At 64.5% G+C, this 83,839-nt stretch carries 75 protein-coding genes, 2 tRNA genes and 1 riboswitch; of the genes, 9 read left to right on the top strand and 68 right to left on the bottom strand.

Annotated features, from left to right (window positions below; all coding sequences use genetic code 11):
- Nucleotides 1-230: 230 nt before the first annotated feature.
- Nucleotides 231-1,406 (top strand): DUF3810 domain-containing protein, encoded by a 1,176-nt coding sequence (locus tag ACW4LP_RS07285; RefSeq protein WP_455803667.1) that lies wholly within the window; start codon nt 231-233, stop codon nt 1,404-1,406.
- A 42-nt stretch (nt 1,407-1,448) separates the two neighbouring features.
- Here ACW4LP_RS07285 and cimA read toward each other — a convergent pair whose 3' ends face one another.
- Nucleotides 1,449-3,050 carry a citramalate synthase gene (gene cimA / locus ACW4LP_RS07290; protein WP_279054826.1) on the bottom strand — a complete coding sequence of 534 codons (1,602 nt, stop codon included), beginning with the start codon at nt 3,048-3,050 and terminating at the stop codon, nt 1,449-1,451.
- A gap of 103 nt (nt 3,051-3,153) precedes the next feature.
- Complete coding sequence (locus tag ACW4LP_RS07295; protein ID WP_302223062.1) at nt 3,154-3,669, bottom strand: GNAT family N-acetyltransferase; 516 nt, start codon at nt 3,667-3,669, stop codon at nt 3,154-3,156.
- A 251-nt stretch (nt 3,670-3,920) separates the two neighbouring features.
- Here ACW4LP_RS07295 and ACW4LP_RS07300 point away from each other — a divergent pair, with 251 nt between their 5' ends.
- Complete coding sequence (locus ACW4LP_RS07300; RefSeq protein WP_022739635.1) at nt 3,921-4,190, top strand: hypothetical protein; 270 nt, start codon at nt 3,921-3,923, stop codon at nt 4,188-4,190.
- Nucleotides 4,191-4,589: 399 nt separating this feature from the next.
- Nucleotides 4,590-4,799 carry a hypothetical protein gene (locus tag ACW4LP_RS07305; protein WP_022739634.1) on the top strand — a complete coding sequence of 70 codons (210 nt, stop codon included), beginning with the start codon at nt 4,590-4,592 and terminating at the stop codon, nt 4,797-4,799.
- A gap of 73 nt (nt 4,800-4,872) precedes the next feature.
- Here ACW4LP_RS07305 and ACW4LP_RS07310 read toward each other — a convergent pair whose 3' ends face one another.
- Nucleotides 4,873-5,886, bottom strand: a complete 1,014-nt coding sequence (locus ACW4LP_RS07310) for an Abi family protein (RefSeq protein WP_302223063.1) — start codon at nt 5,884-5,886, stop codon at nt 4,873-4,875.
- A 461-nt stretch (nt 5,887-6,347) separates the two neighbouring features.
- On the opposite strand from ACW4LP_RS07310, the gene ACW4LP_RS07315 reads away from it, so the two are divergent.
- Nucleotides 6,348-6,421, top strand: a tRNA-Gly gene (locus ACW4LP_RS07315).
- A gap of 44 nt (nt 6,422-6,465) precedes the next feature.
- On the opposite strand, the gene ACW4LP_RS07320 is transcribed toward ACW4LP_RS07315, so the two are convergent.
- The 38 genes from ACW4LP_RS07320 to glpK form a co-directional block, all read right to left on the bottom strand.
- A tRNA-Arg gene (locus ACW4LP_RS07320) sits at nt 6,466-6,541 on the bottom strand.
- 124 nt (nt 6,542-6,665) lie between these two features.
- Nucleotides 6,666-7,583, bottom strand: a complete 918-nt coding sequence (locus ACW4LP_RS07325; RefSeq protein ID WP_455803668.1) for a thiamine pyrophosphate-dependent enzyme — start codon at nt 7,581-7,583, stop codon at nt 6,666-6,668.
- Nucleotides 7,580-8,770, bottom strand: coding sequence for a transketolase C-terminal domain-containing protein (locus tag ACW4LP_RS07330; RefSeq protein ID WP_302223066.1), 1,191 nt, complete (start codon nt 8,768-8,770; stop codon nt 7,580-7,582). The genes ACW4LP_RS07325 and ACW4LP_RS07330 overlap by 4 nt, the downstream gene beginning before the upstream one ends.
- The gene (locus tag ACW4LP_RS07335; RefSeq protein WP_161127432.1) at nt 8,767-9,204 is read right to left on the bottom strand and encodes a 4Fe-4S binding protein; all 438 of its coding nucleotides are present in this window, start codon (nt 9,202-9,204) and stop codon (nt 8,767-8,769) included. Before ACW4LP_RS07335 ends, ACW4LP_RS07330 begins: the two co-directional genes overlap by 4 nt.
- Nucleotides 9,188-9,859, bottom strand: a complete 672-nt coding sequence (locus ACW4LP_RS07340) for a 2-oxoacid:acceptor oxidoreductase family protein (protein ID WP_161127431.1) — start codon at nt 9,857-9,859, stop codon at nt 9,188-9,190. The genes ACW4LP_RS07335 and ACW4LP_RS07340 overlap by 17 nt, the downstream gene beginning before the upstream one ends.
- 90 nt (nt 9,860-9,949) lie before the next feature.
- Entirely contained in the window at nt 9,950-10,606 is a 657-nt protein-coding gene (locus tag ACW4LP_RS07345; protein ID WP_455803669.1) for a LysR substrate-binding domain-containing protein, read from the bottom strand.
- A gap of 98 nt (nt 10,607-10,704) precedes the next feature.
- On the bottom strand, nt 10,705-12,048 hold the full coding sequence (locus tag ACW4LP_RS07350) for a phenylacetate--CoA ligase family protein (RefSeq protein ID WP_455803670.1): 1,344 nt from the start codon (nt 12,046-12,048) through the stop codon (nt 10,705-10,707).
- Between the two features lie 341 nt (nt 12,049-12,389).
- Nucleotides 12,390-12,701, bottom strand: a complete 312-nt coding sequence (locus ACW4LP_RS07355) for a holotricin-3 (RefSeq protein WP_302223070.1) — start codon at nt 12,699-12,701, stop codon at nt 12,390-12,392.
- Between the two features lie 8 nt (nt 12,702-12,709).
- A complete protein-coding gene (gene gatB, locus ACW4LP_RS07360) occupies nt 12,710-14,293 on the bottom strand; it encodes an Asp-tRNA(Asn)/Glu-tRNA(Gln) amidotransferase subunit GatB (RefSeq protein ID WP_173113471.1) in 1,584 nt (527 codons plus the stop codon).
- The gene (gene gatA, locus ACW4LP_RS07365; protein WP_173113473.1) at nt 14,294-15,787 is read right to left on the bottom strand and encodes an Asp-tRNA(Asn)/Glu-tRNA(Gln) amidotransferase subunit GatA; all 1,494 of its coding nucleotides are present in this window, start codon (nt 15,785-15,787) and stop codon (nt 14,294-14,296) included.
- On the bottom strand, nt 15,787-16,098 hold the full coding sequence (gene gatC / locus ACW4LP_RS07370) for an Asp-tRNA(Asn)/Glu-tRNA(Gln) amidotransferase subunit GatC (RefSeq protein ID WP_173113476.1): 312 nt from the start codon (nt 16,096-16,098) through the stop codon (nt 15,787-15,789). Before gatC ends, gatA begins: the two co-directional genes overlap by 1 nt.
- A 144-nt stretch (nt 16,099-16,242) precedes the next feature.
- Nucleotides 16,243-16,962 carry a 7-cyano-7-deazaguanine synthase gene (locus ACW4LP_RS07375; RefSeq protein ID WP_455803671.1) on the bottom strand — a complete coding sequence of 240 codons (720 nt, stop codon included), beginning with the start codon at nt 16,960-16,962 and terminating at the stop codon, nt 16,243-16,245.
- A 94-nt stretch (nt 16,963-17,056) separates the two neighbouring features.
- On the bottom strand, nt 17,057-18,184 hold the full coding sequence (locus tag ACW4LP_RS07380) for a TIGR02452 family protein (protein WP_227070599.1): 1,128 nt from the start codon (nt 18,182-18,184) through the stop codon (nt 17,057-17,059).
- A 66-nt stretch (nt 18,185-18,250) separates the two neighbouring features.
- Nucleotides 18,251-19,444, bottom strand: coding sequence for an MFS transporter (locus tag ACW4LP_RS07385; protein ID WP_455803672.1), 1,194 nt, complete (start codon nt 19,442-19,444; stop codon nt 18,251-18,253).
- A 40-nt stretch (nt 19,445-19,484) separates the two neighbouring features.
- Entirely contained in the window at nt 19,485-20,204 is a 720-nt protein-coding gene (locus ACW4LP_RS07390) for a Fic family protein (protein WP_161127425.1), read from the bottom strand.
- Nucleotides 20,205-20,221: 17 nt separating this feature from the next.
- The gene (gene ychF / locus ACW4LP_RS07395) at nt 20,222-21,295 is read right to left on the bottom strand and encodes a redox-regulated ATPase YchF (protein ID WP_161127424.1); all 1,074 of its coding nucleotides are present in this window, start codon (nt 21,293-21,295) and stop codon (nt 20,222-20,224) included.
- A 230-nt stretch (nt 21,296-21,525) separates the two neighbouring features.
- Nucleotides 21,526-22,908: a sodium-dependent transporter gene (locus ACW4LP_RS07400; RefSeq protein ID WP_041714440.1), complete on the bottom strand. Its 1,383-nt coding sequence runs from the start codon at nt 22,906-22,908 to the stop codon at nt 21,526-21,528.
- 166 nt (nt 22,909-23,074) lie between these two features.
- Nucleotides 23,075-24,196 carry an aldo/keto reductase gene (locus ACW4LP_RS07405; RefSeq protein WP_161127423.1) on the bottom strand — a complete coding sequence of 374 codons (1,122 nt, stop codon included), beginning with the start codon at nt 24,194-24,196 and terminating at the stop codon, nt 23,075-23,077.
- Between the two features lie 439 nt (nt 24,197-24,635).
- On the bottom strand, nt 24,636-25,562 hold the full coding sequence (locus ACW4LP_RS07410) for a hypothetical protein (protein WP_161127422.1): 927 nt from the start codon (nt 25,560-25,562) through the stop codon (nt 24,636-24,638).
- 854 nt (nt 25,563-26,416) lie between these two features.
- The gene (truA, locus tag ACW4LP_RS07415; protein ID WP_455803673.1) at nt 26,417-27,229 is read right to left on the bottom strand and encodes a tRNA pseudouridine(38-40) synthase TruA; all 813 of its coding nucleotides are present in this window, start codon (nt 27,227-27,229) and stop codon (nt 26,417-26,419) included.
- Nucleotides 27,229-30,687 carry a DNA polymerase III subunit alpha gene (gene dnaE / locus ACW4LP_RS07420; RefSeq protein WP_173113496.1) on the bottom strand — a complete coding sequence of 1,153 codons (3,459 nt, stop codon included), beginning with the start codon at nt 30,685-30,687 and terminating at the stop codon, nt 27,229-27,231. Before dnaE ends, truA begins: the two co-directional genes overlap by 1 nt.
- Nucleotides 30,688-31,250: 563 nt before the next feature.
- Complete coding sequence (locus tag ACW4LP_RS07425; protein ID WP_173113498.1) at nt 31,251-31,484, bottom strand: hypothetical protein; 234 nt, start codon at nt 31,482-31,484, stop codon at nt 31,251-31,253.
- Between the two features lie 80 nt (nt 31,485-31,564).
- Nucleotides 31,565-32,029, bottom strand: a complete 465-nt coding sequence (locus ACW4LP_RS07430) for a type II toxin-antitoxin system VapC family toxin (protein WP_173113500.1) — start codon at nt 32,027-32,029, stop codon at nt 31,565-31,567.
- A gap of 1 nt (nt 32,030) precedes the next feature.
- A complete protein-coding gene (locus ACW4LP_RS07435) occupies nt 32,031-32,327 on the bottom strand; it encodes a RelB/DinJ family addiction module antitoxin (RefSeq protein ID WP_173113502.1) in 297 nt (98 codons plus the stop codon).
- Nucleotides 32,328-32,812: 485 nt separating this feature from the next.
- On the bottom strand, nt 32,813-33,241 hold the full coding sequence (atpC, locus tag ACW4LP_RS07440) for an ATP synthase F1 subunit epsilon (RefSeq protein ID WP_455803674.1): 429 nt from the start codon (nt 33,239-33,241) through the stop codon (nt 32,813-32,815).
- Nucleotides 33,241-34,686, bottom strand: coding sequence for a F0F1 ATP synthase subunit beta (gene atpD, locus ACW4LP_RS07445; protein ID WP_114540216.1), 1,446 nt, complete (start codon nt 34,684-34,686; stop codon nt 33,241-33,243). Before atpD ends, atpC begins: the two co-directional genes overlap by 1 nt.
- Entirely contained in the window at nt 34,687-35,616 is a 930-nt protein-coding gene (gene atpG, locus ACW4LP_RS07450; RefSeq protein ID WP_455803675.1) for an ATP synthase F1 subunit gamma, read from the bottom strand.
- 12 nt (nt 35,617-35,628) lie between these two features.
- Nucleotides 35,629-37,200 (bottom strand): F0F1 ATP synthase subunit alpha, encoded by a 1,572-nt coding sequence (atpA, locus tag ACW4LP_RS07455; RefSeq protein WP_455803676.1) that lies wholly within the window; start codon nt 37,198-37,200, stop codon nt 35,629-35,631.
- A complete protein-coding gene (atpH, locus tag ACW4LP_RS07460) occupies nt 37,194-37,772 on the bottom strand; it encodes an ATP synthase F1 subunit delta (protein ID WP_173113506.1) in 579 nt (192 codons plus the stop codon). Before atpH ends, atpA begins: the two co-directional genes overlap by 7 nt.
- The gene (atpF, locus tag ACW4LP_RS07465; protein ID WP_022739599.1) at nt 37,762-38,373 is read right to left on the bottom strand and encodes a F0F1 ATP synthase subunit B; all 612 of its coding nucleotides are present in this window, start codon (nt 38,371-38,373) and stop codon (nt 37,762-37,764) included. The genes atpH and atpF overlap by 11 nt, the downstream gene beginning before the upstream one ends.
- A gap of 55 nt (nt 38,374-38,428) precedes the next feature.
- Nucleotides 38,429-38,647 carry an ATP synthase F0 subunit C gene (gene atpE / locus ACW4LP_RS07470; protein ID WP_022739598.1) on the bottom strand — a complete coding sequence of 73 codons (219 nt, stop codon included), beginning with the start codon at nt 38,645-38,647 and terminating at the stop codon, nt 38,429-38,431.
- Between the two features lie 155 nt (nt 38,648-38,802).
- The gene (atpB, locus tag ACW4LP_RS07475) at nt 38,803-39,576 is read right to left on the bottom strand and encodes a F0F1 ATP synthase subunit A (RefSeq protein WP_455803677.1); all 774 of its coding nucleotides are present in this window, start codon (nt 39,574-39,576) and stop codon (nt 38,803-38,805) included.
- 13 nt (nt 39,577-39,589) lie between these two features.
- Nucleotides 39,590-39,874, bottom strand: a complete 285-nt coding sequence (locus ACW4LP_RS07480; protein ID WP_173113510.1) for a hypothetical protein — start codon at nt 39,872-39,874, stop codon at nt 39,590-39,592.
- Nucleotides 39,875-40,100: 226 nt separating this feature from the next.
- The gene (locus tag ACW4LP_RS07485) at nt 40,101-40,559 is read right to left on the bottom strand and encodes a deoxycytidylate deaminase (protein ID WP_022739595.1); all 459 of its coding nucleotides are present in this window, start codon (nt 40,557-40,559) and stop codon (nt 40,101-40,103) included.
- A 170-nt stretch (nt 40,560-40,729) separates the two neighbouring features.
- Nucleotides 40,730-41,371, bottom strand: coding sequence for a uracil phosphoribosyltransferase (upp, locus tag ACW4LP_RS07490; RefSeq protein WP_114540222.1), 642 nt, complete (start codon nt 41,369-41,371; stop codon nt 40,730-40,732).
- 156 nt (nt 41,372-41,527) lie between these two features.
- Nucleotides 41,528-42,784, bottom strand: coding sequence for a serine hydroxymethyltransferase (glyA, locus tag ACW4LP_RS07495; RefSeq protein WP_455803678.1), 1,257 nt, complete (start codon nt 42,782-42,784; stop codon nt 41,528-41,530).
- Nucleotides 42,785-42,799: 15 nt separating this feature from the next.
- Nucleotides 42,800-43,234 carry a ribose 5-phosphate isomerase B gene (gene rpiB, locus ACW4LP_RS07500; RefSeq protein ID WP_173113513.1) on the bottom strand — a complete coding sequence of 145 codons (435 nt, stop codon included), beginning with the start codon at nt 43,232-43,234 and terminating at the stop codon, nt 42,800-42,802.
- Nucleotides 43,235-43,347: 113 nt separating this feature from the next.
- Nucleotides 43,348-44,838, bottom strand: a complete 1,491-nt coding sequence (gene glpK, locus ACW4LP_RS07505; protein WP_455803698.1) for a glycerol kinase GlpK — start codon at nt 44,836-44,838, stop codon at nt 43,348-43,350.
- A gap of 320 nt (nt 44,839-45,158) precedes the next feature.
- On the opposite strand from glpK, the gene ACW4LP_RS07510 reads away from it, so the two are divergent.
- Both ACW4LP_RS07510 and mcrC read left to right on the top strand, forming a co-directional pair.
- The gene (locus ACW4LP_RS07510; protein ID WP_022739589.1) at nt 45,159-47,339 is read left to right on the top strand and encodes an AAA family ATPase; all 2,181 of its coding nucleotides are present in this window, start codon (nt 45,159-45,161) and stop codon (nt 47,337-47,339) included.
- Nucleotides 47,306-48,382: a 5-methylcytosine-specific restriction endonuclease system specificity protein McrC gene (gene mcrC, locus ACW4LP_RS07515; protein WP_455803679.1), complete on the top strand. Its 1,077-nt coding sequence runs from the start codon at nt 47,306-47,308 to the stop codon at nt 48,380-48,382. The genes ACW4LP_RS07510 and mcrC overlap by 34 nt, the downstream gene beginning before the upstream one ends.
- On the opposite strand, the gene ACW4LP_RS07520 is transcribed toward mcrC, so the two are convergent.
- The 24 genes from ACW4LP_RS07520 to queA form a co-directional block, all read right to left on the bottom strand.
- Nucleotides 48,371-49,378 (bottom strand): alpha/beta fold hydrolase, encoded by a 1,008-nt coding sequence (locus ACW4LP_RS07520; RefSeq protein ID WP_455803680.1) that lies wholly within the window; start codon nt 49,376-49,378, stop codon nt 48,371-48,373. The two genes, mcrC and ACW4LP_RS07520, sit on opposite strands and share 12 nt — an antisense overlap.
- The gene (locus tag ACW4LP_RS07525; RefSeq protein WP_455803681.1) at nt 49,375-50,151 is read right to left on the bottom strand and encodes an L-threonylcarbamoyladenylate synthase; all 777 of its coding nucleotides are present in this window, start codon (nt 50,149-50,151) and stop codon (nt 49,375-49,377) included. The genes ACW4LP_RS07520 and ACW4LP_RS07525 overlap by 4 nt, the downstream gene beginning before the upstream one ends.
- Nucleotides 50,148-51,854 carry an FAD-dependent protein gene (locus ACW4LP_RS07530; protein WP_455803682.1) on the bottom strand — a complete coding sequence of 569 codons (1,707 nt, stop codon included), beginning with the start codon at nt 51,852-51,854 and terminating at the stop codon, nt 50,148-50,150. Before ACW4LP_RS07530 ends, ACW4LP_RS07525 begins: the two co-directional genes overlap by 4 nt.
- A gap of 113 nt (nt 51,855-51,967) precedes the next feature.
- Nucleotides 51,968-53,347: an NAD(P)/FAD-dependent oxidoreductase gene (locus ACW4LP_RS07535; protein WP_455803683.1), complete on the bottom strand. Its 1,380-nt coding sequence runs from the start codon at nt 53,345-53,347 to the stop codon at nt 51,968-51,970.
- 360 nt (nt 53,348-53,707) lie between these two features.
- Nucleotides 53,708-55,138, bottom strand: coding sequence for an alanine/glycine:cation symporter family protein (locus ACW4LP_RS07540; RefSeq protein WP_022739583.1), 1,431 nt, complete (start codon nt 55,136-55,138; stop codon nt 53,708-53,710).
- 255 nt (nt 55,139-55,393) lie between these two features.
- Complete coding sequence (locus ACW4LP_RS07545) at nt 55,394-56,824, bottom strand: alanine/glycine:cation symporter family protein (protein ID WP_117283479.1); 1,431 nt, start codon at nt 56,822-56,824, stop codon at nt 55,394-55,396.
- A gap of 75 nt (nt 56,825-56,899) precedes the next feature.
- Complete coding sequence (locus ACW4LP_RS07550; RefSeq protein WP_455803684.1) at nt 56,900-57,325, bottom strand: pyridoxamine 5'-phosphate oxidase family protein; 426 nt, start codon at nt 57,323-57,325, stop codon at nt 56,900-56,902.
- A 168-nt stretch (nt 57,326-57,493) separates the two neighbouring features.
- Nucleotides 57,494-58,306: an energy-coupling factor transporter transmembrane component T family protein gene (locus tag ACW4LP_RS07555; RefSeq protein WP_455803685.1), complete on the bottom strand. Its 813-nt coding sequence runs from the start codon at nt 58,304-58,306 to the stop codon at nt 57,494-57,496.
- Complete coding sequence (locus ACW4LP_RS07560) at nt 58,299-59,297, bottom strand: energy-coupling factor transporter ATPase (protein ID WP_455803686.1); 999 nt, start codon at nt 59,295-59,297, stop codon at nt 58,299-58,301. Before ACW4LP_RS07560 ends, ACW4LP_RS07555 begins: the two co-directional genes overlap by 8 nt.
- A complete protein-coding gene (locus ACW4LP_RS07565; protein WP_173113560.1) occupies nt 59,273-60,109 on the bottom strand; it encodes an energy-coupling factor transporter ATPase in 837 nt (278 codons plus the stop codon). Before ACW4LP_RS07565 ends, ACW4LP_RS07560 begins: the two co-directional genes overlap by 25 nt.
- On the bottom strand, nt 60,109-60,750 hold the full coding sequence (locus ACW4LP_RS07570; protein WP_455803687.1) for an ECF transporter S component: 642 nt from the start codon (nt 60,748-60,750) through the stop codon (nt 60,109-60,111). The genes ACW4LP_RS07565 and ACW4LP_RS07570 overlap by 1 nt, the downstream gene beginning before the upstream one ends.
- A 156-nt stretch (nt 60,751-60,906) precedes the next feature.
- Nucleotides 60,907-61,058, bottom strand: a riboswitch (FMN riboswitch).
- A gap of 173 nt (nt 61,059-61,231) precedes the next feature.
- Complete coding sequence (locus tag ACW4LP_RS07575; RefSeq protein ID WP_231699487.1) at nt 61,232-62,128, bottom strand: ABC transporter ATP-binding protein; 897 nt, start codon at nt 62,126-62,128, stop codon at nt 61,232-61,234.
- Nucleotides 62,121-63,119, bottom strand: a complete 999-nt coding sequence (locus ACW4LP_RS07580; protein WP_114539795.1) for a FecCD family ABC transporter permease — start codon at nt 63,117-63,119, stop codon at nt 62,121-62,123. The genes ACW4LP_RS07575 and ACW4LP_RS07580 overlap by 8 nt, the downstream gene beginning before the upstream one ends.
- A 21-nt stretch (nt 63,120-63,140) precedes the next feature.
- On the bottom strand, nt 63,141-64,157 hold the full coding sequence (locus ACW4LP_RS07585) for an ABC transporter substrate-binding protein (protein WP_231699488.1): 1,017 nt from the start codon (nt 64,155-64,157) through the stop codon (nt 63,141-63,143).
- A 169-nt stretch (nt 64,158-64,326) separates the two neighbouring features.
- Entirely contained in the window at nt 64,327-65,340 is a 1,014-nt protein-coding gene (gene nirJ2 / locus ACW4LP_RS07590; RefSeq protein ID WP_302683355.1) for a putative heme d1 biosynthesis radical SAM protein NirJ2, read from the bottom strand.
- Between the two features lie 186 nt (nt 65,341-65,526).
- Complete coding sequence (locus ACW4LP_RS07595; RefSeq protein ID WP_302683356.1) at nt 65,527-66,627, bottom strand: hypothetical protein; 1,101 nt, start codon at nt 66,625-66,627, stop codon at nt 65,527-65,529.
- Between the two features lie 4 nt (nt 66,628-66,631).
- Nucleotides 66,632-67,465 (bottom strand): hypothetical protein, encoded by an 834-nt coding sequence (locus tag ACW4LP_RS07600; RefSeq protein ID WP_302683357.1) that lies wholly within the window; start codon nt 67,463-67,465, stop codon nt 66,632-66,634.
- A 76-nt stretch (nt 67,466-67,541) separates the two neighbouring features.
- Entirely contained in the window at nt 67,542-67,766 is a 225-nt protein-coding gene (locus tag ACW4LP_RS07605; protein ID WP_455803688.1) for a response regulator transcription factor, read from the bottom strand.
- Between the two features lie 22 nt (nt 67,767-67,788).
- Nucleotides 67,789-68,112 (bottom strand): DUF1292 domain-containing protein, encoded by a 324-nt coding sequence (locus ACW4LP_RS07610; protein WP_114539800.1) that lies wholly within the window; start codon nt 68,110-68,112, stop codon nt 67,789-67,791.
- Between the two features lie 162 nt (nt 68,113-68,274).
- The gene (gene secD / locus ACW4LP_RS07615) at nt 68,275-70,971 is read right to left on the bottom strand and encodes a protein translocase subunit SecD (RefSeq protein WP_455803689.1); all 2,697 of its coding nucleotides are present in this window, start codon (nt 70,969-70,971) and stop codon (nt 68,275-68,277) included.
- Between the two features lie 305 nt (nt 70,972-71,276).
- Nucleotides 71,277-72,692, bottom strand: coding sequence for a helix-turn-helix domain-containing protein (locus ACW4LP_RS07620; protein WP_114548986.1), 1,416 nt, complete (start codon nt 72,690-72,692; stop codon nt 71,277-71,279).
- Between the two features lie 197 nt (nt 72,693-72,889).
- Nucleotides 72,890-74,530 carry an FAD-binding protein gene (locus ACW4LP_RS07625; RefSeq protein ID WP_114539803.1) on the bottom strand — a complete coding sequence of 547 codons (1,641 nt, stop codon included), beginning with the start codon at nt 74,528-74,530 and terminating at the stop codon, nt 72,890-72,892.
- A gap of 373 nt (nt 74,531-74,903) precedes the next feature.
- Nucleotides 74,904-75,878, bottom strand: coding sequence for a hypothetical protein (locus tag ACW4LP_RS07630; protein ID WP_455803690.1), 975 nt, complete (start codon nt 75,876-75,878; stop codon nt 74,904-74,906).
- Between the two features lie 595 nt (nt 75,879-76,473).
- A complete protein-coding gene (queA, locus tag ACW4LP_RS07635; protein WP_302223113.1) occupies nt 76,474-77,571 on the bottom strand; it encodes a tRNA preQ1(34) S-adenosylmethionine ribosyltransferase-isomerase QueA in 1,098 nt (365 codons plus the stop codon).
- Between the two features lie 292 nt (nt 77,572-77,863).
- Between queA and tgt the strand changes: the two genes are divergently transcribed.
- Together tgt and ACW4LP_RS07645 are read left to right on the top strand one after the other, a co-directional pair.
- Nucleotides 77,864-79,009 carry a tRNA guanosine(34) transglycosylase Tgt gene (tgt, locus tag ACW4LP_RS07640; protein ID WP_455803691.1) on the top strand — a complete coding sequence of 382 codons (1,146 nt, stop codon included), beginning with the start codon at nt 77,864-77,866 and terminating at the stop codon, nt 79,007-79,009.
- 269 nt (nt 79,010-79,278) lie between these two features.
- The gene (locus ACW4LP_RS07645; protein WP_114539807.1) at nt 79,279-79,647 is read left to right on the top strand and encodes an Hpt domain-containing protein; all 369 of its coding nucleotides are present in this window, start codon (nt 79,279-79,281) and stop codon (nt 79,645-79,647) included.
- Between the two features lie 197 nt (nt 79,648-79,844).
- Here ACW4LP_RS07645 and ACW4LP_RS07650 read toward each other — a convergent pair whose 3' ends face one another.
- Complete coding sequence (locus ACW4LP_RS07650) at nt 79,845-81,011, bottom strand: LCP family protein (protein ID WP_114539808.1); 1,167 nt, start codon at nt 81,009-81,011, stop codon at nt 79,845-79,847.
- 249 nt (nt 81,012-81,260) lie between these two features.
- Nucleotides 81,261-81,953, bottom strand: a complete 693-nt coding sequence (locus ACW4LP_RS07655) for a flavin reductase (protein ID WP_114539809.1) — start codon at nt 81,951-81,953, stop codon at nt 81,261-81,263.
- A 106-nt stretch (nt 81,954-82,059) separates the two neighbouring features.
- On the opposite strand from ACW4LP_RS07655, the gene ACW4LP_RS07660 reads away from it, so the two are divergent.
- Nucleotides 82,060-83,136: an acyltransferase gene (locus ACW4LP_RS07660; RefSeq protein WP_181869698.1), complete on the top strand. Its 1,077-nt coding sequence runs from the start codon at nt 82,060-82,062 to the stop codon at nt 83,134-83,136.
- Nucleotides 83,137-83,162: 26 nt separating this feature from the next.
- Here ACW4LP_RS07660 and ACW4LP_RS07665 read toward each other — a convergent pair.
- The coding region (locus tag ACW4LP_RS07665; protein WP_455803692.1) for an N-acetylmuramoyl-L-alanine amidase family protein at nt 83,163-83,839 on the bottom strand (677 nt) is incomplete at its 5' end.

An 83,839-nucleotide genomic window follows, 5' to 3' on the forward strand; every position in this document is an offset into this window, starting at 1 on the left:
GCTGACGCACCTGGAGTCGCATCCCTTCCTGAGCCTGGCCAACCGCGTCAGCATCGGGGAGAGGTACGGCTATATGTCAATGGTGGTTTAACAGCGGGTCTTTGGGTTCTCAAACACGGAAACAAAACCATTACCATGTAAGTCTTCTTTTGCTTGCGCCCCCGCACACCTGCATAATAGCGTCTATGGAAAAATCCGAGACATACCGGTTAAAGCGGCTCTGGCTTTTGATGCCGGGCGTGGCGGCGCTTGTGCTGACCTGGGTGGCGAGCGCGAACTCGCCGCTGACCGAGGCGTGGTTCTCGCGGGGCGTCTACCCGTGGCTGTCGTCGGCGTGGGGGTTTCTGCCGTCGCTGGCGCCGTTCTCGGTGGCGCAGTGGGTCGTGGTGGCGACACTCGCGTTCTGCATTGGGTGGCTCGGCTTCTACCTCGTCGCCTTCGTACGTGGGCGCGGTCGGCGGCGGTTCGTGCTGTGGCGCGCGCTGACCACAATGCTCGCCGTGCTATCGGTGGCCTATTGCATCTTCGCCCTCATGTGCGGGCTGAACTACTACCGCCACACCTTCGCCGAGGACGCCGGATTCGAGCTGAGGGAATCTTCCACCGCAGAGCTGACAGCGCTCTGCGAGAACCTGGCCGCTAACATGAACGAGACGCGCGCCGAGGTAACTGCGGCAGCCGGCGCAACCAAGGAATCGGGGGCGAATGGCGGCGACGCGACGACGGGCGCCGAAGGCACCGCCCGAACCGATACCGAGATGGCCGCGATTCCCGACGAGTACGCCGAATCCCGCGGCGGCTTCTGGACCTACTCCCACGAGACCGTCGCGAACATGGAGGCCCTGGCCGAGCGCTATCCGGCGCTCGCCCGTCCGTTGTACTCCCCTCCCAAGCCCGTGCTCTTCTCGGAGCTGATGAGCTACGCCGACATCGCCGGCATGTACTTCCCCTTCACCGTGGAGTCGAACATCAACACCGACGGGCCGTTCTTCACCATCCCCGCCACCATGGGGCACGAGATGGCCCACCAGTGCGGATTCATGCGCGAGGACGAGGCGAACTTCATCGGATACCTCGCCTGCAAGGACGCAACCGACCCGCTCACGCGCTACAGCGGCTACTCGCTGGCCTACGACTACGCCCTCTCGGCGCTCGTCAAGGCGGATCGCGATACGGCCGTTGCCGTGAACGACGGGCTGTCGGAAGAGGTGAAGGCCGACCGCCGTGCGCGCGCTGAGTACCTGAAACAGTTCGAAGGCCCCGTAGCCGAGGCATCAAACGCCGCCAACAACGCCTATCTGAAGGCCAACCAGCAGCAAGACGGCACCCGCAGCTACGGCCGCATGGTAGACCTCCTCCTCGCCGAGGCCCGAGAAGAGAAGCCCGAGGAAACGCCAACCGACTAATATCCAAGGCAACCGAGCATCTTCGCCGAGGGATACGAAAACCTACTTCCCCGCCCGTACACGGGCGCGGAAAAGGCCGTATTCCAGGGAATCGACGAGCGCGTTCCAGGAGGCCTCGATGACGTTTTCCGAGACGCCCACGGTGCCCCAGGTGTCTACGCCGTCGGTGGCGGTGATGGTCACGCGGGTGATGGCGTCGGTGCCCTGGGACTCGTCGAGCAGACGCACCTTGTAGTCGATGAGCTCCATGGCCTCCACCTGCGGATACGACGCCACGATGGCCATGCGCAGGGCAGCGTCCAGGGCGCCCACGGGGCCCGCGCTCTCGCCCGTGGCGACAAAACGCCCCTCCCCCACGTGGATCTTCACCGTGGCCTCGGACAGGGCGTCTTTGGCCAGCGCGCCCGTGTCCTCGCGATCGTCCACGATGACGCGGAAGCTCTCCAACGTGAACGCCGGCGCGTACAGCCTCAGGTGGCGCATGAGCAGAAGGCCCAGCGAGCCGTCGGCCACCTCGTAGGTGAAGCCGGCCGCCTCGCGCGCCTTGATGTCGTCGAGCACCGCCTGCACGTCCACGCCGGCCGCTTCCAGATCGAAGCCGAGGCTTCTCGCCTTCGCCAGAAGCGATGCCTTGCCGGCCAGCTCACTCACCACTGTGCGGCTCGTGTTGCCCACGGCGGCGGGGCTCACGTGCTCGTAGGCGGCGGGGAACCGCGCGATGGCGCTGGCGTGCAAGCCGCCCTTGTGGGCGAAGGCCGAAGAGCCCGTGTAGGGATGATGCGCGGGCATGGACACGTTGCAGAGCTCGGCCACGTACTGGGCCACGCCTGTAAGCTGGACGAGGCTGCGGTGCCCCACGCATTCCGCACCCATCTTCAGCTCCAAGTCGGCGATGACCGTGAGCAGGTCGGTGTTGCCCACGCGCTCGCCGATGCCGTTCACGGTACCCTGCACCTGCGTGGCGCCGGCGCGCACGGCCGCGAGCGTGTTGGCCACCGCGCAACCGGAGTCGTTGTGGCAGTGGATGCCGAAAGCCTGGCTCGGGAAGGCAGCGACTGTGGCTGCGACGATCTGCTCCACTTCGAAGGGCAGCGCGCCTCCGTTGGTCTCGCAAAGATCCACCGAATCGGCACCCGCCTCCACGGCCGCCCCCACGCAGGCCAGGGCATAGTCGCGGTTCGCTTTGAAGCCGTCGAAGTAGTGCTCGGCATCGAACACCACATGCCGGCCAGCCGCCTTCAAGTGGGCCACCGACTCGCCGATCATGCGCAGGTTCTCTTCGAGCGTCGTTTGCAGCGCGCGCTCCACCTGGGCGTCCCACGTCTTCCCGACGATAGTGACCACCGGCGCCCCGCACGCGATGAGGTCGGCCAACCCGGGATCCTCGGCAGCGGCGACGCCCTTCTTGCAGGTGGAACCGAAGGCCGCGATTTGGGCGTGCTTCAAATCCATAGCCGCCACTTCGCGGAAGAAGGCCACGTCCTTGGGGTTCGACGCAGGGAAGCCGCCCTCGATGTAGTCGATGCCGAACTCGTCGAGACGCCGCACGATGGCGAGCTTGTCGGCCAGCGAGAGCGTGATGCCCTCGCATTGCTCCCCATCGCGCAAGGTGGAGTCGTAGGTGTAGATGCGCGTCGCGGTCATAGATGCCTCCCCGAATCTCTGGTCGGGTGCCATTATAGCGCCCGCAAAGTCATCCGCACGCTTTCGCCTTCCCGATGCAGCTGAAGCCCCCGTTTTCGACCGCCTAACCTAGAACCTTCTCGAAGGCGATGCGCGGGGCGCCGGCCTCGGGGCCTTCCGTCAGCGTGATGTCGCCGCAGGGGACGAAGCCGAACTTCTCCACCGCCCGGCGCATAGGGGCGTTGTCGGCATGGGTGTCGATGCGCACGGAAACCATGCCGTCGACAGCCGCCTTTTCGCAGGCGAAGGCGAAGAGCTTTCCAATGATGCCGCGCCCCCGACAGGCCGGATCCACGGCGCAGCGGTGCACCGTGGCGTAGGGACCGTCGGTCAGCCACTCCCCTTCCAGAGTCTCATAAGCGGCCTCGGGCTCATCGGCGTAGCGGAACACAGCCACCACGCGTCCCTCGTCCAGGGCAACATAGGCGGCACCTGCCGCCACGTCAGCCTCCCAGGTACCCCGGTCGGGATAACCGCACTGCCACTGATCGATGCCCATAGCGGCCATGTTGGCCCGGGCCTGCTCGGTGATAGCGACCATGGCATCCACCTGCTCCGGTTTCGCGACGACGATTTCCATGAAAACCTCCTATCAACTGCGCCGACATGCCCGGCGCCCATTTCCCGACGCCACTATAGCAGACCGATGCCGGCCGTGCCCGATCGGCGGAACAGGCCGTCCTTTCTTCGGCGCGCGTTACAGTTCGGGGAAGGAAAAAAACGGGCCGTTCGAAGGAGCATTGGCAACGCGTACAATCATCGCGAAAAGCATCTCTGCGACCTGGCCCGGTACCCGACCTTCGGCCGAGGCGCGCCCGACAGGAGGTCGCTATGAAGCTCGTTCCCGTGAAGCAGGCCCAGGCCAAGCTCTTCAACGCTCCGGCCGACAAAGGACTGAAGTCGCTCACTCTGGCGACGTTCAAGAAGGACCGCTCCCTCACCCTCGAGCGCGACGGAGAGGGCTGGCTCCTCGTCGAGGACGGCTTCGAGAAGAGCCGCTCTCCCCTGCCGCCGGGCGCTGCCGGCAAGCGCCTGCTGAAGGAGGCCTTCAAGCGCGAGTTCCCCCGCAGCGCCAACGCCTATTTGGCAGAGGTTCGCTAACGCGGGCGCCCCGCTCAGTCGCCGAAGCACCCCGAAAATGCACGAGATCGCGAGCTATAAGCGTCCGATCCCGCCGATGAAGACCCGTGCTCTGAAAAGCTATTGAGAAATGCCTGGTCAGCGAATTGGAGCCGATTTGCAAGCCTTAAGTTCCGAGTCATTCGCACCCTCGGGACGCTTACAACTCGCGATCTCGTGCATTTTTCAGGCAGTTCGTCGCCCCGGAGTTCCAAACCTCCGGATATCGACACCGGTTCGCGACACCCGATCCTCCAAAGGCAGTCGCGCGGATCCGATCCCGGCCCTTGGAAAGGGCCGCCCTTCGGTGCTGCCACCTAGGTTGCCGCACGTTCTCTGGGGCCACTATCTTCTTCATCCCGAATACGGAAAGGTGGCCCCATGGCAGCAAGCGCAGAATACGCCCCGCCGAAAGAGCTCGTCAACGTTAGGGTGCAGTCCTCGGGGAAGCTGGAAGGCGCGGCATCGCTCCTTGAGATGCTTGAGGACAAGGCCGACAACCGGAGGATAACCGCCTCCGAGCTGGCAGCCGTGCGCTGCATCGTGGAGACCTGCGCGGCGAACCTCGACGGGGTCCTGGAACACGCCTAGATAAAACTAGGGCCAGTCCCAACAGGACCGGCCCTTGCAAAACCTTGCGGTTTTTCTACGTGCGATTATATTCTCAAATATCCCGCACCGCGTCAATTGTCTTGGCGAGAAACGACAGGAACGACACGAAGGCGTTTTGCTCTCCGTACCTTTGGCAGTGGTCCTTCAAAGCACCCGACAGCTCGACGAGCGCAGCCTTTGTATCGGATGATCTCTGACCCTCGATAGTGTCGAACACCGCCAGCGTCGTCACTAGCTGCTGCATCCCCTCGTTCCTCATCTTCTCCTTGCGAGCTCTGGCGCTTCCAACCTCTCTCCCCGACAGCCACTCCATGATTCTGTAGCGGGGTGCATGGCTTGCGCGGTTCCCGTCTGTGAAGCCGTTTATGATGCAGCTTTGATGGGCGCAGCAGTTGCGCACCGCCTTAACACCTGTCAGCTCGTAATGCCTGTTCTCAAGCGCCTTGTCGCCCCAACGGTCAGCGCAGAACAGAAGGAAGGCCAGCAGCGTGCCGAAGGGAACTACCTCCAGAAACACCCACACCGGCATCGCGGAGCGGTAATGCTCGATGAGGTTCCCTGAATAAGTGTCGGCACCTCCTGAACTCCCTGCACGCGCCTTTAGCCCCCGCGCTATTGAATTGCGGTAAGTGGCTCTCTGGCCTTGCATGAACTCTGAAACGATGCCGTACCCGTCTTCTGTTGGATCGTCGGCCAACCTAGCGATGAGCCTCGTCTTGGCGATCCGCTCGATGTCGCCCGTCACGGCGAGGAACGTGCGTCTCAACCTGCCGTCCAATGCATCGAGGTCAAGCAAGTCTGCGAAATCCAGCTTTACGTATTGGCCCGCCTTGCCTCCTTCGCGGTGAACCTGGAACAACTTCCAGTACGCGGCGGTGTGCAGGAACGTGTCCCTGCCCGACAGCGCCTCGATGGCCTGCTCCTCGCTGCAGCGATCGAACGTGACGCCTTTCGCCTTCAGCAGTTCGACCTGTCCTTCGGGCGTCAGCATGGGCTTCAATCCTTGCGCCTCGTGCTCGCCTTCGTCCAGGCCCCAAGCGGTGTATGTCTTTTCCGTTTCTTCCATGCCCCTATTCTACGCAAGCCGTCATCGCCCAGAAACCATGCGTTCCCGAAAGCGGAACATCGCCGCAACGGGACAGCTTCCCCCGTCGCCATCCGACCTCCACGGGCGCGGCCCCAGCCCCCGGCGTCCTCGATGCCCGGATGCTCGGCCGGGAACCGGGCGGCGCGCAAGGGCCGCGAAAACTTTTCCGCAAGAGTACCCTACGCCCTACGCCCCTCGCCGTACCTTCGTGATGCTGAACCTCGCCAATGGGGAGAACATCAAGACCGTATCGGTGCTCTTAGGTCACGAGAGCACCGATACACACTCGACCCGTATGCCGACTACGTGCTCACGACCGGCGTCGGCTGGGCATCCGCTATATGAATTTCCTTAGATCCTACGATGTTGCCGCTTAATGGAATATTCATCGGGTTTGTTTTGGAAGGCGAATCAATTGGGGTATAATCCCCTCTACCTTTGCGGGTGTAGTTCAATGGTAGAACTCCAGCCTTCCAAGCTGATAACGCGGGTTCGATTCCCGTCACCCGCTCCAGAAATGCCACGGCCCCGTCACTGCGACGGGGCCGTTTTCTTTTCTGGTGCGCCCAGTAGGAATCGAACCTACAACCTACGGATTAGAAGTCCGTTGCTCTATCCGTTGAGCCATGGGCGCTTAACGTTCGCCGGGTTGTCCGGCCGCAAGCCATTATAGCGCATCTTCTCGCGCGGCAAACCTCGGAGACGAACCCGCGCCCTCAGCGCTCGAAAACGGCGCGACTCGCAGCACCGGCCCTTTCCTACCCCCACGTCTCGCGCATGTAGGACCAGCGCTCGTCGCGGGCGCGCTCGATGAGGGCCAGATCGGCTCCGTCGTCGGCGGAGAAGCGGCCCTGGCGGCGCAGGTAGGGCTCGATGGGTTTGAATTGCTTGGGGTCGCGGTTCAGGCGGAAACTGCCGCCAGGCGTGCCCGTGAGCGCCGGGCCCTCGTACTCGGCGAGGTACCACAGGCCCGTATCCACGATTTCCTTCGCCACATCCACCATGTCGGCCGAGGGAAAGCCCCAGCCCACGGGGCACGGCGCCATCACGTGGATGAAACGGGTGCCCTTGATATCGCGCGCTCGTTCCACTTTCTTGATAAAGTCGTTCAGATATCCCACCGAGGCCGTGGCCGCGTAGGGGATGCGGTGGGCCGCCTCGATGTCGAACAGGCTCTTCTTCTGCGTGAGACAGCCGTGCTCGTGCTTTCCGGCCGGCGTGGTCGTGGTGGAGGCGCCGAAGGGGGTGAGGCTCGACTTCTGGATGCCCGTGTTCATGTAGGCCTCGTTGTCGTAGCAGATGTAGAGCACGTCGTCGTTGCGGTCGATGGCGCCGGAGAGCGCCTGCAAGCCGATGTCCGCCGTGCCGCCGTCGCCGGCGAAACCCACCACGGTGACGTCCTCGGGCGCCGCCCCCTGGGCGCGCAGGCCCGCCTCGATGCCCGAGAGCACCGCCGCCGTGGCCGCAAAGGGCGTGATCATCGCGTTGTTGCCGAAGGCCAACTGGGGGAAGTTGAAGCCGGTGGCGCTCATGCAGCCGGCGGGCAGCGCCGCCACCGCATGGGGGCCGAGCACCTTGAGCGCCTGGCGCACGGCCAGGGCGCCTCCGCAGCCGGGGCACGCCTTGTGCCCGTAGAAGAACTCCTCGTCGGTAATGGTGCGCGCGTTCACCGTCATCGCTGGTCCTCCTCTCCCTCTTCGATGCCGAGGAAGACGACCTCACCCGAGGCGCCCTCCCCCGCTGCCAGCGCTTCCAGGCGCGCGAAGGCGCCGCGCACGGCCTCGCGGCTGATATCGTCGCCGCCGAGGCCGCCGATGAAGTTCGCGCTCGGTCGCGCGATGCCCGCACGGGCGAGCGACGCCAGCACGTTGGCGTACACGGTGCCGGTGCCGCCGAAGGAGATGTCCTGTTCCAACACGCCCACGGCCGCCGCGTCGGCAAGCGCCCGGGCAAGAGCGACATCGGGCATCGGCCGCAGGTAGCGGATGCGCAAGACACCTGCCCGCTTGCCCGCTGCCCGCAGCTCGTCGGCCACATCGCGGGCAAGGCCAGCCGCCGAGCCCAGCGTGACGAGCACGAAATCGGCGTCCTCGCAAAGGTAGGCGTCCACCATGCCGGGATACGCCCGGCCGAACACCTCGGCGAAGAGCGCCTCCACCTCTTCCACCACCGCCTCGGCGGCCAGCATGTCGCGGTGGTGCCAGTACTGGTAGTAGCGATTGAAGTCCGGGCCGGCTGAGTAGCCGATGTTCACGGGGTTCTCGAAATCGAACTTGTTGGCCGCGCGGTAAGGCGGCAGGAAGGCGTCGGCCTCATCGGCGGTGGGAACTTCCACTGACTCGTAGGTGTGGGTGAGCGCGAAGCCGTCCACGTTCACCATCACCGGCAGGCTCACGCGCGGATCCTCCGCCACGGCATAGGCCATGAGCGCCAGATCGAGCGCCTCCTGGTTGTTCTCGGCGTACACCTGGATCCAGCCATGATCGAGCAGCGACAGCGAGTCGCGCTGGTCGCCGTAGATGTTCCAGGGCAGCGCGAGCGCGCGGTTCGCGTTCATCATCACGATGGGGAACCGGCCGCCCGAGGCGTAGGTGAGGCACTCGGCCATATACAGCAGCCCCTGGGACGAGGTGGCCGTGAACGTGCGCGCACCCGTAGCGGACGCGCCGATGGCGGCGGAGAGCGCCGTGTGCTCGCTCTCCACGTGCAGGTACTCGCAGGCGAGGCTGCCGTCCTCGACCATGGAGGCGAGCGCCTCCACGACCGTGGTCTGGGGCGTGATGGGATAGGCGGAGATCACCTGGGGCCGGGCGAGCCGCACCCCCTCGGCGAAGGCCTCGTTGCCGGAAAGGAACTTCCTCATGCCGCGCCTCCTTCCGTCGCCGGGCCCATCTCGGCCGAAGGCGAGGTCTCGTCCAGGGTCTCGGCCGTCTCGGAAGCGCCCTCGTTCTCGCCGGCATGTTCGTCCACCATGGCGATGCAGGGCACGGGACACACCTTCGCGCACACGCCGCAGCCCTTGCAGAAATCGTAGTCGACGACGACGGCCACGCAGGCGCCCTCGTCGTCGCGCACCTTTGCGATGGTGCCGTCAGGACAGTACATATAACAGTTGAGGCAGAGCGTGCACTGCTCAGCGTCGATGACGGGGCGCACGCTGCGCCATCCGGCGTTCACCGAGGTGAGGTGCCCCGCCTCAAAGCACGTGGAACGGGCGAACTGGCTCGGGCGCACGGCGAGTTCCTCGCGCAACGTGGGCGTGAAGGGGCGGCGGCTCTGACTAGCAATCGCGGACATCGAAATCCCTCCCCTCTCCCTCGACGAGCATCTCGGCGGCCAGCGAGAACATGGCGTCCTTCTCGGAAAGCACGGCGGTCACATCCGTCGCCGCCTGCTCGGCGGCCACCAAATCGCGCGTGGCGGCGATCTCGCGGGAGGCCACCTCGGCGAAGGCGGCATCCACGATGCGTAAGTTCTTCGCGTGCAGCTTCTCGGGCATGGTGGCACAGATGCCGGCATGGATGTCCTCGATGGTCACGGCCGCCGTGAGCGCGGGAATGGCCCCGAGAAACACCGTGTTGGGAATGGGGCGGCCGAGCACGGCAGCGGAAATGCCGTCGGCGTCGATTCCCAGAATGCGCGGGTCGTCAAGGGCCCGCTTCGTGTTCAGCAGCATGAGGCCGCCGGGGGCGAGCTCGTCCTCCCAGCCGTCTTCCACGAGCGTCTCGTCCAAATAGATGACGAACGCGGCCCGATGCACGGCGCTGCGGTCGCCAATGGGAGCGGTGTCGATCTTCGTGAACGCCCGCATGGGGGCGCCACGCCGCTCGGGGCCGAAGGTGGGGAACGCCAGCGCATAGGCGCCTGCCGACAGCGCTGCGGCCGCCCCCAGGCACCGGGCCGCCGTAAAGGCCCCCTGCCCACCCCGGGCATGCCAAATGAATTCCAGCATAGTGGTTCCTTACGTGAAAAGAAAGGGACGGGTCTCTCGCCCGTCCCTTCATTATACCTGTCGTTGCCTCACTGGCAGCATCGCTCTTCCCTATCGGTTCGCGTACAAGTCCAAGCTGCGTGCGAGATGGCTTACGAAGCGCTCGCCCATGACGGACAGCTCGCGGTTGTCGGCGGTCACGTAGCCCAGGTGCAGCTTGAGGTCGGTCTCAAGCGGAATGGTGGTGAGCGCGCTGCCGTCGGTGATGCCCACGAGGATGCCGCTCGTCACGGTGTAGCCGTTGATGGCCATGATGAGCTCGGTGAGCGAGGCGCGATCGGTGCAAGCCACCTTCTTGGCGCGCGGCACCTGCGAGAGCGCCTCCTCAAAGAAGGCGATGGGGGCGTCCTCCCCCTGATCGAAGTACACATAGGGGAAGTCGGCCAGCTGCTCGAGGGTAAGGCTCTTCGCGTTCACGAAGGGGTGGCTTGACGGCAGGGCCACGAGCGGCGCGGAGACGGCCAGCTCGTGGAAGGCAAGCCCCGCCTCGGCCAGCGCCCCGTTCAGGGCGCTTTCCGTCTCGGAGGTCTGCATGATGACACCCAGCTCGGCGGCCCCGGAGGCCACGTCGTCGATGACGCCCTGGGTCGTGCGGTCCAAAAGCGCGTAGGAGAAGGCGTCGCCGCCGGCCGCCAGGATGGTGTGGGCGAAGGACTGCACGTCGAACAGGTAGTGCTGCCCGGAAATGGCGAAGTCGTAAGAGGTCATGTAGGTTCCCTTCTTCGGTGGGATCTCTTCAAATGGAATGATACCCGATGGCCGGACGAAAACGCCCCGCCCGGCCATCGGTTTGCACGTTCGTTGCCTTACTTCGCGCTGCCGCGCTCGTCGATGAAGCGGCTCGCCTTGTGCTCGGAGGACGTGCCGAGCTTGCCGGCGTCGTAGACGATGACGCGGGCCGGCTTCACGCCGGTGTGGGCCTTCAGCGCCGCCGTCACGCGGGCGGCCACGGCGTCGAAGGGCTCGTCGGAGCCCTGGGCGCGCTCCACGGACACCTCGTAGCGGGTGGAGAAGTTCTCGTCGTACACGCGGATGAGGTACTCGCCGGTGAGCCCCTTCTCGGCGCGCACCACGTACTCCACGTCGGAGGGGAACACGTTCACGGCGCCCACGATGAACATCTCATCCTTGCGGCCAGTGATGTGGATGCGGCCCAAGGTGCGCCCGCACTCGCACTTCTCGGTGGAGAAGTAGCCGATGTCACCGGTACGGAAGCGGATCATGGGACGAGCCTTCTTCATGAGCGTGGTGTACACCAGCTCGCCCACGCTGCCCGGCTCGAGCACCTCGCCGGTGACCGGATCCACCGTTTCCACGAGGATCTGGTCCTCCACGATGTGCAGACCGTCCTTCGCCTCGCACATGGCCGCGCAGGCGCCGTAGATGTCGGAGAGCCCAAAGAAGTCGACCACCTTCGCGTCCCACAGCTCCTCGATGGCCTCGCGGGTGCTCTGGATGGAGCCGCCCGGCTCGCCGGCCACGATGATGGTGTGGATAGAGAAGTCGGTACGCGGGTCGAGGCCCTTCTCCTTGATCTTCTCGCCGAGCGTCCAGGCATAGGACGGGCTCGTCCAGATGATGGTGGGCTGGTACTGCTGCAGCACGAAGATGAGGCGGTCGCTCGGCACCGCGCCTACCCAGATGGCGAGCGCGCCCAAGCGCTGGGCACCGATGACGTCCGGGCCGCCCACGTACAGGGCGAAGTTCAGGCCGTGCACGTAGCGGTCGGTCGGGCGCATGCCGGCCTGCCAGAACAGCCGCGCCTCGGTGTCCTGCCACAGATCGAAGTCCTCCTGGGTGAACGGGCTCACTGTGGGCACGCCCGTGGAGCCGGACGAGGTGGCCATGAAGATGACATCCTCCTCGGGCACCGAGCACATCTCGCCGAAGAAGCTGCCCACGTGCTGGGTCTCGCGCTCGGTCTTCTTGTCGATGAAGGGGAATTTCTCCAAGTCCTTGAGGGTCTTGATGTCCTCGGGTTTCACGCCGGCCTCGTCGAAGGAGCGCTTGTAGTACACCGTGTTGTCGTAGGCGTAGCGAACCATCTCCTGAAGGCGCTCAAGCTGCATGGCCTCCAGTTCGGCACGCGGCATGCACTCGATCTCGGGATCGTAGTACTTCTGGTCGTAGGGAATGTTCTTCTTCGCCATCACTGCTCCTCGTTCGGGTTCGGTCTTCCGGATGTCGGGCGCGGATCGCCCGACTGGATAGCGCCGAGCGACCAACGCCCGGCGGGGTTTCGTGGGTCAGTATGATGCCCGAAGCCGCCCGCGCGCACAAGGGGAAACGGCATACGGAATAGGGAAAGCCCGCCATCGGCGACCCCGATAGCAGGCTTTCATCTGGGAAAATGATTGGATAGGGCGTGGGTGCGGGATTGTCCCCCGCGCGCAGGTTGCGCAGCGAACGGAACAGCCCAGTGGGCTGTTCCGCCGAGCGAGCCATTGCTTGAGCACGGGGGATAATCCCGTACCCACGCCCGGACGACCTGCTATACCCCCATCGTCCCTTGAGCAGCCATCACGGCCTGGGACATCTGGTAGGACAGCGCCACCATGCCCACCAGCACAATGGTCACGACGATCTTCACCGCCACGTGCCACGTGCAGGCGCCCCTCCACATGAGCACGAGCCCCACCGGCCACAGCACCACGAGGAAGAAGATGATCCAGAAGGTCTGGTCGTACCACTTCTTCTCGTCGCCCGTCCCCACGATGTCGTTGGCGTTCTCGCGCGTGCGCCCCTGGCCGCGGTGCGTCCAGTCGCCGTAGCTGTTGCCGTTCTCGTCTTTGAAGATGCCCATGGTTGCTCCTACTCGGCGAGCTTCTTCGCCAGAAGCTCGTTGATGATCTTGGGATTGCCCTGGCCGCGCATGGCCTTCATGCACTGGCCGACGAAAAAGCCGATAACCTTGGTGTTGCCGTCACGGTAGCGGGCCACCTCATCGGGGTTGGCGGCGATGACCTCGTCCACCACGGCCTCGATGGCGCCGGTGTCCGACACCTGCTTCATGCCGCGGGCCTCCACGATGGCCTCGGGATCCTTGTCCTCGTCCATGATGGCCGCGAACACCTCCTTGGCCTGCTTCGAGGAGATAGTGTCATCCGCAAGCATCTTCACAAGCGAAAGCGCCCGGGCCGCCGTCAGCGGCGTGTCGGCGAGCAGCGTGCCCTCGTGGGCGTTCAGCCACGCGGCCACGTCGTTGATGATGAGGTTCGCGAGCGGTTTGGCGAACTTGCTGCCGTCCGCCTCGGCTTTCGCGAGCGCCATGCACTCGTCGAAGAAGTCGGCCGTGGCGCGGTGGTCCACCAAATGCCGCGCATCGTAGGAGGTGAGCCCGAAATCGGCGGCGAAGCGCGCGGCCTTCTGGTCGGGCAGCTCCGGCAGCTTGGCGCGCACGCCCTCGATGAACTCGTCGGACAAGTCGTAGGGCGCCAAGTCCGGCTCGGGGAACAGGCGGTAGTCGTCGGCCGTCTCCTTCACGCGCATGACGATGGTGCGCTTAGCAGAGGGATCCCAATGGCGCGTCTCCTGGTAGATGACGCCGCCCTCCTCGAGCACCTCGGCCTGGCGGCAGATCTCGTAGGCCAGCCCGTCGTGCAGGTTCTTGAAGGAGTTCATGTTCTTCAGCTCGGTCTTGGTGCCGAAGGCCTCGGTGCCGCGGCGGCGCAGCGACACGTTGCCGTCGCAGCGCAGGGAACCTTCCTCCATGGAGCAGTCGGATATGCCCAGAGCCAGGTAAATCTGGCGCAGCTTCTGCATGAACAGGCGCGCCTCCTCCGGCGTGCGCAGATCCGGCTCGGTCACCAGCTCGATGAGCGGCGTGCCGGCGCGGTTGTAGTCCACGAGCGACTGGGTGGCCCCGGCGATGCGGCCCTCACCGCCGCCGAGGTGCACCATCTTGCCGGCGTCCTCCTCCATGTGGATGCGGGTGATGCCCACGTGGGCCACGTAGCCGTCCTCGGTGCGGGTGATGTTGCCGTCGCTCTCGCCGGGGGCGAGCGCGTCCAGGCGGTAGCGCTCGGTCGCGCCCCGGCCGTCCACGTCCAGGTCGAGGTGGCCCCGCATGCAGAACGCGATGGGGCCCTGGGTGGTCTGGAAGTTCTTGGCCATGTCGGGGTACATGTAGTTCTTACGGTAGAACATCGAGTGCTTCTCGATGTCGCAGTTGGTGGCAAGACCGGCCAGCACGATGGACTCGATGGCCGCGCGGTTGGGCACGGGAAGCGCCCCGGGCAACCCCAGGCACACCGGGCAGGTGTGGGTGTTGGGGGCCGCGCCGAACTCCAACTTGCAGCCGCAGAACATCTTGGTTTCCAGCGTGGTCAGCTCCGCGTGGATCTCCAGACCGATGACGGCCTCCCAGGTCTCGAATACCTCTTCGAGGGTCTTCATTTACGCACCCACCTTTCCGTCGGCAAAATCGGGGGCGACCGGAGCCGGACCGTAGACCGCCTCCAAAGCAGCGGCCGCGCGGAACATGTTCGCGTCCCTAAATGGGGGGGCGATCAGCTGCACGCCCACGGGAAGCCCCGTGTCGGCGCCGAGGCCCACGGGAAAGGACAGGCCGCCGTTGCCGGCGATGTTGATGGAGATGGTGAACATGTCGCCCAGATACATCTCAGTGGGGTCGCCGATCTCGCCCAGCTTGTAGGCCGTGCGCGGCGCCACCGGCGCGAGGATGACGTCCACCTTCTCGTAAGCCGCCGCATAGTCGCCCGTGATGAGGGTACGCACCTGCTGAGCCGGGTAGTAGTAGGTGTCGTAAACGCCGGAAGAGAGGAGATAGCTGCCAAGCAGGATGCGGCGCTTGGCCTCGGCGCCGAAGCCGGCGGCGCGGCTGGCCTCGTACTGGCCGCCCAAGTCCTTGTGGCCCGGATCGCAGTAGCCGTAGCGCACCGAATCGAAGCGGGCCAGGTTGCTGAAGGCCTCGCAGGGGCCGAGCACGTAGTAGGCGCTCATGGCCGCCTGGGCGTGGGGCAGCTCCACTTCCACCAGCTGGGCACCCATCTTCTCCAAGGCCGAGGCGGCTTCCTCCACCTTCGCCTTTACCTCGGGGGCGAGGCCGGCCGCTTCCATGAAGGCCGGCACGATGCCAATTTTCATGCCGCGGACGCCTTGCGCGAGGTTGGCTGCGAAGTCCACGTCGCACGGCTGGCTCGTGCAGTCCAGCTCATCGCGGCCCGAGATTGCGTTCAGCGCGAGCGCCGCGTCCTCGACCGAGCGGGCGAAAGGACCCACCTGGTCCAGTGAGCTGCCGAAGGCCACCACACCGTAGCGCGACACCACGCCGTAGGTGGGCTTAACGGCCACGAGCCCGCAGAACGAGCCGGGCTGGCGGATGGAGCCGCCGGTGTCCGACCCGAGCGCCACGGGCGCAAACCCCGCTGCCACAGCCGCGGCGCTTCCTCCCGAGGAGCCGCCCGGCACCCGTTCTAAATCCCACGGATTGCGCGTGGGGCCGAAGGCGGAGGTCTCGGTGGAGCCGCCGAAGGCAAACTCGTCCATGTTCAGCTTGCCGATGGGAATGGCGCCGGCGCGCAGGGTGTTCTCCACGCAGGTGGCCGTGTAGGGCGACACGTAGTCGCGCAGCATGTTCGAAGCGCAGGTGGTGTGGGTGCCCGTGAGGTTCAGGTTGTCCTTGTAGCCCACCGGAACGCCGGCAAGCGGCCCCATCTCGGCGAGGCGCCCCTCGGCGATGGCTTTATCGATGCGGGCCGCGGTGTCAATCGCCAGAGCCTCGGTGGTTTCCAGAAACGCATGCACCGTCTCATCGGCGGCGGCGATGCGCGCAAAGGTGGCCTTGGCCACTTCCGAGGCCGAGAACTCCTTGGCGGCAAGACCCGCCTGAAGCTCGCGAATGCCCATTTCTCCGAAAGCACGCGCCATTAGCGGTCACCCCCCTCTCCCAAAATGGACGGGATGAGGAAGCTGCCGTCAGCTTGCTTCGGGGCATTCTCAAGCGCCACTTCCTGGGTGAAGCTTCCGCGAATCTTGTCCTCGCGCATCACGTTGGAGAGGTCGCCGATGGGATGGAACGTGGGCTCCACGCCGTCGAGCTCGAACTCGGTGATGGGCTTCAAGCTGTCGATGATGGCGTTCAGGTCGGCCGTCATGGTGACGACCTCCTCGGCCGTAAGACCGATGCGGGCGTACTCGGCGATGCCCCGCACGTCGGTCTCAGAAAGATGCTGCGTCATGAATCGCGCTCCTTCTCCGGGAACGGCCGCGCCGTTGCGCCCGGCACTCCCGGTTCGTTAAGTCAACCGCTCCATGATAGCAAAAGCCGCGCCGCCCACGCTCCCCGTGCCCACCGAGCGCGAAGATTTAACAGAGCGGGCGACTCACAGTCCGCGCATTCGGGCGGCCTCCTTCAGGGACGCTTCCGTGATCGACTCGCCTTGGGGCACGTAAACGGCCAGGCAGGGAAAGCTCGGCTTGGCGGACATGAGCGCGCCCGGAGCCAAGCCGAAGCGCTCCTCCAAGCTGGCAAGCACATGGCGCACGTTGGCCTTGGTCATACCGGCACGGCGCAAAGGCGACACCACCCCCGCCTCGGCCAGCGCCTTGAAACCGGGGCGCCGTTCGGGATCGTCGGTAGCGTTGGTGCCGTCCACGATGACCGTGAACCCATCGGCCGCCGCCGTCCGACGCACTTCGTCGAAGATGAAGCGCTTGCAGAGATAGCAGCGGTCGGCGGGATTCGCGCAGATAGCCTCCTGAGCCAGCACGTCCGCTTCCACTACCGTGAGGGGCACATCCAGCGCCGCCGCCACAGCACGGGCGTCATCAAGCTCGAAATCGGGCTGGAAGGCAGTCTTCACCAGATAGGCGCGCACCTCGCACCCCGCCAGCTTCGCCGCCGCCAGAAGCAGCGCCGAGTCGCAGCCGCCCGAGAAGGCCACGGCCAGCTTCGGCTCGCGCAGAAGGTACATCTCAAGCGGCTCGCCGAACAGGTGCTGGCCCGGCCCCACATCCTCGGTGTCCTCGGCGACAACGCTTTCGGAATCCACCGCCGCTTCCGCGCTCTTTTCCTCGATCTCTGCGACTTTCGTTACTTCCATACTCGCCTTCTGTACTATATCGGGCGACGCGCCGAAGCCACACGCCGCCCGATTCGTTCTCTTCTATGCTCTGCCCCTCAAGGAGCAGCCATCCTTAGCGCAGCGTGACGCCCTCGGGCAGTTCCACGTTGCGCCAGTCCTCGTCATCGCCTTCGCGGTCGTTCTCGCCCTCGGCGACAACGACCGGCGCGGGGCGCTCGGGCTCCGGGGCGCCGAAGGCCTCGCGGAAGGCATCGGCGTGCATGCGCGGCACGGCGAACACCACGTTCGGCACGGCGCCAGGGTGTTCCGCGATCCAGTTCTGGATGAGCTCGATCACCTGCTCGACAGGGTAGCCGTTGCGACCGCAGCCGAAGGCGCCCACGATGAGCGTCTCAGTGCCGTTGGCGGCGGCGATGCGGAAGATGGCCTCGATGCGGTCGGCGAGCGCCTTGTCGCACTCGCGTTCGGAACGGTGGTTCTCCAGGGCGAAGGCACGGACGGGTTCGGCGATGACCAGCACGTCGGCGCGGCGCACATCGCCCCCGCGGGAGAACAGCACCTCGGGCACGTACAGAGCCCGGTCGGTGAACAGCGAGCCTCGGCGGTAGTCACGGTTCTTGTCGTAGAAGTCGCGCTTGTGGGCTACAAGGATCGGGTACAGGTTGCTCTCGGAGCACAGGATCTGCTCCGGGCCGAAGGCGCCGTCCTCGTAGGCGCCGCCGGGGCGGGTGAAGGCGCCGGGATCCGCGATCATCGTCTTGCCCGTGGCATCGCGGTAGAGCGCCTCGGGGGCGAAAGAGGTCACGACCTTGACCGTCGTCTCCGTAGCCTGAGGCGTCGCAGCGCCCGCGGCTCCATCGGAGACCATCGCCTCTTCGGCTTCCGCAGCCTCGGCGTCTTCCTCGGCGATCTCGGCCACCTCGCGAGCCTCGACATTCCCCGCTTGGGCGCCATCGGCGTCGGCCTCGGCCATCTCCGCTGCGCGCTTCGCCGCCTCGGCGGCCGCAGCGGCCTCGGCGCCCCACAGAAGCGAGCGCCCCTCCCCTTCCTCGTAAATGCGCGCGTTCTCGATGGCCTCGTCCGTCTCGCGCCCGAAGGCGGCCTTCATGAGGCCCGTATGCCGCGCCGCCTCGCGCCGCCGCTCCTCCCGCTGCTCGTCCCGATTCGGACGACGCATATCGCGACCGCCGCGCCCTCGTTCGCGACCGCCACGCCCATCGTGCTCGTTGAACTCCGCCATACCGCTCTCCTTCCATTCAAATGATCCGCTCGCCATGATAATGCAATTCCGTGTCTCGCGCATCTTTTAGCGGCGCTGGACTCTCCCCCGCAGGCTCCATCCCAGAGCGATGGCCAGCGTGCCCAGGGCGGGCACGATCATGACGAGCCACATGAGCCCGTAGCCGCCCGTGATGCCGCCGGCCGCAGGCGCCAGAGCCTCGGCTACCGCGCCCCCGGTCACCGGCCCCACAAGCATTCCCAAATCGAGGCCCGTGAACATGGTGTTGCTGGCCGCCCCGCGCCGGTCGATGCCCACCGAGGCGAGCCCCATGGACTGAAGAAGCGGCGCGCAGCAGCCGAACCCCGCCGAGCCGATGACGGCGGCGAGCAGAAAGCCGGGCAAGCCCTGCGCGTAGAAGAGCGCTACATAGGAGGCAGCGAAGCAGATCGTCCCGAAGACGAGCACCCGGGGCGTTCCCACCCTGTCGGCAAGGCCGCCCAAAGCCGGCCGCGTCACCACCAGGCACAGCGCGTACACCACGAAGAACAGCCCCATGTCCGCCACGCCGCGCCCATAGCCGTAGAGCACCACGTAGGAGCCCATGCACGAGAACGAAACGGCGATGAGCATGAGGGCGGCCGCCTTGCCCACGGCCTCGCGGGCGAACATGCGGGAGAGTTTCAGCTGGTAGGGCAGGCGCTCGCGATAGGGCTCGCGGATGGCGAAGATGCCGCCCATGGCCACCACCAGAAGCGCCGCAGCCAGGAAGTACGCTGCCGAGAATCCTACAGCATCCACCAGGTAGAGTCCCGTGGCCGGCCCGATGACCTGGGCGAAGGACTGCGCCAGCGCGTAAATGCTGATGCCGCTGGCAAACTTCGTCGCCGGCAGGTACTCGGACACGAGCGACATCGCCAGAGGACCGCTGCACCCGATGCCCACGCCGTGGAAGAGCCGGATGGCGATGAGCACGCCCAGCGAATCGACGAACCCGTAGGCGAAAAACGACAGGCAGATGATGCCCTGAGCGATAAGCAGGAGCCGCTTGCGCGAGAAGCTATCGAAGGCGGGGCCGGCGAAGGGCCGCACGAGCAGCGCCGACAGCGTGAACGAGCTCACGACGACGCCCACCATGGAAGCCGTCGCCCCCAGCGAGTCGGCGAACACCGGCAACGTGGCATTGGCCATGAACGCCGCCATCGACTGGAAGAAGTTTACCGCCATCAGAATGACAAAGGGCGCACTCCAAACGGAATCTTTGGCTTTTCCCTCCGACATCGTCAATCACACTCAGTCTTTACCCGCAGCTCAAGCAGCATCAGGACAAATGCACATGCGGCACTAGAGGTAGGAAGCGGGCGGCGAAGTCGTCTTGGAAGGCGCGGCAGGTGTCAAGCAGCCAACCGGGCTCGTCTTCGTAGTTCGCTAGGCCGCGATAGTAAAAATGCTTCCTATCGTCGGGAACGATGAACGGCAACACACCATTGCGGAGGCATTCCTTGAACAGCACCATGCGACCGATGCGGCCGTTGCCGTCCTGGAACGGATGAATGCGTTCGAAACGGTAATGGAAATCCACTATATCCTCAAAGGCGCGTGAGCCGCCTTCGTAGCGCTCGATGAGCGACGCCAACTGTCCGGGAACCTCCTCGGGAAGCGTCGTCACAAGGCCGCCCACCTCATTGGGCAGCGCCTTGAAGACGCCAGGGGCAAAAACGGGATCGGAGGCCGCTTGCTCGGTGCCCTGCTTCAGCACCTCGTGGAAGGACAAGAGCAATTCCGGGGAAAGCGGTTCCTCCGCCGTGCCCAGCATGGCATCGAACAGACGGAAGTGGTTCGTTGCGTCCTGGATGTCCGCAAGGCGGGCGTGACCGTCGACGGTTCGCGTCTCGAATATCTGCCGGGTCTGCTCCTCGGTCAGGCGTGATCCTTCGATATGGTTCGAGTTGTAAGCCAACTCCACCTGAGTCTTGTGGTAGATGTTTCCCTCAAGCTTCAAGCGGCGCTGGCGACGGTATTCTTCAAGCAGCTCGCGCATTCAAATCCCAACCAGGGCTACACGTTGAACTTAAAGTGCATGACGTCGCCGTCTTGGACGACGTAGTCCTTGCCTTCCTGGCGGAGCTTGCCCGCGTCGCGGCAGCCCTTCTCGCCGCCCAAGGCCACGTAGTCCTCGAAGGAGGCCGTCTCGGCCTTGATGAAGCCGCGCTCGAAATCGCTGTGGATGACGCCGGCGGCCTGGGGGGCCTTCGCGCCCACCGGGATGGTCCAGGCGCGAGTCTCGGTCTCGCCGCTCGTGAAGTAGCTCTGCAGGCCGAGCAGGTGATAGGCCTCGCGGATGAGGCGCGCCAGGCCGCTGTCGGTGAGCCCCAGCGCTTCCATGTACTCCTTGGCCTCGTCCGGATCCATCTCGGCCAGCTCGGCGATGTCGGCCTCCACCTTCGCCGAAATCGGCACCGGGGTGCAGCCGTCGATCTCGGGCAGCTCGGCGTCCACGGCGTCCTCGTCCACGTTCGCGATGTAGAGCATCGGCTTCATGGTGAGCAGGTGCAGCTCGTAGATGGCCGCGACCTCGTCCTCGGTCAGCCCCAGCGTGCGGGCGCGATGGCCCTCGTTCAGGCCGGCGAGCACCTTGCGCGCCGCCTCCAGCTTCGCCGCGCCAGACTTATCGCGCTTGGCCTCCTTTTCCAGACGCGGGATGGCCTTCTCAACCGTGGCGATGTCGGCCAAGATGAGCTCGGTCTTGATAGTGTCCACGTCCGACTGCGGATCCACCTTGCCGGCCACGTGGGTCACGTCCGGATCGCCGAAGAAGCGCACCACCTCGGCGATGGCATCGGTCTCGCGGATGTTCGCGAGGAACTGGTTGCCCAGGCCCTCCCCCTGGCTCGCTCCGGCCACCAAACCGGCGATGTCCACGAACTCCACCGTGGCGGGCACGATCTTCGCCGGATGGTCGATTTCGGCCAGCGCCTGCAGGCGGTCGTCGGGCACCGGCACGATGCCCACGTTGGGCTCGATGGTGGCGAACGGGTAGTTGGCGGCCAGACCGCCCTTGTTGGTCATCGCCGTGAACAGCGTGGACTTGCCGACGTTCGGAAGCCCCACGATACCGATTGAGAGAACCATTAAAATTCCTTACTAGAAAGAGCGTTTCAAAGCTAAACCATTATAGAACTTTATTTTGCAATTCACAGGTTCGCCCAAGGAAGACAGCGAGGGCCCGACAGGTGCCTGCAATCGGCCCGCCTTTGGGCCAAGTTGGCTTTCGCCAACGCCGCGCCCAAAACAAGGGTCGAGTGCAGGTGCCTGTCGGACCCGCAGCGTCGAGGTGAGTTAGAAAGCCGAAGCTTTCTAACTCACATGGAAAAGAAGCCGAACTGAGCCGCGACGTAGGCGACCAGAATGATAATCACCAACACTGGGGCGATGTACTTGATCATGATCGTCCAAGCACCGGCGGCCGAGAACTTCGAGGAGATGCGCACCTCGTCGATGATGGTCTTGGGCTTCACGATCCAGCCGACGAACACGCAGGTGAGCAGGGCCACGATGGGCATGAGCACCGAGTTGGAGATGAAGTCCGCGAAATCGAGGATCGAGGAACCGGCCCCGAGCGGCTCGATGAACGACAGCCCGTTGTAGCCCGCGTTGATGATGGCGCCGGCGATGACCACGAAGGCGATAACGATGCCGAGGGCCTTGGCGCGCGTGCACTGAAGGCCGTCGTGCACGATGGAGACGAGCGTCTCCACGAGCGAGATGGCGCTCGTCAGCGCGGCGAACAGCACCAGCAGGAAGAACAAGAAGCCGATGAAGGTGGCCATGCCGCCCATGTCGACGAACACCGTCGGCAGCGTCACGAACATGAGCGAGGGGCCCGCCTTGGCGGCCACCGCGTCGCCGGAGCCCATGGCCACGAAGGCCGCGGACACGATGAGCAGGCCGGCGATGAAGGACACGCCCAGATCGAAGCCGCCGATACGCACGACCGAGGAGGTGAGGCTGTCCTGCTTGCGCATGTAGGAGCCATAGGTGATCATGATGCCCATGGCCAGCGACAGGCTGTAGAACATCTGCCCCAAGGCGCCGATCACGAGCTCCGGCGAGAACTTGCTGAAGTCCGGCGTGAGGTAGTACAGCGCGCCTTCCACAGCACCCGGCATGGTGAGCGTGTAGATGGCGATGGCGACGGCCATGATGATGAGCGCCGGCATCATGAACAGGTTCGCCTTCTCGATGCCGCCCTTCACGCCCAGGCCCACGATGACGAACACGATGGCCATGAACACGAGCATCCAGATGTAGCTCTCGGCGTTGGAGGTGATGAAGCCGGTGAAGAAGTCGCCGCCGTCGGCTAAGGCCTCCGGTCCGTTCACCAGGTAGGCCGCCGTGTACTTCGTCACCCAGCCGCCGATGATGCAGTAGTAGGGTGTGATGATGAAGGGCACCGCCGAAGCCAAAATGCCGATGAAGGCGTACTTCTTGCCGAAGGCCTTGAAGGCGCCGATGGCGGACTGGCCCGTCTTGCGGCCGAGCGCCGTCTCCAGCAACAGGAGCGACACACCGAAGGTGAACACGAGCACCACATAGGTGAGCAGGAAGGTGCCCCCACCGTACTTCGCCGCCAGATAGGGGAAGCGCCACATGTTCCCCAGGCCCACCGCCGAGGCGGCCGCGGCCAAAATGAACGCCCACTTCCCCGACCAGGAAGCGCGCTGCTTCTTAATCTCTCCTGCCATAGTCTTCCTTTCCCATTTCCAAGGCGCCCGCGCGCCCTCGCCTAGCTTGAAGGAACGGGCGGCTGCATCGCGCACGGTGCAGCCGCCCGTTGAAACTGTGTGATTATAGCGTGAAATTGACCTGAACACCCCATGTTTCCGAGAAACGGAGAACGCGGGGCGGCCACTACTCGAACAGCTTCACCGCGCGCTCAAGCTGGCTCACGATTTCGATATGCTGGGGGCAGACGCTCTCGCAGGCGCCGCACTGGATGCAGACGCTCGCCTTGCCGTCGCCGGTGTTCCAGTTGTAGTTCTCCTGGGCGCGGTAGGCATCGCCCATCTGGTCGTAGATGTTGAGCGACTGCATGATGGTGTTGATGTGCACGCCCTCGGGGCAGCCCTTCATGCAGTAGCGGCAGTCGGTGCAGGGCACGCCGGGCAGGGCGGCCAGCGTTTCGCGAGCGCGCTCGATGACCGCGTGCTCCCCTTCCGTCAACGGCACGCCATCGCGCATAATGGCGACGTTTTCGGCCACCATCTCCGGCGTGTTCATGCCCGAGAGCACCGCGATCACGTTCGGCAGCGACCCGGCAAAGCGCAAAGCCCACGAGGCAATGGACGCGCCGGGCTCGGTCTCACGCAGCACATCAGCCACGGCCTCGGGCAGCTTCACCAGCGTGCCGCCCTTCACCGGCTCCATGATGACCACGGGAAGCCCGCGCTCCTGGCACACCTCGTAGCACTTACGCGACTGGATGATGTCGCTCTCCCAGTCGACGTAGTTGATCTGCAGCTGCACGAAATCAACCTCGGGGTGCGCATCGAGCACCTTCTCCAGTTCCTCGGCGTTGTCGTGAATGGAGAAGCCGAACTTCTTAATTTTGCCCTCGGCCTTCTTCTGGGCGCAGAACTCCCACAGACCGTACTCCTCGAAACCGGGCGTGAGGCTCTCCCCCAGGTTGTGCAGCAGATAGTAGTCGAAGTAATCGACGCCGCACTCCTGAAGGGAGATGTCGAACATGGCCCGAGCCTCCTCGGCGTTCTTGGCAAGCCAAGCCGGCAGCTTCGTGGCGATGGTAAACGACTCACGCGGATAGCGCTCCACCAGCGCCTTCTTGAGCGCCCACTCAGACTTGCAGCCATGGTAGCCACGGGCGGAGTCAAAGTAGGTGAAGCCACCTTCCATGAAGATGTCAACCAGCTCGCAGCACTTGTCGATGTCGATGGACGTCGGATCATCCGGATTGGTCAACGGCAGCCTCATGAATCCGAACCCGAGCGGCGCCAACTTCTCTGCAGTCTCCATAGCGCTCCCCTTTTCTTGTGCGCACGCGCAAAATTACGATGCTTCTATCGTAGCAGAAATGCAGACCGTTCGTGCAGGAAGCGATCGATTGCGCACTGAAATCCGTAGCTACAGGCACGCAAGCTCGCAGAACGGTTCAACCAGCCAATCCTGTAGGCAAATCGGCGTTTATCAGCGTCCGAGAGCCGGAAAATGATTGAAATCAGCGGTTAGCAGCGTCAAAACACTGGTGGTGACGCTGATAAACGCCGATTCGAATACAGAAACGGCCAATCCGACCCCCCGAAAAGTAAGTTCAGCCAAACCTACGCTTGAACACCCGTCGAGACGGCTCAATAATCTCCGGCCACCCACCTGTCGCCAAGCATTGTTCGACTCTTCCAGGACCAACCGACAACTGCTTGGGTGGTCGTGGTCAATTAGCCCCTGAGCCAAAAGCCTATCGAGGAGCGGGGCCATCAGGCATTGCATCGTCTCTTCGGGATGGCCGCGACAAGTAATTGCAATGGTAAGATCTTATGCCATGACGTAGTTGCAGATGCCGCTCCCAAAAGGTCTCCGTACGCTTGAGAGGCCGTCGCTTCATTTTTCGCGAGATCGCATCAGCAACTTCCAGGAAATCGGAGACGCCGTCTATTTGCGGCGAAGTAATGGTTACAACATCGGTGCCATTGGCCAGCAATGCATCTCGCCTCCGGGAATCCCTTGTTTGCTGGTGTCTCGAAAGGTGAGCCTCACGCCCATCGTACTCGGCTGCCAAAGAGTACTGCGGCCAGAGCAGATCGCAAACCACCCGATTGCCACGGAGGATTCGAGCCGCTTGCGAAGAGAGGGAGACCGGCTCGTTGACGAGAGCCTCCGGAAAGCCCATTCCTCCCCACTTCTGCGGCGTGAGGAGCAGCGCATCCATCTCCGTTTCCTTAGGTGAGGCCGATTTCGCGCGAACATATCGGACGGCGATCCGCGCCTTGCGAACGCCTCTTACGCGATCGGCGCGATCGACGAAGGCGCTGAGGCGGGCGGGTGTTGTGAGGGGCGCCCGCACGAGAGCCTCGGATCTTTCAGTATCCAACGGGTAGCAGCCGCAAAGCTCGTACCCGAGCGCGATGAGTTCAGCGACAGAAAGGGCCTCAGCCATCTGGACGAACACCATTTCTGGAGAGCAAACGGCTATGCCAGGAGCGATTTCCAGGAGCGCGTGGCTCGGCAGGGGCGCGGATATTTGGTGAAACAGTATGCGCTGAGTTGAATGCCGTCCGCGCTTAGGCCCCACAAGAACATGGAGCGGATTCTTTTCCGAGGCCTCGTCCCAAAGCTTATCGAGCGTGTGGCGCATGCTCGGCTTCTTCACGTTTTCGATGGCCATCCTGACGGCTGCTTCGGTATCGGCCGACCCGACAATAGGCCTGGGTTCACGCAGATGGCGGAAAGGAAGGTGCCCGGCATCGCGAGGACGGAGATCGTGGAAGGCGCGCAATGTCAAAGGATGGTTGCACGACCATATCCTCAAAAGCACAAGGGCAGTTATGTGACTGAAAGTCAAATCCATGCCGCGTAAGATATCAGGCAGAGCCGCGCGACGGTCGAACAATCGAGAACTCTACGGGATCATCATTGATGAGCAATGAGCCTATTTATCAATCCGTCTACCGATATAGCAAATAGAACGATGCTCGCATACCATTCTCCGCCATCCCCTGAGGAAGACCGATGCTGGAGCATTTCGAGACGTTGCCAAGCCAAGAAAGCGATGGAAAAGAAGGAGGCGATTGGTTAGTGCGGATCTTTTCGTGTTTATCGACCAACGTCTTCTCGAATGGTCGGCACCGCCCGACCCCGTAGGCAAACCGACGTATTGCAGCGTCAAAGATCCTGAAAACGTAGGCAAATCGGCGTTTATCAGCGTCTGAGAGCCAGAAAATGATTGAAATCAGCGGTTATCAGCGTCAAAACACTGATGGTGACGCTGATAAACGCCGATTTCCTTACATTTTTGGACAATGCGCCCTTGGATGAGGCTGACCAACGCACTTTTGGCGGCAGGACGCGAATCGAGTGAGCGGAGCACTCTCAACCGCTCAGCAGGCGATCCACGCAAGCGGGCAACAAGTGCCCCGCCGATTAGAAGATACGACGTCGGGTAGGCGCGTTATGCCACGGCGCAAACATGCTGCATTACGTGCATTACGTGCATTACGAGAGCACTGAACAAAACAACGCTCAGTACCCTACCGACCAGAAGATGAGGCCGCAGGCGGGGGCGTTTTCGCCGGCGGCCTGGCGGTCGCGGGCGGCAAGCACCTCGGCGACCCAGTCGGCGTCGCGCTGGCCGCGGCCCACCATGACGAGCGTGCCCACGATGGTGCGCACCATGGAATGGAGGAAGGCGTTGCCCCGCACGGTGACGACACGGTGCGGCTCGCCCAGAATCTCCTCGGAGGCGATGGAAATCTCCTCCACGTTGCGGCAAGTCGGCTTGCCGACGGCCGAGGCGGCCATGCAGAAGCTCTTGAAGTCGTGCTCGCCAATGAGGTGCAAGGCGCCCCGTTCCATGGCGGCGATGTCCAAGTTCGGGCCCACGTACCAGGCGGTGCGATCGGTGAATACCGGCGGCGTATCCCCTGTGGCGAGGAAGTACTTGTACTCGCGCCACTGGGCATCGAAGCGGGCCGAGAAGCCCCGCGGCCGCTCCTCCACCGCGCGTACAGCAATGCCCTCGCAGGTGAGCGCGTTCAGCGAGCGCCGCAGGTTGTAGGGCGTGCGGTCGCGCAACTCGCACCTATCGACGTCGAAGGAGACCACCTGCCCGCGGGCATGCACGCCGGCATCGGTGCGCCCGGCGCAGACCACGTCCACCGGCCGGCGGAACAAAAGGCCGAGTGCCTGCTCCAGCTCTCCCTGCACGGTGAGCTGCCCCGGCTGCTTCGCGAACCCCGCAAAGGGCGCCCCGTCATAGGCCACCGTCGCCGAGAACGTGAGCTCCCGCGCGCACTCTGCCGCCCGCTCTTCCAAACTCGGTCGCGAGATTTCCATTAGGCAATCATAGCCTCGGGGCCGAACAGGTCACGGATCTCCGCCTTCAGCACCGTGGACTGGGCGTCCACCGACACCGGCAGCTCGGCGCGGAAGCGGCGCCCGTCGGCCTGCTGCACGAAGAGCACCACGCCGTCGCGACCCGGGTACGAGTTCAAGATGCGGCTCAGGTGCGCCGAGCGGTTCTGGTCGAAGGAGCGCGAGGGCACCCGCAGCTCCAAATGGCTCGGCCGCGCGTCCTCCTCGTTAAGCTCCAGCGCCTCCAGCTCGAAGGCCATGATCTGGTTGCCGCGGTCGCCGCTCTCGAACTTGCCCTTGATCTTCGCGATGACGTCCTCCTGGATGACCTCGGCGAAGTCGTCGTACTTGAAGCAGATGCACTCGATGGAGCCGGTGGTGTCCTCCAAGGTGAACGTGGCCATCTTCGTGCCGCGCTTGGTGAGCTTCGTCGCCACATTCGAGATCATGCCCACGAACACGCCGTTCTTGATCTCCTTGGTCTGCTCGGAGAGCATGCCCATGTCGTAGCGGGACATACGGCGCAGCGTGCCCTCGAAGGGAGCCAGCGGGTGCTCGCTCACGTAGATCTTCATGATCTCCTTCTCGTAGGCGAGCTTGGTGCGCTTGTCCCACTCCACGCCGTCGGGGGCGGGCACGTCCTCCTGGAAGCCGGAGTCGGCGTCGTCGGCGAACATGTCGAACATGGATACCTGGCCGGCGTCGCGGTCCTTCTGGCGCTTGGCCGCGCCTTCCAGAAGCGGCGTCTCCTCCACGAAGTACATGAGCTGCTTGCGGGTATACCCGGTGGAGTCGAAAGCGCCGCCCTTGATGAGGGCCTCGAGCGTCTTGCGGTTGTAGCACTTCGCGTCGAGCCGGTTCACGAAGTCGTGCAGCGAGGTGAACGGGCCGTTCGCCTCGCGCTCGGCGATGATCTCGTCGGCGACGTTCTTGCCCACGCCGCGCACGCCCACCAGACCGAAGCGGATGCCGCCCTCGACCGGGGTGAACTCGGCGCGGGAGGCGTTGATGTCCGGCGGCAGCACCGGCGTGCCGTTCTTGTTGCAACTGGCAATGTAGCGGATGAGACGGTCGGTGTTGCCCATGTAGCTGGTGAGCACGGCGGCCATGAAGTCGTTCGGGTAGTGCGCCTTCAGGTAGGCCGTGCGCATCACGAGGATGGCATAGGCGGCCGAATGCGACTTGTTGAAGGCGTACTTCGCGAATTTCTCGGCGTCGGCCCAGATCTGCTGGGCGATCGCGAGCGGGTAGCCGTTGGCCACGGCGCCCTCGTCCCAGTCGGCCTGCAGCTGGCGCATGATGTCGAGCTTCTTCTTGCCCATGGCCTTGCGCAGCTTGTCGGACTTGCCGGCGGAGAATCCGGACATGGCCATGGAGATCTGCATGATCTGCTCTTGGTAGACCATGGTGCCGTGGGTCTCTTCCAGAATGGGGCGCAGGCGGTCGTCGTAGTAGTGCACGGCGGCCGGGTTCTTCGCCGCCTTGATGTAGTCCTCCACCATGCCGGACTCCAGCGGGCCCGGGCGGTTCAGGGCGATGGAGGCGACGACATCGGAGAACTGCTTGGGGGGCAGGCGCTTGAACAGGCTCACGTACAGGGCGCCCTCCACCTGGAACAGGCCGTCCATGTTGCCGGACTGCATGAGACGGAAGGCCTTCTCGTCGTCGGTGGGAATCTCCTCCGGAACGATCTTCACGCCGGTGCGCTCCTCGATATTGCGGCAGGCGATGGAAAGCACGTCCAAGGTGCGCAGGCCCAGGAAGTCCATCTTCAACAGGCCCAGATCCGGCGTGTAGTGGCCGTCGTACTGCGTGATGATACCGCCGCCCTTGGTGTCGCGCTTCATGGGCACGTGATCGCTCATGGGGTCGCGGCAGATGATGGTGGCGCAGGCGTGCACGCCCTCGCCGCGCACATGGCCCTCGATGGACTTCGCGGCGTCGATGATGCGCTTGACGTCCTCTTCGGTGTCGTAGGCCTTCTTCAGGTCGGGGTTGGTCTCCAGCGCCTTGTCGATGGTGATGCCCAGCTCGTCGCCGATCATCTTGCAGATGCGGTCGCCCACGCCGTAGGGGTAGTCCAGCACGCGGGCCGAGTCGCGCACGGCGTTCTTGGCCTGCAGCGTGCCGAAGGTGATCACCTGGGAGACGTGGTCCTCGCCGTAGACGTCCTTGATGTGGTTGATGACCTCTTCGCGGCGGCCCTGCTCGAAGTCGACGTCGATATCGGGCATCTCCACGCGCTCGGGCGAGAGGAATCGCTCGAACATGAGGCCGTTGGGCATAGGGTCAAGGTCGGTGATGCCCATGGCGTAGGCCACGATGGCGCCGGCGGCCGAGCCGCGGCCCGGGCCCACGCCGATGCCCTGGCTGCGCGCCCATTCGATGTACTCCTGCACGATGAGGAAGTAGGCCGGGAAGCCCTGCTGGATGATGATGCCCATCTCGTAGTCGGCCTGCTTTTGCTCGCGCTCGGGCACCGGGGTGCCGTAGCGCTTTTCCAGGCCCTCCTGCACGCGCTTGCGGAACCACGATTCCTCGGTCTCACCCTCGGGCAGGGGGAACTTCGGCAGGATGGGCTCGCGCTCTAACGTGACGTCGCACTTCGCCGCCACTTCCACCGTGTTGTCGCAGGCCTCGGGGAAATCCTTCATGGCCTCGCGCATTTCCTCTTCGGTCTTCATATAGAACTGGTCGTTCTCGAACTTCATGCGGTTCGTCTGGTTGACCGTGGAACCGGTGCCGATGCACAGCATGATGTCCTGGGCCTCGGCGTCTTCCTTCAGCAGGTAGTGGAAGTCGTTGGTGGCAATGGTCTTTAAGCCCGCGGCCTTCGCCACGCGGGTGAGCTCGTGGTTCAGCTCGGTCTGGGTGAAGCCGGCGTCGGTGCGGATGCCCTGGTTCTGCAGCTCGATGTAGAAGTCGCCTTCATCGAAGCAGCTGGCGAACTTACGGGCCCATTCCACGGCGTCGTCAAAGCGGCGCTCGTCGAGCAGCTTCGGGATGACGCCGGCGATGCAGGCCGACGAGCCGATGATGCCGCGGCCGTACTTCTGCAGCATGGAGAAGGTGGTGCGGGGCTTGTAGTAGAAGTTGTCCACGTGGGACTCGCTGACGAGTTTCAGCAGGTTGTGGTAGCCCTCGTTGTTCTTCGCCAGAAGCAGCAAGTGGTACAGCTTCGGCTTCACGTCCTTGCGCAGGGACTCGTCGGGGGTGAAGTACACCTCGCAGCCAAAGATGGGCTTCACGCGCTTGCCCGTCTCCTTCTCGATGGCGTCGCAGGCATCCGACAGTTCCACCATGCCGGACATGACGCCGTGGTCGGTGACGGCCACCGCCGGCATGTCCAGCTCGGCGGCGCGGCGCACCATGTCCTTGATATGGGTGAGCCCGTCGAGCAGCGAGTACTCGGTGTGATTGTGCAGATGGACAAATGCCATAGGGTGTCAGCCCCTTCGATAAGGTCGGCGGCGCACGGGTTTCAGTTGTGATGTGGTTATGCGCGCTGTGTCGTGTCATGCTTGGTCGAAAGCGCGCGGCAGACGCGAGCCCAGCTCGCCGCGCCGCTTCCCTTCCGACCGCTCTTCCGTTCCGTCATTTTCTCGGCTGCCATGATACCAGCCCCTCGCCCCACGGTGTGCGAACAAACAGTGAGTTTTGCATGGAATGCCCCTCGCGCGGAGAGTGCGGAGGGCACGGGCGACCATCTAACCGCAGAAGCAACAGGCCATCCGCCCACGCGCAAACAAAGAATTGCAAACGGCCTCGAAACTGCCCCTCCCCCGATGAAGCTCCCATCATGAGAAAACATTACAAGCCGTTCAGATCATTTACCCTTCCATAATTCTGCAAAAATTGCGTTTGTTAGCATCGGGGGGTTCTTGACTTTCTTCCAGACAACCTGCAACCATCGCATATTCTGCACATGTCCATCAAAATACTCGATTTACGTTAGATTTAGGGGGACTCTTTCGCTCTGAGCGACCCTTCCGATCAGTTGGTCTCATCCCAACGTGCTAACAATCGCAACTTTCGCCAAAAAAAGCGGTAGTAATTGCGACGGACCAACTTGCAGCAAGTGCTCCCAGGTATTCAGGGTCTGGATGCGGCAGAAGTCGATGAAGGGGGCGAGTCCGCCTTCCTGGTGGAAGGCATCCAGAGCTCCGAAATAGGCCAGGCGATCGTCGGCGCTGATGATGCAGGGAGCGCTGTTCAGCTTCAGGAGGATGTAGTTCATAAGCAGCCCGGCGGTGTCGCGATTAATCTTGCGTCCCTGAAGGGGAATCGACGAAGAAGGTTATCGTCCTCCTCAACGAGTCAGAACTCGATCTTGCCGTAGTCGAGGCCGCGCTCGGTTTTCATGCGAGCGAAGAACTCGTCGCAATCGAGAACGGGGACGAGGCCTTGGGGGAAGTCGGGCTGATTTCGCGTGATGAGGGCGTCGGCCCTAAGTACCAGGACGATTTCGTAAAGGAGGTAGTCCTCTGGGTCGTGCCACGAGGCGGCAAGCATCAGGTCGACTTCCCTCTCGCTCGCTGCAAACACGTTGACGAAGGTGCGCAAGCCCCGCAGTTGCCCCATGACGACTTCCATCTCGCTCGTTCGTCCTCCGTTGGAAAGGATGTACACGAGGTCGGTCACCTGAGACGAGGAGATCCACAGCTCGAACTCCCCCACCCGACCGCCAATCATCAGCAGCCGAGCCTTCTCGTAGAACGGCTCGCGTTCATTCAGGTAGTCCACAACCACGTTGGTGTCGAGAAGTAGCTTGGCTTGGGCCATGTCACACCAGCCTCTTGGCGGCGAGACGGTCAAGCTTGATCTCGGCCTTCGTCATATCGTCGAACCGTGTTGAGCGCTTGCGCGAGAGGCTGTCGACAAAGTGCGCCGCCGATGCCCACCGCTCGCCCGCAGACGTATCGCCATCTTGCAAAAGGAAGTCGGCGCTCCCCTCCTCGATCAGCCGGTCGAACAAGAGGTTCACCGCCTGGGAGGCGTTCATTCCATCTCGCTTGAGCACACGAAGCCCCTGCTGCTTCTTCCGCTCCGGCATCCGCCCCGTCACCATCGCATCGGTCACAGTGACCTCCTTTCCGATGTACAACATTTTGAGTACAACCTTTGAGAAAGTCAAGACTACTGTTTATCACTTGTTCGGTCGACGAACTACCCCGAAATCGCATGAAATCTCGAGTTGTTAGCGTCTCGGGGGTGCGGACGAATGGCGAGCTTGGAGGTATCTCTTAGGAGCAAGATCCTGACCTGGTGTTTTGCGAGAGAGCGTTTGGCGCGTATCTTCCCGATCTTCTCGTGCAGTGACCCCCCAGACGCTAACAACTCGAGATTTCTTGCAAAAACGGGGGTGTTCGTTGACTGAGGGGGTGACCGTTGGGAAAGCTTCGAAAACCGCCGACTCGCTCGAGCGAAGAGAAATGCCGTCGAGCACGAAGCGAAATCGGTTTCGTATTTGAACGACGAGAGGCGCCCGGGGTGGGCGCCTCTCGAAACAGGCTCAAAATTTGGGGCTGCGCGTGTCGCGGCTCCCTTTCTTGGCTCGGCTGGGCCTTACGCGGCCTGGCCTACGTGCGCAAGCTGGGCCTCGCACCACTCGAGCTTCTTCTGCCAGGTCATAAGCGTGGCCTGATCCTGGGGATCGTTCTTCTGCTCCAGCTCGGCGATGGCGCTCTTGCACTCGTCGGCCTCGGCGCGCACGGCCTCGGCGTCGATGTCCTCGACGGCCGCTCCGAAACGGGCCAGCACCGTCACCTTGTCGTCGAGCACGGAGGTGGCACCGCCCATCACGAGGAACTCGCGCTTCTCGTTATCGTCGATGGTCAGCGTCACCAGGCCGCCCTCGCGGTTCAGCGACACCGTCAGCTCGTGCCCGGGCAGCACGCCGAAGTAGCCGTCGGTGCCCGGGATGTTGGCGTAGGTGATCTCGCCCTGGAACAGGGCCTTGTCGGGAAGAGCCACAATGCAGCCCATGGAGACCATTAGTTACCTTCCTTCTGCATGGCGTCGTAGGCCTCGTAGACCTGCTCGATGGCGCCCTTGTTCACGAAGCACTGCTCCGGGATGTGGTCGCACTTGCCATCGAGAATCTCCTTGAAGGAGCGCACGGTGTCCTCGACCTTCACGTACACGCCGGGCAGGCCCGTGAAGACCTCGGCCACATGGAACGGCTGGCCCAGGAACTTCTGCACCTTACGGGCGCGGTTCACGGTCAGCTTCTGATCCTCGGACAGCTCGTCCATACCCAGAATGGCGATGATATCCTGCAGGTCCTTGTACTGCTGCAGGATCTGCTGCACGCCCATGGCCACGTCGTAGTGCTCCTGGCCCACGATCTCGGGATCCAGCGCGCGGGAGGTGGACTCCAGCGGATCCACGGCCGGGTAGATGCCCAGCTCGGCGATGGAGCGGGACAGAACGGTCTTGGCGTCCAAGTGGGTGAACGTGGTGGCCGGGGCCGGGTCGGTCAGGTCGTCGGCGGGCACGTACACGGCCTGCACGGAGGTGATGGAGCCGGTCTGCGTGGAGCAGATGCGCTCCTGCAAGTCGCCCATCTCTGTGGCCAGCGTCGGCTGGTAGCCCACAGCGGAGGGCATACGGCCGAGAAGTGCGGACACCTCGGAGCCGGCCTGGGTGAAACGGAAGATGTTGTCGATGAACAACAGCACGTCCTGGCCCTGATCGCGGAAGTACTCCGCCTCGGTCAGGCCGGCGAGGCCCACGCGCAGACGGGCTCCCGGAGGCTCGTTCATCTGGCCGTAGACCAGGCAGGTCTTCTCGATAACGCCGGAGTCGGTCATCTCCAGGTACAGGTCGGTACCCTCGCGGGTACGCTCGCCCACGCCCGTGAACACCGACGTGCCGCCGTGCTCCTGGGCCAGGTTGTTGATGAGCTCCTGGATGCAGACCGTCTTGCCCACGCCGGCACCGCCGAACAGGCCGGTCTTGCCGCCCTTGACGTAAGGCTCGATGAGGTCGACGACCTTGATGCCGGTCTCGAAGGTCTCCGTGGAGGTGACCAGGGTGTCGAACGGCGGGGCCGGATGATGGATCGGGCGCCACTCGACGTCGGCGGGCATGGGCTTGCCGTCAACGGGCTCGCCCAGCACGTTCCAGATGCGGCCGAGGGTCGCCTGGCCCACGGGCATCATGATGGGAGAGCCAGTGTCGGTGGCCTCCAGGCCGCGCACCATGCCGTCGGTGGACGTCATAGCGACGGTACGGACGATGTCACCGGGCAGGTGCGTCTGCACCTCGAGCACGGTGGACACTTCGCCCGAAGGGGTTTGTGCCTTCACGGTCAGGGCGTTGTAGATGGCCGGCATGGCGTCTGCCGGGAACTCCACATCCACAACGGCGCCGACGATACGGACGATGCGTCCGGTCGCGCCTCCCTTGGCCGCTTCAGTAGAAGTGTTATCAGCCATTTAATCCTCCAAAGCTGCGGCACCGCCGACGATCTCGGTGATCTCCGTGGTAATGGCGCCCTGGCGCACGGTGTTGTACACGCGCTCCAGGGTGGAGACCATCTCGTTCGCGTTGTCGGTAGCCGATTTCATCGCGTTGCGGCGGGCGCCTTGTTCGCCCGCTGCGGAATCGAGCATCGCGTAGTAGAACGCGTTGTTCAGGTAGGCGTTCATCATGTAGGACATGACCGACTCCGTGCTCGGCTCGAAGTCGATGTCGCCCGGGATGGCGGAATCGTCCCGCTCGCGGAAGGACTTGAAGATGTCCTCCTGCTTGGCCGTAAGGCCCAGAAGATCCGCGTAGGACTCCTCCTTGACCGGCAGCACCTGCTGCTCCACCAAGGTCTGTTCGGCGGCGTTCTTCGCGTGGTTGTACACGATGAACACCTCGTCGAGCTTGCCCTCGGCGTAGGCAGACATCACGTAGCCGGACAGCTCGGCGGCCTGGGAGAACTCCGGGTCGGCCGAGTATCCCGCGAAGGAGAACACCGGCTCGATGCCGCGGTAGGTGAAGTATCCTATGGCCTTCTTGCCGCAGGCGGCCACCTCGACCTCGGCACCTCCCCGCTGCTTCTCTTTCGTGAGCTTCTCCACATAGCGAAGCACGTTGGTGTTGAAGCCGCCGGCCAGCCCGCGGTCGGAGGTGACGGCTACGATGAGCACCCGCTTCACCTCGTCGTGGGCCTGCAGCAGCGGCTCGTTGTCCAGATGGGCGTACTTTGCCGTGCTGATGAGCATGTCTGAGATGGCGACCGCCCAAGGAAGCGCGCTCTCGACGCGCTCCGAAGCACGGCGAATCTTGGCAGCGGCGACCATTTCCATGGTGCGCGTGATCTGCTTCGTCGAGTTGACGGATTTGATTCGCCGTTCGATGTCATGTAGGTTGGGCATGGTCTACCTACCTTACGCTGCGGCGTCGAAGGACTGCTTGAAGGCGGCGATGGCCTCCTTCAGGGCGGTCTCGGTCGCGTCGGTCAGCTTCTTCTCCGTGTTGATCGTCTCGATGATCTCCGGCTTGGAGGCGCGGATGGAGGAAAGCATCTCGGTGCGGAAGCGCACGACGGCATCCAGCGGCAGGTCGTCCAGGAAGCCCTGGTTGCCGGCGAAGATGGCGATGACCTGCTCGGCCACGGGCATCGGGTTGTAACGGCCCTGCTTCAGAAGCTCGGTCATGTGCGAACCGCGGGTCAGCTGGTCCTGGGTGGCCTTGTCCAGATCGCTGCCGAACTGGGTGAAGGCCTGCAGCTCGCGGTAGCTGGCGAGGTCCAGACGCAGAGAGCCGGCCACCTGCTTCATGGCCTTGATCTGCGCGGAGCCGCCCACGCGGGACACCGAGATGCCCACGTCGACTGCCGGGCGCTGGCCCTGGAAGAACAGGTCGGTCTGCAGGAAGATCTGACCGTCGGTGATGGAGATCACGTTGGTCGGAATGTAGGCGGACACGTCGCCGGCCTGGGTCTCGATGATCGGCAGGGCCGTCATGGAGCCGCCGCCGTTCTCGTCGGACATCTTGACCGCGCGCTCCAGCAGACGGGAGTGCAGGTAGAACACGTCGCCCGGGTAGGCCTCGCGTCCCGGCGGGCGGCGCAGGGTCAGCGACATCTGGCGGTAGGCCACGGCCTGCTTGGACAGGTCATCGTAGACGATGAGCACGGCGCGGCCCTTGTTCTCGGGGCCCGCGGGCTTGCCGTCCTCGCCGTTGTAGACGAAGTACTCGCCCATGGCGGCGCCGGCCATCGGCGCGATGTACTGCAGAGGGGCGGAGTCGGAGGCGGTGGCGGCCACGATGATGGTGTTCTTCATGGCGCCATGGCGCTCGAGCGTCTCCACCACGCCGGCCACCGTGGAGGCCTTCTGGCCGATGGCGACGTAGATGCAGATCATGTCCTGATCTTTTTGGTTGATGATGGCGTCGATGGCGATAGCCGTCTTGCCAGTCTGGCGGTCGCCGATGATGAGCTCGCGCTGGCCGCGGCCGATCGGCACCATGGAGTCGATGGCCAGGATACCGGTCTGCATCGGCTCGTTCACGGGCTGGCGAGAGATAACGCCGGGAGCCTTGAACTCCACCGGGCGCGTGCCCTCGGCCTTGATGGGGCCCTTGCCGTCGATGGGCTGGCCCAGCGGGTTCACCACGCGGCCGAGCATGGCCTTGCCGGCGGGAACCTCCACGATACGGCCGGTCGTGCGGACCTGGTCGTTCTCCTTGATTGCGGTGACGTCACCCAGAAGCACGGCGCCGACCTCGTCCTCTTCGAGGTTCTGGGCCAGGCCGTACACGGTCTTGCCGCCCTCTCCGATGAACTCGAGCAGCTCGCCGGCCATGGCATCGCGCAGGCCGTCGACGCGCGCAATGCCGTCGCCGACCTGGATGACCGTGCCCACTTCGCGAGACTCGACGCTGACGTTCAGCTGCTCCAGCTGCTTCTTCAGCGCCTCGTCGATGGACTGTGCGGTGATTTCAGTCACTAGCATTCACCTCCATCTGTTGTGTCCTTGAGGACGTTGCGGGCGCGATTGAGCTGCGAGATCATGCTCGCGTCAATGTAGTTGCCGTCAACATCCATGATGATGCCGCCCAGGATGGACGCATCGATGCGCTCGCGCAGCACCGCGCGCCGTCCCAAATCGGCCTCGGCTTTTTCCGTAATGAGTTGGCGCAGTCCGTCGTCGAGCGGCACGGCGGTGGTCACGTCGACCACGCAAATGCCCAGCTTGTCGCCCAGCAGCTCGCGGTACGCGTCATAGACCCGCGGCAGCAGGTCCGCCTGGCCGCGCTCGGCCATGACCGCGAGCACCTCGCGCAGCGCCAGATGGCAGTCGGCGAAGACGCCTTCCACCAGCTCCTTGCGCTGGGCGGGGGTGAAGTCCGGGTTCGACAGGCTCTGAGTCAGCTCCAGATCGGCGCGCATGAGACGGATGATCTCGCCCATCTGCTCGCGCACCTCAAGCACTGCCTCCTGGCCGCCGGCGGTATGGGCGGCATCGAAGAGCACCGATGCGTAAACCGCGACTTCCTCTTTCACGACGAGACGATTAGTTGCCATTGAAACTACCCGCCTCTTTGACGTAGCGCTCGATGATGGCGCGGTGCTCACCCTCGGTGAGATCCTCGCCGATCAGGCGCGCGGCCACATCGACCGAGGTGTCGGCCACGGTGGCCTGCAGCTCGGAGATGGCCTGCTTCTTCTCGGCCTCGATGGCGGCCTTGGCCTTCGCGATCATGTCGGCGGCCTCGGTCTGGGCCTGGGCGGTGATGTCCGCCTTGACGGCCTCGCCCACCGAGCGGGCGTCGGCGATGATCTGCGCGGACTGGGCCTTGGCGTCGGCCAGCTGCTTGTTGTACTCAGCCAGCACGCGCTCGCTCTCGATCTGAGCTTCCTCAGACTTCTTCAGGGCCTCGCGGATGGTGTTCTCGCGCTTCTCCAGCATGCCGGCAAACATCGGCCAGCCGAACTTCGCGAGAATGATCCAGAGGATGATGAAGGCGATGAGCATGGGGATGAACTCCGCCATGTCCGGGAGGATGGCGGAGATGCCGCCCTCCTGTTCCGCCTCAGCAGCGAACGCGAGCGCCGGGAAAGCAGCGTTGAGTGCCAGGGCGCCGAAGGCGACCTTCGCAACTGCTTTGTTCGCTCTTGTCTTCACGTGCATTCCTCCTTCCAGCCTTTTTACGGCTCTAACAACCGGTTAAAGACTAGAACTAGAGGATGAAGGCGAGAACGAAGCCGATGAGGGCCAGGGCCTCGGCCAGAGCGGCACCGATGATGAAGTTCGTGAACAGACGGCCACCCACCTCGGGCTGGCGGGCGGTGCCCACGCAGCAGCCGTAGCAGGCGATGCCGATGCCGAGGCCGGGGCCGATGGTGGCCAGGCCATAGCCGACGAGCTTCAGCGCAGCAATGACGAATACAGTTTCCACAGTTTCCTCCTTTAGGTCGTTTTTGAGCCTGTTTCCCAAAAACACTTACGGATTATGGTTTCCGGCTTTGGAGGAGCCGGCTTAACCCAAACGGGGTTGGGGCGCGACGGGCCCCGAGGTGCGCGGACGCGGGGTGCGGCGCGCGGGAGCGGTTCCTAGTGGGCGCTCGTGGCGATCTGGACGTAGACCGCGGAGAGCACCGTGAACACGTAGGCCTGAAGGAACGCCACCAGCGTTTCCAGGGCGTACATGGCGATGAGCAGCAGGAACCAGGGCAGCGACAGCACACCGCTGATGGGATCGAGCGCCTGGATGCCGCAGGTGAGGAACACGCTGGAGGCCAGCGCGAAGATGCCGAGCACCATGTGGCCGGCGAACATGTTGCCGTAAAGTCGGACGGCGAGCGTGAGCCAGCGGATGCAGGTGGAGATGAGCTCCAAGAACCAGATGATCGGCACCATGACCTTCGGAAGCCCCGCCGGAGCGAAGGACTTCAGGTAGGTCAGGCCGCCCTTGGCCTTGATGCCCCAGACGTTGAAGTAGATAAACGAGATGGTAGCGAGCGCCCAGGTCACCGAGATGGTGCCCGTCGGCGTCTTGCAGCCGGGGATAAGACCCACGAAGTTCGAGATGAGGATGAAGAAGAACAGCGTGGCGAGGAAGGGCACGTGCTTCTTGAAGCCGTGACCGATGATGCCCTCGCCCATGTCGTTGCGCACGAACTGGTAACCGTACTCGACGGTGTTGACGAACTTGTTCGTCGGGATGAGCGTGAGCTTGCGGCCCACGACGAGGATCAGCACCAGCGTGATGATCCAGCAGATGACCATCCATACAATGTACTGGGTGACTCCGCCGAAAACCACGGTGGGATCGAAGGATGCCTGAAGATGAGGTACCTCTTCAGAGAGCGTTGAAAGAGCGTCCACGTATCAACCTTTCCTAGCTTTTCCGTGCCAGTTTCGTCACGCCGAACACAATGGCGGTGACGGACAGGGCACCGGCTTCCGACAGGACAAAGGGCAGCGCGGCATCCCGGTTGACGTTGATGCAGAGGATGGCGAAAGCGAACATGAGGACAAACGAGAGGAGCAGGCACAGCATGAGCACGCCCATGTGCCCCAGATTGCCCGCGTCCGTCATGTGCTTCACCCGATGCAAACCGAACACGAGGGGTGCAAACCCCACGATTCCCGCTGCCGCACCGAGTGCTATTGCCAGTACCATAACCTGCTTCCGTCGGGGCGCTTGCGCGCGCTTGTATACCCAATGTAAACCGCCGTATATGATAATGGCTCATCTACAAAAGCTGAGCGATTTGGCCGATTTCTGGGTGAGCGGTGAAAAGAGCGCGGCGGCGGCTCTCCCTTCTGAGCAGGGAAAATTTGTGCAAGTGCACTAAAACAGAGGCCTTCGGCGCGCCCTTCGCCGTGCGTACCGACTTTTGCCTGATCTACTCCCCCGTGTACTCCCGGACGAGGATGCCGGACTCGGCCAAAAGCTCCTGGGACAGCTCGTCGGGATACGGGTTCTGGTAGACGATCTCGGTGATGCCGGCATTGATGAGCATCTTGGCGCACACGACGCAGGGCTGCGTGTTCACGTAGATGGTGGCGCCGGCGATGTTGATGCCGTAGCGGGCCGCTTGGATGATGGCGTTCTGCTCGGCGTGCAAACCGCGGCAGATCTCGTGACGCTGGCCGCTCGGCACGCCCAGCTGCTCACGCAGACATCCGGTCTCGCTGCAGTGGGTAAGGCCGGTGGGCACGCCGTTGTAGCCCGTAGCCAGGATGCGGCGATCCTTCACGATGACGGCGCCGACGCCGCGGCGCAGGCAGGTGGTGCGGGTGGCCACGTCGTTGGCCATCTTCATGAAGTACTCGTCCCAGCTGGGACGGTTATCTTCTGCCATGGTTGTTCCTTTCGTCCGGCGCGGGGGATGGCGGGGGTCTCCGTGCTCAAGCAATGGCTCGCTCGGCGGAACAGCCCACTGGGCTGTTCCGTTCGCTGCGCAACCTGCGCGCGGAGACCCCCGCCATCCCCCGTGCCTGCTCAGCCTTTGCCGAAATCAATCCGGTCAGATTACTCGGTTCCGAAGATGCGGTCGCCGGCGTCGCCGAGGCCGGGGACGATGTAGGCGTTCTCGTTGAGGCCGTCGTCGATGGCGCAGGTGTAGATGATGAGGTCGTCGTCGGCGGCGAGCAGACGCTCGATACCCTCCGGGGCCGAGACGAGGCACAGAAAGCGGATGGTGCCCGACACGCCCGCCTCGCGCAGGTACTTGACGGCCGCCTCGGCGGAGCCGCCGGTGGCGAGCATGGGATCGAGCACGTAGACGCGGCGGCTCGCGATGTCGCGGGGCAGCTTGTCATAATAGCTCTCGGGCTCGTGGGTCTCCTCGTTGCGCTGCATGCCCAGATGCCCCACACGGGCCCGGGGGATTACTTCCAGCGCCCCGTCCACCATGCCGAGGCCGGCGCGCAAAATGGGCACGAAGGCCACCTTGCGGCCCGTGATCTGCTTGGCATCGAAAGGCGCGATGGGCGTTTGGATGAACACGTTCGTGAGCGGCAAGTCGCGGGTGGCCTCGTAGGTCTCGAACAGCGAGAGCTCGCGCACGACATCGCGGAACTCGTTGGAAGGGGTGTGCTTGTCGCGCAGGATGGCCAGCTTATGCTGCACGATGGGATGATCGAGGACGACAACGCGGTCGTTCCATTCCATAGTTTAGTTCCTTTCGTCCGGTGCGGGGGCGGACGGGGCCTCCGTGCTCAAGCAATGGCTCGCTTTGTGGAACAGTCCACTGGACTGCTCCAGTCGCTGCGCAACCTGCGCGCGGAGGCCCCGTCCGCCCCCGCACCTGCACAACCTCTGCTGCTTTTAGTACTCCAAACCCGGGTACAGGGGATGGGCTTCCAGCAGGGCGTCTACGCGGCGACGCACGTCGGCGAGCTTGGCGTCGTCGGTGGCGTTGAACACCGTGGTCGCGATGAGCTGGCCAATCTCGTAGAAGTCCTCGGCGGTGAAGCCGCGGGTGGTGGCGGCCGCGGAGCCCACGCGGATGCCGCTCGTCACGAAGGGAGAGCGCTGCTCGTTGGGGATGGAGTTCTTGTTCACCGTAAGGCCCACGGATTCCAAGAGCTTCTCGGCGTCCTTGCCGGTGATGTCGGAGGCCGTGAGATCCACGAGACACAGGTGATTGTCGGTGCCCCCGGAGACGAGACGCAGGCCGCCGTCGGTCATGCCCTCGCCGAGGGTGCGGCAGTTCTCCACCACGTGCTCCATATAAACACGGTAATCGGGGCGCAGCGCCTCGCCGAAGGCCACGGCCTTGCCGGCGATGACGTGCATGAGCGGGCCGCCCTGAGCGCCGGGGAAGATGGCCTTGTTGATCTTAGGCCCCAGCTCGTCCGAGTTCGTGAGAATGAAGCCGCCGCGCGGGCCGCGCAGGGTCTTGTGGCTCGTGGAGGTGACGATGTCGGCGTGCGGCACCGGGCTCGGGTGCAGGCCCGCGGCCACAAGGCCGGCGATGTGGGCCATGTCCACCATGAGGTAGGCGCCCACCTCATGGGCGATCTCTGCCATGCGCTCGAAATCGATGAAGCGTGGATAGGCCGAGGCGCCGCCGACGATGACCTTCGGGCGGCACTCCTTGGCGATGCGCTCGAGCTCGTCGTAGTCGATGGTCTCGGTCTCGGGGTTCACGCCGTAGGAGACGATGTTGTACAGAAGACCGGAGAAGTTCACGGGGCTGCCGTGGGTGAGATGTCCACCGTGGTCGAGGCTCATGCCGAGCACCGTGTCGCCGGGCTCGATGATGGAAAGATATGCGCCGAAGTTCGCGCTGGCACCGGAATGGGGCTGGACGTTGGCGTACTTCGCGCCGTACAGCTCGCAGGCGCGGTCGCGGGCGAGATCCTCCACCATGTCGACCTTCTCGCAGCCGCCGTAGTAGCGCTTGCCGGGATAACCTTCCGCATATTTATTGGTGAGCACGCTGCCCACGGCCTCCATGACGGCGCGGGAGGTGAAGTTCTCCGACGCGATGAGTTCCACGCTCCCCCGCTGGCGGGCGAGCTCGGCGCGCAGGCAGTCGGTCACCTGCGGATCTTCAGCGGTGAGAAATTCCAAAGCCATCTATCGTCTCCTTTACTAATCCAACTGCATTATCTTCTGAACGCGGCCGGCGTGGCGGCCGCCGGCGAAATCGGTGGCGAAGAAGGTGTCGAGAATGCGCTCGTTCTCCGCGAGCGACACGAAGCGGCCGGAAAGGGTGATGACGTTCGCGTCGTTGTGCTCGCGGCACAGGGCGGCGAACTCGGGGTTGATGATGTTGGCGGCACGCACGCCGGGCACCTTGTCGGCGGCCATGGCCATGCCGATGCCCGTTCCGCATACGAGCACGCCGCGGTCGGCAGTGCCGTCGGCCACGTCGTGGGCCACGGGGGATGCATAGTCGGGATAATCCACGCGATCGTCGCTGTCGGGGCCGCGGTCGATGACGTCGTACCCCTTCCCCACCAGGTAATCTACCAGGGCCTGCTTCTGCTCGAAGCCGGCGTGGTCGCTTCCGATGCTCACGCGCATGGGCCACTTCCTTTCCGTCGCGAATGCCTTAGGCCGTATTGTAGGCGCTCGACCGCCGCCGTGCCCCCTCGCTCACGCTTTCCGCACCAAATCAAGAGGGACGGGCGAAGCCGCTAGCTGCGAACGCGGGAGACGGCTTCGTGCCAGGCGGCGAGGCGAGCGGCGCGCGCCGGCTCGTCGAAGGTGGGCAGGAAGCGGTCCTCTCCCTCGCGCAGGGCCGCCAGCTCCTCGGTGCTCTTCCAGAAGCCCGTGGCCAGACCGGCCAGGTAGGCGGCACCGAGCGCCGTGGTCTCGGCGTTGTCGGGACGGCGCAGGGGCGCGCCGAGCATGTCGGCTTGGAACTGCATGAGAAAGTCATTGGCCGCCGCTCCCCCGTCGACGTTCAGCACCGAAAGCGGCATGTGCGCGTCCTCGGCCATGGCGCGGGCGAGATCGCACACCTGGTAGGCGATCGATTCCAAGGCCGCCCGCACGATGTGGGCACGCCCGGCGCCGCGGGTGAGGCCGAGGATGGCGCCGCGGGCGTCGGCATCCCACCAGGGGGCGCCCAGCCCCGTGAACGCCGGCACGACGAACACGCCGTCGGTTGTGGCCACGCTGCGGGCGATTGCGTCGGTGTCGGCGACGCTCTCGATGATGCCGAGCTCGTCGCGGAGCCACTGGATGAGGGCACCGGCCATGAACACGCTGCCCTCGAGCGCGTACTCGGTGCTCTGGATGCCAGGGGCCGAGGCGGCCACCGTGGTCACGAGGCCGTGCTCGCTCGCGCAGGCCTCATGCCCGGTGTGCATGAGCAGAAAGCAGCCGGTGCCGTAGGTGTTCTTCGCCTGGCCCGCATGGAAGCAGCACTGGCCGAAGAGCGCCGCCTGCTGGTCGCCCGCCACGCCGCAGATGGGGATGCCCTGGACGAGCCCCGGGTTCGCCGTTATGCCGAAGCTGCCGGAAGAGGGGCGCACCTCGGGAAGAATGGCCTCGGGAATGCCGAAGAGCTTAAGCAGGAAGGGATCCCAGCGCCTCTCGTGGATGTTGTAGAGCATGGTCCGGCTCGCATTGGTCACGTCCGTGGCGTGCACGGCCCCGTCGGTGAGCTTCCAAATGAGCCAGCTGTCCACGGTGCCGAAGCAGAGCTCCCCCGCCTCGGCGCGGGCACGGGCGCCGGGCACCTCACCCAAGATCCAGGCGAGCTTGCTGGCGGAGAAGTAGGCGTCGGGCACGAGGCCCGTGCGCGCGGTGATCTCGGCCGCGGTCGCCGGGTCGCTCGCGATGGCCTCCACCATGGGCGCCGTGCGGCGGCACTGCCAGACGATGGCGTTCATGATGGGCTCGCCGGTGGCGCGGTCCCACACGATGGTGGTCTCGCGCTGGTTGGTGATGCCGATGGAATCGATCTCGGCGGTGTCCACATTCGAGGACATGATGAGCTCGGTGAGCGCGCCCAGCTGCGAGGAGAGAATGTCTTGCGGGTCGTGCTCGACCCAGCCGGGCTGCGGGTATATCTGCGGGAACGGGCGCTGAACCGAGGCGACGGGGCGGCCGGCGCGGTCGATGAGCATGGCGCGGGAAGAGGTGGTGCCCGCATCGAGCGCTATGACGTATTTTTTCATGTTCATTTCTCCTCTTCTCGCTTTCTTGCTGTGGCTCTTCGGGGGCGGGCTGCGGGGTACCGCTCAGTCGCTCAGACAGTCCTCGTTGGTATCGAAGGCACCAAGGATTACTCCTCCCCGTATCATTGCGCCTTCGATACCACCTGCGGAACTCGCTTGGTGAGCGGCACCCCGCATCCCGCTTCGCTCAACTTTAGCCGAAGCACCCCGTTCCAGCAACGAGGTGCGAAGGGTATGGACTGACCAGTGCGTCCAACAGCCCTTCTGGCGCACGGTATGATACGATAACGGAAAAAGAGATCGGCTAGAGAGGCGATTACATGGCGGAAGAACTCTACACATGGGTTCCTTTTTACACCGAGCTGGCAAACAAGCTATTGCCTTACAAGAACGACCGCGCTGCCTTGATCGACAAGCTGCAAGCGATGTACGAGAGCATCGACACGAAGCTTCCTAAGCTTGATGACGGCGGCGTCCCTAACGATATTGACCCCTTTACGATATTCGGACTCTTCAACAAAGGTATCTCAAGTCAGAACAGACGAAAGATCGTTGCCGCTCTCGCAGACGTATTCTGCATCACCGCTGAACTACCAAACGATTTCGCTGGAACCCCCTTGCTCAACAACTTGAATGCCACCTTCTACGCTTTCATTGGGGACAGCAGGCGCGGCGAATCCGATATCGACAATCTCTGGGATTTGTTCGAAGCGGAACTTGCTCTAGCTGACGCAGACAACCCCGAAAATCGCAATGCCTTTGCGGCCGCCTTCGATAAAACAGTTGGGCAGTTCGGCCTGGGCTGGAAACTCACTATGGGGCTTTATTGGGCCAGACCGCTCGCGTTCATCAATCTAGACTCGCGCAATAGGTGGTTCATGGGCGATACCGCAAAGGCCGGTGTCCCTATAGCAAGCATCATGCCAAAAGAAAAAGACGCGCCTATTCACGATGGCAAACATTATCTTGCCATCTGTGACACTATCCGAGCAGAGCTTAACAGCGCCGACTGCCCATACAATGGCTTTCCTTCACTCTCTAATGCGGCATTTATCGAATCGGAACGAGTCAATAGAGAGAGAAAGGCAGCAGCCAAGGCCGCTGAACAAGAAGCAGAGGAGAACGCACTTGGCGACGCGGGGGTGGAAGTCGTCCATTATTGGCTCTATGCACCCGGCGAAGGCGCAAGCATGTGGGAGGACTTCTACACCCGTGGCGTCATGGGCCTCGGTTGGCACGAACTCGGCGACCTGCGCGAGTATTCGACCAAAGAAGACATGAGGCTCGCTCTTCAGCAGATACGTGGTAATGAAACCTCGCAGAAAAACTCGGCACACGCAGTGTGGCAGTTTACCCACGACATCAAACCTGGCGATATCGTCTTTGTTAAGCGGGGGCGTACGGAAATCCTTGGTCGCGGAGTGGTTGTAGGGGGCTACGCATACGATGCGGATGCTGGCCACTACCCCAACCTACGCGAAGTAAAGTGGACCCACAAGGGTCACTGGACCCATGACGACCAGTTCGCGATGAAGACCCTCACTGACGTCACCGACTATACCGACTTCGTGGAGAAGGTAAACGGCTATTTCGAGGAGGATGCCGAGGAAACCCTCGGGGGGACGCTCCCCGCAGACCTCCCTTACGACCGCGAGCAATTCCTCTCCGAGGCATACATGGACGAGGAAACTTACGACACGCTCGTCGGTGTGCTTCGTTCAAAAAAGAACATCATCTTGCAAGGCGCTCCCGGCGTGGGAAAAACTTTCGTTGCAAAGCGCTTGGCCTATTCGATGATGGGCGCAAAAGATCGCGATCGCGTGATGATGGTGCAGTTCCATCAAAGTTATAGCTACGAGGATTTCATCGAAGGCTTTCGTCCTTCCGCATCGGGCTTCGACCTCATCAAGGGAAGCTTCTACACGTTCTGCAAGAAGGCGCAAGACGATACCGACAATGATTACTTCTTCATCGTCGACGAGATCAACCGAGGCAACTTATCGAAGATCTTCGGCGAGCTCTTCATGCTCATCGAGAACGACAAGCGAGGGCCCAATAACAAGTTGCAGCTACTCTATTCACGCGAACGCTTCTACGTGCCAAGCAATGTGTATCTCATCGGCATGATGAATACCGCTGACCGCTCGCTCGCAATGCTCGATTATGCGCTACGTCGACGGTTCGCATTTTTCGACCTGCGTCCTGGATTCGATTCCAAGGGGTTCATTGCCTACCGCGATAGCCTGGGCAACCCGAAGCTTAACAACCTTCTCGCATGCACAGTAAAGCTGAACGCCGCCATCTCCGACGATGACACTTTGGGCGATGGCTTTTGCATCGGGCATAGCTATTTCTGCGGCATGAAAGCTGCCGACGTAACAGACGCAAAACTCTCGGCCATCGTGGAATACGAACTTGCACCAATGCTGCGCGAGTACTGGTTCGACGAGCCATCGAAGGTTCGCGAGTGGACCGACGCTCTGCGCAAGTCCATCAAATGATCCGCATCCAGAACATCTATCATATGCTCGCCTACGCCTTCCAGGTGCTGTGCGAGCAAGGGTATCGCGAGATGGCTACCGAAGAGTTCGACAACGCGGCGGAGCTCTGCGCTGCTATTTTGATACGCGGCACAAACTCTCAAGTCAAACGCGGCCTCGGACGGGAGTACATAGACCATACCGATGCACTCTCGACTTTACGAGGAAAATTCGAGATTACCGATTCGGTGAAAACAAGATCCGTACTGCGACGACAAATGGTGTGCAGCTACGACGAGTTCTCAATCGACACACCCATGAATCGCATCCTCAAGGCAACGATGATGCTGCTGGTACGCTCGAACCTAAGCAAAGAGCGCAAGCGGGAGATCAAGCGACTGCTCGCATACTTCGACGACGTGAGCGACATCGATCTGGCAACCGCGAACTGGCAGATGCGCTTCAATCGAAATAACCAGACCTACCGCATGCTGATAAATGTGTGCTGGCTCATTGCCAAAGGGCTGCTGCAGACCCAAGAAGACGGATCAACCAAACTCATGAACTTTCTAGACGAACAGCGCATGAGCCGATTGTATGAACGGTTCATCCTAGAATACTTCAAGCGCGAGCATCCCAAGCTACATGTTGGCGCTCCTCACATCAGCTGGACGCTTGACGACGACTTCGACGATATGCTGCCTGTCATGAAGAGCGACGTTGTGCTCTCACTCGGCCACACGACGCTCATCATCGACGCGAAATATTACTCGCATGCTACGCAGCATCAGTACAACACGCATAGCGTCCATTCGCACAATCTATACCAGATTTTCACCTATGTGAAAAATAAGGAGGCGGAACTCGCACGCGCCGACGTGCCCCACGAGGTGTCGGGGATGTTGCTGTACGCGCAAACCGACGAGGAAATACAGCCAGATGGCGTTTACAGAATGAGCGGGAACCAGATTAGCGTGAAGACGCTTGATCTCGATACGCCCTTCGAGGACATCAAAGTGCAGCTCGACGAGATTGTCGAGTTGCACTTTGGCCTATTCGTGTAGGTTTATCCAGTTCAGGATGAAATCGTAGACTTCTTCTTTGCCGAATTCGTTGAGAATTTCATGGCGCATGCCGGGAAACAGGCGCAAGGTGAGGTCCTCGGCGCCGGCGGCCTCCATGGACTCGGCGGCGGCAGCGACAGCGCGGCCGCATTTGCCGACGGGGTCGGCGTCGCCGGCCACGTAGAGCAGGGGCAAGTCGTGGGGCGTGGCGGCCAAGGTCGCCGGCGCGGCGGCGCGCCAGGCCAGCTCGGTTAGGGTGGCGTAGGCGCCGGCACCGAACATGAAGCCGCAAGCCTCATCGGCCATAAACGTGTCGGGCACGGCCGGGTCGCGGGAAAGCCAGTCGAAGGGGGTGCGGGCGTCCTTGATGGCGCGGCTGTAGGCGCCGTCGGCGAGCGCGTGCAGAAGGCCGCTGCGGTAGCCGTCGCCTCGCACGGCCGCGATAGCCCGGGCAGCCAGGTTGCCGGCGCGGGAGACGGCGGTGGCCTCGTTGGCCGTGCCGCAGATGACAGCGCCGGCAAGGCCCTGCCCGTAGCGCGGCAGATAGCTGCGCAGCACGAGCGAGCCCATGGAATGCCCGAAGATGAAGTACGGCGTGCCAGGCGCCACCTGCTGGGAGACGAGCAGGCGCAGCTGTTCCACGTCGTCGATCATGGCGTCGGCACCGCCCTCGGCACCGATCACGCCGCGGCATTCGGGCGCGGCGGCCGTGTCCCCGTGGCCGATATGGTCGTGACCGGCCACAAGGTAGCCTGCGTCGGCGAGGAAACGGGCGAAATCATCGTAACGGTCGATATGCTCGGCCATGCCGTGGACGAGCTGCACGACGCCGCGCGGCTTGAAGCAGCCAAGCGACGGCTCGCCGGCAGCCGCATCGGCCCGCTCCATGGCCAGGGGCACCCAGAGCACGGCGCGGACTTGGCTTTTTCCGTCGGCGGAATCGAAGGAGAATTCGGTGCGGCCAGTGGTCGCGAAGGCATCGTTTGCGGCGCTCATGAGAGGCATCCTTTCATATCTTCCAAGGTGAGGGCGCCCGCGCGCAGGACACGGGGGACGTCGCCAGTGCAGTCGAGCACGGTGGAGGCGATGCCCGCAGAAGGGGCATCAGAATCGCCGGCGGTTCCTGCCGCGACGTCGGCGCGGACGCGAGCGCTCGACGACATGAGCGCGGCGGCGCCCTCGGCTGCTTCGCCAGCTTCGACAGCTTCAGCTGCTTCGGCGACGCCGGACGCGATCGAGTACGGCGGGAGATCATCGGGAAGGTACACACCGGCGGTGCGCGCCATGAGAGCCCCATCGAGATCTTCGATCCGGGCCGTATCGGGCGCTCCCGAGAGGTTGGCCGAGGTGACGGCCAAGGGACAGCCGACGGCACGGATGAGGGCGAGAGCCGCCTCGCTGTCGGGCATGCGCAGCCCGATAGTACCCGCGGGCGACCGGAAGGCAGCGGGAACGGCCGCCGACGCGCGCACCACCAAGGTGAGGGCACCGGGCCAGAAGGTCTCGGCGAGGCGCCGGGCGTAGGCGGGAACATCCCTGCCGTAAACGTCCAGCGTCTCGGGGCCTTCCACGAGCCACGCCACGGGTTTGCCAGCGTCACGGTGCTTCAGGTCGTAGAGGAGACGGGGGCCTGCGGCCGCCTTCACGGAGACACCCAAGCCGAAAACGGTGTCCGTCGGAAAGACGACAGCCTCGCCGGCGGCCAGGGCACAGGCGGCCTCGCCGAGCGAGAGCGGACAGCAGGCGCCATCGAAGGGGCAGTTGCTCATCGGCCCTCCTTCTCGCAGAAAGCAGTTTCGCCAGATACTGGTTGCGCCGACGCGATCCCCTCGCAGATCACGGGCGCTGCGGTTTCTGAAAGCCGTTCGGTCACGATGGCCTCGGCGACGCGCAGGCCGTCCACGGCGGCGCTCGTGATGCCGCCGGCGTAGCCCGCGCCCTCGCCGCAAGGGTACAGGCCGCCGATATTCGACTGAAAGCGGTCGTCGCGGACGATGCGCACGGGGCTCGAGCTGCGGGCCTCTACGGCAGTCATGACAGCACCGGCATCGGAGAAGCCATGCAGCTTGCGGTTCAGGGTCGGCAGCGCCTCGGCGAGGGCGTCGGCCACAAACGGTGGCAGGCAATCGCGTAGGTCGCGCCAGGCCACGCCACGCGGGTAGGTGGGCGCCACCGTGGCACTCGGAACGTCCGCGGCTTTCGCGAGGAAGCCGCCGACGGTCTGGGCTGGGGCGGTATACGGCGGGCAAAGTGCGCCGACAGATTCCGAAGAAGCGTCGGCACCTTCCGCGTCGTCAGCCATCAACCCGCGCCCGAGAAGGTAGGCATCCCGTTCCAGCTGACGCTGGAAGGCGACCCCTTCCAGGGGGTCGTCGCCGGGCAAATCGTCGGGGCGCACCTCCACGAGCAGCGCCGCGTTAGCATTGGTCCCGGCGCGGGCGTGGCGGCTCATGCCGTTCACGCAGAGCAGCCCCTCCTCGCTGGCGGCCGCCACCACCTCCCCGCCCGGACACATGCAGAAACTGTAGACGCCCCGGCCGTCGTCGGTCTTCACCGCCAGCTTGTAGTCGGCCGCCCCGAGGGCCGCATGACCAGCGGCTGGCCCGTACTGGGCCTCGTTCACGAGAGCCTGGGGATGTTCAATGCGCACGCCCACGGCGAAGGGCTTGCGGGCCATGTCCGCCCCGGCCTCGCAAACCATTTGGAAGGTGTCACGCGCGGAGTGCCCGCAGGCCAGCACGACGCAATCGGTGGCGAAGACTTCCGCCGCTCCCGTGCGCTCATCGACGAGGCGAACGGCAGTGACGCGCGCTTCGCCATCTTCGCCGCCAACCTCATCCACAGCATCAGCGACGCCCGGACGATCAGCAGCTCCGCCCTCAAGCACAAGGCCGTCGAGGCGCGTAAGGAACCGTACCTCTCCCCCCGCCTCCTCGATGGCCCGACGCAGGTTGCGCACGACGCCGACGAGCAGGTCGGTGCCAATGTGCGGCTTGGCGTCCACGAGAATGTCCTCCGGGGCGCCGGCTTCCACGAAGGCCTCCAGCACATGGCGGATATGGGGCGACTTGATACCGGTGTTCAGCTTGCCGTCTGAGAATGTGCCCGCCCCGCCCTCGCCGAACTGGATGTTCGTGCGCGTATCGAGCGGCGCGCCGGCGTTGAAGGCCTCGACGATCTCCACGCGCTCGTCCACGGAAGCGCCCCGCTCCACCACCAGCGGACGCAACCCAGCCCGCGCCAGATACAGCGCGCAGAACAGCCCCGCCGGCCCCGCCCCGACCACGACGGGCCGCAGCCCAGTCGGTTCCACGTGCGGTATCAAAAGAGGCTCAGGGGGCTCGTAGGCCTTCACCGCCACACTCTTCGCCGGTCGCGGCGCAGCACCCTCCGCGAGCTCAACCGCCACGGTCACGACGCCATGCACGTTCGACTTCTTCCGAGCATCGATCGACCGCTTCAGCAGCTTCACCTCAACAAGCGCACCCCCCTTCACCCCGAGCGCCCGCGCGATTTCTCGGCGGAAGAGCGATTCGTTTTTTGGCAGGAGAGCATCAAGAGAAACCGGAACATTGGAAGCCTGAATCATGCGCGTAACCTTTCAGCTGCCGACCAGCCGGCGAGCAGCCCCGAGGCCCAAGCCCAATGCAGGTTGAAGCCACCGCACGCCGCATCCACGTCCAGCGCCTCGCCAACAACGTAGAGCCCCGGCACGCGGCGCACCTCGCAGGTGCGGTCGTCCACCGCCCGGACGCTCACGCCCCCGCGGTGCACCTGGCACTGCCGCACGTCGCCGAGCCCCGTCACGGGCAGGCGCAGACCCTTCAGCACCGGCGCCATGACGGTCGTCTCCCCCTTCGCCACGGGACGCGCCCTGTCCAGCGCCGCCGCTTCCAACAGCACATCAGCCACCGGCGCGAGCACCATGCCGCGCAGCATATCGCCCCACGTCACATCGTGCCCGAGCGAGGCGCGCAGCATCTTGCGGCGCCGGTTGAGGAACGCCTCCATGTCGCACAGGCGCACCCAGGGCACGAAATCCACGGCGAGCACGTCGCCGGGCTCGGCCAGGCGACTCAGGTTGAAGGCGGCGATGCCCGAGACGCCGTACTTGCGGAACATCACCTCGCCCACCTCGCGGGACGCCAAGCGCTCGCCTTCGTGGGTGCCCATCGGGAAGCCGTGGCGGTTGAGCTCTTGGGGCGTCATCTTCTCGCCGGGGCGCCACAGCTCGAGCGCCCCGCGCACGCGGATGTTGTCGAGGCGACGCGGCATGCGCGGATCGGTGGCCAACGGCCCCAGCGTCGGCTCCGGCTCGCGGAAGAAAAGGCCCTTGGGCAAAAGCTCGCGCGCGACGGTGCCTCCCACGGCCACGATAACCACACCGGCCCGCTCGAAGCGCCCGTCGGCCAAGCGCAGCGTGAACGGGGCGCCCTCGGCGCGCGGCGGCTCCACGGCCACGACCTCGCATTCCACGCGCTCTTCCACCCCCGCCGCAGCGCAGGCCGCTCTCAGGCAATCGAGCACTGATGCGGCCTTGTTAGCCAAGGGGTACAGCCGCCCCTCCCCTTCCTCGCGCCACATCAGCCCGTGATCGGAGAAGAAGCCGAGCACACCGTTCGGATAAGCGGTGCTCGTCTTGGCCTGGGACAGCACATAGCGGCTCGCCCGGCATTCGAACTCGAAAAGCGCGCGCCTGACGAACGCGGCGTTGCGATAATCACCCTCGTCGGGCCGCGCGTTCGAGAAGTTGCAGCGCCCGTTGCCCGTGGCCAGAATGGAGCGTCCCACGCGGTCGGAGGCCTCATACACCACGACCCGCGCCGCGCCTGCGTCACCTTCTACGACCTCACCGGCCGCACCTCCGGCACCTTCCAAATCCCGTAGAGCCTCCCCGGCCGCCACGGCCGAAGCCAGCCCCGAGGCCCCGCCGCCTATGACTGCAATCGTCTTCGCTTCGCCCATGCTGCTTCCATCCGCTCGCTTCCCAATGCAATATATGCTAGAATACGACCAACGGACCAGCCTGAGGTGGATGCAGGCGGCACCGTCGTTTAGTCGGGACCGCTAGTTGGCGCTAGCGGTCCTTCCTATGTCGGCCCCTCCTGAGCGTCTCGGAGAACGCAACCGCCTCCCTCAGCAACCCGACGACCGCAGTCGCCAGGCGCACGACGAAAACGAAGACGTCCAAGCGATTCACCTCCTTTCGCAAAAGAAGGCACCGCCTGGCGCTCAGGACTTACGGCCCGTCGGCCATCTGGCCATTCTAACACGAGCGCCCCGCATGGCAGGGCGCTCGCTCATGACACACTATGTCACTAGAACTTACTTGCTGTCCAGCTGCGGAATGGGAGCCTCGTCGCGCTCGTCGAGGTTGCCCTCGTAGACGTAATGCTTCGTCTCCTTCGCGATGAGCCCGGAGAGCAGCAGCACCATGATGATGTTCGGGATGGCCATAAGAGCGTTGGTGATGTCGGAGACCGTCCAGACCACCTCGCCCACGCCGATGGCGCCGAGGAAGGCCACCACCACGTAGAGCACCTGGTAGGGGCGGATGGCGCGCTTGCCGAACAGGTAGGTGACGCAGCGGTTGCCGTAGTAGGACCAACCCAGGATGGTGGAGTAGGCGAACAGAATCATGCCGAAGATGAGAATGGGCGTGCCGATGTAGGGAATGCTCGCGAAGGCCGCGGAGGACAGCGCCGCACCGGCGGTGATGTTGCCGGCCATGATCTCGGACTGCAAATCGGCGTTGCCGAGCATCGTGGACACGAGCACGAGACCGGTGAGCAGGCAGATGATGACCGTGTCCCAGAAGGTGCCGGTCATGGAGACGAGCGCCTGACGGGCCGGGTTGCGGGTCGCGGCCGCCGAGGCCACGATGGGCGCGGAGCCGAGGCCCGACTCGTTGGAGAACAGGCCGCGCGCGCAGCCGAACTGCAGGGCCAGCATGAGGCCGGACCCCAGCGCGCCGCCGAAGGCCGCCTTGGCGGTGAAGGCGCTCTCCACGATGAGGCAGAACGCGGGCCAGACGAGCTCCCAGTTCATGCCGAGGATGACAACGCAGCCCCAGATGTAGGCGATGGCCATGAAGGGCACGAGCTTCTCGCACACGTTCGAGATGACCTTCACGCCGCCGAAGATGACGACCGACACCATGATGACGATGGCCAATCCGATGCCCCAGGCAGGCACGCCGGGCAGATTCGTGGAGATGACCTCGGTCATGGCGGAGGACTGCACGGCCGAGCCGATGCCGAAGGACGCGATGGCCGCGAACAGGGCAAAAGCCCCGGCGCCGAGCAGCGCCCACCAGGGCGTGTTGCCGTTCTTGTCAGTGAAGCCGCGCTTCCACGCGTACATGGCGCCGCCGAGCATGTCGCCGTTGTGATCCTTCACGCGGTACTTAACGGCAGCGAAGGTCTCGGAGTACTTCGTGGCGATGCCGAACACGCCGGTGATCCACATCCAGAACACCGCGCCCGGGCCGCCCGCGATGATGGCCGTGCCCACGCCGACGATGTTGCCGGTGCCGATAGTGGCGGAAAGAGCCGTGCACAAGGCGCCGAACTGGCTGATGTCGCCGGGGGCGTCCGGATCTTTGGTGACCGACAGCTTGATGGCCGTGGGCAGCTTGCGCTGGATGAAGCCGGTGCGGAACGTCAGAAAGATGTGCGACCCCAGAAGCAGCACGAGCATCGGCGGCCCCCAAACGAAGGCGTCGATGCTGTTGATGACGTCAACAATCATGTCCATGTAGCGGTTCTCCTCTCAGCGAGCGCAGCATGCGGCGGGACTTTAAAGCCAGCGGCTCGGCGCGGCGGTCCCGGCGAGGCAAGGCGCGCTCATCGGGCCTTCGCACTTTAACGTGCTAAAGTAGCCGCATTATAGAGGGAGAAGTTGAGCGTCTTTGTTAACAATGGAAGAATTCCCCGTAAGCGGCGGCTGCAGCAGCACCGGGCCGGGCGGTGCGGGCCGCCAGAGGAAGCGATCGGCCTGGGCGACACCTTCTTACAGCTGCGCCTTGTCCACGCGGGGCACGGGCTCGGCATACTCCTCGTCGAGGTGCCCGTCGTAGACGTAGTGCTTGGTCTCACGGGCGATCATGCCCGAAAGCAGCAGAATGACGATGATGTTGGGAATGGCCATCAACGCGTTGCCGATGTCGGAGATGGTCCACACCACGTCCCCCACCCCGATGGCGCCGAAGAAGGCCACGGCCACGTAGATCACCTGGTACGGCTTGATGCCCTTGGGGCCGAACAGATAGGCCACGCAGCGATTGCCGTAATAGGACCAGCCGAGGATGGTGGAGTAGGCGAACGCGCACATACCGAGCACGAGCACCGGCGTGCCGAACACGGGGATCTCGGCGAAGGCTGCACTGGCCAAGGCCGCCCCGGTGAAGATGGAGGGGTTGGCCAGGATGTCCGCGCCGATCTCCGGGTGCACGATCATGGTGGACACGAGTACGAGCCCCGTGAGCAGGCAGATGACGCCCGTGGACCAAAACGCGCCGGTCATGGAGATGAGCGCCTGGTCGGCGGGGTTCTTCGTCTTGGCCGCCGCCGCCACAATGGGGGCGGTGCCCAGTCCCGACTCGTTGGAGAACAGGCCGCGCGCGCAGCCGAACTGCAGGGCCATCACCATGCCGGAACCCACCGCGCCGCCGAAAGCCGCCTTCGGCGTGAAGGCGCATTCCAGAATAAGCCCGACGGCCTCGCCGAGCACCGGGGCGTTCATGCCCATGATGACCAGGCAACCGAGCGCGTAAGCGCCGGCCATGATGGGCACGAGCCACTCGCACACCCGCGCGATAGAGTTCACGCCGCCGAAGATAACGGCCGCCACGGCCACGACGATCACAACGCCCACGGCCACGGCCGGAATGGCGGGCACCGACGAGGTGACGATGCCGGAGATGGCCGCCGCCTGCACCGCCGAACCAGTCCCGATGGTGGCGATGACGGCGAAAGCGGCGAAGGACACGGCGCCCAGCGTCGCCCACCACGGCACGCTGCCGTCCGGCCGCGCGAAGGCGCGCTTCCACACGAACATGGCGCCGCCCAGCATGGCGCCAGTTTTGTCGCGAACGCGGTACTTCACGGCCGCGTAGGTCTCGACGTACTTGGTGGCGATGCCGAACAGTCCCGCGATCCACATCCAGAAGATGGCGCCGGGGCCGCCGGCGAGGAGCGCCGTGGCCACGCCGACGATGGAGCCGGTGCCGATGGTGGCGGCGAGCGCCGTGGCGAGCGCCCCGAAGCTGGAGATGTCCCCCTTGCCTGACGGGTCGCGGCGCACCGACATACGGATGGCCTGCGGCAGCTTGCGCTGGATGAACCCCGTGCGGAACGTCAGATAGATATGCGTGCCGAGCAACAGCGCGATCATCGCCGGGCCCCACACGATAGAGTCGATGGTTGTGAGAAGTTCAATCATGGGTGCGATTGTACTGCATCGAGGGGCCTTCCGCGCGCAATGCGCCGAATGTCAACAAAGTGATGGGCAAAACCTCTACAGCTCAATGGGGTTCCAGGAGCCGTCGATATCGCACAGCCACGCCTCGGCGTCGTCGATGGTGAAGAAGGTGAGGCGCGGGTCTGCCGGGTCGTCCCAGGCCTCGCCGAGGGCGACCATGTGTTTGAAGCCTTCCTCACGCACGGTCGCGTTGGCGCGGTCTTCCAGGTTCGCGCGGCCCCGCAGGATGATCCAACCGCGGCCGGGCTTCCAGGCGGTCAGCTCCACGCGGGGGTTGGCCTGCATTTCGCGGTAGCAGTCCTTGGTGGTGGCAGTGCAGAACTGGATCTCGCCGTCTTGCAGCGCGGCGAAGCTGAAGGGGCGCACGTGGGGCTGGGCGCCCTCCAGGGTATCCTCCACCGTGGCGAGGTACCAGGCGGGGACGCTCGTGAGGTAGTCGACGATAAGCTCGTTTCCGGTCATTTCGGGGTCCTTTCTCGGGAATGTGGCTTGTCCGCGTGGGGCTGGAGGCGGTGGTGCCGTGCTCAAACAGCATTCAATGGCATTGCTCGATGAGGGCCATATCGTTCTCCTCTTGCCATTGAATGAACTGCGCGCGGCACCACCGCCTCCAGCCCCACGCTACTCAACTCAAAACGAAAGCGGAATGTAGTTGGTGGCGATGACGGCGGCGATCATCAGGAGGAGGGCGGCGGTGCCCACGGCGTCGCGCCAAGTGAGGCGCAGAGGTTCCAGGCGGGTGGTGCCGACGCCGCCATGGTAGCAGCGGGCCTCCATGGCGGCGCTCAGGGTCTCGGCGTGGCGGAAGGCGCTCGTGAACAGCGGGATGAGCAGAGCCGTAAGCGACTGGATGCCGCCACGGAAGGGATTCGCGTTGAAGTGGGCGCCGCGACTTTTCTGGGCGCGGTAGATGATGCCGAGCTCGGTCATGAACTGCGGCAAAAAGCGCAGCGCGATGCCGAGAATCATGCCCAGCTCGTGGGCGGGAACGCCGATGCACGAAAGCGGTGCCATCAGACGCTCGAAGGCCGCCGTGATGTCGAGGGTCGCGGTCGTCAGGGTGAGCAGGCTCATCCCCATGAGCAGAAGCAGCAGGCGACAGCCGATGAAGACGGCCGACTGCAGGCCCTTCTCGCTGATGCAGATGATGCCGAACTCGAAGTAGACGTGGCCGCCCTGAACGAAGAGCACGTTCAGGAGCGCCGTCAGCACTACGAGCACGAGCAAGGGGCCAATAGCCCGGATGGCCTGGAGCAGCGGGATGCGGCTCGCGGCGTAGAAGCCCACGACGAACAGGGCCGCCACCGCGAGCGAGAGGGGCGTCGCCGCGCAGAACACCGCCGCCATGAGCACGAAGGACAGGATGAACTTCACCCGGGGATCCATGGCGTGAACGAGCGAGTCCTCGGGCCAGTACTGGCCGATGATGGCGCGATCAGGCATCGTCGCCACCACCCTCGATGACGGCGTCGGCAGCCCGCAACGCCGCGAAGCCGACCGCCGCATCGGGCGCGGAGGCCACCGGGGTGCCCGCAAGTTGGGCGGCGATATCGGCGGCCAGGGTGCGCTCGTCGTAGAGGTCGCGCCCCAACGTAAAGCCGACCTCGCGCAGGGAGGCGGCGAAAGCCTCGGGCGCCGGTGCGCCGAGGCCCACGGCCTTCAGCGCCGCCGCATCGGCGAACACCTCGGCCGGCGTGCCCAGGCGGAACAGGCGCCCCTCGGACAGCACGAGGATGCGGTCGCTTAAGGCCGCCAAGTCCTCCATGGAGTGGGACACCATGACGATGGTGCGGCCGCCGGCGTGCAGCTCGCGGATGAGCCCCAGGAACTCCTCGCGGGAGAGCGGGTCGAGGCCGGCCACCGGCTCGTCGAGCACGAGCACCTCCGGCTCCATGGCGAGCACGCCGGCGAAGGCCACGCGGCGCTGCTGCCCGCCGGACAGATCGAAGGGGCTGCGCTCGGCAAGCTCGTCGAAAGACAGCCCCACCAGGGCCAGGCCCTCCCGCACGCGGCGGTCGACTTCCTCGGCGCCAAGCCCCATGTTGCGCGGCCCGAAGGCTACGTCGTCGTAGACGGTGTTGGCGAACAGCTGGTTCTCGGGATACTGGAACACGAGTCCCACCTGGCGGCGCACTTCGGTGGCGACGCCCTTTTCCGCCAAGTCGCGCCCATCGGCCAGAACACGGCCGCACGTGGGATGCACGAGCCCGTTCATATGCTGGATGAGCGTGGATTTTCCGCTGCCGGTGTGCCCCGCGACGCCGAAGAACTCCCCCGGCTCCACCGTGAAGGTCACATCGCGCAGGGCCCACACGGCATCGGGCGCGTTGCCCCAATCGGCCTGGCGGGCGGCGTCCTTCTTGCGGCGGCCGCGCCTCTTCTTCGCCTCGCCGCCCTCGTAGGAGTAGCTCACATCTTCGAACGCAAGGCGCATAGCTCCTCCTTCAGGGTGTCGTCGGTGATGCAGGTGGAAACGGGAACGCCCGCGGCCTGCAGCTCGAGCGAAAGGCGGCAGGCGAAGGGCACCTCCAGGGAAAGCGAGCGCAGCTCGTCGGCGCGCACGAGCACCTCTTCCGGGGCGCCGTCCATGCGAACCTCGCCGCCGTCGAGCACCACCACGCGATCGGCTGCGGCCGCCTCCTCCATGAAGTGGGTGATCATCACGACGGTCATGCCGCGCTCGTGCAGCTCGCGCACAACGCGCATGAGCCCGGCGCGCCCGCGCGGGTCGAGCATGGCCGTGGCCTCGTCCAGGATGAGGATGGCCGGGTCCATAGCGAGCACCCCGGCGATGGCCACGCGCTGTTTCTGGCCGCCGGAAAGCGCATTGGTCTCGTGGGCCTCGAAGCCCTGCAGGCCCACCTCGGCGAGCGCTCGGGTCACCCGCTCGCGCAGCTCGGGGTTCGGGATACCGAGGTTCTCCGGGCCGAAGGCGACGTCGTTCTCGATGAGGCTCGCCACCAGCTGGTCGTCGGGGTTCTGGAAGACGAGCCCGGCGTTGGAGCGGATGAAGTAGGTCTGCTCTGCGTCGCGGGTGTCGCAGCCGAACACGACCACCTCGCCCTCGTCGGGCAGAAGCAGCGCGTTGATGTGCTTGGCCAGGGTGGACTTCCCCGAGCCGTTGCCACCGAGCAGGCACAGAAACTGCCCCTGAGGCACCGTCAGGTTCAAGTGGCGGAAGACGAAGGCCTCGCCGTCGTAGGTGAAGGCGGCATCGCGGAAGTCGACGAAGACATCGGTGCTCATTAGCGGCCCTTAACCTGGTCTTTCTTCGGGGTGATGAGGTTCGAGATGGCCTTGTAGACGATAAGCGTCAGGATGGCGTTCAAAAGGCCCTTCAACAGGTTGAACGGGATGAGGATGGGCACGATCATGGCCACGACGGCATCGAGCGGCACGCCGAGCCATGCCGGGGTGACCACGAGGTTGCCAAGCACGGCCATGATGACGGCGAACACGATGCCGAGCACCAGACCGATGATGGCGCCCTTCAGGGTGTGAATCTTCTTGTACACGAGCGCCGAGGGCGGGATGAAGCCGATGACCACGAGCAGGTTCATGAGGGCGCCGGTGAAGTCGGCGAAGAGGATGCCGTGGGCCACCACCGAGATGATGCCGCAGGCGAGACCCGCCGCCGGGCCAAAGGCGAAGCCGCAGACCGCCGCGGGCATGATGGAGGCGTCGTAGGACAGCCATGCCACGCCGGGCAGCAGCGGGAACTCGACGAAGGACAGGAGCACCGAGATGGCGCACAGGAGCGCGATGGTCACGAGCACGCGGGTGGACCAGCGGTTCGTGTTCGCCATGGTCTTCTGGGCCGTGGGCGCCTTGGCCGGGCGCACCGTGGAGGAGCCGACAGCGGGGTGGGTCGTGGGTTTGTTGGCCATGATGGACCTTCTTTCTCTTCGCGAGGCGTATCTTCCGGAGCCGCTTCCCCTCGCAAAAAAGAAAACGAGCCTGTATGAATTCCTTTCATACAGGCTTCCATGATGTCGCGTTTCCGTTTGCATCGGCCCTGTCGGTCGGGGCGCCAGAAACGCGAACGTCTGCCTCTTCCATCCGGACTGTAACCGTTGGCCCCGGACTTTCACCGGGTCAGCCTGCGCTCTCGCACAGGGTCGCGGGCTTGCCGAGCGCCTAAGGCGCCGCCGTGCTTACCGCCAGTGAGGATTTCCACCTCGCCCTGAAACAGAATTCACGGGGCACATTGTAGGCGACGGCCGCCGCGCGCGCAACCCCTGGGGCCATTGGATGCGCGCGGCGGTCGATAGACGCCGCCGATGCCTCGGGACCTCCGGGCCTCGGGATCTCGGGGCCTCGGGACCTCCGGGCCTCGGGCCTCGAGGCCCCGGGGCCTCGCGCCGCCCGTCAGCGGCGACGGGGGTACAGCACGTAGCCGCGCTCGGTTTCGGCGCGCCCTTCGAAATCCTCGCCGCGTTCTGCAAAACGCGGGCGGTCGTGGGGGCAGATGTCCATGGAGAAGGCGTCGCCGACGGCGCCCGAGGCGAGCACCTCGTCGGTGGGGCCCGCATCGACGACCCTCCCCTTCTGCATCACCACGAGGTAATCGGAGTAGCGCAGGGCGAGATCCAGATCGTGGATGACCATGGCGACGGTCTTGCCCTCGCGGCGGTTCAGGTCGCGCACGAGGGCCATGAGGTCGTGGCAGGCGCTGATATCCAGATAGGTGGTGGGCTCGTCCAGCACGATGAGGTCGGTGTCCTGGGCGAGCGTGCGGGCCACATGGGCCCGCTGGCGCTCGCCGCCGGAGAGCTGGCGCAGGTCGTGGCTGCGAAAGCGCGCGACGCCGGCCCGTTCCATAGCGGCCTCCACGGCCGCGCGATCGTCGGGGCCGAGGCGTCCTCCCCAGGCCAGGTGGGGATGGCGGCCGCAGGCCACCAGGGCCTCCACGGTCATGGGAGGCACGCGCGAGCTCTGGGCCAGCACGGCCATCAGATGCGCCCGCTCGCGCGAGGCCAGCTCACCCGTGTCGTGGCCGGCCACTTCCACCCGCCCCGCCACAGGGCGCAAAAGGCCGGCGGCCAACTTCACCAGCGTCGATTTCCCGCAGCCGTTGGGACCGACGATGCTCGTCACCGCGCCGGCGGGGATGGCGGCGGAAAGCCCTTCCATGAAGGGGACACCCGGCTTGTAGGAGAACGAGACGCCCTCGTAGCGGATGGCGCACTCCGGCGAGCGCGCCCCAACGTCGGCGGGACGCGCACACGACGGCGTTCTCTCGCCCCGGATAACGCATTCAGTCAAGGCCGCCTCCTTTGTTCTTCAGGATGAGGTAGATGAAGAAGGGGCCGCCGATGAAGGCCAGAAGGATGCCCACGGGCAGCTCGTAGGGGGCGAACAGCACCCGGGCCAGAAGGTCGCAGCCCACAACGAAGGCCGCCCCGGCCAAGGCCGAGGCCGGCACCACCCAGCGGTTGTCGTGGCCGACGAAGAAGCGCATCAGGTGCGGCACCACAAGCCCCACGAACCCGATAAGCCCCGCGAAGCTCACGGCCGCACCGGCAAGCACCGCGGCCACGGCGAGCATCCCCAGACGCACGGCGCGCACGTTCACGCCCAGGCTGTGGGCGGCCTCGTCGCCGAGCGAGAGGATGTTCAGCTTCGCCGCCCCCGCCAGCGCCGCCACCAGGCCCACAGCGATGTAGGCAGCGGGCCACGCCAGATCGCGCATGAGCACCCCGGACAGGCCGCCCACAAGGAAGGTGGACGAGCCGATGTAGGCGTCCGGATCCACGATGAGGATGGTGTTCATGCCCGCGCCGAACACCGTGGTGATGGCGATGCCGGCGAGCACCACGGTCAGGCGGCTTAAGCCCGTGCCCAGCGACAGCGCAAAGATGATGAGCGCCGTCGCCAGCGCCCCGATAAAGGCCGCCAGCGGCGTGAGCCACAGCGCCCCGGGAACGAGCGAGGCGGCCAGCAGCACGGCGAGACCAGCGCCGGAATTCACGCCGATGACGTTGGGGCTCGCCAGCGGATTGTCCAGGCACGCCTGGATCAGCGCGCCGGAGGTGGCCAGGGCCGCGCCGGCCAGAAGCGCCGCCAGCACCCGCGGCACGCGGACGTTCTCCAAGATGTTGCGGGCCATATCGGAGACATCGCCGCCGACAAGCCACGCCGCCAACTCCGGCAGGCTCACCGAGGAGGCGCCGAGCGTGAGCGCCGCCGCCGTGGCCGCCGCGAGAAAGATGGCGGTCGCGGCCACGACGATGATGTTGCGGGAGACAGAACCCATGGCGCAAGGCATCTTCCGCCGCTAGTTCTGCCCGTAAAGGTTATCGAAGAGCCCCTGGTAGGCCGCATCCCACTGGGCGTTGGGCTTTGCGAGGTACAGCGTCGGGTCCAGGGTGATGTAGCGGCCGTTCTGCACGGCGGACAGGCTCGACCACGCCGGATTGGCCGCCGTGGCCTCCTCGAGGTTGCGCATGGCCGCCTCGGTGTCGTTGCCCATGGGGATGACGAAGATGAAGTCGGGATCCATCTCGATGACCGCTTCCAGGCTGAAATCTTTCAGAAGGCTGCGATTCTCGTCGGCGAGGTTGTTCACGCCGAGATCGGCCAACATGGCCCCGGTCTGCGTACCGGAGTTCTGCACACGGGTGCCGCCGGAGAACGTGGTAAGCACGAGCGCCGTCGGCGGGTTCTCGGCCGGCGCCGCGCCCACGATGGCGTCGATAGCCTCGGCCACCTTCGCCACGTTCTGATCGTAGAGGTCCGCGCGCCCGGTGATGTCGGTGAAGGTGCGCATCAAGCGCTCGTAGTCGTCGAAGGTGGTCACCTCGAAGTAGGCCACGGGGATGCCCGCGCCCACAAGCGCGTCGCGCAGGTCGGCCTGGCTGGAATCGCCGCCGCGGCCGCCGGTGCCGCTCGTCATGATGACGAAGTCGGGATCAAGCGCCATGACAGCCTCGAGGTTCACTGCCGTGAAGTCCCCCACCGTGGCCACATCAGGACTTTGGATGGTCCAACCGGCCGCCTGGAGCGCATCATCGGAGACGCCCACGAGCGTGCCCCCAGCCAGCTCCCAGGCGTTCGCGAAGCTGCCCATGCAGGCCACGACCCGCTGCGGGTTGTCCACGGTGACCTCGTTTCCCGCATCGTCGGTGAAGGTGACCGGACCGGGCACCGCCTCGGTGCCGGACCCGGACACGGCGTCCGATTGCTCCTGGGCCAGCCCATTGTCGACAGCCGGGGCCTCGGCTCCCTGTTGCCCGCAACCGACCAGCGCCAGAGCAAGCGCCGCGGTGGCAGCGCACAGTACAAACTTCTTCAAAACAAAATCCTTTCTATACAAAAACTCACAGGTTCGCCCAAGGAAGTCAGCGAGGTTGCGACAGGTGCCTGATATGGCCCCGCCTTTGGGCCAAGCGGCCTTCGTGCCGCGCCGAGCCCAAAACAAGGGGCCAGATCAGGTGCCTGTCGGAACCGCAGCGTCAGGACGTTCATTCGGCAATAGCCGAATGAACGTCGAGTTGTTGGCCGTGGGCGCAGTAGTCATCCTGGGCCAGGATGTCGCCGTCGTGGTAGTAGGCGGCCCGGGCGCGGCAGCCGCCGCAGCCGTCCTTGTAGTCGCAGGTGCCGCAGGCGCCGGAGTAGGCCTGGGTGCGCAGGCGCTCGAACACTGGGCTCGTCTTCCAAATCTCGTCGAAGGGCGTCTCGCGCACGTCGCCGGCCTCTTCGGTCATGTAGGCGCAGGGGCGAACGATCCCCTCGCTGCCCACGACGCAGTAGGTGAGGCCGGCCAGGCAGCCGCGGGTGAAGCGCGTGTCAACGCCCAGCTGCTTGGCCACGCGGGTGAACTGTGGCGCGCAGGTGGGCTTCACGTCAATGGACACTTCCGCCGACTTCTCCATGATCTCGCGCAAAAGTGCCTCGTTTTCCAGCACCTCCAGGCTCGTCTCCTGGATGTACTCGCCACGGCCGACGGGGATCAGGAAGAAGATGTAGTGGGCCACAGCGCCGATCTCCTCCGCGAAGTCGGTGATGGCGCATACCTCGTCGCGGTTCCAATCGACCACGGTGGTGTGCAGCTGGAAGGGCAGGCCGGCGCGCTTGCAGGCCTCGATGCCGGTCAGGGTGAGCGCATGGGCGTTCGGAAGGCCGCGGAACTTGTCGTGCTTGGCGGCGTCCAGGCTGTCCACCGAGATGCCCATGGCGGCCGCGCCGGCCTCTTTCAGGCGGCAGGCCACCTCGTCGGTGATGAGCGTGCCGTTGCTGCCGAACACCGGGCGCAGGCCGCGGGAGGCCGCATGGGCCACCAGCTCGTAAATGTCGGGACGCAGAAGCGGCTCGCCGCCGGAGAAGATCATGATCTTGAAGCCCGCGCGGGCAATCTCGTCGATCATCTTCTTCGCCTCGTCGGTGGTAAGCTCGCGCTCGGTGGCCTCCTCGGCGTCCTGGTAGCAGTGGACGCACTTCAGGTTGCATTGGTTCGTGGTCATCCACGATACGATCATGTCGGGGTCTCCTCTCCCACGCATGGACGCGGCCTCAGGCTGACGGCTCACGTGCCGCAGGCTCGACGGCAGGTTTGCCGCGCGTTCGGCCGCAAGGTGGTTTCAAGGATACCCAGAGCGCTTTCCGCAGGAATCGCCCGAACGGGCTAGGTTGGAAGGACGCCGCGGGAGATGAGGACGCGCACCTTAACCCGTCTGCAGGGCGAAAGTGCGAACCGCATCGGCAAAAAGGCGCTCGCGGGCGTCGTCGGTGCCCAGGCGCGCCCAAGGGGCGTCGCGGGTGATGGCGGCCAGATCGGCGACGGTGTAGAGGAAGACGCCATCGAGGGAGGCGACGCGGTGATCGATAAGCAAGCCATCCGCGCTGGCGTCGACGAGCAGCATCGGCCGGCCCCGGCGCAGGCGGACGACGCCCTTCATGAGGCGCCGATCGAGCGAGGCGCCTTCCACAGCGCTTTCCGCCAAGACGATATCGGCATCGACGAGCAGCGCCGAGAGCAGCTGGGGGTCGGCCACGGGCGCGCCGAGCACGCGGGCGGCCTCCTCGCAGTCTCCATCGCCGAGCACCTGGAAGCGCTCTACGCCGGCGCCGAGGAACGCGCCGGCGAGGGCCAGCGAGAAATCGCCCGCGCCGGCAGCAAGCACGCACCGGCGCTCGAGATGGCCGAACACGCGCCGGGCCAGCTCCACGGCCGTCTCGGCCAGCGCCGCCGTCGAAGCGGACGCATCCGCCGCGGACAAAGCGCTGGACAGACCGGAGGCCGCCGCAGCGAGCCGGGTCAGGGCATCGCCCAGCGTGGCCGCCTTCCGCGCCTCCGACAGGGCGCGCGCCCAACAGGCGGGCAGCGCGGCCGGCAAGCCCGGCGCGCCAAGAGCCCCGCGGCCTCCCGGCTGCGACAGCTCTCCCGCAGCGGCAAGCCCGTCGCATTCCCCGGGAAGCGACGCGCCTTCCCGGGGTCCCCGAGCGAACTCGTCCAGGCCGCACAAGGCGGCGAACAGGTGAGAGGCCGCATCGATCCCCTCGGCGAAATAGAGCGCGCCGGCCACCTCCCCCTCGGCCACAGCGCCGAAAAGTCCGGCGGCGATATCGTAGGCGTCGCAGCCCCCGTCGGCCACAGCGTACAGCTCCAGCCGGCCGTCCGCGGCCACGAGGAGTCCCTCGCTCAGGCTCCGGTGCCCCGAGACGGCGCCGAGCAGCGCGCGGCGGGCGGCAGCGTCGGCCAAATGCTGGCTCGCCGATGGGAACACCGGGCGGCGCGGGTTCACGCCCGCAACGAACAGACCCATGGCCCTACCCCGCCGACACCGCGATGAGCAGCACTGCCGCCGCAAGGCCGGCAATGGCCAAAGCGTCGCGGGTTCTCGCCGACGCGGCCCAGGGCGCCAGAAACGACAGGGCGCAGAACGCCGACCACACGGCCGTCGTCACCAGGGAGAGCGCCACGCGCGGCACCAGATAGCCCAAGTTGCCCTCGGTGCCGATCTGTGCCATGGCCGCATAGAGCGCCACCAGGTGCGTGAACCCGATGAGCATGGCAGCGATGAGCACCGTAAGGCCCACCAACCCCGCCAAGCGCGAGATGAGGGCGAGCGTATCCAGCGCCGGCGTGTTCAGCTCGAGCACCTTGGCGCTGCGGGCCGCCATAAGCCGGCGCTGGTACCAGTCGAGCGCAGCCGATACGGCCGAGGTGGCGAAGCAGGCCAGGGCGACGAACACGAGCACGATATGGGGCACGAGCAGCGGCCAGTGGTAGAAGGCCATGTTGTCGGCACCCGCGGGGTCGAGGATGCGCAGCCACTGGGACACGAGGATCAGAAGCGCCACCACCGGCGCGGCGACGGTGGAGAAGGCCAGTCCACGGCGAGTGACGAGCAGCCCCACCGCCGTCACCACGGCAAGCACCCACGAGGCCAGCATGACGATGTTGGGGCCCGAGAGCAGCGTGCCTGCGGTGCTTACCGACTCCATGCCGATGACCGCGGAATGCGCCGCCACGGCGGCCAGATAGACGCCCTTGGCCGCCCGCGCCGCCCGACGGTGACCGCGCCTGAGACCGAACGCCCCCAAGGCGCTCGCCGCGCCGTAGAGCAAGATGCAGAGTATTTCGAAGACGAACAGGGTCATGAGCGCGCTATCCTCCCAGCCTGAGGGTTCAAGTCTATCCGAGGGCGCCTTTCCCGCCATCCCCCGTTCGGGCTAATCAGCGGCGGCGCAGCAGGCCAGTTTCGAAGCCGTAGGCCACGAGCGCCGCGCGGTTCGCACGACCGCACTTGGTGGTCATGTGGGACAGGTGCGCCTTCACCGTCTGCTCAGAGAGGGAAAGCCGCCCGGCGATCTCCTTGTTCGAGAGACCGCCGGCGATGCAATAGAGAATCTGCTGCTCGCGCAAGGTGAACGCGGAGGCAGGGTCGGCGACGAAGATCATCGTGCGTCCTTCGAGCCGCGCCCTAGGCGAAGTCGTAGAGGTCCTTGGCGGCTTCCTGGAAGTCCGCGTAGGCCTCGGCGGCGATGACCTCGTCGTCCACCAGCTCGAAGGAGCAGGGCTGGCCGTCGGCGTCCACCTCGGTCACTTCCAAGACCACCACTTCGCCAGAAGAGGTAGCCGGATGCTCGTCGTCCACCGGGAAGAAGAACCCGAACGAGCTCTCCCCCTTCAGCACGAGCCCGAGGAACTCCAGTTCCACCTGCTCGCCCTTCTCATCGACGAGCGTGATGGTGATGCCCTCTTCGGTAGGCGGGCAAAAGTTAGGAGCCGAACCTTCACGAACCATGTTCGCGCCTTTCTCTCAAGCGTGGAAGAGCGTAGAGGGACACGGGGTGCTGCTCACCAAGCGAGTTCTGCAGCGAACGAAACAGCCCAGTGGGCTGTTTCGCCGAGCGAGGACAGTACGCGCGACTGAGCAGTACCCCGTGGCCCGATCCCGGGAGAGCTGCTATTGCGCCCTTCCGTGGCGGTGCTTCTTTTTCTTGTTGTTCACCGGTTTGGGCTTGGCGGCCGCCGCCACCGCCGCGGCGTCGGGCGCCTCACCGGTCGCCTCGGTCTGCTCGGCCACGTAGGCCTCGGCGCGGGCGTTGGCCTCAAGACGCGCTAGAGGCACCTGGGCGATGCCGGTGGAGGCAGAGTGGTCGAACTCGAACAGGCCCACTTCCGTGCCGTACTTCTTCTGCAGCTTCGCGAACTTCGGCTCGCGGGTCTTCCACATACAGTAGAGCGGGCAGGCGATGGCGATGGACGAGTAGGAGCCGGCGATGAGGCCGATGGCCATGGCGAAGGCGAAGTCCTTCAGCGTCTCGCCGCCGAACAAGAGCATGGCGAACACCGGGATGAACGAGGTGAGCGTCGTGTTGATGGTGCGGATGAACACCTGGTTCATGGAGTGGTTGGCCATGGTCATGAAGGTGCAGCGGATGTCCTCGCCCTTCATGTTGTCGTTGATGCGGTGGAACACGACCACGGTGTCGTAAAGCGAGTAGCCGAGAATCGTGAGCAGGGCGGCGATGGTGTTCGGGTTCACTTCCCGACCCACCAGTGCGTAGATGCCCACCACCAAGATGAGATCGTGGAACAGCGCGACGATGGCCATGACGCCCATCTTGTACTCGAAGCGGATGGCGATGTAGACGATGATGAGCAGGATGGACACGAGGAAGGCGATGAGCGAGCTTTGGATGACGCTCGCGCCCCAGTCGGGACCGATGGTGGTCACTTCGAAGTCGCTCGAGGTCATGCCGAGGGCCTCGGCCACCTGGTTGGCATGGGCCGTGGCGTCCTCGGCCGAGGTGGTGGTGGTGCGCACGAGGAAGCCGGGCTCGCCGTTGGTCTCGGTGGTCTGGATGACGGCGTCAGGCTCGCCGGCGTCGTTCATGGCCTCGCGCATCTGCTCGGTGGTGATATCGCCGGTGCCGTGGAAGGCCACCGACGTGCCGCCGACGAACTCGATGCCGAAGTTCAGGCCGCGGAAGCCGACGATAGCGAGGCACGCCACCATGGCCACGGCGGCCACGGTGAGGAACACTTTGCGGTAGCCGAGGAAGTTGATGTCGTGCTTGATGAAGCGTCCCTTGATCTTGCGCACGGCGGTGACGGCGACCGAGCCCTCTTCGCCCTCGCCCTCGGCGACGACGCGGGTCTCGGCGGCGTTCATCTGGGCCGCCGTCTCGGCCTCGGCCTCGGGCACGCCCTCGGCGGCGGCCAGCTCGGCGTAACCCTTCGACGCGTCGATGGAGTCCTTAATGCCCCAGAAGCCGGGGTGCTTCGCAATGACCTTCGGCGCGAGCAGGCGGATAAGCGGCGCCTTGAAGATGAGCATCATGGCGATGTCGCAGATGATGCCCAAGGCCAGCGTCATACCGAAGCCCTTGACGGAGGCGGCGGCGAGGAAGAACAGGCACAGCGCCGAGACCATGGTCACGAGGTCGGCGTCGATGGAGGTGAAGATGGCGTGCTTCACGCCGGTGATGGAGGCCGCCTTCACGGAGCGGCCCATGCGGATCTCCTCGCGGAAGCGCTCCACCGTGAGGATGGAGGAGTCGGCAGCCATACCGATGGTCAGCACGATGCCGGCGATGCCCGCCAGCGACAGACTGAACAGGTGGAAGGCGGAAAGGGCCGCCAGGATGCCGAGGTAGAGCACGGCGAACACGGCCATGGCCGCGGCGGTGATGATACCGAGGCCCTTGTAGAAGAACAGCAGGTACAGCATGACGACCGCAAGGCCGATCAGCGCCACCACGACGCCGGAGACGAGCGCGTCCTGGCCGAGGGTGGGGCCGACGACCTGGGACTGGGCGTACTCGAAGGACACCGGCAGCGAGCCGGACTCCAGGATGGTCTGCAGCGCCTTGGCGTCTTCCAAAGAGTACTGGCCGGTGATGGACACCTCGCCGTTGGGGATTTCGGACTGCACGGCCGGGGCGGACTGCACCTCGCCGTCCAAGATGATGACGATCTTGCCGTGGTCGGCCACCAGATCGCGCGAGGCGTCGGCGAAGGCCTTGGCGCCCTGGGAGTTCAACGTGATGTTCACGCTGTAGTAGGTGCTGCCCTCGCTCTCGCGGCCGATGGTGACGTTGGTGATGTCGGCGCCGGTGACGATGGGCGTGTAGGTGCCCGCTTCCACGGCCATGTGCTCAACCTGGCCCGAGGGGAAGGCATTGCCGAACTCGTCGGTCACCGTGCCCTCACCGGAAGTCTGGCCGGAGTCGATGGCGTTCTTCACGTCCTCATCGGTGAACGAATCCAGGCGGGCGAACTCCAGCGAGCCGGTGCGCCCGATGGTGGCGAGCGCCTCTTCCGTGTCGGCCAGGCCGGGGATCTGCACGAGAATCTGGTCGCTTCCCTGCTCCTGCACCGTGGCCTCCGAGGCGCCCAGCGCGTTCACGCGGCTCTCGATGATGGCGCGGGACTTCTCCATGTCCTCGGGGGTAACCGGCGCACCGTCCGTGGACTTCGCCGTGAGCACCACCGACAGGCCGCCCTGGATGTCCAGGCCCTGGTTGATCTTCTCGTTGGGCGGGGTGAACAGCACCACCGACACAACGATGAGCAGAGTGGTGAGGATGAGCAGCCACACATTGCGGCGATCCGCCGTGCGGGCCGGCTTCTTCTTGACGTTGCGTTCCAATGCCATGGGATGCGACCTTCTTCTTTCGCGTTCCTAGTTTCCCGCGCGTTCTTTATACCGCGCGTTCCTTTTCTCTTGCGCGAAGAGCGCCCAAGCCTCCCCCGAAGCGGCGCTTTCACTTCAACTTGCCTATTGTGCCATAAATGAACCGAAGGTCAACGCCTTATTCTGATATCGGAACAGCTAGAGCAGACCGATCGCAGGTTATTCTGATATCGGAACAACTTAAGCGACCCGACCGCAGGTGGCAACGCGGCCGCTTTCGCCTCAAAGCCGTAGTCTATCGATCGGCGGGTTGCGGTGACGGCTCCTTATTTCGCGCTCAACAACACCACGAGCTCGCGGCGGTTCGCGACGCCGCACTTCTCGTAGATGTGGCTCATATGAGCCTTGAAGGTGCCCTCGGCGATGAACAGCTCCTGCATGATGGCCGGGCCGTTCTTGCCCTGGGCCACCAGCGTCAGGATCTCGGTCTCCCGCGGGGTGAGGCGGGCGTGCTCGGCCAGCTCAGCCGCCCGCTCGTCGCGCCGCAACTCTTCCGGGGTCTTCTCCACGAGACCGCCCGCGTCCAGGATGCGCACGCCCCAGCGGCTCGCCAGCTCCTTCTCGGACAGCAGGATGAGCGTGGCCGCCAGCATCATGGCCACCACCGCAACCGCGATGACCGCGTCCTGGGCGCCGGCGTTCATGCCCGCGGCGGCCATGGCCTCGGCGACCCCCTTGCCCCAGATGACGAACACCTGCTCGGCACCTTTGATGGCGGCGAAGATGACGACCGTGACCCCGAGGCGCTTGGCGATGTCGTACAGAAGCAGCGCCACGATGATGCCCACGAGCGAGTAGCTCATGGAGATGAGGTAGCTGGACACCGCCGTGCCGAAGACGCCCTCGACGGGCACGAGCAGAAAGCCGCACACGATGAGCACGAGCGGCGAGCGGTACAGCGTGCCGATGTTGAAGCGGTTCGAGAAGAAGTAGGCGCTCGCGAACAGCACCGCCATGACGATGGCCGTCGAGACCGATGAGTGCATACCGGCGCCGGCCGCCAGCTGGTGCTGGCGCAGCCCGTAGGCGAAGGAGTACAGGGCCAGAAGCACGAAGATCTTCCACGGGTAGGTGAACTTCGGAATGACCGGCGAGGGGCGATCGGCGACGGGCAGCGCCGAGAAGGCACGGCGCAGGCAGAGCAGCGCCACCGGCGGCAGGATCACCAAAGCGCAGGCCACGCGCAAATCGTCCAGGCCGTCGCAGAAGAACACGCAGACGACGGCCACCAGCTGGGAGGCCGTCGTGTACAGGAAAATGCGGATGAGCGAGATGCAACTTAAGACCTCGGCCCACAGAAGCAGGAAGAGGCCGAAGCCCGCGCCTCCCGCCGCCGCGCCCGCGGCCACCAGCGCAATGGCCGCCGGCCCTGCGACCAGGCCGGTGCCGACCGCGATGAGGCACAGCGACGCCGCGACCATCAGCGCCGCCGACGCCGCGCGCATCCGCCCCGTGGCGTTCAGGGGCAGAAGGAGGCGCGCGGCAAGCGCCGCCGCGATGGAGACCAGGCAGAAGGCGTAGTCGAAGACGTCGTGCAGATCGAAGGCGGCCGGCAGCGCGAGGGCCGGCGCCGCCACGGCCAGCGTCACCCAAGCGCGGGCGCAGCCGAGCGCGAACAGGTAGGGCAGAATGCCCCGCAGGTACAGGGAGCGGTCTTCCCTCCCCTTTCGTATGTCCTTCAACAGGTTCCCCATGGCGGCCATTATAGCAGGTGACGGGGCCGGCCGGCGGCCGGGTCGGCGCTTTCCCGAGGCCTTTGCGGCATCGGGGCCGCTAGGGCCGCAAGGGGCCGCAAGAGCCGCCAAGGGCCGCACGCAGAAGGCCCGGCCGACGGGGAGGGAGCGTCGGCCGGGCACGGGAGGGTGAGACGGCGGGTGGCCTACAGGCTCGCCACCAAGCGACCGGTGTAGTAGCCCGAGGTGATGGCGCGGCCGATGGAGAGCCCCTCGATGTCCATGGGGTAATCCACGCCGCCGAAGAACTGGCCCGAGGCGTTGCCCACGGCGTACAGACCACTGATGGGCTCGAACTCCCCGTTCAGGCACTGGTGGTTGCTATCGACCACAAGGCCTCCCAGAATGGCCGGCAGCTTGTTGGAGCCGCGGGGGATGGCGTAGTAGGGGCCGCCCTCGATGGGCACGAGATACTTGGCGGCCTTGCCGAAGTCCTCGTCGCGGCCGGCGGCGCACAGCTCGTTGTAGCGGGCCACGGTGTCGGCCAGCGCGGCGGCGTCGATGTTCGTGAGCTTCCAATCGTTCTCGGCGGCGTAGGCGTTCATGGCCTCGGCCAGGCCCTCGATGGTGTCTGCGGTGATCCACTTCTCGGGGTTCACCTTGTTGTCGCCGTTGTACTGGGAGATGTCGTAGGGGCTGGCGGCCTTCCACTCCTCGTAGAAACTCTCCCAGTTCGCGGGCACCAGGCTGAAGAACTTCGCTGCCGTGGAGTCGGTGAAGCCAGCCTTCGCCAAGTACGGGCGGGCGAAGTTATTCATGTAGCCCATGCGGCAGCAGGTCTCGTCCATGAAGCGGTTGCCCTCCTGGTCGACGAAGAGGAAGGGCATCTCCAGGCGCACAGCCGCCGGCTCGCCGTGGATCATCTTGGTGTGGGTGTGCGGCGTCATGATGGCCCCGGCGTTCATGCCGGCCACCAGCGCGCTGCCGTCGCGGAAGTCGGTGAACAGCGAGAAGCCCTTGGTATCCGGCGCGTAGTAATCGAGCATCTCCTGGTTGGAGGAGTAGTCGCCGCAGGCCAGAATAACGCCCTTGGTCGCCGTGAACAGGTGGTGCGCCCCGTCGGCATCCTCGCAGATGGCGCCCGTGACCGCGCCGGACTCGTCAGTGGCCAGCTGCTTGCAGGGCATGTTGTAGAAGAACTCGGCGCCGGCGGCGGCCAGGTTCTCGGCGATCACCGTGGCGGCGGCGTTGTGGTTGCCCTCCACGTGGAAGTAGGTGTTGGCGTGCAGGTGGATGTCGTAGCCGTTGTAGGAGAGCACCGCGTCGTGGGGCTTGCTTTCCACGCCGCCCTTCGCTGCCTCCTCGGCCCACCAGGCCAGCGCCTCCTGGGAATTGTGGGCCCAGATGTTCACGAGGTCGCGGTTGGAGCGGTAGTCGCTCTTCCAGTTGATGAAGCTCACGCAGGCCTGGACGGCGGCCTCGTCGGTCTGGGTGAGGTCGATGGAGGCGGCCATGTTGCCGGTGGTCTGGGCGGCGTTGATGTTCTGCACGCAGGCCACGCGCGCCCCGGCCTCGAGCGCGGTGTGCACGGCGGACAGGCCCGACTCGCCGGCGCCGACCACGACGATGTCGTACTCGTGGGTCTCGGCGAAATCGGTGATGGGCTCCTGGGGCGCGAGGAACGCGGGGCCGGCAGCGGCGCCCGTGTCGGCCAGGCCCTTCTCGGCGGCGGCCTCGGCGACGGTCTTGGGCTGGCCGCAGCCGGCGAGCGTGCTGGCGCCGGCCACGCCGAGCGCGGCCAGGCCGCCGAACTTGAACAGATCGCGACGAGTAACGGTGGTGGTCATGGTGAACTCCCTCTCTTTCCGTTGCGCGGGACGCCTCTCATGCGCCCTCGTGCCTCTCCTTGCGCCGGGCGCTCCTTCGCGCCTTGCGCTTTGTCGGGCGCCGCGCGCCCTCCTTGACAGATGCCGCCCGGGGAACCACGACCGCGGCCTTCACCGCCGCTCTCGCACTCGGGCAGCCTTCCAGCTGCCGCCCGAGTACGGCACCCCGCGACAACCTTCAACTTGTGTGCGGGCTCGGCACCCCGTGACGATCCCCACTATGGACGCCGCCGCGCCATCGCGCATCGGAAAGCGAGCGAGAAAAAGATTATTCTCGTAATCTTTTCCCTAATCCTTTACTCTGAACTGGGAAAACTATTTTCTTGAAAAGCACCTAGCGAGGCTGCTCTTTGAGACAGTAATCCTCCAACGACCAGCCCATGCGGAACAGGAGAGCTTGCTGATTCGCGAATTCCTTGCTTTGGGGGCGAAATCTTTTGCCCCGCCGGCGATAGCACTGCTCGGCGATGCGCCGCATCTCGCCCGAGCTGCCAATCTGCCCCGCCGTCACGGTGACGACCTTGTAGCCGTCTGCCTCCAGCGCCAGGCGCTTCTGGGCGTCCCTCGTCAGCTGCGAAGAGCTGGTGTGCTCGGCCGTCGAGTCGTACTCGATCGCAAGGCGAGCATCAGCAAAGAGGATATCAGGGACGAGCGTGGTGCGACGTGCTATCTGCTGAGCCTTGTGGCTCGGCCGCAACCGCCGGTTTACCGCAAGGTCTGAGAGCTGAAAGCCGCCATAGCGGTAAGGCAGCCCAAACACCATGGCGAGAAACGCCTCTGGAGGAGAGGCCGCACCTTCCGTAACCCACGGGAGCGCCCGGCGAGCCTCCTTCACACCTTTAATTCCAGGGTTGGCGCGGATAAAGGCCTCGATGCGCCTCTTCGAGGTAAGGGGCTCACGTTGCCCAAGCTCACCACTCTTCCCTGCGTCGAGGTAGAAGCGGCCGCAAAGCACATTGCCCGCGCGAACGAGCTCGTGAAAAGGAAGCGACTGCGCAAGCTGCACGAAACAGAGCTCGGGACAGGAGACGAACACGCCGCTTTCCACGCGGCAGAAATCCTTTCCCTTCGGCATGCGAACCACAAGATGGCAGATCGCTTCCGACAACGGCCTTTTGGCATGAGACGTCGTAGAGACATGATGCGGCCGGGGCAGGAACGGGAAGATTCCTTCCAAATGGCGCAGTGCTTCAAGGACGGGCTCGCAATTCTTCAGAATTTTCGCCGACACCTTGCACGAGGCATCGGGCGCCGACGGCGCGCAAAGCCAGTAGGAGAAAGCCGATATGCCAAAGAGGATCAACCGCATTCGCGGCATTCTAAAGCTAATACTCGCCACTCGTTCTCAGAATAGCGCAGTACATGAAATATCCTCTGCTGAAAGCAAATGTATCATCTTTTGCCGAGCGGGTGCCCTGCTGCCGACACAGAGCCCCCGCGTCGCCCATACGCCACCTTCTCCGCGCGAAGCTGGCATGATGGCTTGAAAATGACGAAAGATCGGAATGCAGAAGAAAATCGGCGCTTCAATCGCTTGAAATGGCTTGAAAAACACGAAAGATCAGCAGTCGACGCCCATAAAAGGACGATTACGCCTCGATTCGCGAAGTTTTCCCAGGTAGCGTATTACAACGAAACGCCTTTTTCGCCTCCGACGCCGATGTTTCGTGATTTTCAAGCCATTTCAGCAAGCAGCGTCCGCAGTTTTGCGCGCCAACGCAAGCAAGAGGTCGAGATGCCTCGCGTGGTGGGGGAAGGGACCCGCGGATTTGCACACAACGCGACATCGCCGAAGGAGGGCGGTCGCCTCGCCGAAGGACGGCCGTCCCTAAAATCGCATTTTGCAAGCCAGACAAAGGGAAACAGGGAACCGCTCGACATGAATAGGCGAGCTGCAAACGCGTTTAATGCAAGAACATGGCGTCGCCGAAGGAGAGGAGGCGGTAGCGCTCGTCGATGGCGTGCTGGTAGGCGGCTAGGATGTTCTCGCGGGTGCTGAAGGCGGAGACGAGCATCATGAGCGTGGAACGCGGCACATGGAAGTTGGTGATGAGGGCATCGACCACGTGGAACTCATAGCCCGGCAAGATATAGAGGCTCGTGGCCTCGCGATCGCGGGCGACAAGGGCGCCCCGGCCGTCGTCGGCCTCGGGATCCCAGGCGCTTTCCAAGCTGCGGACGCTCGTGGTGCCCACGGCGATGACGCGGCCGCCCGCGGCGTGAGTCGCGTTCACGGCATCCACGGTGGCCTGGGGCACCGTGTAGAACTCGGTGTGAATGTGGTGCTTCTCCGGGTCGTCCTCGTCCACCACGCGGAAGGTGTCCAGACCCACCTCCAGCTCCACTGTGGCCCAACCGATGCCGCGCTCGCGCAGACGCTCGATGAGCTCGGGCGTGAAGTGCAGCCCGGCTGTGGGAGCGGCCGCCGAGCTTTCCCGGCGCGAGTACACCGTCTGGTACAGCTCCTCGTCGCCGGCGTAGTCGCGTATGTAGGGAGGCAGCGGCGTGTGCCCCACAGCATGCAGGGCCTCGTCAAGCGACGGCAGCGTCGTGGAAAGCCGCGCGACGCGTTCGCCGCGCTGGCCGTCCCGGGCCCAATCGATGATCTCGGCGGAGAGCGCCACCTCACCTGCAGCATCGGTGAAATCCACCACGGCCCCGGCGCCCGGCTTCAGGCGCTTGCCCGGCCGCACGAGCACCTCCCAGAAGGCCACGCGGTTCGTCCGCGGCTCGGGGCCTCCGCACTCGCGCAGCAGAAACACCTCGGCCGCCCCGCCCGTGCCCCGCTTGGCGCCGAGCAGGCGCGCCGGCATGACCCGCGTCTCGTTGGCCACGAGCAGGTCGCCCGGCCGCAGGTACTCGATGATGTCCTTGAAGATGCGATCTTCCACTTCCCCGCTTTCGCGATCCATCACGAGCAGTCGGCACTCGTCGCGCACGGCCGCCGGCTCCTGAGCGATAAGCTCTTCGGGCAAGTTGTAGTCGAAATCATCGGTTCTCATGAAAAGCGCTCCTTTGAATGCATGCAGGCGCTATACTACCATGACCTACCTCAACTCGCGGGGGCCGGAGGCCGAGGGGGTGCTCGCAGCCCGCTGATCGCTTTATCCCCCTCCGAACGCGATAAAAGAATCAGCGAAGATGACGCACATAGGCGGGTACCATCCCGGCATCGCTGCTGCTGAAGTGGAAGCTGATTCTTAACGATCGCGTTCTCCGGGGGGCGATCAGAGGTCTGCGAGCACCCCCTCGGCCTCCGGCTCTACCGGTATTTCACGGATAGAAGGAACGATTTTGGCACTGTTCGATTGCACATGCGATGCCGTAAGCGGGCACGCCCGCGCGCTCACCTACACCACCGCCCATGGCGACTTCCACACGCCCATGTTCATGCCCGTGGGCACCTCCGCCACGGTGAAGGGGATCACCACCGACCAGCTGCGCGAGCTCGGCAGCCAGGTGGTGCTCGCGAACACCTATCACTTGGCCATGCGCCCCGGCGCGGAGCTGGTGGCCGAGGCCGGGGGCATCCACCGCTTCATGAACTACGACGGCCCCATGCTCACCGACTCCGGCGGCTTCCAAGTGTTCAGCCTTGCCGACACCGTGAAGCTGTCGGACGACGGGGTCACGTTCCAATCCATCTACGACGGCAGCAAGATCCACTGGACGCCCGAGGAGAACATGCGCATCCAGGAGCTCATCGGCGCCGACATCGCCATGCAGCTGGACCAGTGCGCCCCTTACCCCGCCACCCGCGAGTTCGTGGCGCGCGCCGTGGATTACTCCAGCGCCTGGGCGCGCCGCTGCCTGGCAGCCCACACGCGCCCCGACCAGACGCTCTTCGGCATCGTGCAGGGCGGCATGCACCTGGATTTGCGCTTGGAAAGCGTGCGGCGGCTGCGCGAGATCGAAGAGGAGTCGCTCGCCGGGGGCGGCCGGCGCTTCGGCGGCTACGGCATCGGCGGCTATTCCGTGGGCGAGGATCACGAGGTCATGTTCGAGACGCTCGGCGAAGTGGCCCGGGCCTGTCCGGACGACCGGCCGCGCTACCTTATGGGCGTGGGCAACCCCACCACGCTCGTGCGCGCGGTGCGCGAGGGCGTCGACATGTTCGACTGCGTGCTGCCCACCCGCACGGCCCGCATGGGCACCGCGTTTTCCAGCGCCGGCCGCATGAATATGCGCAACGCCAAGTACGCCCGCGACTTCGCGCCGCTCGATCCGGCCTGCGACTGCCCCACCTGTCGCAACCACACGCGCGCCTACATCCGGCACCTCGTGAAGCAGAACGAGATGCTCGGCGCCATCCTGCTGTCGGTGCACAACCTGCACTTCCTGCTGGATCTCATGCGCCGCGCGCGGGAAGCCGTGCTCGCCGACGCCTACGAGGAGTTCTTCGAGCAGTGGATGGAAAGCGACGCCGCGGCGGACTACTAGGAAGCGACGCAAGTTTTCTGCATCTGACTTCGGCAAACGTTATTGACCATCGTCAATACCATATCCGGGAGCAGCAGTGGTGACGATTCGTCAAAATTCAGATTACAACTTGTTGACAAGTGGCTACGAAACGTAAACGAGTAGGCCCGTGCGCTGACAGCTTCGTGACGTGCGATTACACTGTGGAGCAAAGTTACCAACGCGACTGCCGTCCAAAGAAGAGGAGAGAGGGGCGCGGGCGCCGGAATTTGCACGGGAAAGGAGCGATCATGACCGCTCAGATCGCAGACAAGCTTCGTCCCTTCGGCATCGATTACGTGGACGCCATGGATCGCTTCGGCGACAATGCCGAGCTGTACGAGCGCCTGGCGCTGAAGTATCTGGACGACGGTCATCTGGTGGCGCTTCAGGCTGCCATGGAGGCCAAGGATTACTCGGAGGGCTACAGTCAGGCCCACGCGCTGAAGGGCGTGGCGGGGAACTTGTCGTTCAAGGACCTCTACGAGTGCGCGGCGCTCGTCTCCGATGCGCTGTACGCCGGCGAGTACGAGGCGGCCGCCAAGCACCTCCCCGAAGTGGAAAGCGCCCACAAGCTGGTTATCGAGGGTTTGGAAGATTGGCGCGACGGCACGCTGTAGGCGCCCGGCACAACCTCCTGTGAGCTAAAACCCCGGCGATGGAAGTCGCCGGGGTTTTTCTAGTTTGGAGCATGAAGCGAGTGCGACACCCTCCGTAGGGGGGGGCGACCTTGGTCGCCCCTCACCGCAAGCAAGTCCCCCACTCGGGAGGGCCGACCAAGGTCGGCCCCTACGGATACGGCGCAAGCAGCCCGTTCTCAGTTGTCCTTGAAGCTGGCTTGGTCGACGTGGCCGGAGTAGTCGCGCGGGGAGCGGGCGTTGGTGGCGGCGCCGAGGTCCTCGTCGCTGGCCTGGGGCTCGGGGATTTCCGCAGACTCGTCGGCGGGGTCGAGCCCCGCGTCGACCCGCTGCATCATGGCGCGCCACTCGTCGTACATGGTGCCAACGTAGCTGATGCCACCCTCGCCGAAGGAATAGCTGGGGCAGGCGGCCGAGTACACCGTGACGCCCGTGTCTTTCAGGGCGAGGGCCGTATCGGCCAGCTCGGCCGCGGTGTAGTCGGTGGTCACGCAGGAGGCGAGCGACCCCACGAGCGAGGGCAGCTCCGTCGGCGGGGAGGCGAGAACCTCATCGGCGATGGCGGAGATGATGGCCCGCTGGGCGGCGGCGCGGCTGAAGTCGCCCGAGGAGACGGCATGGCGCTCGCGGGCGAAAGCGAGGGCCTCTTCCCCGGAGAGCGTCTGGGTGCCGGCGGCCAGCGTGATACCGCTCGTGTCAGAAGTGAAGCCTTCGGGGACGTCCACGGTGACGCCGCCGAGGCGATCGACCAGTTCCACCAGCTGCTCGAAGCGCAGTTCGACGTAATGGGTGATGGGCACCCCGGCGAAGGCTGACAGCGCCCGAACGGCGCCGGCCGGGCCGCCGAAAGCCAGAGCGGCGTTGATCTTCTGGATGCCGTGGCCCTCGATTTCCACCATCATGTCGCGGGGCACCGAAACGAGGTGAACTATGCCCGTCTCGGTGTCGATGCGCGCGAGCATGGTGACATCCGAGCGGGCGATAGTCTCGTTCGGACGCGCGTCGCAACCGAGAATGGCCACGTAGTAGGCGGAAGAAGCGGGTTCGTCGGCTTCCTCGGCGGTCGCCTCGGGAGCGGTCGCCCTGGGCTTCGGCGGCTGGAGCGCCTCGGCGAGATCGTCCTGCTGGGCGGCGTCCATGCCGCCGGTAAGGGCCAAGTCAAGGGTGTGCAGATACAGCGCCGCCGCGCAGCCGATGGAGAGCGCCGCCGCAACAACGCCGATCGCCGCGGTCAGCGCGATCTTCTTCCGCGTCCATCGAGCCGGGACGTACTCCTCGGTGGAGTCGCCCAGGCTCCCCGGCCTCTCCGCCGATTCCGTCAACTTCCCCGCCGCTTTCTCTTCCATAGCGTCTCCTTGGACACTCGCCGCCTAATTGACATCCCGACGAACAATTATAGCGACAGAGGAAGGTCTCGGAGCGCACGGCAAGCAAAGATCGAGCCGCTAGCGCATGAAAACCTCCGTAGGGGGCGACCTCGGTCGCCCCTCACCGCAAGCGAGACTCCCCCACTCGGGAGGGCCGACCGAGGTCGGCCCCTACGGTGGGCTTACAGGCTCGCTGCAGATCCACGCAAGGAAGATGAGCGGCGCCCTCTACAGCTCCACGCGCTCGAACATCTCGCGGGGGGCGCCGCAGATGGGGCACATGTAGCCCTCGGGCAGGCCGTCCGGGTAGCCTTCCTCGATGTAGCCGCAGATGGTGCAGCGCCAGGCGATCTTCTTGCCGGCCTCGGGCGCACCGGCGGCCGTCTCGGTGATCCCGGGCACCGCCGCCTCGTCGCCGTTGTTGTAGGTAGCGGCTTTGGGCGGAGTCTTGCCGCCCTTCACGGCGTGGTAGTAGGCGTAGGTGAGCGGATCGCCAGCGGAAAGCACCTCGGCCTCTTCCACAACGCCCACGAACAGGTAGTGGCTGCCCACATCGATGGTCTCGGTGACGGAGACGGAGAAGCGCGCCAGGCCGTGCTCGGTCACGTAGGGCACCTCCGCGCCGTCGAGGGCGCTCGCGCAGGCGGCGAACTTGTCAGTGTCGGCAGAGGTGTGGAAGCCGAAGGTGCCGATGAGCTCCATGGGGGTGTCCTCGGCGAGCACCGTGGCGGCGAAGCGGCCCGACTCCAGGATGGCGGCAGTGGTGGCGTTCTCCTTGTTCAGCGACACCGACAGCGTGGCCGGCTCGCTTGCCACCTGCACGAGCGTGTTCACCACGCAGCCGCAGCGCGCATCGCCCGCCTTGGCCGTAATGAGGTAGAGCCCCGAAGACAGGGAGCGAAATGCCTTGCGATCAATCATGAAACGTCCTTTCTGCAAGCCCGAGACCTTAAGCCCCGAGGGCATTGGATACGATGACTCGCTCGATTATACTTCGCCTCGCCGGCAAAACCGCCCAAGGAGACCTATGCGTAACGCAAACATCGAACTTCTGCGCATCGTGAGTATGGTGCTCATCGTCCTGTTCCATTTCAGCGTGCACGGCACCTGGCCGGAAGGTGGCCCGCTCGCCTCTGATACAGCCGTGGAAATGCTGAGCTTCGGCGGCAAGCTCGGCGTGAACTGCTTCGTACTCATCACGGGGTACTTCATGGTGCACGGGCACTTAAAGGTGCAGTCACTGCTGCGCGTGATGCTACAGACCTGGTTCTACTCATTCGCGATTCTCGCGATATCCGCCATCGCCCAGCCCGACCTCGTCACGCCCGAACGGCTGCGCGAGGCCGTGACGCCCATCACCTCGGGAGAGTACTGGTTCATCACGTGCTATCTGGCGCTCATGGTGGCGAGCCCGTTCCTCAACGTTCTGTACCGGAATCTGGGCGACAGTGGACGCAGAAGTCTCATGGTCATCGGCTTCGTAGTGCTATCCGCTATTCCGACAATCACCACCTACAATCCCATCGGCAGCGACCTCGTGTGGTTCTTCTACCTGTACCTCATGGGCGGCTGGCTGCGCGACCGCCCGCTATGGAAGCGTCGCGGCAATGCCTGCGCCCTCGCGGCCGGCATGTTGTTCGTATGGGCTTCGATGGCCGCGATCGGCTGGGCGCAGCGCGCCTTCGGGTTCGACTACGTGATGCCCGACTACTTCATCTGGCAATACATGGTGCCGACCTTCGCCGCGTCGCTAGGCCTTTTCAACCTGTTTGCCGAGTGGAAAATGCCGCCCATCCGCTGGGTGAACACCGCGGCGAAAGGAGCACTCGGCGTCTACCTCATCCACGACAACCCCATCATGCGCGCCTGGCTGTGGCCGCATCTGGCATGGGTGTACGCCCTGGGGCCGGCAGCGATCCTGGCCGTAGGCGTGCTGTCGGGTGTCGCGACATACGCCGTGGGCATGGCCATCGACCTCGCAAGAATTCGGCTTTTGGAACGACCCGTGATGAGGTGGATCAGAGGACACTGGGGAGTTTTGATGCTCGAAGCGGATGCGATATTGAACTGCACTCAGCCGCCCAATTCGCACCCGCCATGCTGAAAACTAGCTCTTTAACATCTGAAATTTTAACCGCAGTTGCTGCAAACACGCTTCTTGCCAGATTGAGCAATGGTGCCACTTTTTATGTTGGTAGAGCGTTTCAGGGACACGCAATCTCTTGTTGTATGATAAACCTCTCCGTTAGCCACCCAATAAACTGTTCTGCTCCCGTCCCCAGAACTCTGACCTTCAGGGCCAGAGGTTTTGTAAGTCGAGGGATCGAAATAGTATCGTTTCCCAGCAAGAGATTGCCATCCGGCCAATGCACATCCGTTACTATTGAAATAGCTTTTCTTGCCGTCGCTCCAAGTAAGCCATCCCCTATGCATTTGGCTTGAGCTATTGAAGTAGTAGAAGTTGCCGCTAATTTTCTGTCCCCAGCGAAGACTTTTGCCAGTCGAAGAATCGAAGTAGTACTTCACGCCGCTGAAGCTGCGCCAGCCGGTGAGGGCCGCGGCGTGCCCCGAGGAGTCGGGGTGGAAGTAGCTCTTGGTGCCGTCGGACCAGGTGACCCAGCCGGCCTTCATGCGGGAGGAGGAGTCGAAGTAGTACCACTTGCCGTCTATCTTCTGGCTCCAGCGCTTCGAAATGCCCGTGTCCGGGTCGAAGTAGTACTTCACGCCGCTGAAGCTGCGCCAGCCGGTGAGGGCCGCGGCGTGCCCCGAGGAGTCGGGGTGGAAGTAGCTCTTGGTGCCGTCGGACC

Source organism: Adlercreutzia sp. CNCM I-6215, from assembly GCF_977072315.1.

What these genes read in the sequence shown, in the direction of transcription:
- ACW4LP_RS07550 (WP_455803684.1), bottom strand. Translation starts at nt 57,325, where the DNA reads ATGACCGGAAACGAGCTTATCGTCGACTACCTCACGAGCGTCCCCGCC.
- ACW4LP_RS07510 (WP_022739589.1), top strand. Translation starts at nt 45,159, where the DNA reads ATGGCGGAAGAACTCTACACATGGGTTCCTTTTTACACCGAGCTGGCA.
- ACW4LP_RS07410 (WP_161127422.1), bottom strand. Translation starts at nt 25,562, where the DNA reads ATGGCCATCGAAAACGTGAAGAAGCCGAGCATGCGCCACACGCTCGAT.
- ychF (WP_161127424.1), bottom strand. Translation starts at nt 21,295, where the DNA reads ATGGTTCTCTCAATCGGTATCGTGGGGCTTCCGAACGTCGGCAAGTCC.
- secD (WP_455803689.1), bottom strand. Translation starts at nt 70,971, where the DNA reads ATGGCATTGGAACGCAACGTCAAGAAGAAGCCGGCCCGCACGGCGGAT.
- queA (WP_302223113.1), bottom strand. Translation starts at nt 77,571, where the DNA reads ATGAGAACCGATGATTTCGACTACAACTTGCCCGAAGAGCTTATCGCT.
- ACW4LP_RS07480 (WP_173113510.1), bottom strand. Translation starts at nt 39,874, where the DNA reads ATGGTACTGGCAATAGCACTCGGTGCGGCAGCGGGAATCGTGGGGTTT.
- ACW4LP_RS07390 (WP_161127425.1), bottom strand. Translation starts at nt 20,204, where the DNA reads ATGCGCGAGCTGCTTGAAGAATACCGTCGCCAGCGCCGCTTGAAGCTT.
- ACW4LP_RS07400 (WP_041714440.1), bottom strand. Translation starts at nt 22,908, where the DNA reads ATGGCAGGAGAGATTAAGAAGCAGCGCGCTTCCTGGTCGGGGAAGTGG.
- gatB (WP_173113471.1), bottom strand. Translation starts at nt 14,293, where the DNA reads ATGAAGACCCTCGAAGAGGTATTCGAGACCTGGGAGGCCGTCATCGGT.
- atpH (WP_173113506.1), bottom strand. Translation starts at nt 37,772, where the DNA reads ATGGCAACTAATCGTCTCGTCGTGAAAGAGGAAGTCGCGGTTTACGCA.
- cimA (WP_279054826.1), bottom strand. Translation starts at nt 3,050, where the DNA reads ATGACCGCGACGCGCATCTACACCTACGACTCCACCTTGCGCGATGGG.
- ACW4LP_RS07630 (WP_455803690.1), bottom strand. Translation starts at nt 75,878, where the DNA reads ATGCGGTTGATCCTCTTTGGCATATCGGCTTTCTCCTACTGGCTTTGC.
- glpK (WP_455803698.1), bottom strand. Translation starts at nt 44,838, where the DNA reads ATGAAAAAATACGTCATAGCGCTCGATGCGGGCACCACCTCTTCCCGC.
- ACW4LP_RS07605 (WP_455803688.1), bottom strand. Translation starts at nt 67,766, where the DNA reads ATGATCTTCGTCGCCGACCCTGCCTCCGCGTTCACCTTGCGCGAGCAG.
- ACW4LP_RS07305 (WP_022739634.1), top strand. Translation starts at nt 4,590, where the DNA reads ATGGCAGCAAGCGCAGAATACGCCCCGCCGAAAGAGCTCGTCAACGTT.
- atpG (WP_455803675.1), bottom strand. Translation starts at nt 35,616, where the DNA reads ATGCCCAACCTACATGACATCGAACGGCGAATCAAATCCGTCAACTCG.
- rpiB (WP_173113513.1), bottom strand. Translation starts at nt 43,234, where the DNA reads ATGCGCGTGAGCATCGGAAGCGACCACGCCGGCTTCGAGCAGAAGCAG.
- ACW4LP_RS07350 (WP_455803670.1), bottom strand. Translation starts at nt 12,048, where the DNA reads ATGGCGAAGAAGAACATTCCCTACGACCAGAAGTACTACGATCCCGAG.
- ACW4LP_RS07645 (WP_114539807.1), top strand. Translation starts at nt 79,279, where the DNA reads ATGACCGCTCAGATCGCAGACAAGCTTCGTCCCTTCGGCATCGATTAC.
- truA (WP_455803673.1), bottom strand. Translation starts at nt 27,229, where the DNA reads ATGGAAATCTCGCGACCGAGTTTGGAAGAGCGGGCGGCAGAGTGCGCG.
- ACW4LP_RS07595 (WP_302683356.1), bottom strand. Translation starts at nt 66,627, where the DNA reads ATGGGTCTGTTCGTTGCGGGCGTGAACCCGCGCCGCCCGGTGTTCCCA.
- ACW4LP_RS07430 (WP_173113500.1), bottom strand. Translation starts at nt 32,029, where the DNA reads ATGGCCCAAGCCAAGCTACTTCTCGACACCAACGTGGTTGTGGACTAC.
- ACW4LP_RS07300 (WP_022739635.1), top strand. Translation starts at nt 3,921, where the DNA reads ATGAAGCTCGTTCCCGTGAAGCAGGCCCAGGCCAAGCTCTTCAACGCT.
- ACW4LP_RS07355 (WP_302223070.1), bottom strand. Translation starts at nt 12,701, where the DNA reads ATGGGCATCTTCAAAGACGAGAACGGCAACAGCTACGGCGACTGGACG.
- ACW4LP_RS07380 (WP_227070599.1), bottom strand. Translation starts at nt 18,184, where the DNA reads ATGGCGGAGTTCAACGAGCACGATGGGCGTGGCGGTCGCGAACGAGGG.
- ACW4LP_RS07310 (WP_302223063.1), bottom strand. Translation starts at nt 5,886, where the DNA reads ATGGAAGAAACGGAAAAGACATACACCGCTTGGGGCCTGGACGAAGGC.
- ACW4LP_RS07325 (WP_455803668.1), bottom strand. Translation starts at nt 7,583, where the DNA reads ATGACGGTGAACGCGCGCACCATTACCGACGAGGAGTTCTTCTACGGG.
- atpD (WP_114540216.1), bottom strand. Translation starts at nt 34,686, where the DNA reads ATGGCTGATAACACTTCTACTGAAGCGGCCAAGGGAGGCGCGACCGGA.
- ACW4LP_RS07385 (WP_455803672.1), bottom strand. Translation starts at nt 19,444, where the DNA reads ATGTCGGAGGGAAAAGCCAAAGATTCCGTTTGGAGTGCGCCCTTTGTC.
- ACW4LP_RS07660 (WP_181869698.1), top strand. Translation starts at nt 82,060, where the DNA reads ATGCGTAACGCAAACATCGAACTTCTGCGCATCGTGAGTATGGTGCTC.
- dnaE (WP_173113496.1), bottom strand. Translation starts at nt 30,687, where the DNA reads ATGGCATTTGTCCATCTGCACAATCACACCGAGTACTCGCTGCTCGAC.
- ACW4LP_RS07525 (WP_455803681.1), bottom strand. Translation starts at nt 50,151, where the DNA reads ATGAGCAACTGCCCCTTCGATGGCGCCTGCTGTCCGCTCTCGCTCGGC.
- ACW4LP_RS07555 (WP_455803685.1), bottom strand. Translation starts at nt 58,306, where the DNA reads ATGCCTGATCGCGCCATCATCGGCCAGTACTGGCCCGAGGACTCGCTC.
- ACW4LP_RS07535 (WP_455803683.1), bottom strand. Translation starts at nt 53,347, where the DNA reads ATGGGCGAAGCGAAGACGATTGCAGTCATAGGCGGCGGGGCCTCGGGG.
- ACW4LP_RS07340 (WP_161127431.1), bottom strand. Translation starts at nt 9,859, where the DNA reads ATGCTGGAATTCATTTGGCATGCCCGGGGTGGGCAGGGGGCCTTTACG.
- ACW4LP_RS07485 (WP_022739595.1), bottom strand. Translation starts at nt 40,559, where the DNA reads ATGGCAGAAGATAACCGTCCCAGCTGGGACGAGTACTTCATGAAGATG.
- ACW4LP_RS07285 (WP_455803667.1), top strand. Translation starts at nt 231, where the DNA reads ATGCCGGGCGTGGCGGCGCTTGTGCTGACCTGGGTGGCGAGCGCGAAC.
- gatA (WP_173113473.1), bottom strand. Translation starts at nt 15,787, where the DNA reads ATGGCGCGTGCTTTCGGAGAAATGGGCATTCGCGAGCTTCAGGCGGGT.
- glyA (WP_455803678.1), bottom strand. Translation starts at nt 42,784, where the DNA reads ATGGCTTTGGAATTTCTCACCGCTGAAGATCCGCAGGTGACCGACTGC.
- ACW4LP_RS07560 (WP_455803686.1), bottom strand. Translation starts at nt 59,297, where the DNA reads ATGCGCCTTGCGTTCGAAGATGTGAGCTACTCCTACGAGGGCGGCGAG.
- ACW4LP_RS07295 (WP_302223062.1), bottom strand. Translation starts at nt 3,669, where the DNA reads ATGGAAATCGTCGTCGCGAAACCGGAGCAGGTGGATGCCATGGTCGCT.
- ACW4LP_RS07570 (WP_455803687.1), bottom strand. Translation starts at nt 60,750, where the DNA reads ATGGCCAACAAACCCACGACCCACCCCGCTGTCGGCTCCTCCACGGTG.
- ACW4LP_RS07600 (WP_302683357.1), bottom strand. Translation starts at nt 67,465, where the DNA reads ATGACCCTGTTCGTCTTCGAAATACTCTGCATCTTGCTCTACGGCGCG.
- ACW4LP_RS07375 (WP_455803671.1), bottom strand. Translation starts at nt 16,962, where the DNA reads ATGGAAGTAACGAAAGTCGCAGAGATCGAGGAAAAGAGCGCGGAAGCG.
- ACW4LP_RS07330 (WP_302223066.1), bottom strand. Translation starts at nt 8,770, where the DNA reads ATGAGGAAGTTCCTTTCCGGCAACGAGGCCTTCGCCGAGGGGGTGCGG.
- ACW4LP_RS07405 (WP_161127423.1), bottom strand. Translation starts at nt 24,196, where the DNA reads ATGGAGACTGCAGAGAAGTTGGCGCCGCTCGGGTTCGGATTCATGAGG.
- ACW4LP_RS07345 (WP_455803669.1), bottom strand. Translation starts at nt 10,606, where the DNA reads ATGACCTCTTACGACTTCGCCATTTCCGGGCAGCACTACCTGTTCGAC.
- ACW4LP_RS07610 (WP_114539800.1), bottom strand. Translation starts at nt 68,112, where the DNA reads ATGGTTCGTGAAGGTTCGGCTCCTAACTTTTGCCCGCCTACCGAAGAG.
- ACW4LP_RS07655 (WP_114539809.1), bottom strand. Translation starts at nt 81,953, where the DNA reads ATGATTGATCGCAAGGCATTTCGCTCCCTGTCTTCGGGGCTCTACCTC.
- ACW4LP_RS07520 (WP_455803680.1), bottom strand. Translation starts at nt 49,378, where the DNA reads ATGAGCGCCGCAAACGATGCCTTCGCGACCACTGGCCGCACCGAATTC.
- atpC (WP_455803674.1), bottom strand. Translation starts at nt 33,241, where the DNA reads ATGGTCTCCATGGGCTGCATTGTGGCTCTTCCCGACAAGGCCCTGTTC.
- ACW4LP_RS07625 (WP_114539803.1), bottom strand. Translation starts at nt 74,530, where the DNA reads ATGACCACCACCGTTACTCGTCGCGATCTGTTCAAGTTCGGCGGCCTG.
- ACW4LP_RS07540 (WP_022739583.1), bottom strand. Translation starts at nt 55,138, where the DNA reads ATGGACATGATTGTTGACGTCATCAACAGCATCGACGCCTTCGTTTGG.
- ACW4LP_RS07425 (WP_173113498.1), bottom strand. Translation starts at nt 31,484, where the DNA reads ATGAACTACATCCTCCTGAAGCTGAACAGCGCTCCCTGCATCATCAGC.
- gatC (WP_173113476.1), bottom strand. Translation starts at nt 16,098, where the DNA reads ATGACGCAGCATCTTTCTGAGACCGACGTGCGGGGCATCGCCGAGTAC.
- ACW4LP_RS07545 (WP_117283479.1), bottom strand. Translation starts at nt 56,824, where the DNA reads ATGATTGAACTTCTCACAACCATCGACTCTATCGTGTGGGGCCCGGCG.
- nirJ2 (WP_302683355.1), bottom strand. Translation starts at nt 65,340, where the DNA reads ATGATCGTATCGTGGATGACCACGAACCAATGCAACCTGAAGTGCGTC.
- ACW4LP_RS07335 (WP_161127432.1), bottom strand. Translation starts at nt 9,204, where the DNA reads ATGTCCGCGATTGCTAGTCAGAGCCGCCGCCCCTTCACGCCCACGTTG.
- upp (WP_114540222.1), bottom strand. Translation starts at nt 41,371, where the DNA reads ATGGAATGGAACGACCGCGTTGTCGTCCTCGATCATCCCATCGTGCAG.
- atpA (WP_455803676.1), bottom strand. Translation starts at nt 37,200, where the DNA reads ATGCTAGTGACTGAAATCACCGCACAGTCCATCGACGAGGCGCTGAAG.
- ACW4LP_RS07580 (WP_114539795.1), bottom strand. Translation starts at nt 63,119, where the DNA reads ATGGGTTCTGTCTCCCGCAACATCATCGTCGTGGCCGCGACCGCCATC.
- ACW4LP_RS07650 (WP_114539808.1), bottom strand. Translation starts at nt 81,011, where the DNA reads ATGGAAGAGAAAGCGGCGGGGAAGTTGACGGAATCGGCGGAGAGGCCG.
- ACW4LP_RS07565 (WP_173113560.1), bottom strand. Translation starts at nt 60,109, where the DNA reads ATGAGCACCGATGTCTTCGTCGACTTCCGCGATGCCGCCTTCACCTAC.